The organism is Mesorhizobium sp. YL-MeA3-2017 (genome assembly GCF_030814575.1).
Classification (GTDB): Bacteria; Pseudomonadota; Alphaproteobacteria; order Rhizobiales; family Rhizobiaceae; genus Mesorhizobium; species Mesorhizobium terrae.
Genome location: NZ_JAUSVH010000001.1, coordinates 684,308 through 797,925 on the forward strand (window position 1 = coordinate 684,308; position 113,618 = coordinate 797,925).

Sequence of the window (113,618 nt, forward strand, 5' to 3'; positions counted from 1 at the left end):
ATCAGAAGCACGTCGAAGCGTGTGCCTTCCACCTTGTTGACGGTGAGCGAGGTGCCATCCAGCGCCACCGAACCCTTCGGCGCGATGAACCTGGCGAGTTCGCGCGGCGCTTCCAGCGTGAAACGCACGGCATCGCCCTCGTCTTCCCGCGCCAGGATCGTGGCGGTGCCGTCGACATGGCCGGACACGATGTGGCCGCCCAGTTCGTCGCCGATCTTCAGCGCCCGTTCCAGATTGATGCGCGTGCCGGCCTGCCAGCCGGACGCCGTCGTCAGCCTCAGCGCCTCTTCCCACGCCTCGACCTCGAACCAGCGGGCGTTCGAGCCCTGTTCGGGCAGCGCCGTCACCGTCAGGCAGACGCCGCCGCAGGAGATCGAGGCGCCGAGGTCGATGGTGGCGGGATCGTATCCGGTGTCGATGCGCAGGCCGACGCCTTCCTTGCGCGGGCTGACGGCGGCGACGGTGCCGATGTCGGTGACGATGCCGGTGAACATCAGTAGAGATCCCTTATCCATTCGGTGGCGCGATCCTCGCCGAAGCGTGTCTCGCGCAATTTGCGGAAGCCGGCCGGAATGCTGCCCGCGTCGACGGGCGAGGCAATGCCGCCCTCGCCGATCGTCTCCGGCCCGGTGAACAGCACGATACGGTCGACCAGCCCCTCGTCGAGAAAGGCTTTCGCCACCTCCGCGCCGCCCTCGACCAGCACGCTCGCCATGCCGAGCGCGGCCAGATCCTCCATCAGTTCCGGCAAGGCGACGCGGCCATCGATCGTCTCGGTGCCGATGAAACGCACGCCGCGCCGTTCAAGCGCCGCCCGCCGATGCGGGTCGGCCTCGGCGCAGGCGGCGATGTAGAGCGGCACACGGTCTGCCTCGGCCACCAGCTTGGCGTTTTCCGGCAACCGGATATGGCGATCGAGCACGATGCGCGCCGGCGAACGAGTCTCCAGTCCGGGCAATCGCACGGTGAGCGCCGGATCGTCCTCCAGCGCGGTGCCGATACCGATCAGCACCGCGTCGGTCTCCGCCCGGATCAGATGCACCTCGCGCCGCGCCGCGTCGCCGGTGATCGATATCTGGCCGTCGCCCTTGCGGCCGATCATGCCGTCGGCCGACAGCGCAAGCTTCAGAACCACTTCAGGTCGTTTCTTGAGCGACCGGTTCATATAGCCGGCCATCTGTTCGGCGGCCTCCTCGGCCAGCAGCCGCTCGACCACCTCGACACCGGCGGCCCTCAAAATAGCGTAGCCCTTGCCGGACACCCGCGGATCGGGATCGCTGGCGGCCCCGACCACCCGGACGATGCCGGCCGAAACCAGCGCATTGGCGCAAGGCGGCGTGCGGCCGTGATGCGCACAGGGCTCCAGCGTCACATAGGCGGTGGCGCCTTGCGCCAGCACACCGGCCTCGGCCAGTGCCTCGGTTTCGGCATGCGGACGCCCGCCGATCGCCGTCACTCCGGTGCCGACGATCATCGGGCCATTGCCGTCGTCGCGCACGATGATGGTGCCGACGGAGGGGTTGGTGGCGGTGCGGCCGAGATTGCGCCGCGACAGGCGGATCGCCGCCGCCATAAAACGGCGGTCGAGGGCGTGCTGTTCTGGGCTGCTGTGCGAAACCACGGTCTAGCCGGCGTCCTCGTCGCCCTTCAGTTCGCCGAGCACGTCATGGAAATCCTTGGCTTCGCGGAAATTGCGATAGACGGAGGCGAACCGCACATAAGCGACGTCGTCCAGCGACTTCAACGCGTCCATCACCAGGCGCCCGACCTCGGCCGAGGGAATCTCGGTCTCGCCCGAGCTTTCGAGCTGGCGCACGATGCCGGTGACGGCCCGGTCGATGCGGTCGGGATCGACATTGCGCTTGCGCACCGCCGTCTCGACCGAGCGGGCGAGCTTGTCGCGGTCGAACGGCACCTTGCGGCCGGATTTCTTGACGACGACCAGATCGCGCAGCTGCACGCGCTCGAAAGTGGTGAAACGACCGCCGCAATCGGGGCAGACGCGGCGCCGGCGGATGGCGGCGCCATCCTCGGCGGGACGCGAATCCTTCACCTGCGTGTCTTCGGACTGGCAATAGGGGCAGCGCATGGTGAGCCTTGGCTAGCGATTCTGATTGCGCGGGAGGCTAGAGCCTTTCGGCACAAGTAGGAAGCGCGGATGCGGAATCCAATCGGTCGGTCGCGCTTGTGGTCTTCGACCGGCGGCCCGCAGTCGCGGGCTTGTCCCATCCCACGCCTTCGTCATTCCGGGCCAGCGAGGCGAAGCCGAGCGCCGACCCGGAACCCATTGGTCCCAGCGCATTGAGCACAGCCGGGACCTCGGTTCGCGTGGACAGCGGTGAAACATGCGGCGTCGGTTCGGCTGTCTGAACGGTCCAGAACGAGGACCGGGCCATGCTTGACGATGGTGCGGCCAATGGGTTCCGGCTCTCGCTGCGCTCGGCCGGAATGACGACGGCGGTACAGTCGCGTCGACGCGCGGTTGCGTTGATACACTTCTTCATCGCCACGCCCTGCTTTTCGCAGTCTGGCCATTGTCAAAAAACACTCCCGTTGCGGGAGGTGGGAAGCGGGGCGCCGGGTCGGTGCCTCTTAGCAAATAGCACGTGGCGCCTTCCGGGCGCCCCGCCGGTGTTCTTGCCCCGGACCGACCTCGCCGTCCTTCGCGACGGCAGACTTCGGGCCTCAAGCCGCCATTTTCGGCGGCCGGGTTTTTCCAGGGCCCGGACTTAGGGCTCGTCACCAGACACCGCCACCGTTAGCGCTGCCAGTCCGGCACCGGCGCCCTCCCTGATACCCGGTGCGCACCAGGTTCCCGTGAGGGCGATGGGCCGATTGTCAACTGAAGGCGAGTGGCGTGAATAAATCCGCGCGCGATTTCTCGCTCGGTTTTCGGCAAGGGATTGAACGGACAACGTTCTTTCTTTCGACCCGCGTCTTCCTCCACGCATCCAATCCACATCTTGCACCGCGCCGGTGATGTCGGCCGCGGTTTGGAACCAGCGCCGAAACAGAGCGATTCAAGCCAGCCGGGACCTGTTCCGGCTCAGAAATAGCGGGGCGCAAGGAAGATCGCGAGCGCGGCGACAAGCCAGACGACGAGGCCGCCGAGCACCGCCAGCCGGTAGTCGAGCGGATCGATCAGGAAATAACAGGCGCCGAGAAAGGCGAGATAGGCAGGGATGGTCTTGGCGCCGGCCAGACAGGCCTCGCGAAACCCGTCGGCGCCGCCCTTGGCACCGACGGCGAGCAGCGCGATGACGGCGAAGGTCGGGGCCAGCGGCAGGATGCCCGGCAACACATTGCCACGCTTCGAGGCCCAGACAATGAGCGCCGTCACCAGCCCGCCGACAACACCCTTCCACAGGATATCCATCGGCGGGTACCTTCTTTAAAACAACGGCTTAGCCGAGATAGGGATAGAGCGGGAAGCGGTCGGTGAGCGACACCACCTTGGCCTTCACCGCGGCCTCGACAGCGGCATTGCCCTCGTCGGAATTGGCCACCTTCAACCCGTCCAGCACCTCGGCGATCAGCTTGCCGATCTCGCGGAACTCGGCCTGGCCGAAGCCGCGCGTCGTGCCGGCCGGCGTGCCGAGGCGCACGCCCGAGGTGACGAAGGGCTTCTCGGGATCGAACGGGATGCCGTTCTTGTTGCAGGTGATGTTGGCGCGGCCAAGTGCTGCCTCGGCGCGCTTGCCGGTGGCGTTCTTGGGACGCAGATCGACCAGCATCAAATGGTTGTCGGTGCCGTTCGAGACGATGTCGAGGCCGGTTTCCTTCAGGCTTTCGGCCAGCGCCTTGGCGTTGGCGACGACGTTCTGGGCGTAGAGCTTGAAGTCGGGCTTCAGCGCCTCGCCGAAGGCCACCGCCTTGGCGGCGATGACGTGCATCAGCGGGCCGCCCTGCAAGCCGGGGAACACCGCCGAATTGACCTTCTTGGCGATGTCCTCGTCATTGGTCAGGATCATGCCGCCACGCGGGCCGCGCAGCGACTTGTGCGTGGTGGTGGTGACGACATGGGCATGCGGCAGCGGCGACGGATGCTGGCCACCGGCGACGAGGCCAGCGATATGGGCCATGTCGACCATCAGATAGGCGCCGATCGAATCGGCAATCTCGCGGAAGCGCTTCCAGTCCCAGACGCGCGAATAGGCGGTGCCGCCGGCCAGGATGAGCTTCGGCTTGTGCTGCTGGGCGAGCTTTTCGATCTCATCCATGTCGAGCAGATGGTCGTCCTTGCGCACGCCGTAGGAGACGACCTTGAACCACTTGCCGGACATATTGACGGGCGAGCCGTGGGTGAGATGGCCGCCGGAATTGAGGTCGAGGCCCATGAAGGTGTCGCCCGGCTGCAAGAGCGCCAGGAACACGGCCTGGTTCATCTGGGAACCGGAATTCGGCTGGACATTGGCGAAGTTGCAGGAAAACAGCTTCTTGGCGCGCTCGATGGCGAGCTCCTCGGCGACGTCGACGAACTGGCAGCCGCCATAGTAGCGCTTGCCCGGATAACCCTCGGCGTATTTGTTGGTCATGATCGAGCCCTGCGCTTCCAGAACGGCGCGCGAGACGATGTTTTCCGAAGCGATCAGCTCGATCTCGTGGCGCTGGCGACCGAGCTCGTTGCGGATCGAGCCGAAGATCTCCGGATCGACCTCCGCGAGCGGAGTTCCAAAGAAGGATTCGAGGGAGTTCGAAACGGCCGCTGCTGTTGCCATGCGCTGGGATCCTTGCTGTCAGGGAGTCACGGCGCCATTAACACAGTTGTATGCGCCCCGCCACGTTTGCGCTGCGAAATCCTCTGGCCGGATCGCGTCGTTTTTCGCAAACGCGCAGCCTCGCGAAATTGGCCGGTGCCAACGGCACGGGATTCCGCTTGCCATCCCCGCGATCCGATTGCAAAATGCAAGCGGATTGAGGAGGAAATCATGGCCACGACGATCTTTGCCAGTTCGATGTCGCTCGACGGCTATATCGCCGCGCCGTCGGGCGAACTGGTGTTGCCGGTGCCGGAAGCGCCGCTGCACCGGCATTTCAACCGGCTGATGGAAGCGACCGCCGTCGCCGTCTATGGCCGCAGGCTCTATGAGCTGATGCGCTACTGGGACACGGACGACGACGCCTGGCCGCCGGAAGCGTGGGAGTTCGCGCAGGCCTGGCGCGCCACGCCGAAATTCGTCTGCTCGACGACGTTGCGCGAGGTCGGCCCCAATGCGCGGCTGGTCAGCACGGACGCCGCCGGGACCCTGAAGCGCCTGAAGGCCGAGACCGATGGTCTTATCCTCGTCGGCGGCGCCGAATTCGCCGCCAGCATGGCCAGCCATGGCCTGATCGACGAATATCATCTTTATCTGCAGCCGGTGGTGCTGGGGGAAGGCAAGCCGTTTTTCGCGGACGGCAAGGCGATGACGCTGCGCCCGCTCAGCCAGGAACTGTTGCCGCAAGGTGTCGTGCTTGCACGTTACGCGCCGGCCTGACCGCCGCCGCTTGCGTGGAGACGCGACGACGTCTATCTATTTCGCGCAACCGTCGAGAAAGAAAGGAGGGCTGCGTGACCGGATTTAATCATCCCAGGTTTAATCACCATCGTCAGTGCGGCCCGAACCAGGCCCTGCAAATGCGTTTGCAGGGCTGACCTCAGGACGATCGCCTCACCGCATCTCTTTCTGGTCTGCCCCAAGGGGTAGCGCGACGCCGGCCAAGCCGCGTTCGCGTTTCGTCAAAACACCGAGCCAACGCAGTTCCGGCATGAGACGCCAGGCATAGGACATGCCCGGCCGCCGGCGCGGCTCGCGACAGACCAGAGAACGACCATGGCATTGATCAATCTGAAGGCACTCGGCGTCACCCTCGGCGCCCGCCTGTTTTCCAATCTCGACCTCTCGGTGGAGGCCGGCGACCGCGTCGGCATCGTCGCCGCCAATGGCCGGGGCAAGTCGACGCTGCTTCGCGTCATCGCAGGCGCGCTGGAACCCGGCGAAGGCGCTGTCACCCGCGCCCGCGGGCTCACCATCGGCCATGTCGAGCAGGATATAGCACCCGGCCTGCTCGCCCTGCCCTTTCACGAGGCGGTGCGACAGGCACTGCCGGCCGAACAGGCGGAGAGCGAAAGCTGGCGCGCCGATGTGGTGCTGGAGACCTTCGAGGTGCCGCAGGACTTGCGCGAGCGAGAACTCGGCGCGCTGAGCGGCGGCTGGCAGCGGCTCGCGCTTTTGGCGCGCGTCTGGATCAACGATCCCGACGCGCTTCTGCTCGACGAGCCGACCAACCATCTCGACCTCGCCCGCATCCGCTGGCTGGAAGACTGGCTGCGCGACCTGCCGCAGAGCATCCCGCTGATCGTCGCCAGCCACGACCGCGCCTTCCTCGACGCCGTCACCAACCGCACGCTGTTCCTGCGCGCCGAGGCGAGCCAGGCCTTCGCCCTGCCCTATTCGCGGGCGCGCGTCGCGCGGGACGAGATCGACGCCTCGCAGGAACGGCAGTTCCAGCGCGACATGAAGGCGGCCCAGCAATTGCGCCGGCAGGCGGCCAAGCTCAACAATATCGGCATCAACTCCGGCAGTGATCTCCTGGTCATCAAGACCAAGCAGTTGAAGGACCGTGCGGAACGGCTGGAGGATGCCGCCCGCCCCGCCCATCAGGAGCGTTCGGCCGGCGCCATCCGGCTCGCCAATCGCGGCACCCACGCCAAGCAGCTGGTGACGCTGGACGACGCCGAGGTGCGCACACCGGACGGCGCGCTGCTGTTCAAGACCGGCAAGCGCTGGATCTGCCAGGGCGACCGCATCGTATTGCTCGGCCGCAACGGCTCCGGCAAATCGCGACTGGTCGGCCTGGTGCGCGACGCGATTGCCGGCGTGGGCAGCGCTCAAGCCGGCATCCGCGCCACGCCGTCGCTGGCGCTCGGCCATGTCGACCAGGCGCTGTCCGACCTTGCCGACAGCGATACGCCCATGGCCGCCGTCGGGCGTCGTTTCGAGTTCGGCGACCCGCGTCTCAGGGCGCTGCTGGCCGGCGCCGGCATCGGCATCGACATGCAGGAGCGACCGATCGGCCGGCTGTCGGGCGGGCAGAAGGCGCGGCTGGCGATGCTGGTGCTCAGGCTCACCAATCCCAACTTCTACCTGCTCGACGAGCCGACCAACCATCTCGACATCGACGGCCAGGAAGCGTTGGAGAACGAACTGATGGTGCAGGAGGCGAGCTGCCTGCTGGTCTCGCACGACCGCAGTTTCGTGCGCGGCGTCGGCAATCGATTCTGGCAGATCGAGAACCGCAAGCTGATCGAGGTCGAGGGGCCGGAAGACTTCTTCGCCGCCGCCTCCGAAGACGGCCGCTGAGCCAAGGGCGGGCGCTATCGCTTGGCGCCCGCCTTCTTCGCCGCCGGCTTTTTCGCCCTGGCCGGGCTGTTTGCCTGCTTCCTGGCGCTGAGTGCCAGGCCGAGCATCACCTCGCCCATCACCGCGCGCATGGTGGTGTCGTTGATCTTGCGGGCTCTCAACAGATCGACAAGCGCGGCGCGCTCGGCATCAAGCGCTGCGTCGCGCATCGATTGCAGCACCGGCTGCATGTCCACGGCCGCCGGATCGTCCGCGTCGCCGGCGCCGAGCCGCTGCCGGTAATTGGGGATCAGCCGCTGCGAAACCGCCAGCCGCGCCTCGTGCAGCGCCGGGTCGGCATGCGCCTCGTCGACCATCTCTTCGATGCGCGCGATCGCCGCCTCGGCCGCGACTTGTCTCGCCAACCGCTCCTCATTGGCGTTCATGTCCTCGTCGTCGAGCGGGATGCCGCGCGCCACCACCGGCAGCGTGATGCTGGCCAGCACCAGCGAACAGATGATGACGCCGGCGGCGATGAAGACGACGAGGTCGCGCGCCGGAAAGGGCGGGCCGTTCTCCGAGATGACGAGCGGCAGCGACAAGATGCCGGCAAGCGTGATGGCGCCGCGCACGCCGGCCAGCGTCATCACCACCTTGAGCCGCGTGGTGAGCCGTAGCGACGCCCGCCCGCGCCAGCGATCGACCGCGCCGCGGACCGCCGAACCGAAGACGATCCAGGCGAAACGGATGGCAAGCAGGATCAGCGTCAGCGTGATCACCGCCAGCACCGGTTCCCAGATCGTGCCATAGAGCGACAGGTCCGGCGGGACGTTGCGGATGATCGTCGGCAGTTGCAGGCCGAGCAGCAGGAAGATGACGCCGTTGAAGGTGAAGGACAGGACTTCGATGAGCGCCATGTTCTGCATGCGCGCCGGGATCGACAGCGAGCCGAACAGGCCGGAGCGGCCGACATAGAGACCCGCCGTCACCGCCGCCAGGATGCCGGAGAAGTGAAACTGTTCGGCAAGGAGATAGGCAGCGAAAGGCAGCAGGATGAGGATCACCACTTCCACCTCGGGCCTGATGTCGCCGAGCCTGGCGACGATGCGCAGCGCCTTGGCCGTTGCCCACAACATGGCGAAACCGGCCAGCGCGCCGCCGAGCGCGACCAGGACAAAGGTCATCGCCGTCTCGCCGATCGAGAACTGGCCGGTGAGCGCGGCGGCCACAGCGAAGCGCAGCACGACAAGGCCCGACGCATCGTTGAGCAGCGATTCGCCTTCCAGGATGTGGCGGATATGGGCGGGAACCAGATCGCGCCCGACAATCGAGGACACTGCGACGGCATCGGTCGGCGACAGCACGGCGGCCAGCGCGAAGGCGACGGGCAGCGGCACCTGCGGCAGCAGCCAATGCAGCGCGTAGCCGAAGACAACGACGGTGAAGAAGACGAGCCCGAAAGCCAGGCCAAAGATGCGCGGCGCCAATTCGGCGAATTCGCGCTTCGGCAGCAGCAGGCCGTCGATAAACAGAAGCGGCGGCACGAACACCAGAAGGAACAGTTCCGGTTCCAGCTCGACCCTCAGCCCGTCGATCGGCCAGGCGAGCAAAATGCCGAGCCCGATCTGGATGATCGGCAGCGGCAAGGGCAGGATGCGCACCAGAACGCCGGAGGCGGCGACCAGGACGAGAAGCAGGAGGATCAGTGTCGCGACGGCCAAGCGTTTCTCCAGGGGTGACGGGCTCGACCTCCCCGGACATAGGGGCCGAAGCGGCAAGCCGCGTCAAGAAAAAGCCGCCCCGGCGCGGTGACTTTCACCCGCCGGACGGCTTTTTTCTCTTCCTGGACAATCGCTTATCTCGAAATCGTGATTCGATCTCGCAACGGCGTGAGTTCCGTTCCCCGCGTAGAGCGTCGGTCGAGGAACTACGCGGCGAGCAAACGCGCCAGCTTGTCGAAGCATTCCTGCCAGCCTTCGGCGTTGCCGTCGCGATGCGCCTGTTCGCGGAAGCCGCTCTGGTGGAAAGTCATCTCGGTGCCGCTATCCACCGCGCGGAAAGTAACGGTGATGACGGTCTCGGGACCGGCAAAGGCGCTGTGGGCCTGGGTCAGGGTGAGCACCAGGCGCTCCGGCGGCGCGATCTCGCGGAAGACGCCGTTTTCGACGAATTCGTCGCCCTTGTCGGAGCGATAACGCAGACGCCAGGCCCCGCCGGGGCGGGCATCGACGGTGCAGTCCGTCGTTGCATAAGTGTCCGGCGCGAACCAGTCGCGGATCGCTTCCGCCGTCACCCATTGCGCGAAAACCAAAGACGGCGGAGCCTGAAACCGACGGGTGATCGTCAGATCGAGCATGACCGCCGCGGTGGTCTTGTCCTTATGCGTCATTGTCGCCTCCTGTTTGCAAACGCGTGAGGCGCGCATCCAGCCGATCGAAGCGGCTGTTCCACAGCGCCCGGTAATCGTCCAGCCAGGCATCGATGCCGGCAAGCGGTTCAGCGCGGATTTGGCTCGGCCGCCGCTGCGCGTCGCGACCGCGCGTCACCAGCCCCGCCGCCTCCAGCACGCCGATGTGTTTCGACACCGCGCGCACCGTCATGTCGAACGGCACCGCCAGTTCGGCCACCGACGCCTCGCCATGGCGCAGCCGGTCGAGGATCGCCCGACGCGTCGGATCGGCCAGCGCGGCGAAGGTGAGGCTCATCGGGTCCTGGTGTTGCATATATGGAACCACTTAGTTCTGGAACTAATTGGTTCTATACAACGGAAAACACAAAAGATCAAATATGCACCCGCGCTCCGCGACACGACAGGGACGGCAATCGCGAGCGTAAGAGGAGAATCCCTTTCGAAATTAAGGCCTTATGCCCGAGTTCCGATTCAATGCGCGATGCGCCGGCATCGTCACCCGCGATCCTCAGCCAGGGCGACGTCGAGGCGCCGGCGGCTGAGATAGCCGATGGCAATCGCGGCGAGCATCAAACCACCGGCCACCGCGAAGGAGGTCCGCATGCCGGCGGCGACGGCTTCGGGCGGCGCGGCGGCGCCGTCGATCGCACCCGAGGCCAGGGCGAACACCGCGCCGATGACCGAGGCCCCGATGATCAGCCCGAGATTGCGCGACAGGCTGAGCATGCCGGAAACGACACCGCGACGGTCGGGCGCCACATCCATCATCACCGCCGTGTTGTTGGCGGCCTGAAACAGCTGATAGCCGGGGGTGAGCACCGCGATGCCGGCGATGTAACCGGCAACGCCCGCGGCCGCCGGCATCGTGGCCAGTGCGAACGCGCCGGCCGCCATCAGCGTCAGCCCGACGAGAACGACGGCCGACGCCCCCAGCCGGTCGACGACGCGGCCGGCCGGAATGCCGGTCAATGTCGCGATGACCGGGCCGACCGACAGCACCAAGCCGACGGAAGCGGCGTTCAGGCCGAGCGCACGGGAGAGATAGAACGGACCGACCACGAAGGTCGCCATCATCACCGTGGACACCAGCATGTTCATGGCGAGGCTGCCGCTCAGCCCGGCGTTGCGGAAGGCGGACGGGCGGATCAGCGGCGAGGCCACCCTCGCCTCGACCAGCAGGAACAGGCCCCCGGCCACAAGGGCGCCGGCGAGCAGCACCGCGTTCGACCAGCCGAAGCGCCCGCCCCCGCTGGTCGCGGCGAGCGCGAAGGCGGCAAGTGCTGCGCCGAGCAGCAGCGTGCCGGGCCCGTCGAAACCGGCGGCCTTTTGCGCAGGCCTCGATGCAGGCAGGAAACGGGAGGCGAGCAGGAGGTTCAGAACGCCCAGCGGCACCATGACAAGGAAGATCGCGCGCCAGCCGGCCGACGCGAGCAAAAAACCGCCGAGCGAGGGACCGAGCGCCGTGCCGATCGCCGACATGGTGCCGAGCAGCCCCATCGCGCTGCCGGTCTTGCCGTCGGCGACGATGTCCCGCACCGATGCAATGGTCAGCGCCATCAGGACGGACGCTCCCAGCCCCTGCAAGGCTCGGGCCGCCACCAGCATCCAGAGCGACGAGACGAGGCCGCAGGCGGCAGAAGCCAGCATGAACAAGGCAATACCGAAAAGCAGGACACGTTTGTGCCCAAAGATGTCGCCAAGCCGCCCCGCGCTGACGATCATGATGGTGACGGCGAGCAGATAGGCCAGAACGACCCACTGCACGTGCTGGAATGGCGCATCGAAGGCCTGGGCCAGCGCAGGCAAGGCGACATTGGCGATGCTGATGCCGAGCGACGACAAGAGCATGGAGAGCGCCAGGCTGGCCAGCACCCAGCCGCTGACCCGCGGCTTTGCCCCGCTTCGCTCCGCGGCGCCGTTCGTGTTCGATTGCATGGTGAGCTCCAACGTTGACCGACCTCGAAAATGGTCGACAGACAGGTAGCTCCTGGCCAAACATGGCGGAAGGCGCATCATTTGCATTTCATTCGTGCATGAAACGCCTCATCAAATCGCCTCGACTGCGTTATGCTCGATCGATGACGCGCCCCGACCTCAATCTCCTCGTCACCCTGGACGTGCTGCTTGCCGAAGGCAGCGTGGCGCGCGCCGCGCGGCGGCTGCGGCTAAGCCCCTCCGCGATGAGCCGCGCGCTGGCCCGGCTGCGCGAGACGACGGGCGATCCGTTGCTGGTGCGTGCCGGTCGCGGCCTCGTCCCGACACCGCGCGCGCTGGAATTGCGCGAACGCGTCGGCCAGATCGTCGAGGACGCGGAAGCCGCCCTGCGTCCGGCCGAGGCGCTCGACCTGACACGGCTGGTACGCACCTTCACGATGCGCAATTCCGACGGGTTCGTCGAAAATTTCGGGCCACGCCTCATCGCCCGCGTCAGTGAGCAGGCACCCGGCGTGCGCCTGCGTTTCGTGCCGAAGCCCGACAAGGACAGTGCGCCGCTGCGCGAAGGCAGCGTCGATCTGGAAACCGGTGTCATCGGCGACACGACAGGTCCCGAAATCCGCGCGCAGGCCCTTTTTCACGACCGCTTTGTCGGCGTCGTGCGCACCGGCCATCCCTTGTGCGAGGGCCGGGTCACGCCCGAGCGCTATGCAGCCGGTCGCCATATCCTCGTCTCGCGGCGCGGTTCCGACAAGGCGCCCATCGACGATGCGCTGGAGCCCTTTGGATTGAAGCGCGAAATCGTCACCATCGTCGGCGGTTTTTCGGAAGCGCTGGCCTTTGCACGGGCGACCGACCTGATCGCCAGTGTCCCCGAACGTTATACGGGGCACCTGCGCGACGGCATGTTCCGGTTTCCCCTGCCGGTGCCGGTGCCGGAATTCACGATCTCGCTTCTGTGGCACCCTCGCCTGGACGCTGACTCGGCGCATCGCTGGCTGCGCGGATGCGTGCGCGACGTCTGCCTGGAAAAATGAAACGGCCACCGGCGCTGCCGCGGTGGCCGTGACTGAATTTGATCGGCGCGCTGCTTAGAGCGACGAGGTGATCTGCAACTCGTCGACGCCGTCGCGACGATAGACGTCGTCGCGGAACTGCACCACGCCAGTGCCTGTCGACCAGGCCGAAATATAGGTGAAATAGACCGGCACCGGATTGGTGACCGCGACCGGCGTGTTGTTGCCGGACTTGATCGTCTCCTCGAAATGCTGGCGGCTCCAGCCGGCCGTATCGCGCAGGATCCAGGTGACGAGGTCGCGCACGTTCTGCACGCGCACGCAGCCCGACGAATCGAAACGCATCAGCTTGCCGAACAGGCTCTGCTGCGGCGTGTCGTGCATGTAGACGCCGTCCGGGCTCGGGAAATTGATCTTGACCGAGGCCATCGCATTGCCGGTGCCCGGATCCTGGCGGAAGCGGTACTTAGCGGCTTCCTCGGTCGACCAGTCGACGGTGGTCGGATCGACCTCCGAGCCATCGGGCGCGAGCAGGCGGATGTGGCTGTCCTTCAGATAGTTCGGGTTTTTCCGCATCAGCGGAATGATGTCCTTGCGGACGATCGAGACCGGCGCGTTCCAGTACGGATTGACGATGATCTCGTTGATCTTGGAATTCACGATCGGGGTCTGGCGATCGATCTTGCCGACAATGGCGGTGTGGCGCAGCACGACGCGATCGCCCTCGACCGCCTCGATCTGCGCGGCCGGGATGTTGACCATCACATAGCGGTTGCCGAGGAAGCCGCCCATCGAGCGCAGCCGCACCAGATTGGTTTCGAGCTGGCCGAGGCGCACCTGCGCGGAGACATTCATGGCGGCGAAGGTGTATTTGCCGGTGACGCCGTCGGCCGGAAGGCCATGACGGGTCTGGAAGCGCTTCAGGGCCGAATCGACGTAGGAATCGAAGGATTCCGACAGGCCGGCGCTCGCCGACAGATCGCCGGAGACCATCAGCCGCTTGCGCAGCACGGCGACATCGGCATCGGAAACGCCGAGTTGCAGCTTCTTGGTGGCCGGCACCTGCGGCCAGCCGCCCTGGGCGACGATGTCGCGATACTGGGCAATGGCTTGCTCGGTATAGGTCACCGTCTGCGGGCTGAAGATCGGCAATGTCGATGCGACCTTGCCGGTTTCCGTGGCGCGGGCGTCGAACGTGTCGTCCCAGCCGCCCTGCCCCGAGGCCTTCAGGATTCCGTCAACGGCGTCCTGGGCGCTGGCGGCGCCGGCGGCAAATGCCACGGCGAGCGCGGAAGCTCCGGTGAGAAACAGGCGGCGACTGGTGTTCATAAGCGTTCCAGACTTGTTCAACAGTTCGACGATCGGCCACTTGACCCTAGCGATTGGGTCCGCACTTTATGGTTGCCATTCTTAACATTTAGCCAACCATACCTCGCATTTCCTTGCGGGAGAACGCCCGACTGCGAGTGAGGTTCCCGCCAGCCTGCTGCCGGCGACACCGTTCGCCTCCTCGCTTTCATCGGAATATGGCGGCAATTGGGCATCGGCCCCGCCATAGATGCCGGCACCGCATGAAAGAAAGGGCCAGTGCCTTTTCAGCACCGGCCCAGTCCGGAGATCTCGATCTCCTCCTCCCCGCTCTCTGGCGTGGTATTTCGATGCAGCGGCAGGGCCGCGCAAAACCATTGCCCGCCGGCTTGGCCGGCGGGCAACAGTTGATATCGGCCGCTTACATGCGGTAGGCGATGGTGTCGTTCCAGAAGCGGTCCAGGCGCTGCAGGGCGCGGTTCATCTGCTTGAACTCGTCCTGGTTGATGCCGCCGACCTGTTCGATCGAGCCGATGTGGCGCTCATAGAGACCGGCCACCACTTCCGCCACTGCATTGCCCTTGTCGGTCAGGCTGACGCGGACCGAACGGCGGTCGATGCGCGAGCGCTGGTGGTTGATGAAACCGAGATCGACCAGCTTCTTCAGGTTATAGGACACGTTCGAGCCGAGATAATAACCGCGCGAGCGCAGTTCACCGGCGGTCAGTTCAGCATTGCCGATATTGAAGAGCAGCAGTGCCTGAATGGCATTGATGTCGGAACGGCCGTTGCGGTCGAATTCATCCTTGATCACGTCAAGCAAACGGCGGTGCAGACGCTCGACCAGCTGGAGGGATTCCATGTAGAGCGTGCGGATGGAGTCACGACGTTCATCGATAACGTTGGCGGTCTTCGCCATGGGACGCGAATTGATCATTGTCTTTGCCTCTCGTTTGTCGCCTGGTGACTTTTTTGTTTTTGTCACCTTGATCGCGACACTATCGAATACCCATAAAATTCGACTTAAACGCCAGGGCTAACAAGAGCTTACCGGTAAGAGGTTTCGATAGAGGGTTAATAAAAACCCTGCCGAGGGGAGAAAATTAACCTAAAGATTTAGCGAATGACCGAAAGGCCCGGAATCACTGCCTTTGGCGGCGCTGCTGCAGGTGCACCAATACTCTAAGGACAGTGTAGATCACCGCGACCGCCGCATGAGCCGCCACGATCAGCCAGCGTTCGCCGAACAGCTGCGGATAGCCCGCATACATAATTGTCTCGGTCAGCGCGCAGATAAACCAGATCACCGGCCCCCATGACGCCAGCATCCAGAGGCCGGCGGCGGCGAAAGGAAAGAAGACGGCCAGCGTCGCCGCCGCCAGTTGCCAATGCACCGGCATCAGGTCGAAGCGCCACAGCGGACCGGGGTAGAAGCCGATCAGCCGGATCCAGTAGAGAACGCCGAACATCAGGCAATAGACAGCGACGATGCGCTGGAACCACTCGAAGATGAGTTCCGTCAGCGACGGTTCAAGCACGACACGGCTCTGCGCGGCGTCGTTCACAGCGCAAGTTCCCGCTCGCCAAGCGGCGCGAAATAGCCATCGACGTCGGCGGGCCCGATCGAACCCAGTCCCGCAGGACGCCATTTCGGCTGACGATCCTTGTCGACGATCGCCGCGCGAATGCCTTCATAGAAGTCGTGGCCTTCGAGCATGCGCACCAGAATGCGGAACTCCATGCGCATGCAATCGTCCATCGACAAGGCGAGGCCGGCGCTGATCTGGCGAAACGCCACGTTGAGGCTGGTGGGCGAGCGCTGGGCGAGCGTCGCCAGCGTCTTGGCCGCGAATTCGTCCTTGCCGGCCTCGAGGCTGGCGACGACACCGGCCAAAGTGTCCTTCGAGAAATGATATGCGATGGCCCCGAGCAACGGGCGCTCGGTTTCGCGCGCCGCCTGGATGAAATAGCTGCGCAGCACCGCGTCCGGTTCACCGGTCTCGGTCAGTTGCTGCACGAAGCCGGCCTGGTCGGCCGCCTTGATTGTGTGGGTGGCCAGCCCCGACCACAATGCGTCGCCATAGCGGATGCGCTCGCCGGTCAACGCCAGATACATGCCGAAGCTGCCGCCGAGATCGGGCAGGAGATGGCTGCCGCCGACATCCGGGAAGAAGCCGATACCGACTTCCGGCATGGCGAAAAGCGCGTTTTCAGTCAAAACCCGGTGCGAACCGTGGAAGGAAATGCCGACGCCGCCGCCCATGACGATGCCGTCGATGAGCGATACATAGGGTTTGCGGTAACGGGCGATATAGGCGTTCAGCCGGTATTCGTCGGCGAAGAATTCGACCGGCGGCCTGCCGGCCTTGCCGCCTTCATAGACAGCCAGGATGTCGCCGCCGGCGCAAAACGCCCTGCCCTCGGCCTTGACCAGCACCAGCTCGACGGCGGCATCCGCCTCCCAGGCCTCAAGCGCGCGCATCAGCGCCTTGACCATGCCATGGGTGAGCGCGTTGAGCGCCTGCGGGCGGGTCAGCGTCACGACGCCTGCCCGGCCCATTCTTTCGAAGCGGATTTCGTCGCCGCCGCCAAAGTCCATAGCCAAGAGAATCCCTTCGAGCCCGCCACAGAAGTGCTAAGCGCCGCCCTTGGGCGCGTCAATGCCGCACGGCTCGCGCCGATTGGCCGTTGGAAAAGCCAATGCTACTGTCCCGCCCGGCCACGCAGCAGGGCGTGGCGCTTGGTGGGGTGAGCGATGACCATCGGCCGTCGACTGATGTTTGCGTTGCTCATGCTTATGGGTGCGGGCCTTGGCAGTCTTGCCCTCGCCGATCCGCTTTCCGACCTCTATCAGGCCAAGGCCATCGTCACCGGAACCGGCGAGACCAACCGCGAACTCGGTTTCCGCAAATGCCTCGACGACGTGTTGCTGCGCGTTTCCGGCGATCAGCGCCTGCTCAGCCGCCGCGAAATGCCGGCGCTGCGCGACAGGGCCGGCAGCTTCGTCGCCGAATTCCGCTATCGCGACCGGCTGGAGGGCCGTCCGGTGCGCGACGAACAAGGCACGCATGACCGGCCGCACGACCTGACATGCCTGTACAAGCCAGAGACCGTCGACGCGGTGCTGAAATCGCTGGGCAGCAGGCCATGGCTGGACAAGCGGCCGAAACTGGTCGTGCTGCTGGGCGTAAAGAACGCCAAGGGAAGTTATGTCCTGGCTTCCGACGAGGCCAGCGGCCGGTACATGCAGGAATCGCTGCTCGCCGCCGCGCAACTGCCGTCGTTGTCGATCGCGATACCGCCGCGCGCCTTGCTGGCCAGGGACAAGTTCGACTTCAATGCATTGCAGGGTGCCGGGATCAAGGATCTCGACACGATCGCGATCACCGCCGATGGCGACCAAGCCCTGGCCGGATCGCTCACCTGGAGCGACAAGGACCTTGGCTGGGTGGCCGAGTGGCGGCTTGCCGTCAAGGGCAAGGTGTGGCGCTGGGGCGCGCGCGGCATTTCCTTCGACGATGCCTTCCGTTTAGCCATGCGTGGTGCTGCCCAAATCCTGTCGGGCAACGGCCAGCCTTAGCCTCTCCATCCATAGTGTGGGCGCACCGGGTGCGACCATCCGCGCCGGCCGCTTCCGCCCCTGGTACAACCATGCCGCATTGGTCGCTTTGGCACGGGCATGATAGAAAACGGCCAATCGGAGTTATCGCCATGAACAAGTTCGTCCCGGCAAAACCGGCCGGCACCCGCAGCGTCGACGAGATCACCGGCTCGCGCCGCCTGCGCCGCATGCGCAAGGCCGACTGGTCGCGCCGTCTCGTGCAGGAGAACCGGCTGACCGTCGACGATCTGATCTGGCCGATCTTCCTGACCGGCGGGTCCAATGTGCGCGAGCCGATCGACGCGATGCCGGACGTTTTCCGCCTCAGCATCGACCAGGCGGTTCGCGAGGCGGAGCGCGCCGCCAAACTGGGCATTCCGGCGCTGGCGACCTTCCCGAACATCGACGCGCGTCGCAAGGACGTGACCGGCTCGCACATTCTGGACCCCGACAACCTGATCAACGCCGCAACCCGCGCCATCAAGGCAGCCGTTCCGGAAATCGGCATCATCACCGATGCCGCGCTCGACCCCTTCACCAGCCACGGCCATGACGGCATCCTGCGCGACGGCATCATCGTCAATGACGAGACGGTCGAACAGGTCGCGGCCGCCGCCGTGCTTCAGGCGGCCGCCGGCTCCGACATCGTCGCGCCGTCCGACATGATGGACGGCCGCATCGGCGCCATCCGCGACGCGCTCGACGCCAACGGCTTCCAGGACGTGGCGATCATGTCCTACGCGACCAAATTCGCTTCTGCCTTCTACGGCCCGTATCGCGAGGCGATCGGCACGCAAGGCCTGCTGAAGGGCGACAAGAAGACCTATTACATCGACCACGCCAATTCGGACGAGGCGGTGCGCGAAGCCGAGCAGGACCTCGCCGAAGGCGCGGACATGCTGATGGTGAAGCCCGGCCTGCCCTATCTCGACATCATCCGCCGTCTGAAGGACGAATTCCGCGTGCCGACCTTCGCCTACCAGGTGTCGGGCGAATATTCGATGATCAAGGCAGCAAGCGCCAATGGCTGGATCGACGGCGAAAAGGCGATGCTGGAATCGCTGCTTGCCCTCAAGCGCGCCGGCTGCGACGGTATCCTCACCTATTTCGCGCCGCGCGTGGCCGAGATCCTGAAAGGCTGAGCCTCGCTTATGGTGTTCCGGTGGGCAGCAAGGACAATCGACGCCTTCTCGCTGACCGGACTGGCCCTGGCGACGCTGTTTTTCTGCGCGTCGCTTTCGCCGAGCCTCATCCCGCGTGACGGCATCACGCAAGGGGTGCTGTCGGGCTTGAGCTTCTCCGCCGGCTACGGCGTCGGCGTCGCCTTGCGCGCGCTCTGGACCTATATGGGATTGCCCGTTGCCGACATCCGCCGGCTGGCTGTTCCCTATTGGGCGATCATCCTGGCCTGCATCGCGGCGGCCGTCATCTTCCTGGTCCAGGCGTCCGGCTGGCAGGATTCCATCCGCGTCCTGATGGGCATGCAACCGGCCGACAAGATCGGACCGATCCAGGTCGCGGCGATCGCGCTCGTCACCTTCGCCATCGTCATCTTGATCGCCCGGCTGCTGGCCCGCATCTTCCGCGGCATCGCAAGCCGCCTGCGCCCCTATGTGCCGAGGCGCGTCGCCGGCGTCGTCGGCCTCGCCGTCACCGCGCTTCTGTTCTGGTCGGTGGTCGACGGGGTGCTGCTGCGCTTCGCGCTGCGGGTGATGGATTCGTCCTATCGTGAGGTCGACCAGATCGTCGACGCGGATGTGAAGCCACCGGCCAACCCGCAAAAGACCGGCGGTCCCACCTCGCTGATCGGCTGGCAGGGCCTTGGCAAGATGGGGCGCGACTACATCGCCTCGGCGCCGACCGGGAGCGAAATCGCCAACCAGACTCATCAGGACGCAAAGGAGCCGATCCGCGTCTATGCCGGCTTGAACTCAGCCAGGACTGTCGAGGAGCGGGCCAAGCTGGCGCTCGACGAACTGGTGCGTGTCGGCGGCTTCGAGCGCTCGGCGCTCATCATCATCACGCCGACCGGAACCGGCTGGGTCGATCCCGCCGGTATCGACCCAGTCGAATATCTGCACCACGGCGACATAGCGAGCGTCGCCATACAATATTCCTACCTGCCGAGCTGGCTGTCGCTGCTGGTCGAGCCCGGTTACGGTTCCGAGGCCTCGCGCGCGCTGTTCGCGCAGATCTACGGCTACTGGAAACAACTGCCGAAGGACAAGCGCCCGAAACTCTATCTCTATGGCCTCAGCCTCGGCGCGATGAATTCGGACCTGTCGAGCGATCTCTATGACGTCGTCGGCGATCCCTATCAGGGCGCGCTCTGGGCGGGACCGCCCTTCCCGAGCCGCACCTGGAACACCGCCACCGCCAGCCGCGTCGCCGGTTCGCCAGCCTGGCTGCCGCGCTTCCGCGACGGCTCGATCATCCGTTTCACCAACCAGCACAACGCCCTTGGCCTCGACGGCGCGCCGTGGGGGCCGATCCGGATCGTCTATCTGCAATATGCCAGCGATCCGATCGTCTTCTTCGACCCCTACTCGGCATTCCGCCAGCCCGCCTGGATGAAGGGCGAGCGCGGCCCCGACGTCTCGCCGCGTTTCCGCTGGTTCCCGATCGTGACGCTGCTGCAGCTGACCGTGGACATCGGGCTCGGCACCACCGCGCCGATGGGGCATGGCCACGTCTATGCCCCGGAACACTATATCGATGCCTGGGTGGCGGTTTCCCAGCCGCCCGGCTGGACGGCTGAGAAGATCGACGCGCTGAAGGCCTATTTCGTCTCCCAGCGCCCGGCCGGCTGATCCCGATCAGTATTTCTGCGGCACGTGCAGTTCCGGCGGCAGCACCGCGCGCTCATATTGCGGGTTGAAGACGCGCTCCGGCAGCGTGATGTCGTCGTGTGGCACGGCCTCGTAGGGCACCTGCTGCAGAAGATGGTCGATGCAGTTGAGGCGTGCCCGCTTCTTGTCGTTGCCTTCGACGATGAACCACGGCGCTTCCTTGATGTTGGTGCGCAGCAGCATCTCTTCCTTGGCCTTGGTGTACTGCTCCCAGCGCACGCGCGACTGCAGGTCCATCGGCGACAGCTTCCACTGCTTCATCGGATCGTGGATGCGCATGAGGAAGCGCATCTGCTGCTCCTCGTCGGTGATCGAGAACCAGTATTTGATCAGCGTGATGCCGGAACGCACCAGCATGCGCTCGAACTCCGGCACATCGTGGAAGAATTCCTCGACCTGCCCGGGCGTGGCGAAACCCATCACCCGCTCGACGCCGGAGCGGTTGTACCAGGAGCGGTCGAACAGCACGATCTCGCCACCGGCCGGCAGATGCGGCACGTAGCGCTGGAAATACCATTGCGAGCGCTCGCGCTCGGTCGGCGCCGGCAGCGCCACCACGCGGCAGATGCGCGGGTTGAGACGCTGGGTGATGCGCTTGATGACGCCGCCCTTGCCGGCGGAATCGCGCCCCTCGAACAACACCACCACCTTCGCCTTGGTGTGGGCGACCCAGGATTGCAGCTTGATCAGTTCCGACTGCAGCCTGAGCAGTTCGCGGAAATAGGTCATGCGGTCGACGGATGGCGGGTGCGACCGCTTGTAGATCTTGGCGATTTCCTCCGAAAGCGCCGGTTCCGACAGCTCCAGCTCATAGTCTTCGTCGAGCGTGTCGGCGAGTTCCGCCTCAAGCCAGTCTGTTGCGGGAGAATTGCGTTCCAGTTCGGTCATCATGTCGCTCCGCGTTGGCGCCGTGAGCCGACCAATATCCGCCCGCAATGACGGTTTTATTTCAGGGTATTCGGAGCAACGAAGTCGTTCTGAGGAAGAAGCCCCGTATTCACCGCCTCAAGCGGATATGAAGCGCCAGATCTTGTCGTCGGGCTCGATCTGGCCGCTCAGCACGAAATATTTGTAGAGCACGAGGAAGGACAGCGCCGTCTCGGTCGGTCCGTTCTGGAACTGGCGGCAATAGGCCTGGGCATTGCCAATGATGCGTTCGGCCTGTTCGGGATGACGCTCGAAGAAAGCGATCTTGTCGGAAAGGTCCGAAAAATCCGGCGCGAGCTCGACATAATGGACGTCGGGCTTCAGATGCCCCTCGCAGAACCAGATCTCGTTCGTCGGCTTCAGCATCAGGCACAGCGAATTCGAACTCATAATCCATTTCAGGTTCGTCGCCACGTCATAGCCTTCGAGCGAGACGATGTAGCGGTAGCGCTTCTGCTCCTCGACGCTCATGAACGGCCTGCGGTGGCGCTCCGGCGCGTGGGTGGCCGGCGAGCCTACATCGCAGAAGGGCAGCCCCTGGGCGGCGTCCAGGAAGGTCAGGCGGATCGGGTTGTTGAGATCGCCCCGCCACACGATCCGGGGCTGCTTGTCCGCGAACCGCAGCGGGTCCGCCGGCATCTGGAAATGGCGGAGCTTGTCCAGCTTGAACAGGACGGCATTGGCGTTGTCGGCGCCGACCGGCCGGTTCTTGACGATGGTAGGCACCGGCGGCAGGCCACGCACGTCGCCATATTCGACATCCAGCCGCAGCGCGCCATCGAAGTAACGCGCGAATTCCTTGAGGTCGTAATAGTACATCGTCGGGCGGAACGGCAACGTTGCCACCGATACCGCAGCCGCGCTCGGTGTGAAACGGTCTTGCAGCTTGTTGTAGTAGTTCAGCCGCTCGACGATCGAAGGTCCGGAGCGAACCGCTCGCGCCAGCCACTTGTCGAGCCGGCGGCGAAACAGCGCTGGCGGCGCACTGTCGCGAACAATATTACGAGCATAGTAGAAGACTTTCCCTGCCCGACGACGAAGATTACCCATCGATATTCCAATGCAAGCGGCCGCACCGGTTTTTATCGCCGGGACCACCGTTGCACCAGATAATCTCGGCGAAAAACAATCAAAGAATGTGACGAAACATTATTAAGAAACAACGCCAGTCAGCCAGCCCGGATGCGGGTTCTGTTCTAGGCCGCGACGACGGCGAAGCCCATGGCGCGCAAGCCCCGGCGCTCGGTCTGCAGGGAGCCGACCAGCCTGTCGCGGCTGCCGCCGATGTGAAGAACGAGGAGGCGCGCCGCCTCGTCGGCCTCACCTGCCCGGATCGCCGACAGAATGGCGCGGTGCTCGGCCCAGGCGCGGGCTGACGCCGCCTCGTCGCGAATTTCCAGCCAGCGCGCCCGCGACAGCCTTGTCATGGCATCGCGGACGCCGCGAAACAGGAACTCGTTGCCGGACATGCGCGCCAGTTCGACATGGAAATCAGTTCCGACCCGGTGCCACTCCTCCCTTGGCGTATCGTCGCCACAGGAATCCAGCATCGCCTCGATGGCGTCGAGGCCGCTCTTGTCCTCGAGCTTCGCCACCAGCCGCGCAGCCGCCACTTCGACGGCCTGCCGGTAGACCGCGATCTGCTCGATCTCGGCCAGATTGATCGGCGACACCGTCCAGCCGCGTCCGTCCCGCTGGACCAGCCCTTCCGTTTCCAGCCGGAGCAGCGCGGCCCGTACCGGCGTGCGCGAAGCGCCGAAACGGCTTTCGATCCAGCGTTCGGTGAGTTTTTCGCCCGGACCGATGTCGAGGCCGAGGATCATTTCGCGAAGCTGCCGCTCCACCTGCTGCATTTGCGACATCGCCGAACCGCTCTCTTCAATCCTGGCCCATTGACAGGACGCAAGGCGCGTCCGATACGGATACCAATTTGGTATCCCAAAGCGGCATACGAAACAAGCCGCAGTGAAGAGCGCCGACATGCCGAATGAAAACGCCGCGTCCGCCGATGCAGGCTACAATGTCCATTGGCGCCGCAATCTGGTCGTCTGCCTGATCGGCTCCTTCACCACGCTGGTGGCGATGACGCTGCTGTTGCCTTTCCTGCCGCTCTATGTCGAGGAACTGGGCGTCAGCGACCGCGCCGCCATCGTGCAATGGTCCGGCATTGCTTATGGCGCCACCTTTCTGGCCGCGGCGCTGGTCGCGCCGCTGTGGGGGCGACTGGGCGACCGCTACGGCCGCAAGGTGATGCTGGTGCGGGCAAGCTTCGGCATGGCCGTGTGCATGTCGCTGATGGGCATGGTGCAGGATGTCTGGCAACTGGTGGCATTGCGCCTGCTGATCGGCCTGGCTGGCGGTTATTCGTCCGGCTCGACCATTCTGGTCGCCATGCAGACGCCGAAGGATCGTTCCGGCTGGGCCCTGGGCATGCTTTCAGCCGGCATCATGGCCGGCAATCTGGTCGGCCCGCTGATCGGCGGCGGCCTGCCGCCCCGCATCGGCATTCGCGCCACCTTCCTGATTGCTGGCGGCGTCATCTTCCTGGCGTTTCTGGCCACGACCTTGCTGATCAAGGAAGAGCGGCGCCCGGCGACGACAGGCGCGCGGAAGCAGACGCAAGGCGGCTGGTCGCAGCTTCCCGACAAGCGGCCGATTGTGGCGATGCTGGCGACCGGCATGCTGTTGATGTTCGCCACCATGTCGATCGAGCCGATCATCACCGTCTATGTCGCCGAACTGGTTCCCGATCCGGCAAGGGTGACGCTGGTCGCCGGCTTCGTCATGTCGGCGGCCGCACTTGGCGCGATCCTGTCGGCGCCAAGGCTCGGCAGACTGGCCGACCGCGTCGGCCACTGGACCGTCATCACCGGCGCGCTGGCGGTCGCGGCACTGCTGCTGATCCCGCAGGCCTTCGTCACCGAAAGCTGGCAGCTGATCGTTTTGCGCTTCCTGATGGGGCTGGCGCTGGGCGGGCTTTTGCCCTCGGTCACAAGCATCATCCGCCACAATGTGCCGGACGGCGTCGGCGGCAATGTGCTCGGCTATTCCATCTCGGCGCAATATATCGGCCAGGTCGCGGGACCGGTGCTCGGCGGCTTTGTCGGCGGCCATTTCGGCATGCGCGCCGTGTTCCTGTCGACCGCCGTGCTTCTGGCGCTCGGCGCTTTCTACAACTGGGTCGTGCGCGCCCGCTACCAACAGCCGCAGCCCGCCTGAGGCCAGAAGCGTGCGATGTTGCGGCGAAGAGCCAGAGGCGCTTTCTTCCGAAAGTGCCTTTGCTTTTTGAATTCGAACGCCCGCCCCGCAACGAGACCGAGCCTTGCCGATGAGCCCTTCCCGCTTCGCCTTCGAACCCTGTTCGCCGCTGGTGCTTGCCGGCGGCCTCTGCGGCGCGGCCGGTGTCGCGCTGTCTGCCGCCGCCGCTCATCTCGGCGGGGCTTTTACCGGAACCGTGGCGTCATTTCTGCTCGCGCATGCGGCGGTCCTGCTCGCCATCGGCCTGGTCGGCGGCAACCGGCTGCTGCGCATCGGTGGCTTCGTGCTGCTGGTGGGGCTGGTGTTGTTTTGCGGCGACCTGCTCGCTCGCGATTTCCTCGGCGGCCGGCTTGTGCCCTTCGCGGCACCGGTTGGCGGTTCGCTGCTGATCCTCGGCTGGCTGGTCGTTGCCGCTTCGGCGCTTATACGTTCGAAGGCCTAGGGCTTTGAGACAGCCGCGCTGGCAAGCTGCGCCGCCGCGCCATCGAGGATGAACCGCAAGCCCGCCTCGAACAAGGCGGCATGCCCACCTTCGCGGTAATGCGCCAGACCCGCTGCCGTCAAAGGATAGTCGCGCGCCGCGCCGTCGAGTTCCGCGCCCCGGCCCGGCCCTTCCGGAAAATCGGCCTGCTCTTCGATGACGCAACCAAGCGTGTAGCGCCCAAGGGCGATGAACAACATCATCGCCTCGCCGGCATCGATACCCTGCGCGACCAGGAAGGCGATTTTCGCCTCGATGTCCTGCATCTCGTCGGGCTCGGCTTCGGTGCCGGCATGCACCCGGCCGGCGTCGCGGTAGGCAAGCAGCGCGGCACGAAAACTGCGCGTGTTCTGTGCCAGATAATGCTGCCAGTCCTCGTCCGCATGCGGCAGCCGGCTGTCATGGCCGCGCTCCAGGATCTCTTTGTTCATCGCGTCCAGCAACGCACGCTTGTTCTTGAAATGCCAATACAAGGCCGGCTGCCGCACCTGAAGCCGCTCGGCAAGCAGGCGCGTTGAAAGCATATCCACGCCAACCTCGTTGAGCAGCTTCAGCGCCTCGTCGATGATGCGCGCGCGGTCGACCTTCATTCTCGCCTCCGGATCATTGCGAGCTGCATTGCATCTGGAATTTATCAATGATAAGTGAATTTATCACTGATAAATTTTGAGCAATCCATGAACCGCCCCATCGCCGTCATTCTGGCCACGGTCGCCCTCACCGCAACCGGCATCGGGCTGACCATGCCGGTCATCCCGCAATTGCTGCGCGAGGTTGGCCATACCGGCGACCTCGGCTGGCGCTACGGGGCGTTCCTCGCGCTCTATGCATTGATGCAGTTCGTCTTCGCGCCGCTGCTCGGCGCTTTGTCCGACCGCTTCGGGCGTCGACCGCTGCTGTTGATGTCGCTGGCCGGCGCGGCTGTCGATTATCTGTTCATGACCGTGGCCCCGACGCTGTGGTTGCTGTTCGTCGGCCGCGCGATCGCCGGAATAACCGGTGCCGTTTCGGCGGTCGCATCGGCCTACATCGCCGACGTCACGCCGGAAGAGCAGCGCGCTCGGCGCTTTGGACAGCTTGGCGCGGCCTTCGGCATCGGCTTCATCGCCGGCCCGGCGATAGGCGGCCTTCTCGGAGGCGTCTGGACCCGCGCGCCATTCCTCGTTGCCGCGGCCTTGAACGGCATCACCTTGCTGATCGCCCTTTTTGTGCTGAAGGAGCCGAAGCGCCGCGACCGCGAAATGGCGACCGTTTCCCTCAATCCCTTCGCGCCCTTGCGCTGGGCATTCGGCTTTCCGCTGTTGCTGCCTTTGCTGGGCACTGCCGTGTTGCTGACGATGATCGGCGAAGTCGGCGGCACGATCTGGGTCGTCTATGTCGAGGACAAGTTCGCCTGGGACCCGCTGACCGTCGGCATCTCGCTTGCCTTGTTCGGCCTGTTCCACGCCCTGGCGCAGGCATTCGTCGCCGGGCCGGTCAGCGAAAGGCTGGGCGAGAAAAAAGCTCTGCTCGTCAGCATCGCCGCCGACAGCGCCGCCTATGTGCTAGTCGGCCTAGCAACGCGTGGCTGGATGGCTTTCATGTTGCTGCCGCTGCTCTGCCTCGGCGGTATCGGCGCGCCGGTGCTACAATCGTTGATGACGGCCGAAGTGGACGAGAACAATCAGGGCCGCCTGCAGGGCGTGCTTGCCGGCTTGACCAGCCTCGCCTCGGTGGTCGCGCCGCTGGCGATTTCAACCGGCTACTTCGCCACGCGCGCCACCTTCCCGGGGCTGGTCTGGATCGGCGGCGCCGCCCTCTACCTCCTGTGCGTACCGCTGCTGGTCTCCCGTCGACGGCTGCAAGGCGCGCCGGCTAGACCGTAACCTTCTCTGTTCTCTATTCCCTGTCCCGCAGATCCGCCGGCAACGGCTCAGCGCCGCTTGCGGCGGACGGCATCGAAGCCAAGCATCGCCAACCGGTCGCGGCGGGCAGCCTTGCGCTTCTCGGACACCGGAGGAATGCCCCAGTAGCTGCGATACAGTTCGTCGAACAGATAATCGATCGGATGCATGCTGCTTTTCCTTCGAGATGATGTCGGATTCGGCCCGGCCCTGGATCGGCCCGAGCTCGAAATACACAGAATTGGATCGATTCAAATATCGCTCGACCACTCCTGCCCGTCAAGGAGAAACTGGATCGATTCAAGAAATCTGCTAAAAAGCCTTGGGATTGCGCTGCTCGCCGACTAACTAGAAGAATGACACGCTGATCCGCCAGACGACTTCTGCCGCTGCCTCAAGGTAACGGAAAGTGCACGAGTGGTTGGCGGTAATGGGTCGCCTACGCGACCGACGGCGCCGAGGCAACCCGGCACCCTTAACGGCAAAGGAGCATGCCTATGGCGAGACAGGCGACGGCGATCAAGCCGATCAGGCTGGCGGATGTCGCCAAGGCCGCCGGTGTTTCGCATGGCACTGCCTCCAACGTTTTCAGCCACCCCGAGATCGTGCGCGAGGAAGTGCGCGAACGGGTGAAAGCCGCGGCGGACGCGCTTGGCTATACGGGGCCTGATCCCAAGGGACGGCTGTTGCGCGCTGGCAAGGTCAACGCCATCGGCGTCGCCACCGCGCAGCCCCTCTCCTATTTCTTCGACGACCCCTTCGCCCGCGTGGTGATGTCCGGCATTTCCGAGATTTGCGATGCCACCGGTGCCGGCCTGTCGCTGGTCTCGGCCATCAACGGCGAACATCTCGCCTGGAACATCCAGAGCGCACTGGTCGACGGCTTCATCGTCTTCTGCGTCGAAGGCAACTGGCAACCGGTGAAACTGACCCGCGAGCGCAAGCTTCCCTTTGTCGTGCTCGATTTCGCCTTCGACGAGGGCGCAACCTCGGCCATCGGCGTCGACAACAGGGCCGGCGCCAAACTGGCGGCCGAGCATCTGCTGGCCTTTGGCCATCGCCGTTTCGGTATCCTTGCGCTGCATTTCGCCGAAGGCAGCACCGGGCCGGTTACCGCCGCCCGCGCGCAAGGCGCCACCTATTCCGGCACGCGCGACCGCCTGACCGGCTATCTGGAAGCCCTTTCCCACGCCGGCATCGATGCGGGGAGCGTGCCGATCTATGAGACCGGCAACGACGTGCCGACCGTGCACGCCAGTCTGAACTACATGTTCGACCGGCCGCAGCCGCCCACGGCATTGCTCGCCATGTCCGACCGCATCGCCATGATCGCGATCGACTGGCTGAAGGAGCGCGGATTGTCGGTGCCGGGCGATGTTTCTATCATCGGTTTCGACGGCGTGCCGGAATCCGCCCGCTGCGAACCGCCACTGACGACCATTGCCCAGCCGATCATCGAGATGGGCCGCCGCGCCGCACGTGCCATCCTCGACCCGAGCGATGCCCTACGCAGGCAGGAACTGCCGTTCGAACTGATCGTGCGGACATCGGCCGCCGCGCCACGCTAGGCCGGGCGCGGCAAGGGGCGGGCCTTAGCCCTGGCCCATCCGGTTCCAGGCATCCAGCCCGGCGATCTTGTAGGCTTCGGCCAACGTCGGATAGTTGAAGGTGTTGTTGACGAAGAAATCGATCGTGCCGCCGAGATTGATGACTGCCTGGCCGATATGGATCAGCTCGGTCGCGCCCTCGCCGACAATATGCGCTCCGAGCAGCCGGCGCGTCTCCAGCGAGAAGAGCAACTTCAGGAAGCCCGAATTGACGCCCATGATGTGGCCGCGCGACGTCTCGCGGAACCGCGCGACACCGACTTCATAGGCAACGCCGCTGGCGCGCACCTGCTCTTCCGACTGGCCGACCGTGGAGATTTCCGGCACCGCGTAGATGCCATAGGGAAACGTTTCTGGCGGCGGCGGCAGCGCCACGCCGAAGGCATGGCATGCGGCCACCCGGCCCTGCTCCATGGATGTCGAGGCGAGGCTCGGAAAACCGATGACGTCGCCGGTGGCGTAGATATTCGGCACCACCGTGGTCTGGAACGTGTGCGGGTCGACCTTGATGCGGCCGCGGGCATCGGCCTCGATGCCGACGGCCTCAAGCCCGAGACTGCCGACATTGCCGCTGCGGCCGGCGGCGTAGAGCACCATTTCGGAGCGGATGCTGCGGCCATCCGCAAGCGTCACCTCGGCGAAATCCTGTCCAGACTTCACCTCCTTGACGCTGCTGCCCAGCCGGATGGTCATGCCGCGGTCGCGCATCTGGTGGATGAAGTCGTCGACGATCTCGCGGTCGACGAAATCGAGAATCGTGTCGCGCGGCTCGACCAGCGTCACCGGCACGTCGAGCGCCGAAAAGATGGTGGCGTATTCGACGCCGATGACGCCGGCGCCGATCACCGTCAGCGAACGCGGCAGCTGCGACAGTTCGAGCATCTCGTCGCTGTCGAACACACGCTTCTTGTCGAACGGCACCTCGGCCGGGCGATGCGGCCGCGTGCCCACCGCGATCAGGGCATTGGCGAAGCCGATCTCGCTGTAGTCGCCGGTATCGGTGGTGAGGCTGGCGCGATTGGGACCGAGAAACCGCACCATGGCGCGCGCGCTCTTGACCGCATTGCGCATGAACTGGTGCTGCAGCACCTCGACCTCGTGGTCGAGGGTCTTGTGCAGGCGTTCGATCAAGTCGCCGATGGAGATGTCCTGCTTGACCCGGTAACCGCGACCGTAGAAGCCGCGTTCGCGCCAGCCCGACAGGTTGAGCACCGTCTCGCGCAGGGTCTTGGAGGGGATGGTGCCGGTATGCACCGAAACCCCGCCCAGGCGCCGGCCGGCATCGGCCACCAGCACACGCTTGCCGAGCTTGGCCGATTGCACGGCGGCGCGCCTACCCGACGGGCCGCTGCCGATGACCAGCATGTCGTAGTCCATAAAACCCTCTTGTCCCGCCGCGGTTCGCGACGCGCTTCATATCCGGTCGCGGCGCCGCCCGATCACATCAAGCTAGCGCTTTGGCCATCATCCATTCAACCGATTTAAGCAAACGCGAAACACGGATGGCCCGCCACCCAGATTTCACCGTCGCCGTAACACGCGCCTCTTGATTCTGCGACCGGCACGCCCCATCTCGATTGAGCCGGCCGGTACGAAAACCGCGCCGAATGACGAGGATATGACATGAACGCGCGCGTGCTTGACGGCGAGATCATCACTTCCAGGCTGGACGATGTCCGTGCCTATGACGGCGTGCGCTCGCGCCGGGTGTTTGCCTGTATTCTCGACTATATCGTGGTCGGCCTGCTGACCATTCCTTTCGCCATCCTGGTCTTCCTGCTCGGCATCATCACGCTGGGCCTGGGCTGGATGCTGTACTCGTTCCTGGTACCGGCGGTAGCCGTCCTCTACATCTGGAACACGCTGGGCGGCCGCGAACAGGCCACGCTCGGCATGCGGGCAATGGGCATCCGCCTCGACAGGCTGGACGGCGCGCCGATCGACGGCATGACCGCCGTGGTCCATACGGTGCTGTTCTGGGCGGGCAATGTGCTTTTGACGCCGCTGGTGCTCCTGGTCACCCTGTTCTCGGACCGCAAGCGCGCGCTGCACGACCTCCTGCTGGGCACAGTCGTCAGCCGCAGCGATCGCTGAGGCCGTCCTTGAACGCGCCGGCTCGCCTGGTTGCCGATTATGCGGGGCGGCCGGGCCGAAAGCTTGATAATCCTGTTGAATTTTCTGCCGTACGCGCCAAGGTAGAGCGATTCGTGGGAGCATCTTTCGACGCGCGATGACGCAGCATCCTACCCAGTCTCCGCAGTTCTTCCTGACCGCGCCTTCGCCATGCCCCTATCTCGAGGGTCAGTTCGAGCGAAAGGTCTTCACCCACCTCGTTGGCGACAAGGCCTCGGACATGAACGACCTGCTCACCCAGGGCGGTTTCAGGCGTTCGCAGAACATCGCCTATCGCCCGGCTTGCGAGAGCTGCCGCGCCTGCGTGTCGGTCCGCATCCTGGCGCAGGAATTCGAGCCGAGCCGCAACATGCGGCGCGTCGAACAGCACAATGCGGACCTGATCGGCACCATGCACGATGCCGAGCCCTCGACGGAGCAGTATTCGCTGTTTCGCGCCTATCTCGACGCCCGCCACCGCAAGGGCGGCATGTCGGACATGACGGTGCTCGACTACGCCATGATGGTCGAGGACACCCATGTCGACACCAAGATCATCGAATACCGCCGGCGCGGGCCGGACACCTTCATCACCGGCAAGGGCCAGGGCGCGCTGGTTGCGGTGGCGCTGACCGACAAGATGGCCGACGGCCTGTCGATGGTCTATTCCTATTTCGACCCTGAGATGGACGAGCGCTCGCTGGGCACCTTCATGATCCTCGACCATATCCAGCGCGCCAAGACCATGGGCTTGCCCCATGTCTATCTCGGCTACTGGGTCAACGGCTCGCGCAAGATGAACTATAAGATGCGTTTCACGCCGCAAGAACATCTCGGCCCGAAGGGCTGGGAACGCTTCGGCGGCTGAAGTTGAACGATCGGCCCGTCTAGCCACCAAGTCCACGTCAGGATCCAGGCTCGCAACGCTGCCGTTGCCTTATGACGGAGCCTGTGCGCGTGACTGTTTCGCATGATCATTCGAAAGGTCTGTTCATCGCCGCCCTCGGCGGCATGGCGCTAACCGTCGATATTCCGCTGATCCGGCTGGCCGACGGCCAGCCCTGGAGCATCCTGATGCTACGCAGCGGCACCACCCTGCTGGCCGGGCTAATCGTCTGGGCGATCTGGCGCTCGCTGACGCCCAAGGCACCGAAACTGATCCCCGGCCGCGCCGGGCTGGCCGTCGCCACGCTTTACGGCATCGGCTCGATCGCCTTCATCACCGCGGTCTTCAACACCACGACGGCCAATCTCGTTTTCATCCTCGCCTTCAACACCATGTTCGCGGCACTGCTGTCATGGCTGTTCCTGGGCGAGCGGCCGCGCCCGGCCACCTTTGCGGCGATGGCGGCGATGATCGGCGGCGTCGGCATCATCGTCGGCGGCTCGATCGGCTCCGGCCATCTGTTCGGCGACGTCCTGGCCGCCACCTCGGCCTTCTGCATCGCTTCCGCCATCACCATTTCACGCCACAGCGGCAAGGACATGGGTTTCCCCGCGCTGATCGGCGTGGTGCTGCCCTTCCTCGTCGCCGTCCTCATGGTCTGGAAGACCGGCTATCAGGTGAACGCGCCGTGGTGGATCATCTTCAATGGCGGCTTCATCATCCCGATTTCGTTCTTCTGCCTGGCCACGGCACCGAAATACATTCCGGGCCCGGAGGCGGCGATGTTCTATCTCCTGGAGACCGTGCTGGCGCCGGTCTGGGTGTGGCTGGTGTTCAACGAGGTTCCGTCGCGCGACAGCATGATCGGCGGCACGATCCTAATCGTGGCGCTGGTCAGCCATTCACTGTGGCAATTGCATCAGGGCCGCAAGCGCCGCGCGACGCTTGCCGTGCGTCACCCCGCCTGAACCTTGCGCGGCGCCGATTCCAGGACGACCGGCTCGGCAACCACCGTTGGTGCTTCCTCCACGTCAGCCGTTTCGGGCGGCTGGCGGTCCACCACATCCACTTCGTAGAGCCATTCGCGCCAGATCGCGACCAGCAGCGCCATCAGCACCGGGCCGATGAACAGGCCGAGAAAGCCCATCGTCTTGACGCCGCCAATCAGGCCGAAGAAGGTCGGCAGGAATGGCAGCTTGATCGGACCGCCGACCAGCTTGGGCCGGATCGTCTTGTCGACGATGAACAGTTCCACCGAGCCCCAGATGAACAGCGCGGCGCCTGCGACGATCGAGCCCGAACCGACGAGATAGATCGAGACCAGAGTGAAGGCGAGCGGCGCGCCGCCGGGGATCAGCGCCATGACGCCGGTGAGCGCGCCCAGCGTGACCGGCGAAGGCACGCCGGCCAGCCAGTAGGCGATGCCAAGCACGACGCCCTCGCCGATGGCGATGACGGTCATGCCGGTGACGGTCGAGGAAATGGTGGCCGGAACCACGCGCGAGATGCGCTCCCAGCGGACGGGAAGGATACGTTCGCCCAGCGTATCGACCTGCCGGGCAAATCCCTCGCCGTCGCGATAGGCGAAGAACAGCGCGATCAGCATGAACAGCAGTGTCAAAAGCAGCGAGAAGGCGCTGCCGCCGGCAACCAAAACGGTGTTGTAGATGGAGCGGATGGTAGCGCCGCTGACCAATTGGATCAGTTCGCCGATGCCGCCCGGATGACCAAGATTGCGGGTCCATTGCTCGTTCAGCCACTCGCCGACCACCGGCAGGCTGGCGATCCATTGCGGCGTCGGCGCGCCATAACGATTGGTGCCGATCGCCCAGGTCACCCATTCGCGCACCTCGTTGATGACATAGGTGCCGGCCATAGAGATCGGAATGACGAGGAAAGCGAGGATCAGGAGCAGCGCGATGGTGGCCGCGATCGTGCGGTTGCCGTTAACGGCGACAAGCAGGCGCTTGTAGAGCGGCCAGCTGGCGAAAGCGATGACCAGTGCCGCCAGCACCGGAACCAGGAAGCCGTAGAAGAAATACACGCCGGCCGCGACAATCAGCACCAGGAGCCAGCGTGCCGCCGACAGCGGCGCAATGACCGCCGCCCTGTTGGGCGCCGCCGCACCAAACAGGCGCGGTTCCTTCTGCGGCGTTTTCGTCTGCGGTGATTTCAAACACGTCCCCCGAATCGACAGCGGCGGCTCAAGCAAGGCCACTGTCCGGTACTATGCACGACGATAGTGCAGCAATCGTGACCATAAGCCAATCGACGGGAAAATCTCCGCCCGGTCAGCCAGCGGCCGTGGAGGACGTTTCAGCCGGCCTCGCCGTGCGGCCCGTAGGCCGCAGCATGGCGACCAATACCGTGCGCACGATCGTCTCCAGCTTGTCGAGCGCGATGCCGTTCGACGGCAGGTCGTTGCTGGCGATGCCCTGGATGACGGCCATCAGCGCCGGCACCAGCGTTTCCAGTTCGAGCAGCGGGGCTATTTCGCCGCGCTCGCTGGCGGCGCCGAGATAATCGAGGAAGAGCGTGCGCACCTGCGTCATGTGGTTGCAGTAGGTGGCCCGCACGGCTTCGTTGCGGGTCGCCTCGGCATGGAACTGCGCGATCAGCGCGCAGGCGCCGGTCTCGTGCACGAAACGGATATGGGCCATGGCGCCGAACACCATGCCCTCGACGACGTCGGGATTGTCGAACATAACAGCGAACTTGATCTCGTCGTCGCGCTGCGCGGCGGCGCAGATCTCCTCGATGATCGCCTCCTTGGAGACGAAATAGCGATAGAGCGCGCCGGGGCTCATGCTGGCCTCGGCGCAAATCTGTTGCATCGACGCGCCCTGGAAGCCCTCACGGGCGAAACAGGTCTTGGCGGCTTCCAGAATGCGCTGCACCTGAAGCTCGCGGCGCTCGGCACGCGACAGCGCCCTGCCCTCGTCGGCCTCCGCTTCCAGCATCATCTCGATATTGCCAAAGGCTGTTTTCATTGCTATTCCAAGAAATGCGAATGATCATTCTCAATTTATGCGAGCGATCATTCGCGGTCAATGCCGGGTCACGCGCAACACTCCTGACAAAAGTCGGGCAACGAAAATGGCGCGAGCTCGTTCTTTACGCTTGTTACAGATCCCCCATAGCAGCGAGCGAACAATCATGTGCCCGTCCAACGATCAGGAAGCGGACCGGATCGCGAATGGCGACGCCCCTTATACGAAGCTTATCGAGGCGATGCGCCCCCTTGCCGGCAAGTGGAAGATCGAAATCCTCTGGATTCTTGCCCAGCGCAGCCACCGTTTCGGCGAGCTCAGGCGCAGCCTGCCCGGCATCACCCAGCATATGTTGACACTGCGGTTGCGCGAGATGGAGGCCGACGGACTGATCCGCCGCACGGTCTATCCCGAAAGCGTGCTGCGGGTGGAATACGAGGTCAGCGAAGGCGCGCATGGGCTGAAGCCAGCCTTCAAGGCGCTGGTGGAATGGTCGGAACAATATGGTCCGCTGTCCAGGCAGCGCGCCGCCGACGAGATCGTGCGCGCGCTGCCCAATATCGCCGCCTGACCGGCTCCATGGAGCTGGGAGTTCCGCGAACGCGCTACGGGCTCGTCGCGGTGTCGTAGTCGGCGATGTGCCCGAAGGCATAGCCCTTGGCGCGCAGCCCGGTGACCAGCGCCGTCAATTTGTCCCTGCCCTGGAAGACGTCCTGGAACATCTCGTCATGCATGAGCAGGACGAGCTTGTTCTTGCCGACCGTGCGGCCGGCCGCGAACAGGTGCCCGATCTCGTCGATCAGGCGGTCGACGGATTGCACCGGCTTGCCGCTGTCCTCGTGCACCCATTCGAAATCCCAGCCATAGAGATGAAAGCCGGAAGCGGCGACGAACTCGAAATCCACCTGCTCGCGCTGCGCCTCCTCCAAACTCAGGCCGAAATCGTCGCGCGACATATATTGCAGGCGGAAGACGTCCCGGCCGGGTAGCCGCGCCGGAACCGGCGGCGGTGCCTTGAGACCGAGCACTGTGTTCGCCTTCAGCATGTCGGCCACAACCGCCTCGGTGTCGGCATAGAAGCGCTGGTAGCGGTTGTTGGCGTGGCTGAAGCTGTGGTTGCCCACCGTCACCAGCGGCAGCGACTTCGCCCGCGTCACCAGCGCGCCGCGCTCCGGGCTCACCAGCGCATGCTGGCCGACCATGAAAAGTGCGGCCGGCACCTGCTGTGCCTCCAGAACGTCCAGCACATTGGCGGTGCCGTTGAGCGGTCCGTCGTCAAAGGTCAGATAGACGGTGCGCTGGGCGGCGCCGGCCGGCACGCACGCGGCCAGCAACAAAAACAGCGCCGCGCGCGCGACTGCCAGCATCGATATCCTCCATCCCCTCGCATATTAGCGCGACAAGGTAGAGAGCCGGCTGCGGGCGTCAAGAAGTCCGCGATAACCAGGCCATCGTCGGTTGAAACATGGTCAATCCCGACGACGGAGCGCGCGGCAAACCTCGCCTCAACGCGAGAGATATTCCCGCATCAGCAGCCGCGCGCGATGGAGTTTCGCCTTGATGCTCTGGCGTGTCTCGCCAAGGCTTTCCGCCAGCTCGTCGATCGTCATTTCGCGCAGGTCGCGAAGCAGCATGACCTCGCGATAATGCGGCGGCAAGGCTTCAATCGCGGCCGCGATGTCGAGCTTGAGCTCCGCGTGGGGACGGACGCCGAACGAGCGCTCCAGATCGATCTCGGCCAGCGATTGTGGCGGCTGCAGCCGCATGGTGCGCGCCAGCCTCATGCACTCGCGCCGCACCACGGTGAACAACCAGCCGGAGAACGCGGCGAGCGAGCGGATCGTGCCGACCCTGCGCGAAAGCAGCCACAGCGCCTCCTGCGCGGCATCCTCGGCATCGGCGGAGGTGCGGCAGCTCGAACGGGCATAACGACGGATATCCGGCTGCGCGATATCGAGCAGCTTGACGATCGCCACGCGATCGCCGAGCCGCGCTGCATCGAACAGATGGACCGGCACAGTGTTCATGTCGAACCTAGGAACGCCGGCCCATACCGGTAACGGCGCACGTCGGACAGTAGCCGAACAGGCCGGAGAGCACCAAGGCAACACCCATCATGGCTGCGAGATAACTGATCGGGGCGGCGAGCCAGATCAGCGCAGCCGCCGCTGCCGCCAGCCCGACGACGATCCTCATCATCTGGTGCAAGCCGCCGATATTCTTCCTGTAGAACGCCATGGTTCAAATCTCCTGTCTCGCCGGCACCATGCCGGCTGCAGGGATAAGAGGCGCGAACCCCGCAAAAGGATTCGCGCCGCCATGGAAGAAAGTCGGTTATCCGAATTTGCCGGTGCGCGGGAACCCCTTCGGCACCATGCGGCCGGCGGCGGCGCGGTTGCCGATCCACTCGGCCAGTTCCTCGCGCGGCCGAACGAAGGTGCGGTCGGCCGAATCCTGCCAGGACAGGCCACCCTCCATGGCGAAGGTCTTCACGTCGAGCACGCCGCCATCCTTGTATTTCTGCAAGCGCACGCCCTTGCCGCGCGCCATTTCCGGGATTTCGGAAAGCGCGAACACCAGCATCTTGCGATTGTCGCCAACGATGGCGACATGATCGCCCGTGGCCGGCAGGCAGCGCGTGGCTTCGTCGGGCGTCTTGACGTTCATCACCTGCTTGCCCTTACGGGTGTTGGCGACCACTTCCTCCTCGGAAACCACGAAACCGTTGCCCTCATGCGAGACAAGCAGCAGCTTGCGCTTCGGATCGTGGACGAAGGCGGTGACGATATCCTGATCGTTCTCCATGTCGACGATGATGCGGATCGGCTCGCCGTGGCCGCGACCGCCCGGCAGGCGATCGGCGCCGATGGTGTAGAACTTGCCGCCGGTGGTGAAGACGAGGATCTTGTCGGTGGTCTGCGCATGGAACGCGAGCTTCAGCCCGTCGCCTTCCTTGAAGCCGAACAGCGAATGGTCGGTCAGATGACCCTTCATCGCCCGCAGCCAGCCCTTTTCCGACACCACGACCGTCACCGGTTCCTTCTCGATCATCGCATGCGCGATGTCGGTCAGGTCGTGCTCTGGCGCATCTGCGAACTGGGTGCGGCGCGGGCCGAGTTCCTTGTTCTCCTCGGGCCCGAAGTCGCGCCGGATCTTCTGGATTTCCCAGGCGATGGTCTTCCACTGCTTCTCCACCGAGGCGAGCAGGGATTCGATCTGCTTTTTCTCCTCCGAGAGCGCGTCGAACTCCTTGCGGATTTCGAACTCTTCCAGCTTGCGCAGCGCCCGCAGCCGCATGTTGAGGATGGCTTCGGCCTGCACGTCGGTCAGCGACCAGCGCGCCATCATCACCTGCTTGGGCTCATCCTCCTCGCGGATGATGCGGATGACCTCGTCGATGTTGAGGTAGGCGATCAGATAGCCGGCAAGGATCTCCAGCCGCTTCTCGATCTCGCCCAGCCGGAACTTCGACCGCCGCACCAACACTTCGCGGCGATGGTCGAGCCATTCCTGCAACACGCCCTTGAGCGACAGCACGTTCGGCACCTTGCCGCGCGACAGCACGTTCATGTTGAGCGGGAAGCGGCTCTCGAGCTCGGTCAGCTTGAACAGCGATTCCATCATCAGGCCTGGGTCGACGGTGCGGCTCTTCGGCACCAGCACGATGCGGATGTCTTCCGCGCTCTCGTCGCGGATGTCTTCCAGAAGCGGCAGTTTCCTGGCCATCAACAGTTCGGCGATCTTTTCGATCAGCCGCGACTTCTGCACGCCATAGGGAATTTCGGTGACCGCGATCACCCAGGTTCCCCTGCCCTGATCCTCCTGGTTCCATCTGGAGCGGACACGGAAGCCGCCCCTGCCGGTCTCATAGGCTTCGAGAATGGACTGGCGGCTGTCGACGATGATGCCGCCGGTCGGGAAATCCGGGCCCTGCACGAACTCCATCAGCTTGACGACCGGCGCGTCGGGATGGTCGATCAGGTGAAGGGCGGCGTCGCACAATTCGGCGGCGTTATGCGGCGGCACCGAAGTGGCCATGCCGACGGCAATGCCGGAGGAACCGTTGGCGAGCAGGTTCGGGAACGCGCCCGGCAGGACGGTCGGCTCCTCGTCCTCCTCATTGTAGGTCGGACGGTAGTCGACCGCATCTTCGGTGATTCCGAAGAGCAGCTCCGTCGCCACATCCGTCATGCGCGCTTCGGTGTAACGCATGGCGGCGGCATTATCGCCGTCGATGTTGCCGAAATTACCCTGGCCGTCGACCAGCGGGTAGCGCATGGAAAAGTCCTGCGCCAGGCGCACCAGCGCGTCGTAGATCGACTGGTCGCCATGCGGGTGGAACTTGCCCATCACTTCGCCGACGATGCGGGCGCATTTGGCGAAGCCCTGGTCCGGGTTGAGGCGCAACAGCCGCATGGCGTGCATGATGCGCCGGTGCACCGGCTTCAGGCCGTCGCGCACGTCCGGCAGGGCGCGGTTCATGATGGTCGACAGCGCGTATGAAAGATAACGATCTTCCAGCGCCTTCTTCAGGTCGACCGGTTCTATGTTGTCGTGACCGCCATTGTCAGGCGGCAAAAGGCTCTTTCCCATGGGTTTGGACTAGCCGAGCGGCTGATTCGCGACAAGAGGCGGCAGGTCAAGCACTTCCTCGCTTATCCATGACAATTTGCAGCCAGCCGGCACCTTTCGCAGGGCAAGCCCCACATCGCCGCCATGAAACTGTAACAAGCCCCGTATAAGCGCGGCCACGGTAATACGGGATGTTGCGCGGGTCGCGGGCATGACGTAAGGACCGCGCCTCGCCGCCGCTCGACTTGCCGGATCTGTCTTTTTCCGCGAATGTCGGCTTTTGTGGCGGGCAATGCCTTCTTCCGGCCCCTTTCCTTGCGGACGGGTGGAGGCGCAAATCGATAGACGTTTTCTCGAAAGCCTCAGGCACCCTTTGGAGCACGCGATGACCATCCACCGCTCGACCGTTCGCAAGTTCGCCGTTTCGGCGCTTCTTCTCGCCCTGCCGCTCAGCCCGGCATTCGCGGCCGACACCAAGGCCGTGGCGGAACGTCTCAAGGCCACGTTTGAAAGCCAGGGTGTGACCGTCGGCTGGACCGGCGTCTCCGGCGATACGTCCAACATGGTGCTGGAAGGCGTCACCATCGCGCCGGTCGGTGAAAAGGAGCCGCTGGCGATCGGCAATGTCACGCTGAAGAACGTGACGGACGCCAATGGCGGCTATCTCGTCGACACCGTCGCCACCCAGGCCTTCAGCCAGGAGAAGGACGGCGCCAAGTTCGAGGTGAGCCCCTTCGTCATCAACGGCATGTCTATTCCGGCCGAAGGCAACACCGATCCGCTCGCATCGCTTTTGATGTACAAGTCAGCCCAGCTTGATACGCTTTCCGTGAAGGTCGCCGACAAGACCGCCTTCTCGATGAACAACCTCACCGTCAACGTGAACCCGCCGGCCAGCGGCCAGCCGATGACTTTCACCGGCGGCGCCCAGAAGTTTACCGGCGATCTGACGCTGATCCAGGACGCCGAGACCAAGCAGGTCGTCGAAGGGCTCGGCTATCAGAACATCTCCGGCAAGCTCGACATGGCCGGCTCCTGGCAGCCGACCGACGGCAAGCTCGAACTGTCGAAATACGACATCGCGGTCGACAATGCCGGCACGATCGGCATGACTTTCGCGCTCGGCGGCTACACCACCGACTTCATCAAGTCGCTGCAGCAGCTTCAGAAGAAGATGGCCGCGACGCCGGAAGGCGCCGACAAGTCGGCCGAAGGCATGGCTGTGCTCGGCCTGATGCAGCAGCTCTCCTTCGGCAGCGCGACGATCCGCTTCGCCGACAATTCGCTCACCAACAAGGTGCTGGAATTCGTCGCCAAGAAGCAGGGCATGACCGCGAAGGACATCGCCAACCAGGCCAAGGCCGTGGTGCCGTTCGGCATGGCGCAGATCAACAATCCGGAACTGACCGCCCAGGTGACCAAGGCCGTCAGCGACTATCTGGACAATCCGCAGAACCTGGTGATCGCCGCCAAGCCGGCCAGCCCGGTGCCGTTCGCGCTGATCGCAGCCGGCGCCATGGCAAGCCCCGCCGACCTCACCAAGACGCTGGGCGTGACCGTTACCGCCAACGGCAACTGATCGCCGTTCGCCCATCGTCGCGACATGCAAAAAGGCCGCCTCACTGGCGGCCTTTTTCATTGAATGGAGATGAGGATCGTATCCCCGCTTGCGCAAGCCAGGGGATCAGGCCCTGCTGAAGGCAGCGTCCGAACGGGAACGAAGCGGCAAAAGCCCGGTCAGCACATCGTCTTCCGCCGGCTCGAGGTCGATCGTGCCGACCGTCTCGCCGTCCTCGAAATTCAGCGCGGCGCGGTAGCGGCGGGCAAGCGCTTTCATCGCCTGGTTCTGCGGGTGGGTGGTGACGCGCAGCCGCGTGTAGCCCAACCCGCGCGCCTGCGCGATCAGGCGCTCGAACAGAAGCGCGCCGATGCCGCGGTGCTGCAACTGGCGTTCGACGCTGAAGGCGATCTCCGCCGTCGGCGTCGCTTCTTCCGGCCGCTCATGCAGTTCGGCAGCGCCCAGCACCATATCGTTCTCGACATAGCCGACGACGGTCGTACCGTCGGCGAAACTGCGGTCGGCATAATCAGCGATGAAGCTGTCGTCGGGCAGCCCGTTGAAACGGTCGCGCCTGCTTTCAGCGTCGAGCCTCAGGAGATGATCGCGGAATCGCGGAAGTTCCGAAGGTCTCAGCTGGCGAATTGTCCCCGTCAGGGGGCGCGTGTTCGAAATCTGTCTTTCCATGTCGCACTCCTCGTGGGTTCCTCCCCGAGTCGGTGCTCGATGCCCTTAATATTGTGCAGCGCACCATGGATTGCAAGATCACGCTGGGTAACGTTTACGTCAAGGTAAACTTCCGCGACGGCTACGCGCCGACGATCTCCGCATGCGAAAAACCATGGCGCTCCATGATGGCGACATGTTCGGGCGAGCCGAGATAGGCCGCCAATTGCCGATCGAAGGCTTCCCGCAAGCCCACGTCGGACAGCGCGAAGGAGAAGGCGCCGACGGCGGGTTTGGCTTTGCCCTCCACTCCGAGATCGATGACCTCAAGGCGGATATCGACATGCTCGCGCAGATAGCCGCGATGCGCCATGGCGACGCTGGCATAGGCGTCGACGACGCCGGACAACACCGCCTCGACCGCGGCCTTTTGGGTGGCGAACAGCCGCGTCCGCGCGGTCGGCACGCCAGCGGCCAGCGCCGACTGGTGCTGCACCTGCCCCGCCACGACACCGATCACCGCCATTTCGTTCGCCGCGATCGCCCGGTAGCTGTCGAGTTGCCTGCTATTGTCGGCCCGCATCATGAACCCGTCGGCGAGCGACCACACCGGCCGGCTGAAAGCGACCTGTAGGGCCCGTTCCGGCGTGACGAAAAGCGGCGTGTTGATCGTCCAGGCGCCCTCGGCCACCCCCGGCATCAGTTCGGCGAAAGTCACCAGCCGAGTCGAAATCCGCTCGACCCCGATCGCTTTCAGCACCGCCTCGGCGACCTCGACATCGCATCCGTGGGGACGACCGTCCGCGCCTGGCCAGCAGAAGGGCGGCTCGTCAAGATAGGCGAACACCACCTCAGCTGGTACGCCGACGTCGCCGCTCCCGTCAGAACCAACGCTCAATTGCCGGCCCAGACGTCGAGCACATAGCGGTTTTCCCTGGCCAGCCGCTCCATCCAGGCATCGGCCGCCTGCGCGTCGGCGTCGGTTTCGTCGGCATAAAGACGCGTCAACGCCCGCCTCACATCCGGTTCCATGCGGCTGCCGTCGCCGCAGACATAGATATGCGCGCCGGCCTCGATCAGCTTCCACACCGTCGCGCCGAGCTTGCGGATGAGGTCCTGCACATAGACCCGCTCGCCGCCATGACGCGAAAACGCGACATGGAGGTCGACGAGGCCGGCCGCCGCCATCGCTTCCAGCTCGTCCCGGTAGAGGAAATCCTGGTCGGGATGCCGGCAACCGAAGAACAGCATGGCCGGCGCCAGCGCCTTGCCGGCCTTCGCCAGCGCCGCGCGCTCCTGCAGGAAGGCTCGGAACGGAGCAAGCCCGGTGCCCGGACCGACCATGATGACTGGCAGCGACGCATCGTTGGGCAAGCGGAAACCCGCCTTGGTTTCCTTCGTGCTGGCGTGGATGACGCCGCCCTCGCCTGTCCGCGCCAGATGGTTGGAGCAGGCGCCGCGATAGATGCCGTTGCCGGAGCGGGCCGGCTCGTCTACGACGCCGGCGGTGATCGAGCAGCGACCGGCGCCGGCCTGCGGCGACGATGAGATCGAATAATAGCGCGGCGCCAACAGCGGCAGCATCTCCAGATATTGCCCGAAGGTGAGCTCGCAGGCCGGGAATTCCTCCAACAGGTCGAGCACCGACTTGCGCCTGGCGAACACCTCGCTTTTGTAGGGATCGGCGCCATCGCCTGCCTCGGCGGTCAGCGCTTCCAGCTTCGGCCTAGTGAAGGGACAGCGTGTCGCCGCCGCCATCGCCTGGATCTGCTTGCGTGTCGCCACCGCCTGCAACTCGACATAATCGGACAGGATGCGGCGCACCGGAACCGGACCGTCCGCTGGAAACGGTGCCTGCCGTCCGCCGGTGGTCTTCAGGCGAAGCTGCGCATCGGCCGAAAAGCCAAAACGCCTCTCGACGCGCTCGACCAGTGCCTGATCGTTGACCGGCACGACGCAGAGATGATCGCCGGCGCGATAGGCCACGCCTTCCGGCAGCGCCACCTCGACATGGCGCGTGGAGCGGCCGGAGCCCGGCGATTGCAGTTCGCGATTGGCCAGCACCGTCATCGCCACCGCGCCCGACTGGTGCACCACCGGATTGACCGGCTGGCCGGAAACGATCTCGACCTCGTAGAGCGGCTCCGCCTCGGTTTGCTGGGAGAAATCGATGTCGAGCCCGAGCGCCGCGCCCACCGACTGGAACAGCCCCTTGAACCAGTCCTGGAACTGGCCGTCGAGGTCCTCCCGCGCATCGCCTTCGCCGCGCTGGGCGATGCGGCGGGCGCCGAGCGCTTCGAGGCGCTCGTCGATGCGACGCGGCGTTGCCTGGAAGGTCGAGGCCCAATCGCGGTTGCCGCAGCCGAACACCAGATAGTTGACGTTCTTGGCGGCGTCCGGCTCCGCCTTCTCCAGCCAGTCCATGAACCGGATAGCGTTGTCGGGCGGCGCGCCATTGTAGGAGGCGCTGGCAATCACCACCGCGCCGTCGGTCGGCAGGCTGCCGGCCCGCGCATCGAGCTCGTCGAGCGTCACCTCGAAGCCGTTAAGCTCGCCGGCCTGCGCGATCGCCCGGGCAAGCTCCTCGGTGGTGCCGAGGTTGGAACCGTAGAGCACGGCGAGCGGCGTGCCGTGGCTTGGCCGCTTGGCTTGCGCCACCGACGGGGCCGCCGCCTGGCTGGCCAAAGCCGCGCCCGGCACCACCGTGCCGCGCGTGCGGCCGGGACGCGCCTTCACCCGGATGCGGAAACCGTCGGGCTTGATCGACATGGTTTCCTTGACGCGCAACTGGTAGCGCTGGTGGTCGAACAGCTGGAAACGCTGCAGGATCATGCCGAGAACCAATGTCGCCTCCTGCATGGCGAATTGCCGCCCGATGCAGGCGCGCTGGCCATTGCCCCACGGCTTGAAGGCATGCGCCGGCCGCGACGCTTCCGCCTCGCGCGAAAAATTGTCGGGATTGAACGTCTCGGGCTCGGCGCCCCACACAGACGGGTCGCGATGCAGCATCAAGGTCAGCAGCGTGACGAAGGTGTTTTTCTTGATCTTGTATTGTCCGCCGATCACCTCGTCCCGATAGGGATAGAGGCCGATCGCCGGGGCGGTCGGCCAGAGCCTCAGCGCCTCGTTGAGCACCTGCTGCACATAGGTCAGGTGGTTGACCTCGGCGATGGTCGGCATCACGCCGATATCGGTGCCGAGAACGCGGTCGACCTCCTCATAGGCCTTTTCGAGCACATCCGGATTGTTGACCAGGAAATAGAGCGCGAACGACATCAGGCCCGACGTCGTTTCGTGGCCGGCGATCAGGAACGTGATGATCTGATAGCGGATGTTCTCGTCGGACAAGCTTTCGCCCGTTGTCTTGTCGACGCCCGCGAGCATGAAGTTCAATAGATCCTTCTGTGCCTGGTCGCCGCCGCCGCGCCGCCTTTCGCGCACGATGTCGTCGACCAGCTTGGACATGAAGGCGACGTCGGTCTTCAGCTGGTCGAGCCGCTTGCGCAGGATCATCTTCTCGAACGGCAGCCCGCGCTGGACCATGCAGGTTTCCAGCGTCCGCGTCAGCGCGTCGATGAAGGGGTGATAGTCGCGCCGGTAGAACGAGTTGAAGCGATAATCGAAACCGCAGACGCCGACCGTGTCGAGCGCCAGCGCGGTCATGTCGTGGACGACGTCGATGTCGTCGTCGGCGTTCAGTCGTTCCCATTTCATGCAGAGCTGGCTGGCGATGTCGTACATCAGCGGCAGGTAGCCGGCCATGGCGCGCTGAGCGAAGGTCGGCAACAGGATGTTATGCGCCTTGGTCCAGTTGTTCTCCTGCGTATAGGCGGTGAACAGCCCGTCGCCGGCGGCGGAGCGCACGCGCCGCAGCGAACCGCGCACCGCCTTGTCGAAGCGGCTCTCGTCGCAGATTTCCTGGACCAGGGAAGCGCCCGACACCACCACCATCGGCGTGCCCATCATGTCGAGGCGGATGATCGGCCCGAGTTCGCGCGCAAGCTGCATCAGGCTCTGGAGCGGCGTCTCCTTGTCCACCGTCAGCATGTTGCCGACGAACGGCTTCTTGGGCGGACTGGGGATATTCCTGAGCCCGGTCTCCAGAGACATGCCCCCTCCCGTGGATTGTATCCGGTTCCATTCCCTCAACTGGAATAATCGTGAGTTTCCACTGAAACGCAAGGCAAGGGCGGCTGGCGAGACCTTCGCGATGCTTGACGCAACGGAACCGCCTCTGGATCACGCGATTGCGATGGAAACTGGATTAAAAACATCATCTATGGTCGGCTCCAGTCTAGAATTGTTCCAGACTATGGGCCATATTCGCTGCAACCAGCGCTTTGCGAAGGAGCGATCATGCGGCTCACGCGCCAGACCAACTACGCCATGCGGATATTGATGTATTGTGCGGCCAATGACGGCCGCCTCAGCCGCATTCCCGAAATCGCCGCCGCCTATACGGTATCGGAACTGTTCCTGTTCAAGATCCTGCAGCCGCTGGTCGAACACGGACTGGTCGAGACCGTGCGCGGCCGCAATGGCGGCGTCAGGCTTGGCCGCCCGGCCGCCGAGATCAGCCTGTTCGACGTGGTGCGCATCACCGAGGAAAATTTCGCCATGGCGGAGTGTTTCGAGGCTGACGCCGAGTGCCCGCTGATCGACAGCTGCGCGCTCAACTCCGCGCTGCGCGAAGCGCTCAACGCCTTCTTCGAAGTGCTCGCCCGCTACTCGATCGCCGACTTGATCGCGGCGCGCCCGAATGTGCGTACGCTGCTCGGCATCGACCTTTTGGAACGACGCGCGCCCGCCCCGGCGGCCTGATCCTACATCGCTACCGACTGCGGCAGTACGAACGGCACGTCGCCGAACGGCACGTCGCCGGACGGCAGCACGCCGACGCGCATGCGACAGTCGAACACTTTCTCGATCAGGCTGTCGCTCAGCACGGCGGCCGGCGTGCCGGCAGCGGCGAGCGTGCCGCGATGCATGACGAAGATGCGGTCGGCATACATCGCCGTCAGGTTGAGGTCATGCAGGATGGTGATCACCCCCCCGCCCCGCTTGGCGAAATCGCGGGCGATGTTCATGATGATGAGCTGATGCTTCACATCCAGGCTTGAAACCGGCTCGTCGAGGAACAGATAGCGCGGCTTGCCATCCAGCACCGGCGCCCAGACCTGGCAGAGCACGCGGGCAAGCTGGACACGCTGCTGCTCGCCGCCCGAAAGCTCCTGGTAGAAGCGCCCGGAAAAACCGTCGAGATCGACCTTGGCCAATGCCCGCTCCGGCAGCCGCTCGGTCTCGCCCGCCAGCACGCCGGAGCGGCCGCCGACCAGTCCAAGACGGACGATCTCGTGGACAGTGAACGGGAAGGCGAGCGACGTTGCCTGCGGCAGCACCGCACGCATGGTCGCTGCCTCCACCGGGCGCGTCGCCGACACCTCGCGGCCATTGATGACGATCGAACCGTCATAGCCGAGATCGCCCGACAGCGCCTTCAGGAAGGTCGTCTTACCGGAGCCGTTGGGCCCGACGATCGCCGATATCTCGCCCGGTCGCGCTTCGAAATCGATACCGGAGACAATGCGCTTTCCGGCGAGCCTCACCGTGACATCATGGGCTTCGATCATCGTCAGACCTCACAGATCAAGGACACCGCGCTTGCGCAACAGTATCCACAGGAAGAAGGGACCGCCGACCGCCGCGGTGATGATGCCGATGGGCAGTTCGGCCGGCGCCACGATGGTGCGCGCCAGCGCATCGGCCAGCAACAGCAGGGTGGCGCCAAGCAGCGCCGAGGCCGGCAGCAGATAGCGGTTGTCCGGGCCGATGGAGAGGCGCAGCACATGCGGCACGACAATGCCGATGAAACCGATGCCGCCACTGACCGCGACCGAGGCCCCGACCGCCGCCGAAACCCCGGCGATGGCGATATATTTCAGCCGCTGCACCGGCACGCCGAGATGGGTCGCTGTGGCTTCGCCGAGCGCCAGTGCGTTGAGCCCGCGAGCGAAGAACGGCATGGCCGCGAGCGCCACCAGCATGATCGGCCCAGCGGTCGCGATCTTGGTCCAGGTCGCGCCGGCCAGCGAGCCGAGCTGCCAGAAGGTCAGGTCGCGCAGCTGGCGGTCGTCGGCCAGATAGATCAGGATCCCCATCAGCGCACCGGCCAGCGCCGAGAGCGCGATGCCGGCCAACAGCATGGTCGCGACCGAGGTGCGGCCCTGGCGCGTCGCCACCTGATAGAGGATGAGCGTCGTCGCCAGACCGCCGACGAAGGCCGCCAGCGGCAGCGCCATCGAACCCAGAAGCGCGGTGAATGGCGCGAGCGCAGTGCCGCCAAGCACGATGACCGACACCGCCCCGAGCCCGGCGCCCGCCGAAACGCCGACGATACCGGGATCGGCGAGCGGATTGCGGAACAGGCCCTGCATGACGGCGCCGGACACGGCGAGCGCAGCACCGATCAACGCGCCGAGAACGACACGCGGCAGGCGGATGTCATAGATGATGATGCGGTCGCGAGCGCTCAGCACGCCGGCATCGGCGCCCGACAGCCAGTCGCGCAACATCCCGAAAACGGAAGCGTCGGAGGCGCCGGCGGTCAAGGAAAACAGCATCACCGTTGCAAGCAGAGCTGCAAGCAGAACGATGGTCAGCCGCGCCCGTGCCGAACGATCGCCGGCGCGGGTCATCACGCCGGCTGAACCGGCAAGCGAGTGGTCAACCATGGGACGCCACCACTCAATCGGTGATCTGGCTGCCGTAGAAGGCGACCGCAAGATCGTGGATGGCATCAGCCGTGCGCGGGCCGAAACCGAGGAGATAAGCACCGTCCATGCGGATCACCTTCTTCGCCTTGCCTGCCGGCGTCTCGGCGATCGCCGGATTGGCGAACAACACCTCGTCCGGCACGGAAGGTCCGGCATGGCTCATCATCAGGATGGCGTCGGGTGCTGCGGTGACCACCGCTTCGTCCGCAAGCTGCTTGTAACCGGCCACGCTTTCCACGGCATTGACGCCGCCGGCGAGCTTGATGATGCCGTCGGCGGCGGTGTTGGAGCCGGCAGCGAGGATCTTGCCGTTCTGCAGGGAAAGGATGAACAGCACGCGCTTGCGATCCTTGACCGAGGCCGTCTGCTTCTCCGCCGCCTTCAGCTTCACATCCGTTTCCGCTGCCAGCTTCTCGGCCTTGGCGTCGGCGCCCAGCGCCTTGCCCACCAGGCGGATCTTCTCAAGGATGCCGGCGCGGTCGTAGGTCTCCGGCACCTCGACATAGGCGACGCTGCTCTTCTTCAAGACGTCGATGGCATCCTTCGGACCGCTGCCCTTCAGCGCCAATATCCCGGTCGGGTTGACCGAAAGCACGCCCTCCGGCGACAGCGCGCGCATATAGCCGACATCCGGAAGCTTCAGCGCTTCCGGCGGGTAGACGCTGGTGGAATCACGGGCGACGAGCTTGCCTTCCTCGCCCAGCGCATAGACGATCTCGGTAACCGCGCCGCCGACGGCGACGATGCGCTTGGTGTCGGGGGAAAACGGTGATGTTTTCATTCGCCGCCACCACCGTTGGCAAGGCGCAGGCCAGAACGGCGCCGAACGCGGCGACCCGCGCGAACTTCTTCGGGGATAGATACATCATGCGGCACTCTGCGTTGCCAGGCGCGGCAGGCTCTCGGCCAGCGAGCGCCAATCGGCACGCTCGACCTCGCCTTCATGGCGTTTGCCGAAGAACTGGATGATCATCTTGCCGTCGGCGCCATAGGCTTCGAGCGAGGTGACGTGACCGTCCTTGGTCGGCTTGCGCACGGCCCAGGCTTCGGTGATGTGGTCGGTGCGCAGGTGCAGGTGGAACGTCTCGTCCAGCACGTTGATCCACGGCCCCATCGGCTTGATCGACTTGACCGGGCCGGAATGGATCTGGATGCAGCCCCGATTGCCGACGAAGCACATGATCGGCTGTGCGCTTTCGGCGGCGGCATTAAACATCGCCGTCACCGCCTCGGGATCGAGCTTCCAGGCATAATCCTTGCCGATCATCTGAACCGCCTGCTGACGGCTGAGCTTCAGCGTGCGCAGCATGCCGAAGAACTGGTGCACGTCGGTCAGCTTGCTCCAGCGCTCGCGCAGATCGTCCACCGTCTGCGGCGACAATTCGCCCGGCGCATCGTCCTCGGCGAGGCTCGTAAGCGCCACTGTCGGCTCCTGGTTGGGCGAGACGAGTTGGTCGACCAGTTTCTGATAGGCATAGAGGTTGGAGGACGGACGCAGATGCACCTTGTGCACGGCCTCGCCCGCCGCGTCGAAGAACTGCAGGCTGTGGCGGATGTCATCGCCGTCGCGCTTCTCGACGGCAAAGCCATGCGCCCATACCTTCGGGAAGATGCGCAGGTCGATATTCTCGCCCAGCGCCATCGCCGTGTGCTCGCCGGTGACGACCTTGTCGTAGACGCCGATTTTCTCGTGGACCGCGCTTTCGTTGCGGGTCAGCGCCATGACCTCGCCGACCGGTTCGAGACCAGTCAGGAGATCGTTGACGCGCGGCTCGACGCGCGTAACCCCCTCGCCGCAATGCGCGGCCACAAGTTCGGCTTCCGAAATGCCGAGCTGAGCGGCGAGATCGCGCTCGCGCATTTTGGGGTTTTCCGCTCGCATCCGCCGAATTTCGTGCGGGGCTGGCTTTACGCGCTGGTCCATTACCGTCCCTACCCTTGCTATTTACTTGTTGAGGATGAGCTTGCCCTGACGGGTGATCTTGAGCCGGTAGAGCGCGCCGTGGTGCTCGATGCCGATCTCGTGTTCGCCCTGGAAAAGCGAATTGCTGGTGAGTGTCCTGACCGACAGCGGCACCCGTTCGACGCGCAATTGCGTCTGCGCTTCGGGCCGGCGGTAGCGGAAACGGAAATCGTCAGGGTTGTGCGTGTTCATGCTGATCCACTCCTGATCTCGCCGGGTGTGTCCGGCTTCCTGCAAAACGTCGATTCATTTGTTGACTTGAATAATCATGTTTACTAGTCAGTGCAATACCGGACTAAATGAGTCAACATTTAAGAAGCCGGCCGAACGAAAAAATGCGAGCCAGCCCAAGGGTGAGCCAGCATGCAGCTTGCCATTTGGAGTTGGACATGGGCTTGGGGATTGATGGGCGGTCTGGAGAGACCGCGGGACGTCGCAATACGAGCGGCGCCGTAGCAAGAGGATTGGCGACACTGGCCGCAGGTGCCGCCGCAGCGGCACTGCTTTCCGGCACCGCGCTTGCGCAGCAAGCCGCGCAACCCACGCAGAACGACAAACCGGCCGAAACCGCCGATGCCAAACCCACGTCGCTGGGCGCCACCCTGCTCGACAAGATCATGCTGATCAGCCGCACCGGCGAAACCGCAATCAAGGCGCTCGCCTCGGTCAGCCATGTAGACCAGGAACAGATCGATCGCCGCATGGCATCGACGCCGAACGAGTTGTTGCGCGGCGTGCCTGGCGTCACCGTGCAGGCCGACGCGCGCCGCACCGCCTCGTCGATCAACATTCGCGGCCTGCAGGACTTCGGCCGCGTCGCCGTCATCGTCGACGGTGCCCGCCAGAACTTCCAGCGTTCCGACCACGGCACGCAGTCGACCTTCTATATCGATCCCGAACTGATCAAGTCGGTCGACGTCATCCGCGGCCCGGTCGCCAACACCTACGGGTCCGGTGCGATCGGCGGCGTCGTCATGTTCGACACCAAGGACGCCGAGGACTTCCTGAAGGCGGGCGAGACCTGGGCAACGTCGCTCTCCGGCCGCTATGAGACCAATGGCAAGGGCTGGACCACGAGCGCGACCGGCGCCTACAAGTTCAACGACAATTTCGACGTGCTCGGCAACATCGTCTACCGCGACTATTCCGACTATAAGGACGGCGCCGGCAACAAGGTCGGCGGCAGCGGTTTCGACGTGCTGAGTGGCATGCTGAAGACCACGATCCGCCCGACCGAGAATTCGACGCTGAAGCTCGGCTGGATCGGCAACAGCGAGAGCTGGAACGAGATCAGCGGCGGCAAGCCCGCCTACGACCTCGACATGAAGCAGAACACCTTCACCGGCCGCTACAACCTGACCGACGAAGACAAGAGCTGGCTCGACCTCAATGTGAACCTTTCCTACAACAAGGCCACGCTTGAGCAGACCAGCCTGATCCCGCTCGGCGGCCGCTTCGACCCGATCACCGGCCGTCCGACGACGCTGCCCGCCGGGTCGAAGACCACCTACGACATCGGCACGTTCGGCATCGACGTCTGGAACACCTCGCGCTTCGAGACGAGCGGCATCAACCACGAGCTGACCTATGGCGGCGACTGGGTGTCGGACGACGTCACCACCACCGGCGTGGCGGCGGGCGATGCCTTCTACACACCGTCGGGCAAGCGCAATGTCGGCGGCGCCCATATCCAGGACAAGCTGACCTGGGAATGGCTCGAAGTGATCGCCGGCCTGCGCTACGACAGCTACAGCCTCAAGGGATCGTCCTCGGAAACCTCCGGCGACCGGCTTTCGCCGCGCGTCACCGTGGGTGTGTCGCCGTTCGAGGCACCGGGCCTCAGCGGCCTGCAGGTCTACACCACCTATGCCGAAGGCTATCGCTCGCCCTCGCTCAGCGAAACCTTCATCAGCGGCCTGCACCCGTCAGGGGTTTCCTTCCCCTTCCTGCCGAATCCGAACCTTCGGCCTGAGACCGGCAAGACCTGGGAAGCCGGCGTCAACTACACCGCCGACGGTATCTTCCAGGCTGACGATGCGCTGCGCATCAAGGCCGCCTACTTCAACAACGACGTCACCGACTATATCGGCGGCGTGACGCTGTCGCCGTTCAACCCGACCAGCGGCTGCCGGCGCGGCGGCACGATCCCGATCTGCTTCCAGTACCAGAACTTCGCCAAGGCCAAGATCAACGGCTTCGAGTTCGAAAGCGTCTATGACGCGGCCTGGGGCTTCGCCGGCCTTTCCGGCTCGATCATCAACGGCCACACCGTTTCCTACAAGGGCGTGCGCGCGGATCTGACCACCGTGCCGTCCGCCCAGGTCGCGGCCCAGCTCGGCTTCCGCTTCTTCGAGGACCGGCTGACCGTGGGTGGCGAGGTGCAGTACAACGGCGCGCCGAAAGGCAACAAGGCGGCCCGCGACTACACGCTGGTCAACGCCTTCGCCTCCTACAAGGCCAACGACAACCTCAATCTCGACTTCCGCGTCGACAACATTTTCGACGTGAAATACGCCAACCCGCTGAACGCCACGACCACCTCGACGATCTACGAGCCGGGCGTGACCTTCAAGCTGGGCGCAACGATGCGCTTCGGAGGCTGAGCCGACACCATGAGAGCGAAGTCGCTGATCCTGTTGACCACCCTCGCCGCCATCCCTGCCGGCATGGGTCCCGCGCTCGCGCAACAGGCCGAGGCGGCTTCGCTCTCGCTCGAACTCAATGGCGCGCAGCCTTCCGACAAGGGCTGCCGCCTGACCTTCGTGGTTACCAACACGCTCGGAGCCGGGCTGACCAAGGCGGCGTTCGAGATCGCCCTGTTCAACACGGCCGGTGTCGTCGACCGTATCACCGTGCTCGACTTCAAGGATTTGCCAGCCGGCAAGACGAAGGTGACGCGCTTCGATCTTTCGGGTACGGATTGCGGCAAGATCAGCCGCGTGCTGGTCAACAGCGCAACGGAATGCGTCGGCCAGGGCGTCGAGCCCACAGCCTGCATGCGCGACCTCAAGACCACCAGCAAGGCGGGCATCACCTTCGGGGTCTGAGTTTCCGTCATGAACAGGAACTTGCGCCTTGGAATTGCAACCGGCCATTTCGAACAGGACATCGTCCCGGCCGCTTGCCGGCGCCGACGCCTCGATGCCGGCCGGCGGCGATCCCGAGATCGCGATACCCGGCGGCGTGTTGCAGCCCGATCCGCCCGAACAGGCGAGCCTCGATGACAGCGCCAATGCCGACATCGAACCGTTGCCCGCCGAGCCGGACTATGTCGCGGAAACCCGGCCTGCCGCGTCGGTGCGCAAATGGTCACTGGCCTTTGTCGCCTCGCTGGTCTTTCATCTCGCGGTGGCGGCCATGCTGATCTTTGCGCCCGAGAGCATTTTACCGCCGCGCGAGCTGACCCCGACCGAGATCGCGGGGGCGAACGGGACCAAACCGCTCTTGTTTGGCAATGAGGAAAATGACGCCACGGCCGCCGGTGCCGATCAGCAACGGGACGTGACCAATGTCACCGTCGTGCCGGAAAGCGAGTTGCAGCCGCCCAGGAAAATTCAGCCGCAGCCCGAGAACCCACCATCCACCCAGCCGGCTCAGCCAACCAAGGAGCAGGCTCAACCGCCCAAGGAGCAGGTTCAGCCGACGAAAGAGCCCCAACAACAACCGGTCGAACCTTCACCCAACGTGTTGGCGATCCCGCAGACACAGGACGAGAAGGATGCCGTCGCGGTCCTGGAAGGCCGCCCGACCGCCAAGTTGGAGATCATGCGTCCGGTGATGCCCGAGCCGAGCGAAGCCGAACGGCAATTGGCTGAGCAGGAAACGCACCCCGCACCTCAAGCGCCGGCCGAGCAACCGCAAAAACCGGCGCGGCCGAAATCCGCATCCGGAGCCGGCGGCCAGGCCGAGAACGATGCACTGCGCGGGGTCAATGAAGGGCGGGAAGATGGCAGCACCACTCTGTCGGGCATCACCAGCGCGCAAACAGGCGCCGGCAATGCGGCAGCGTCCCGCTTTAGCGGCCAAGTGCAAGGGAAACTCGACCGCGCAAACCGGCGCGTTTCGCGGGCGACACAGGCCAAGGCACTCAGCAATGCTGTCGTCAGCTTCATCGTTATGGCCGACGGCGGCGTGGTCGACGTGAGGCTTATGCGAAGCTCGGGCTCACCGGAACTCGACAAATTCGCGGTGGCCTTGGTGAAGGGTGTGGCACCCTACCCGCCAATCCCGCCTGAAACCGGCCGCAAGGCCTGGCCCTTCACCGTCCAGATCGGCCCATTTCTTTGAATTCACTCTTCACGCATCAGCCATCATCCCGGAAAGGAATGCCATGTATATCGCCATGAACCGCTTCAAGGTGCAGAACGGCTCGGAAGAGGCCTTCGAGTCTGTCTGGAAGAACCGCGATTCCTCGCTGTCGGAAATGGCCGGCTTCAAGGAGTTCCACCTGCTGCGCGGGCCGGCGAACGAGGCCGAAGGCTACACGCTGTTCGCCTCACACACGGTCTGGGCGAGCCATGACGACTTCGTCGCCTGGACCAAATCGGAAAACTTCCGCAACGCCCACAAAAATGCCGGTTCGTCCAAGGCGGCCTATATCGGCCACCCGCAATTCGAGGGCTTTTCGGTGGTGGAAGGCGCGTAGGCCATCCAAATATATTGACAGCTTCCCGCTTCGGTCTCGAGGCGGGAAGCCATCAATCGATCCATGCCTCGATCTCCGTGAAATAGCTTCACCGAGATCGGCAAGCCGATGCTACTTCGAGGCAGCGATGCTGCAAGCGCCCGCGATCTGGACTTTGTACTTGCTTACCGACTTTTGGCAGGACTTCAGCGCCAGCGCCTCCGCCTTTTTCTGCGACGGCGCGTTCAGCCAAGCACCGCAGATGAAATATTCCACCGTACGATCCATGACCGTCGTTGCATAAGCAGAATGACCGGGAGCGGCGATGTAGTCATCATACGCCTTCTGGCAGCTTCCGACGGACCCCCAGGGAATATTAACCGGATAACGTTTGTCGCCGACCTTGCCGGCCAGTGATTCCGCCATAGCGGGACCGGAAGCGACAAGAAGAGCCACGTTGAAAATTGCCATGGTTAGAAAGTGATGCACGTTAAGTCCCCCTACCCCTTAGAAATACGAACGATCCACGCAGTACTGTTTGTCACCAACGCTGACTAGATCGATTTTCACGTAACTTCATTCAGGGAGGGGATATCGTTCGTCGGAAAACCTTTTCGCCTCAAGCCGCCGCCAGCAGGCTGGCATTGCCGCCGGCCGCCGTTGTGTCGACGCAGACCGCGCGTTCATGCGCGTAGGCGGCCGGGTAGACGACCTCGCTGACCAGCGGCACGATCGGCCCCTTGCGTTCCGCGATCGCGGCGCGCAGGGCGCGGGCGTCGTCAGCCGTGCCGGAGAAGGCAACGACATCCAGCGGCAGCGCGCCAATGGTCGTCGCATCGATCCGGGCATCGATGGCCGCGATCGGCAAACCTTTTCCGGTGAGCGCGGAGAGCGCCGCCGGAGCGCCTAGAGCCACCGCCAGGACGGCATTGCCGGCCGCGAGTGCCTGAACCGCCTGCGCCAACAACGTCTCGGCGTCCGGGCCAAGTGCCAGCACACGGCCACGCGGCGTCAGCGACAGCGTGTTGGCTTCGCCGGTCGGTCCGGGCAGATCGATCTGGCCATATTCGAGACCGGCGGCAGCAGTGATCGCCTCCGCCCCTTTGCCACGCAGATGCTTGCGCAGCATGGCGATGCGGTCAGCCCTCGTCGACCAGCCGCCAAGCGCGGGATCGGGCATGTAGTCGGATAGTTCCCTGGCCGAGGCCGCGCGGCCTTCGACGAGCGCCGCGCCCGCTTCCGGTCCCTTGCGGAAACGGCGCAGATAGTGCGGTCCGCCAGCCTTGGGACCGGTACCTGACAGGCCCTCGCCGCCGAAGGGCTGCGAGCCGACCACGGCGCCGATCTGGTTGCGGTTGACATAGATATTGCCGGCATGAATGCCGTCGACGAAATGCTGCACACGGCCCTCGATGCGGGTGTGCAGGCCAAAGGTCAGTCCGTAGCCCTTGCGGTTGACGGCGGCGATGACGGCGTCGATCTCGTCGGCCTCGAAGGTGGCGACATGCAGCACCGGGCCGAACACCTCGCGCTCCATTTCCTCGATGCCCTTGACCCGGAACACCGCAGGCGCAACGAAGCGGCCGTCCTTCGGCGCGGTGAGTTGGGCAATGGCACGCCCCTCGCCCGCCATCCTGGCGCTGTAATCCTTGATCGACTTCTGCGCCTCGTCGTCGATGACCGGACCGACATCGGTCGAGAGCTGCCAGGGATCGCCAATGTTGAGCGCATCCATCGCCCCTTTCAGCATCTCCAGCATCTTGGCTTCCACATCCTTCTGGACATAGAGCACGCGCAACGCCGAGCAACGTTGGCCGGCACTCTGGAAGGAAGATGCCAGCACGTCGCGGATCGCCTGCTCGGGCAGCGCGGTGGAATCGACGATCATGGCGTTCAGCCCGCCGGTTTCGGCGATCAGCATGGCGTCGGGCGCCGCCGTCTTGGCCAGTTGCCGTTCGATCAGCTTGGCGACTTCGGTCGATCCGGTGAAGCAGACGCCGGCAATGCGCGGGTCGGCGGTGAGCGGAGCGCCGACTGTGGGTCCATCGCCCGGCAGCAGCTGAATGACGTCTTCCGGCACACCGGCCTCACGCAGCAGTTCGACCGCGCGATAAGCGATCAGCGGCGTCTGTTCCGCCGGCTTGGCGATTACCGAATTGCCGGTGACAAGCGCTGCCGCGATTTGGCCGGTGAAGATGGCAAGCGGGAAATTCCACGGCGAAATGCAGACGATGGCGCCCCGCGCCTCGGTGCCAGCCTCGGCCTGGGCGGCCTGGGCGGCCTGGGCGGCGTAATAGCGCAGGAAATCCACCGCCTCGCGCACTTCCGCGACGCCGTCGGCCAGCGTCTTGCCGGCCTCGCGGGTGGCGAGCGCGAAGAACTCGACGGCATGTTTTTCGTAGAGGTCGGCCGCTCGGTCGAGGATCGCGGCCCGCTCGCTGACCGGCCGTTTCGCCCAGCCCGGCTGAGCCTCGACGGCGAAGCGCACGGCGGTTGCGACCTGTTTGGCCGCCGCCTCGGTCACCGTTCCCACCACGTCCGACGGTCGCGCCGGGTTGACCACCGGCCGCTCCTGGCCGTAGCCGGCGGCGCGAGTGATCGGCTTGGCGCTCCAGCGGTTGGGGCCGACAAAGGCGGCCTTGGCCTTGTCGATCTCGGCAAGTGTGACGACGTCGGTGATGTCCCAGCCCCTGGCATTGCGGCGGCCGGTGCCGAAGATGGCAGCGGGCTTGGCGATGTTCGGATTGGCCGCCGAGCCTTGCGTCTCGGCGGCTTCGAGCGGATCGCTGGCGATCTCCTCCGGCGCCACGTCCTCGTCGGTCAGCTGATGCACGAAGGAGGAGTTGGCGCCGTTTTCCAGGAGACGCCGCACCAGATAAGCAAGCAGATCCGAATGCGCGCCGACCGGCGCGTAGATGCGGCAGCGTGTGCCCTCAGCCTTGCGGATCGTCTCGTGCAGCTGCTCGCCCATGCCGTGCAGGCGCTGGAATTCGAAACAATCGCGGTCCGGCGCCATCGACAGGATGGCGGCCGCGGTGTGCGCGTTGTGAGTGGCGAATTGCGGATAGATGCGGTCGGTCATGCCGAGCAGCTTGCGCGCGCAGGCCAAGTAAGACACGTCGGTATTCACCTTGCGCGTGAACACCGGATAGCCGGTGAGACCGAGCGTCTGCGCGCGCTTGATCTCGGTGTCCCAATAGGCACCCTTCACCAGCCGCACCATGATCTTGCGGTCGAGCTTCGTCGCCAGTGCGTGCAGCCAGTCGATGACGAAGGCCGCGCGTGGGCCGTAAGCTTGCACAACGACGCCGAAACCATTCCAGTCGGCCAGTTCGGGATCGGCCAGCACGCGCTCGATGACGTCGAGCGAAAGATCAAGCCGATCAGCCTCTTCGGCATCGATGTTCAAGCCCATGCGCGCCTTGCGCGCGGCGCGCGCCAGCGAAAGCAGGCGATCGGCCATCACCGGCAGCATGGCCTCCTTCTGCGCCACCTCGTAGCGCGGATGCAGCGCCGAGAGCTTGACCGAGATGCCGTGGTTGAGGCGGATGTCGTCGCCCTTGGCGCCGGGCGCCAGCGAGGCGATGGCATCGGCATAGGCCTTCAGGTAACGCAGCGCATCGTGCTCGGTGCGAGCTGCCTCGCCCAGCATGTCGAAGGAATAGAGATAGCCGTTCTGCGTCATCGAACGGCCGCGCTTGACGGCTTCGGCGATGGTGCGGCCGAGCACGAACTGCTCGCCCATCTCGCGCATCGCCGCTGCTACCGCCTTGCGGATAACCGGCTCGCCGAGGCGCCGCACCATGGCGCGCAGCGTGCCTTCGATGCCGCCCTCGCCCTCGTCGAGCACGCGGCCGGTCAGCATCAGCGCCCAGGTCGAGGCATTGACGAAGATCGACGACGAGCCGCCGGAATGCGCGGACCAGTCATGCGGCGCGATCTTGTCGGCGATCAGATCGTCCATGGTCTCGGCGTCCGGCACACGCAGCAGCGCTTCCGCCAGGCACATCAGCGCCACGCCTTCCTTGGTGGAAAGTCCGTAGGCCGAGAGAAACACCTCCATCAGCCGCGGGTCGGCTGAACCGCGCACGGCCCGCACCAGATCGGCGGCACGAGCGGAAATCGCCTTTCGCGCTTCGGCCGAGAGCCCGCTCGCCACAGCCAGCCGCTTCACGGCCTCGTCCTCGTCGGGGAGATAGTTGGCGCGAATCTGCTGGCGGATGGTGTTGAGCGCGGGCATGGCGGTCCTTTGAAAGCGCGGAAGAACACGCCGGTCGGCGGCCTGCCGGACCGGATGGTGCAAGCTAGCACGAAGCCTCCCGCCATTCGATCCAAAGAACTCGCCAATGCAGGCCATTTGGTCTATGAAGAACAGAATAATACGCTGCGTGGGCTTCAAAACGGATCATGGAAGACCAACTGGACCGCCTCGACCGCAACATCCTGTCCGCCCTGGCCAGGAATGGCCGCCAGTCCATGTCGGAACTGGCTCTAAAGGTCGGCCTGTCGAAGACGCCGGTGCAGGCACGCGTCAAACGCCTGGAGAAGGATGGCTACATCCGCGGCTATTCGGCGATCATCGACCGCGAGCGCATGGGCGAAGGCCATGTCGCCTTCGTGCAGGTGAAATTGTCGGACACCCGCTCCAGCGCCCTCGACGCCTTCAACCGCTCGGTGCAGGGCGTGCCCGAGATCGAGCAGTGCCACATGATGGCGGCGAGCTTCGACTACCTGCTTAAAGTGCGCACACGCGACATCGCCGCCTACCGGCGCATTCTGGGCGAGCGCATCTCGTCGCTGCCGCATGTCGCGCAGACCTCGACTTTCGTGGCGATGGAAACGGTGAAGGACCGCTAGACCTATTCGCCCAGCGTCTTCAAAAACGCCACCAGCGCGGCGCGCTCGCGATCGGAAAGCTGCAGGGGATGCACTTCCGAGACACCCTCGACGCTCTGCTGCGCCTTGGTGTAGTGCGCGACGACATCGTCCAGCGAGCCGAACTGGCCGGCATGCATATAGGGCGGACGCCCGGCGACCGCCCGCAGCGACGGCGTCTTGTAGGCGCGGATCAGCTCGGGCTTGTCCTTGACGATGAACTTCAATTCGCCGCAGGCCTCCGCGCCGCCGTCGCGATAGCGGCCGAGGCAATTGAACGGGTCGGCCTCGACCTGGGCGACGGCGTTGATGCGGCCGCGGTCCGGCGGCAGGTCCCTGACCGGCGGCACGCCGGTGTTGTGGAAGCCGTGATCGGTGAACAGCGGGCCGTTATGGCAGGTCGAGCAGCTTGCCTTGCCGATAAACAGCTTCAGCCCCTGGATTTCCTCCGGCGAAAAGGCCGCGTCATCCTTCGGCTCGGCACCGGTCGCCAGCGCTATGGCGAAACGGTCGAAGCGTGTTTCCTTGGGCATGATCGAGCGTTCGAAGGCGGCAATCGCCTTGCCGATATTGGCAAAGACGCGGTCGACACCATCCTGATCGGCTGCGTTCATCGTCTTCCAGGCGGATTGGTCGGCCAGCGATCCCAACGGGCTGGCATTGGCCGGGACTTTCGAAAGGTCGGGCATCGGCCCGAAAATCCGTTCGTAGCGTTCACCGAAGCGCGCCTTGATATAGTGCGCATAGGATGCGCGATTACCCGCCTGCTCGAGCGGGTTCTCCAACGGCACCAGCGCCTGTGCCCACAGGCTGTCGCGCCGCCCGTCCCAGAACAGCCAGGAACTATAGGCAACACCGGCAAGCGGCATGGTGCGCCGGTTGGTGCGTGCCACGCCGACCGCTTGCGGCAGATCGTCCTGGAATTGCCGGTCGATCTTGTGGCAGGTCGAGCAGGCGACCGTGCCGTCGCGGCTCATCGAAAGATCGAAGAACAGCGTGGCACCCAAGGCTGCCGCTGCCGGATCGTCGGCGAAACGGTTGGTGGCGTCGGTTTTCAGCGGCGGCAACGCCGTCAAGGCCAGGCCGGCGATGGTCCGTTTCTCGGCCTCGGAGAATTGCGGCCTGCCGCAGGCCGCGACCAGGGCCGCCAGCGCAATGACGATGCCCAGACTGGAACCTAGACCGGACCAGCGTCTCATGAGCGGCTCACAGCACGATGTTGAACAGGACAGTATCCGAACCCGCAGGCGCTGTGATGGCGAAGCGCAATTGCCACCAGCCGCTCATCGAGAATTTCACGCCGGAAATCCGATAACGTCCCTCGCCCAGATAGTCCGTCGCGCGCGGGCTTGTCGGCAGGCCATGCGCATGCTGCGGCATGCCGCCGGAAACCTCGATGATCGCGCCTTCCACCGGCGTGCCGGCGGCGGTCTTCAATGTCAGCACCCAGTCGTGCAGTTCGCCCTGCTTCACCGTTCCGTTCTCCGGCGCGAAGGTGGCCACGAACAGGCCTTTCTCGCTGCCCTTGGTTTGCTGGGTTTCGGGCGCGGCTGGGGGCGCGGTGTTGGGCGCGGTCATGTAGACCACCGTCAACACGCCGAAGAGGACGGCGGCCAGCCCGACGCCAGCAACCAGATACCGCCAGAACGCTGCCAACTGTGCCCCACATCATCTCGGTGAACGTCCGGCACAGCGCCTAGCATCCCGCTGGGTTGTGGGAAAGTGCGGCGATGCCCGAATCCCGGACACCATGCCATGGCGTCGATCCTGTCGAACGGTTAGACGGAGGACAAGGGAGACAAACACTGATGTCAATGCAAGGTGTCGCCTCGATCGGCGAATGCATGCTGGAATTGTCTGGCCAGAGCGGGCCGGACTGGCGCCTGGGTTTCGCCGGCGACACCTTCAACACCTTGTGGGCGCTGGCGGCGCTGGCCAAGGATCGCCCCGCAACTTACGTCTCGGCCTTTGGCGACGACCCCTTCTCGCACCAGCAGATCGAATTTCTCGCCGAAAATGGCATCGGCATAGGCGCCAGTCCGGTTATTGCAGGCGCTCGGCCCGGCCTTTACGCCATCACGCTGGAAGGCGCCGAACGCTCCTTCACCTACTGGCGCGCCGATTCGGCGGCCCGGCAGCTCGCGTCGAATTCAGACGCCTTGGTCAAAAGCCTTGAAAGCCAGTCGCTTATCTACTTTTCCGGAATCACTTTGGCAATTCTGGACGAACGTGCTCGGGGCACGCTTCTGACCACCGTCGCCGCAGCGCGCGCGGCCGGCAGCCTGGTCGCCTTCGACCCCAACTACCGTCCGCGCCTGTGGCCGGATGTCGGCACAGCACAGAAAGCCATCGCTGCGGCACTGACGGTCACCGACATCGCGCTGCCGACCTTCCCCGACGAACAGATGCTCCATGGCGACCGGAGCCCGGAGGAAACGGCGACGAGGCTGGGCAGGACCGTATCCGAGATCGTCGTCAAGAATGGCGAGATGCCGGCATTGGTCGCCACCGGCGCCGACAGGGAGGAGATCCCGGCAATCCATGTCGCGAAGCCCGTCGACACGACCGGCGCGGGCGATTCCTTCAACGGCGGTTACCTGGCCGCACGCCTCGCCGGCCGGTCGCCGGCGGAAGCCGCCCGCAGCGCCCATCGCGTCGCCGCCGCCGTCGTCCAGGTGCGCGGTGCGCTGGCCCCGTTCGACATCCTGCGCAAGGCATTCGGGCAATAGGCCTGAACTTTTCCCTGAGGGCAGAAGCCCTCGCTCCTATCCCAGCCTGAACCGGTACTCGGTCAGCTGGTGATAGGTCTCGCCGGGCAAGAGGGTTGCCGACGGGAAATAGGAACGATTGGGTGCGTCGGGCCAAGTCTGCGCCTCCAAGCACAGGCCGGCAAAGCGCTTATAGCCGATACCGCCAAGCCCTGGTGCCGGCGGCGCGATATAGCCGCCGCCATAGAGCTGGAGACCAGGCTCGGTGGTCCAGACCTCCATCTCGACGCCGGACACGGCACCTTGCACCCAGGCGGCCTTGCGCAAGGGCCCGCGCGCTGAGGCCAGGCAGAAATTGTGATCGTAGACGAGCTGGTCGCCTGCTTCCGTGCGCAGGCTGCGCGCCTGCCGGAAATCGAAGGGCGTGCGGTCGACCGGCTGCACCACGCCCGTTGGGATCATCTCGGCGTCGACCGGCAGATAGGCGCCGGCCGGGATCATGACCCGGTGGTCGAGCACGTCGCCGGCACCGCCATCGTCGAGATTGAAGTAGGAATGCTGGCTGAGATTGCAGACGGTGGCCTCGTCGGCCGTGGCAGTCAGTTCCACGCTCAGCGTTCCGGGGATCTTCAGCCGATAGGTACAGGTGACATCGAGCGCGCCGGGAAAGCCCATCGATCCACCGGGATCGTGCAGCGAAAGCGTCACGAAATCATGCCCATGCAAAGCAACCGACCAGGCGCGGCCAGAATAGCCGCCCGATCCGCCATGCAGCGCATGTTTGCCGAGGAAGTTGCGGTCGGTCTGTTGCCGCTGGCCGGCCAGCGTGAAACGGCCGTCGCGGATGCGGTTGGCGAAGCGCCCGACCACGGCGCCGAAATAGCCAGTGTCGCGCTCATAGGCCTCGAACCGGTCGAAACCCAGCACCAGCGGCGCCTCGTGACCGGCAAGACGCAGGTCCTGGATGATGGCACCCAGATTGAGGATGTTGGCCGAAAGCCCACCGCCACGGATGGTGAAGCGGCGGATTTCCTCCGCCGCTTGCGTTGTTCCAAAGAGCTCGCCGTCCTTCATGCCGCTGTCGCGGGCCGGTGGCGCGTGGCCAGGCCGGCTCGCTGATCGATCAGAGGCCGAGGCCGCCGATGCAGACATATTTGGTATCGAGGTAGTCCTCGATGCCCTGATGTCCGCCTTCCTTGCCGAGGCCGGATTCCTTGACGCCGCCGAACGGCGCTTCCGGCGTGGTGATCAGCCCTTCATTGATGCCGACCATGCCGTATTTCAGCCCTTCCATGACCCGGAAGGCGCGGCCGAGATCGCCGGTGTAGAAATAGCAGGCCAGGCCGAACTCGGTATCGTTGGCGAGCCGCACGGCCTCTTCCTCGGTCTCGAACTTGAAGACGGGCGCGACCGGGCCGAAGATTTCTTCCTTCATGAACATCATGTCGGGCGTAGCGCCGCTGATCACGGTCGGCTCGAAGAACGAGCCGCCGAGTGCGTGCGGCTTGCCGCCGGTCTCGACCTTGCCGCCCTTGGCCTTGGCGTCGGCGACGAACTCCGCGGTCTTCAGCGCCGCCTTCTCGTCGATCAGCGGTCCCTGCTGCACGCCATCCTCGAGGCCGGAGCCTACTTTCAGCTTGGCGGTCGCGGCGGCCAGCCTCTCGACGAACGTGTCATGGATGCCGGCCTGCACGAAGAAGCGGTTGGTGCAGACGCAGGTCTGGCCCGAATTGCGGAACTTGGCGGTGATGGCGCCCTCGACCGCGCGGTCGAGATTGGCGTCATCGAAGACGATGAATGGCGCGTTGCCGCCGAGTTCCATCGACACCTTCTTGACCGTCTTGGCCGACTTCTCGATCAGCATCTTGCCGACCGGGGTCGAGCCGGTGAAGGTGATCTTCTTGACCAGCGGGTTGAAGCACAGCTCATCGCCGATCTCGCCGGCGGCACCGGTGACGATGTTGACCACGCCCTTCGGGAAGCCGACTTCTTCGGCAAGCGCGCCCCAGGCCAGCGCCGAATAAGGCGTCTGCGTGGCCGGCTTGACGACGGCCGTGCAGCCGGCGGCCAGCGCCGGGCCGAGCTTGCGGGCCAGCATCGAGGACGGGAAGTTCCACGGCGTGATGGCGGCGACGACGCCGACCGGCTCCTTGGTCACCATGATGCGACGGTCGGCCCACGGCGACGGCACCACGTCGCCATAGGTGCGGCGGCCTTCCTCGGCGAACCACAGCACATAGGCGGCCGACGAGCCGACTTCGCCGCGCGATTCGAACAGCGACTTGCCCTGCTCGGTGGTGAGCAGTTCGGCCAGCGCGTCCTGATTGTCCATGATGGCGTCGTGCAGCTTGCGCAACAGCTTCGAGCGCTCAAGCGCCGAGGTCTTGCGCCAGGTCAGGAAGGCGGTGTGGGCGGCCTCGATGGCGCGGCGCGTCTCGGCGGCGCCGGCCTTCGGCACCGTGCCGATCTTCAGGCCATTGGCCGGATTGGTGACGTCGATGGTCTGGCCGGAATCGGCCTGCACCCATTCGCCGTTGATGAGATTGGCCTGCCGCATGAAATGGCTGGTTTTCTGAAGCATGGTCTAGCCTCCCTTCGGCCGCTCACGGACCGGTCTTGAATGGGTCGATGGGTGTTTTCAGCGTCACTGCCGCAACTGGACCACCGCTCTTACTCCAGAGCCGGGCTTGCGATCAATCGCCATAGCTGAACCTAAGCACTGGGCCAGCACGAATCCAGCCCTGCAGCCCGGATCTAGCCGAAAACCTGCGCCGTGACCGCCAGCCAGAACGAGGTGGTGACAACGGCGCAGGCGGTGGCGAGCGTCATCTGGTTGGAGGCGAGCCCCTGGCCCGCGTTGAACTGGACGGCGATCAGGTAGGAATTGATGCCGGACGGCAGCGCCGCCACCAACACCGCCACCTTGGCGGTCAGCGGCGGCAGGCCAAGCAGCCAGACCAGCGCCAGGGTCAGTGCCGGCATCACGAACAGCTTGAGCACCGACAGCCCAAGCGACGGGCCGATATGGCCGGAAATGCCGAAGCGGTTCAATCCCAGCCCCATGGCGAACAAGGCAACCGGCGCCGCCGTGCCGCCCAGCGCCTCGGCCAGCCGCGAGACCAATCCGGGCAGCGGAACGCCGGTGACGCGCCAAGCGAGACCGGCGAGGATGCCGATGATCAGCGGATTGACCAGCAGCTTGTGCAGGAAGCGGCGCAATATCCGGAGCGGATGCGCGGCCTGGGCGTCGCCCCGCCCGAACATCTCGAACATGACGATCGAGGCCATCATCATGACCGGCAGATGCACCGCGACGATCAATGACAGCACCTCGAAGCCCTGCGGCCCGTAGATGCCGAGGATGAAGGGTGCGCCAAGCAGCACGACATTTGAGTAGGAAGCCGACACGCCGCCGACGATTCCGGTGCGCCGGTCGCGCCCGAACAGGCGGGTGGTGACCAGATGCCCAGCGGCCCAGGTCAGCGCCACGGCGGAAAAATAGGCGCCCCACAGCGACCAGGGCGCCGCGCCGTGGAAATCAGACTTGACCATGGTCTCGAACAGAAGCAGCGGCATCGCCACACCGACAGCGAATTCGGCGACGCCTTCGGCGCTCTGCGCCTTGAGATAGCCGGTCACGCCCGCGAGATAACCCAGCGCCACGAGCCCGAAGACGAACAGGACGGTTTCGGTAAGCGGCGACATGGTTTCCCTCGACGCCCGACTGATAGGGGAGCGACCCGGACGGCGCAACCGCCAGCCTGCCTACAGGCTTGGGACACCGTGCCACGCAGTCGGCGAACGACCCCGGCCTTGCCTTCCCGGTGCCTTTGCCGTCCCTATATGGAAAAGACCGGCGTCGATGGGACGGCGGAAAGGTCCGCCATGTTTCGTCTTGCCCTCGCCCTCCTCCTTGCCTTTGTGCCAGCCGTCGCCCACGCGACCGATGCCGGATGGGCGCTGCTCAGGGCTGGCGGCCATGTCGTGCTGCTGCGCCACGCCATGGTCACCGGCAGTGGCGATCCAGCCGGCTTCGACATCGACGCATGCGCGACGCAACAGAAACTGTCCGAGCGCGGCAAGCAGCAGGCGCGCAAGATCGGTGCGCTGTTCGCGGCCCGCGCCGCGCCCATCGATCGGATATTGTCCAGCCGCTATTGCCGTGCACTCGACACCGCCGGCATCGCCTTCGAGGACAACAAGACGGAGAAGTTCGAGCCGCTCGATCTCTTGTCCAAGGATGCGGCGGCAGCGGCTGCGCAGAACGAAGCCGTCGTCAAACAGGTCGCCGGCTTCTCGGGCGACGGCAACCTCGTCATGGTCACCCACCTGGAAAACATCCAGGCGCTGACTGGGGCCGGTGCCCGCGAAGGCGAAGCGGTGATCGTGAGCGTCGACGGCGACAAGCTGCGCGTACTCGGCCGCATCATCTTCTAGACCCGTGTCGGGCCGGACGATCAGCTTCCTTCGTCGTCAAATGGCTGTATCTGTCGGTAGATGCCGGTGCGCAGACCATGCAAAGCCGCGTTTTCGGCTTTCCCTGTACAAGAAAACCGATTAGACAGCGCCGAGCCACCTGCGGACCGCATCCGCCCGCAATCGAAGGAAGATCCCTTGTCCACCACGTTCGAAAAAGTCGCAAAGATCATCGCCGACACCAGCGAAATCGACATCGACACGATCACGCCCGAGAGCCACACCATTGATGATCTGGGCATCGACAGCCTCGATTTCCTCGACATCGTCTTCGCGATCGACAAGGAATTCGGCATCAAGGTGCCTCTCGAAAAGTGGACGCAGGAAGTCAACGACGGCAAGGCCTCGACCGACGAATATTTCGTCATGAAGAACCTCTGCGCCAAGATCGACGCACTGGTCGCCGCCAAGAACGCCGCCTGATCGAACAGGCATGGCCATCCGCCGGCCGCCCTTGACGGGCGGCGCGCGCTGACCCAAAAACCGCCCATGACATCCCATGACGTCGTCATCACCGGCATCGGCCTCGTTTCCTCTTTGGGGGAAGGCCCGAACGCGCATTGGCAAAAGCTGACGACAGCGGGCGCCAAGCCCGTGCTCGATTCGGAACGCTTCGCGCCCTACACCGTCCACCCCCTGCCCGAGATCGACTGGAATCTGCAGATCGCCAAGCGCGGCGACCAGCGCCAGATGGAAACCTGGCAGCGGCTGGGCACCTATGTGGCGGGGCTGGCGCTCGACGATGCCGGCATCAAGACCGACGAGGCGCTGTGCGCCACCATGGACATGGTCGTTGCCGCCGGCGGTGGCGAGCGTGACGTGGCGGTCGACAACGCTATCCTGGCCGCATCCGAAAACCGGCCCGACTTCGATGTCCTGCTCAACGAGAAGCTGACCACGGAGCTGAGACCGACGCTGTTTCTGGCGCAGCTTTCCAATCTGCTCGCTGGCAATATCTCGATCGTGCACAAGGTGACCGGTTCCTCGCGCACCTTCATGGGCGAGGAAGGTGCCGGCGTCGCCGCGGTCGAAACCGCCGCCGCACGCATCCGCTCCGGCCAGTCCACGCATATGCTGGTGGGCGGCGCCTTCCAGACCGAACATCCCGACATGCTTCTGGGCTACGAGCTCGGCGCCTACCTGCACAGGGGAGCCTGGAAGCCCGTCTGGCAACGCGACGCTTCGGAAGGCGGCGGCGTCGTCTCCGGTTCCGGCGGCGCTTTCCTCGTTTTGGAAAGCCGCGAACATGCCGAAAAGCGTGGTGGCCGCATCTACGCCGAACTCGGCCCGGTCCAGTCCGGTCGCGCGCGCCGCAAGCGCGGCGAACTAAGCGCCGGTATTGAGGCACTGCTTGGCACCGCAAACCTGCCAGCCGGCCCGCTTCTGGCGTTGTCGGGTGCCTCGGGTGGCCGCGCGGCCACGACCGCCGAGAAGGCCGCATTCGACGCCCGCGCCAATCTTGCCGTGCGCGGCTTCGGCACGCTAACCGGCCACATGAAGGAAGCGCAGTTCCCCTTCGCCGTGGCGTTGGCCGCACTTGCCATCCACAACAAGGCGCCCTACCCGACCTTCGACGCGGCATCCGAGCGCAATTTCGACGGAATTCCCGAGCAGGTACTGGCAACAGCGGTCGGCTATCACCAATTCGAGGGACTGGCGCTGGTCAGCGCCGCTTAAGCGGCACCTGCTGGCCGCATGGCGGCGGGGTTGGATCGCGGCGCAAGGCGAAAACGGTCGAGGATTGAGGCATGGCGAAGCTGAAAGATCATCTGGGCAGGCCGGTTGTTGCCGTTACCGGCATCGGCGTGGTCACGTCGCTCGGCATCGGCAAGGCCGATAACTGGGCGGCCCTGACCGCCGGCAAGTCCGGCATCCACCCCATCACCCGCTTCCCCGTCGACCAGCTCAACACCCGCGTCTCCGGCATGGTCGATTTCCTGCCGTCGAGCAGCAAGGGCGCCAGCGCACTGACCTATGAGCTGGCCGAAACGGCTGCGCGCGAGGCCGTCGCCGAGGCCGGCATCGACGCCGAGAATTTCGGCGGCCCGCTCTTCCTCGCCTCGCCGCCGGTCGAGCTCGACTGGCATGACAGGCTGGCGCTCTACAAGGGCGGCGATCGGGAAAATGCCTCCGATCGCATCCTGGAAGTTGCGCGCGGACTGAATTCCTCTGACATGTTCGATTCCGCGCAGTTCGGCACCATTGCCGATCGCCTGGCCGACGCTTTCGGCACGACCGGCCTGCCAATCACGCTCTCCACCGCCTGCGCTTCGGGCGCCACCGCCATCCAGCTCGGCGTCGAGGCGATCCGCCGCGGCGAATGCGAACGTGCGCTCTCAATCGGCGCCGACGGCTCGGCCACCGCCGAGGCGCTGATCCGCTTCTCGCTGCTTTCGGCGCTGTCCACTTCCAACGACGTGCCGGAAAAGACCTCGAAGCCCTTCTCGAAGGATCGTGACGGCTTCGTGCTCGCCGAAGGTTCGGCTGCGCTCGTGCTGGAATCGCTGGAAAGCGCGCTGGCGCGCGGTGCTACCGTGCTCGGAATCCTGCGCGGCTGCGGCGAAAAGGCCGACGACTTCCACCGCACCCGCTCCAAGCCGGACGGTTCGCCGGCCATCGCGGCGGTCAAGGCAGCGCTTGCCGACGCCGGCCTTTCCGAGGACGAGATCGACTACATCAACGCGCACGGCACCTCGACGCCGGAAAACGACAAGATGGAACATATGTCGCTGTCCACTGTCTTCGGCGAGCGCATTAGCCAGATCCCGATCTCGTCCAACAAGTCGATGATCGGCCACACGCTGTCGGCAGCGGGCGCCATCGAAGCAGCCTTCTCGCTGATGACCATGCGCGAAGGCGTCATTCCGCCGACCATCAACTATGACAACCCCGACCCCGCGATCGCGCTGGACGTGGTGCCGAACAGGAAGCGCGAGGCCAAGGTCGGCACGGTTCTGTCCAATTCCTTCGGCTTCGGCGGCCAGAACACTTGCCTTGTCATGGCGCGGGAACCTGTTTAAGGCAGCGCTCTGGGGCGCTACGGCGCAGACAAGAAGGGAATAGGGAATAAGGCCGTAGGGCGACGAGCAGCGAATTGCGGCTTGATTCCTGCTATTTCGCCTGAACCTATTGCCTTGCAGCCCTATTCCCTTATTGCCCTGTTTTCCTCTTTCGAAAACATAACTGGACGCAAGACCATATGCGCGCACTGCAACTCATCGAGGATCGGCGGCTCGAAATCGTCGATATCGCTCCGCCGCCGCCGCCTGCTCTTGGCGAAGTGACGCTGCGCATCAAGGCCGTGGCGCTGAACCACATCGACGTATGGGGCTGGCGCGGCATGGCCTTTGCCAAGCGCAAGCTGCCGCTCACCGTCGGCGCGGAGGCCTCCGGCGAGGTCGAGGCGGTCGGCCCCGGCGTCTCGAACCTGGTTCCCGGCCAGCTCGTCTCGATCTATGGCGCGCGCACCTGCGGGCTGTGCCGCGCCTGCCGCGAGAAGCGCGACAATCTGTGCGAGCATGTCGGCGGCGTGCACGGTTTCCATCTCGACGGCTTCGCGCAGGAGAAGATCAACCTTCCCGCCCGCCTGCTGGTGCCCGCCCCTCCTGGCGTCGACGCTATCGGTGCGGCCGTCGCGCCGGTCACCTTCGGCACGGTTGAGCATATGCTGTTCGACAACGCTAAGCTGGAACCGGGTGAAACGATCCTTGTCCATGCCGGCGGCTCCGGCATCGGCTCGGCCGCGATCCAGCTTGCCAAGAAGATCGGCTGCACCGTCATCACCACCGTCGGTTCCAACGACAAGATCGAGAAGGCCAAGGCGCTCGGCGCCGACCACGTCATCAACTACCGCGAGGATCGCTTCGAGGGCGCGGTGCGCAAGATCACCAAGAAGAAGGGCGTCGACGTCGTCTTCGAACATGTCGGCAAGGACACCTGGGCCGGCTCGATGTTCTCCCTCAAGCGCGGCGGCCGCCTCGTCACCTGCGGCTCGACCTCCGGCGTCTCCACCGAGATTAACCTGATGATGCTTTTCCAGCAGCAATTGAAGCTGCTCGGCTCCTTCGGCTGCCGCATGGAGAACATGGCCAATGCGATGCAAAAGATGGCCGCCGGCCTCGTTGCCCCGGTCATCGACACCGAGGTCGATTTCAGCGGCATCGACGCGGCGTTGAAGCGCATGGAAGGCCGCGACGTCTTCGGCAAAATCATCCTGCGCGTGGGCTGATGGCCGGCACGCGGGAACCGATGCTGCGCCCGCTCGTCTATAAGACGTTGCGCGGCCTGAAAGTCGCGGAATATTGGCTCACCGCGCGTGTCGCCATGGCGCTCCTGGCGATCCTGCGCTTGCTGCCGCCCGACCGCGCGCTTTCCTTCATCGACCGCGTAACGCGCAAGATAGGTCCGATGGTTGGCCGCCATCGTGTGGCGATCGCCAACATCAAGGAAGCCTACCCGGACAAGAGCGAGGCCGAGATCGAAAAGATCGCCTCCGACATGTGGGGCAATATGGGGCGCCTGGCCGGGGAATATGTCTTCCTCGGCCAACTCTTCGACTACGACCCCGATGCCGAGACGCCGGGCCGCGTCGAGGTCATCGGCAAGGAACTGTTCCTGAAAATTCGCGACGAGAAGAAGCCGCACATCTTCTTCACCGCGCATATGGGCAATTTCGAGTTGCTGCCGGTGGCCGCCGCCACCTTCGACCTTTCGGTCTCGGCGTTGTTTCGCGCCCCGAACAATCCCTATCTCGCCGAATACATCTTCAAGACGCGCGCGGCGACGATGGGCGAACTGCTCGCGTCGAAGAACGGCGTGTCTTTCGCCATGGCGCAGGTTCTGGAGCGCGGCAGTAATGTCGGCGCGCTGGTCGACCAGAAGTTCACCAACGGGGTGCTTTCCACCTTCTTCGGCAGGCAGTGCCAGACCAGCCCGCTGGTGCCGAAGCTGGCGCGGCAGTTCGAGTGCGATGTCTATCCCGTTTTTTCCGTGCGCCTGCCCGGCAACAGGTTCCGGCTCACCCTTTGCGACAAGCTCGATTTGCCGCGCAACGCAGCAGGCCAACTGGACGTCGCCGCGACAGTGCAATTGATGAATGACACGGTTGAAGGTTGGGTGCGCGACGATCCCGGCCAGTGGATGTGGTTCCACAAGCGCTGGCAGATCAGGGGCCGCACCCGCTAGAGCGCCGCGTGTCCGTTCGGACGTGCAAAGGACGCTCCAGCACTTTGATTTGGTGCAATCCGCCTTGCCATCGCTGTGGTCGCACGAAATTGATCCGCGCTACGTGCGAGATCGTGAAAATGCACAACTTCCGCCGCACTTGATCGTTAACTTTTTTGCCGGACAGTGACGTCGTGGCAGGGTTGTGGGCGATGACGGACGAACAGATCAGACAGAAGGGCGTTGCCTTGTGGACGCCGTGGGGCGGCCAGCAGCCGGCGAAACCGGGTGAAAAGTTCGCGGCACTCAGGCGATTGGCGAAGCGGCTGCGCAACGTGCGCAAGAAAAAGGCGGCCAAGCCGGCTATCGCCGGCAACTGACCCGACCGACCCGCTTCGATTGCGGATCGAGAACGCGATCAGTCGCGTCGAAAATTCTTACCCACCGTAATAATTCATCACCGCGTGGCGCGCTTCGGCAAAGAACAGCCAGCGTTCGACAAACATGCCGACGACGTGGGAAAGCGCCGCGACCGCCAGGGTTAAGGTCGCGGCCAAACCCGCGTTTGCGCCAGCCATCAGCGCGGCCAGCACCAGGAAGATCAGCCCTCCAGGCAATAGCCCGCCGAGCAACAGCGCCAGCCTGCGCAGTTTTTCAGCATGCTTGCGCGCGACGCGGAAACCCATTTCGTTGGTCAGGTAGTTTTCGGTGACATGCGGCCGCTCAAACAGCCGCACGCGGCCGATGGCGCCGAGCCCCGTGGCGCTTTCCGGTGTCGACAATGGCACCAGGCCGTCGAGATTGCGCAGCCAGGCGATCTTCACCGCCCAGGCCGCGATGAGGAAAACCAGCGCCGGCAACAACAGCGGAATGCCGCCGCGACCACCAGCAGTCGCGAACATCGCGCCGAGCAGCGACCCGCCAGCCAGCGAAAACAGCAGATAACAGGCCGGCGTCAGCCGCGTATGCCAGGCTTGCACCGATTTCAGGCACGCATAGATCATCGACGTGCAGAAGACAGTGGCGAGCGACAGCACGGTTGCGGCAATCCCAAAGGGCGCCGAATAGCGTCCGTAGACGACCGAGAGCCAGGCCGACACGATAAGCGGCACGAAGGTCAGCAACGACAGCACGCCCTCCCGCGACAGCCAGCTCGACCGCCATTGCGAAAGCGCCCGCCAGGCACGTTGCGGGTTGCCGAGATGCAGGGTCGACGACAAGAGCCCGCCTGCGATCAGCGCCAGCGCCGTCATGTAGGCGAGCTTGGTGGCGACCGCCGCAGGGTCGAGCAGGCCAAGCCCCAGCACCGCCGCCAGCCCGTAGCCGAGCCCGGAAAGCGTTGTGAAAACGATGATGGAAAAGGCCGGATGCATGGATCAGATACGGTCCAGCATGCCGTCGAGCCAGGCGAAAAAGCCGGTGGCGCCGCTTGTGTCTTCGGCCTTCCCCACCAGACCCGCGCTCGCCGCCAGCGGCGTCCGCGCCCGTGGCGGCAGGTATTTGTTTGTCGGGCGCGTCCCCTGCTCCGGCATCAGGTCGATGCCGCCACGTTGCGCCACCATGATCGAGACCGCGGAAGATGGGTCCGCGAGATCGCCGAAATGGCGGGCGTTGGCGGGACAAGTACGCACGCAGGCCGGCTGCCGGTCCACCTCTTCCAGCGTTTCGTTGTAGATGCGGTCGATGCACAGCGTGCACTTCTTCATCACCCCGGCAGCAAGGTCCATTTCACGCGCGCCATAGGGGCACGACCAGGCGCAGAGGCCGCAGCCGATGCATTTGTCCTCATCGACCAGCACGATGCCGTCTTCGGCACGCTTGTAGGAAGCGCCCGTCGGGCAGACGGTAACGCAGGGTGCGTCCTCGCAATGCAGGCAGGATTTGGGGAAATGCACGATGCGCGCTTCACCCGCCTCGCCGACGATCTGGCCGCCCTCCGGCATTACCTCGAAGGAGTGGACGCGGTTCAGCCAGGCACCGGAAACATCGACACCATAGGGGTTTTGATCGGACAGCGCGGCGCCATAACCGCCGGTATTCCATTCCTTGCAGTTGACGACGCAGGCATGGCAGCCGACGCAGACGTCGAGATCGATGACGAGGCCGAGTTTTTTAGGCGTGGGCAACGCAGGCAGGCTGGTCATGATGCCCACTCCTGTCCGTAGCGCAATTCGGTGGGATGCGCTCGCGCTTTACCCGGTTCGGCGAGTGTCGAGAAATGCGGCTCGCTCACCGCGCCCTTGTCGGCCTTTTCGATACGAACCCTGAGGTCATACCAGGCAGCCTGGCCAGTGATCGGATCGGAATTCGACCATCGCCGGCCGTCTTCCCGCGATGGGAGAAGTTCGTGGATCAAGTGATTCATCAGGAAGCCCTTTTGTGCTTCCGGCGCATCGCGATTCAGCCCCCAGGCGCCTTCCCGCTTGCCGATGGCGTTCCACGTCCACACTGTCGAAGAATTGACTGCCTCCATGCGCTGGACCGGCACTTTGATGCGGCTGTGATGCGAGATCAGCCATACCCAGTCGCCGTCGGCGAGCTCCAGCCGGTCGCAGATCGGCCCCGGTACATAAAGCGCGTTCGACGTGTGGATCTGCCTCAACCAGGCATTCATCGAGCCCCAGGAATGATACATCGCCGCCGGGCGCTGGGTGATGGCGTGCAAGGGAAACTCTCCTCTGTCGACCATCGCCTCGCCGAACGGCCGGTACCAGTCAGGCAGCGGATCGAAGCTTGCGAGGATGCGCTCGCGGTGCGTTTCAGGCGCGATTGGTTCGCGCAGCCCCTGCGCCGACAAGCGGAATTTCTGCAGCGATTCCTGGTAGAGCTGGAAGGTGACGGGCTGCGGCGTGTCGAAGAAGCCCATACGCACGGCGAAGTCCTGATAGGCCTGGTTGGCGTGTTTGAAGAACTGCGCCTCCAGCGGGATATGCGCCGAAAAGAACGAACCGTTGTCGATATAGCGTTGTAATTGCTCGGCATTGGCGGCGCCGCGCCCGGCGCGATCGCCGTTGAGACCGCGAAACCCGGCCAGAGGGCCGATGCCCGGCCGGCGTTCGTGGCGAACGATGTAGTCAGCGTAATCCTTGTACAACGGCTTGCCGTGGTTGTCGGCGAAACCGGGCAATCTGAGGCGCGCGCCGAGATCGATCAGCACGCTCTGGAAGCCGCGCACGTCGCGGTCCGGCTCGACCACCGGCCAGCGGATGGCATCCTGCACGGCATCCGGCTCCGAGATCGGCCGGTCGAGCAGCGAAATGCAGTCATGCCGTTCGAGATAGGTGGTATCGGGCAGGACGAGGTCGGCATAGGCGACCATTTCGGAGGCATAGGCGTCCGAATAGATGATCTTCGGGATCTTGTATTCGCCAGTCTCCGTGTCCTTGTCCTCAAGCATGCGGATGACGCCCGCGGTGTTCATCGACGAGTTCCAGGCCATGTTGGCCATGTAGAGGAACAACACGTCGATCGGATACGGATCGCCGGCATGGGCGTTGGCGATGACCATATGCATCAACCCGTGCACCGAAAGCGGCGCATCCCAAGAAAACGCCTTGTCGATACGGGTCGGCTTACCCTCGGCATCGATCAAAAGATCTTCCGGCCCGCGCGGAAAGCCTAGATGCGGCCCTGACAGCGGCTTGTTGGAGCCGAAATGCTCGGCCCGTCCATGCGGCGTCGGATGCGCCGTCACGGGCTTGGGATAAGGCGGCTCGAAGCGGAACCCGCCCGGGCAATCGACCGCGCCGATCAGCACCTGCAGCATATGCAGCGCCCGCGCCGTCTGGAAGCCGTTGGAATGCGCCGAAATCCCGCGCATGGCATGGAATGACACCGGCCGCCCGACAAAGGCTTCATGGCGTTGGCCGTTGATGTCGGTCCACGGTTGTTCGATCGTTATCGTCTCGTCGAAGGCCACGCGGCCGATCTCCGCCGCCAGCCCGCGAATGGTCTCGACCGCGACGCCGGTTTCCCCGGCCACGGCTTCCGGCGCGTATTTCGGGTCCAGGTATTTTTCGGCGAGCAACTGGAAGGACGGTACCGCGAAACGACCATCGGCCAGTTGCACGCGGCCGGAAAGCGCTGCCCTTGCCCCCCTGGCGCCTGCCGCAACGACCTGTTCCGTCACGCTTTCGAAGACGAGCGGCTTGCCCTCGCCATCCCGCGCGAACAGGCCGTGCTCGGCGGTGCCCGGGGCGTCGATCACCAGCCAGGTGGCATTGGAATAGCGCACCAGATAGTCGACATCGATGCGGCGCGCCTTCAGGAGCTCATGCACGATGGCCAGGATCAACAGGCCGTCAGTGCCGGGCCGCACGCCGATCCAGTTGTCGGCTACCGCCGAGTAGCCGGTGCGCACCGGGTTGACCGAGACGAAACGGGCACCATTCCGCTTCAGTTTGGCGATGCCCATCTTGATCGGGTTGGAATCGTGATCCTCCGCCACCCCGAACAAAACGAACAGCTTCGTCCGCTCCCAGTCCGGCTGGCCGAACTCCCAGAAGGCGCCGCCAATGGTCATGATGCCGGCGGCGGCCATGTTGACCGAGCAGAAACCGCCATGGGCGGCATAGTTCGGCGTGCCGAACTGCTGCGCCCAAAAGCCGGTCAGGGATTGCGACTGGTCGCGCCCGGTGAAGAAGGCGAGCTTCTTCGGATCGTCGCGGCGCACGTTGTCCAGCCAGCCGGTGGCGATCGCCAGCGCCTCGTCCCAGCCAATCTCCTGGAATTTGCCGGAACCGCGCGGCCCCACCCGCTTCAGCGGCGCCCGCAGACGCGCTGGCGCATAGTGCTGCATGATGCCGGCCGAACCCTTGGCGCACAGAACGCCCTTGTTGACCGGATGGTCGCGATTGCCCTCGATGTAGCGGATCTTGCCGTCCTTGATGTGCACGTTGATGCCGCAGCGGCACGCGCACATGTAGCAGGTCGTCTTGCGGACCTCGTCAGCGACGGGTTCGGACAGAGCCACATACGGCTTGGGACTCATCGATAGCTCCTCACACCGAAGTACTATCGAGGGCATCGAAGAAAGGAAATGCGTGAAACCGGCGGTTATGGATGTTTCATTATTCAAATGATGCCGGATGCGAGCAAACGGCACTAAGAATCGTAGCGATCGCGCAAAACCTCCGCCGATGAAGCCGGCACGAGAAGGCCGGCCTGATCGCCGGCCTGTCTGACTTTATCGATGCCAGTTTAGTTCGTCACCACGATGCGTGTGCCGCTCATGCCGACTTCCTTGACCAGCGCGTAGAATGTGGCGGCGTTGGCCGTAGAGAGCCGCACGCAACCATGCGACGCCGGCCGTCCGAGTTGACGGACCGCATTGGTGCCGTGCACGGCAAAGCCGCCATTGTAGAAGACGGACCATGGCATCGGCGAATTGTCGTATTTCTGCGAATACCACATCCGGTGCAAACGCTTCGGCCGCCAGCTTCCGCTCGGCGTGACGTAACCCTTGCGCGCCGTCGAAACGCTCCAGCGATAGAGCACCTCGCCGTAACGACTGACGGTCATCGTCTGTGTAGAAATGTTGATCCTGGCGACGAGACTGTCTGCCTTCGCTTCCGACAGCACCCCAAGCAGTGCCATCGCAAAAATCCCGCCCAGTAAAACGGACCTTTTCATGAGCATACTTCCCCTTGCTTGCTCCTGTGTCTCCGCGTGCCTGCCGCTTCACACTATCTTTCAAATGTTAAAAGAACAGTGAGCCAGCTTACACAAAGGCTATTGATCTTCCGCCAATCGCGAACGTGTGAACGCCCAGCGTTTCTTCCCACGGCTGCAGCTGCGCCACGTGCTGACGCTGTTTGGCTCAATCGCTAGGCTTGCAAGGTGACGTCTTTCCCTGCTCAACTTCGCCCAATGACCGACCGACTCTTGCATGGCATCGATGCACGCACCGACGACCTCGTCGCGCTGACCGCTGACCTGATCCGCTTCCCGACGGTCAACCCACCCGGCGAAGCCTACCGGCCATGCGCGGAATACATCGCCGAGCGCCTGAAGAAACGCGGCTTCGAGACGGAACTGGTCCGTGGCGAAGGCACGCCCGGCGACAACGACCGCTATCCGCGTGTCAATGTCGTTGCCCGCTTCGATGGGCGCACGCCGGGACCGACCGTGCATTTCAACTCCCACATCGACGTGGTCGAGGCCGGCGAAGGCTGGACCGTCGATCCCTTTGCCGGTGTGGTGAAGGATGGCCGGGTCTATGGCCGCGGCGCCTGCGACATGAAGGGCGGCCTCGCCGCCTCCATCATCGCCGTTGAAGCCTTCATGGATGCCTATCCTGACTTTCCCGGCGCGATCGAGATATCGGGCACGGTGGACGAGGAATCGGGCGGCTTCGGCGGCGTCGCCTATCTGGCCAGCAAGGGTTATTTCTCAAAGCCGAAGGTCGATCACGTCATCATTCCAGAACCGTTGAACAAGGACCGCATCTGCCTCGGCCATCGCGGCGTATGGTGGGCGGAGATCGAGACGCTGGGCGAAATCGCCCATGGCTCGATGCCGTTCCTCGGTGACAATGCGGTTCGCCACATGGGCGCGGTCCTGGCGGCCTTCGAGGCGGACCTGTTCCCGGCGCTGGACAAGAAGCAGACGTCGATGCCGGTGGTGCCGGAGGGCGCGCGCCGCTCCACCATGAACATCAATTCCATCCATGGCGGCCAGACCGAGGACTTCAGGCCGGGCCTGCCCTCGCCCAACGTGCCGGATTCGTGCCGCCTCACCATCGACCGCCGCTTCCTGCTGGAAGAAAGGATCGATGAAGTGAAGCGCGAGGTGACCGACATCCTCGACCGCTTGAAGCGCGAGCGCGCCAGGTTCGATTACCGCATCCGCGACGTCATGGAGGTCCAGCCGACCATGACCGAGCGCGACGCGCCGGTGGTCAAGGCCGTGGCCGAAGGCATCATGCAGGTGTTCGAGCGCGAGCCCGCTTATGTGATCTCGCCCGGCACCTATGACCAGAAACACGTTGCCCGCATTGGCCATCTGTTCGATTGCATTGCCTACGGGCCCGGCATTCTCGATCTCGCCCATCGGCCGGACGAATGGGTCGGCATCGACGACATGGTCCAGTCGGCCAAGGTGATGGCAATCGGCTTGAACGTGTTGCTGCGCGGCGGGGCCCGCTAGACCCTGTGTGCCGTTACCGACAGATCGGGCCGCTGGTTGATCGTCTGCAACACCACGCAGTAGCGCTCGGTGAGTTTCACAAGCGAATCGATCCGCTCCTGTGGTTCGTCCGTCTGCAACTGGAACCCCAACCTCACCGCCCGGAAGCCGACCGGCGTATCCCTGGCAACGCCCAGCGTGCCGCGAAAATCGAGATCGCCCTCGGCCGTGATCGCCGCCGCCGCCAGCTGGAACTCGAGCGCGGTTGCGACCGCCTTCAGCGTGACGCCCGCGCAGGCGACGAGCGCTTCCAGCAGCATGTCGCCGGAGCACAGCTCCAATCCACTGCCGCCGGTTGCCGGATGAAGCCCGGCTATCGCCAAGGCACGGCCGGTCTCGACCTTGCAGGCGATCGACTGGTCGTCGATCGAGCCTTTGGCGCGCAAAGTGATGAGCGCCTTCTCGGGTGTCTCGCGATAGGCCTCCTTGAGCGGGGCCTGGAGATTCTTGAGCATTGCGGCATCCATCGTCTCACTCCCTGCGCGCCATCCCGGCACCGCCCGAACAGAGCTGCCGGATGGAGCCGATACATTGGCATAAGATTTCCCCATCAGCATCATCGGGGAAAACAAATGCGATTTACTAGAACGGGATTTCACGCTTCTATCCCGCCGGGCTAACATTGAGGGAGTTTGAGATGAGGCACTGGAAGACCATTCTGGCCGCGGCTGCTGTCGCGCTGGCCTCTAGCACCGCGGCGATGGCCGCCCGCACCGATCTGGTGCTCGGCATGGTGCTTGAGCCGCCGCATCTCGACCCGACGGCGGGAGCCGCCGCAGCCATCCGCGAAGTCACCTACGCCAACATCTTCGAGGGCCTGACCCGCATCGGCCCCAATGGCGAAGTGCTGCCGGACCTCGCAGAAAGCTGGACGATTTCGGATGACGGCAAGGTCTATACGTTCAAGCTACACAAGGGCGTGAAGTTCCACGACGGCACCGATTTCGATGCCTCGGACGTCAAGTTCTCGCTGGACCGCGCCCGTGCCGAAAATTCCCAGAACGCGCAAAAACAGCTTTTCGCCGCCATCGACACCGTCGAGGTCGTCGACCCGACGACGGTGAAGGTGACGCTGAAGCAGCCGCAGGGTTCCTTCCTCTACAATATGGGCTGGGGCGACGCGGTGATCGTGGCGCCAGAAAGCGCCGACACCAACAAGGAAAAGCCGATCGGCACCGGCCCCTTCAAATTCCAGAACTGGGTGAAGGGCTCCTCGTTGACGCTCGTGAAAACCGACAATTACTGGGGCGAGCCGGTTCATCTCGACAAGGCCGAATTCCGCTTCATTCCCGATGCCGCGGCGGCCGTGGCGGCGATGCTGTCCGGCGACGTGCAGGCATTCCCGTTCTTTTCACCGGATGCCGTTCCCCAGGTTAAGGATGCGCCCAACCTCAAGGTCGTGGTCGGTGCCACCGAGGGCGAGACCATCCTGGCCATGAACAACAAGAAGTCGCCGCTCGACCAGTTGAAGGTGCGCCAGGCCGTGTCCTACGCGCTCGACCGCAAGGCGATCATCGACGGCGCCTCGGCCGGTCTCGGCGTACCGATCGGCTCGCACATGTCGCCGTCCAACAAAGACTATGTCGACCTGACCGGCGTGTACCCGCACGATCCGGCCAAGGCCAAGGCGCTGTTGAAGGAAGCCGGACTGGAGAACGGCTTCAAGGCGACGCTGAAATTGCCGCCGCCCGACTATGCGCGTCTCGGCGGCGAGATCGTCGCGTCGGAATTGCGCGAGATCGGCATCGACCTCGAGATCATCCCGGTCGAATGGGCGCAATGGCTGGATCAGGTGTTCACCAAGAAGGACTACGATTTCACCATCGTGTCCCATACCGAGCCGAACGACATCGATATCTATTCGCGCAAGGACTACTACTTCAACTACCACAACCCCGAGTTCAACAAGGTCATCGACGAGTTGAACCTCACCGCAGACGAAGCCAAGCGCAAGGAATTGCTGGGCAAGGCGCAGAAGATCCTCGCCGACGATGCCGTGGTCGGCTTCATGTTCGAATTGCCCAAGGTGGGTGTCTGGGACTCCAAGCTGGAAGGCCTGTGGCAGAACCAGCCGGTGCCGGCCAACGACCTCACCAAGGTGAAGTGGGCGGATTGATGAAAGGTATCTTCTCCCCGTTCGCGGGGAGAAGATACCAGCAGGCAATTAAGGGGCGGCGCCAGACATTGCAGAGCATATTATTGCCCCTCATCCGTTCGTTTGGCACACCTTCTCCCCGTGAACGGGGAGAAGGAAAAGTGCGCCGCGCATGACCGCCTATCTTTTCAAGCGCATCGCAATCGCCTTCGCCACGCTGGTGCTTGCCTCGATCGTCGTGTTCGCCGTGCTGGAAGTGCTGCCCGGCGATCCCGCGCGGCTGATGCTCGGCATGAGCGCCAGCGCCGAGCAGGTCGAGCAGCTGCGTACGCAGATGGGGCTGAACGACCCGCTTCTGCTGCGCTACCTGCACTGGATCGGCAATCTTGCCGTGCTCGATTTCGGCCGTTCCTACACCTATGCGGTGCCGGTGATCGACCTGGTGCGCGAGCGCATCGTCGTCTCCCTGCCGCTGGCGCTGATGGCGCTCGCCCTGTCGACGCTGATCGCCATTCCGGTCGGTCTCTACGCCGCCGCCCGCCAAGGCCGTTTCGGCGACACCGTCTCCATGGGCGCTTCGCAAATCGGCGTCGCCATCCCGAACTTCTGGTTCGCCCTGCTGCTGATCTATCTTTTCGCCGTCTGGCTGAAATGGGTGCCGGCGGGCGGTTTCCCGGGCTGGGGAAGCGGCATCTGGCCGGCACTGAAGGCGCTGGTCCTGCCGGCCATTGCGCTGGCACTGCCGCAGGCCGCGATCCTTGCCCGCGTGACGCGGCAGGCGCTGATCGAAGTCTTGTCCGAGGACTATATCCGCACCGCGCGCGCCAAGGGCATGCCCTACCGCGCCGTCCTGTGGCGGCATGCGCTGCGCAATGCCATGATCCCGGTGCTGACGATCCTCGGTCTGCAATTCGCGTTCCTGCTAGCCGGCACCATCATTATCGAGAATGTCTTTTATCTCCCCGGCCTCGGCCGGCTTGTCTTCCAGGCCATTAACCAGCGCGACCTGATCGTGGTGCAAGGCGGCGTCATGTTGCTGGTCGCCGCCGTCATCCTCGTCAACCTCCTGGTCGACTTCTCCTATGCGCTCGTGGATCCGCGCCTGAGGACACGATCGTGACGCTACAGACTGAAATCCCGCGGGAAACCTTCGGCTCCCTGGTCGCGAAAGCCTTCCGGCACCGGTCCTTCGTGCTCGGGTTCGCGATCACCGTTCTGGTCGCCGCGATGGCCACCCTTTCGTTCCTGTGGACGCCCTACGACATCACTCGGCTGGTGATTTCCGACAAAATGCTGGCGCCGTCCGCGGCGCATTGGTTCGGTACCGACCATTTCGGCCGCGACATCCTGTCGATGATCATGATCGGCGCCCGCAACTCCATCGCCGTCGCTTTGGTCGCCGTCGGCATCGGCATGGGCATCGGCGTGCCGCTCGGCACGTGGGCGGCGGCGCGCGGCGGCCTGGTCGACGAAGCGCTGATGCGGCTGAACGACCTCGTTTTCGCCTTCCCGGCGCTTTTGTCGGCTATCATGATCACCGCCATCTTCGGCCCCGGCGCCGTTAACGCCATCATCGCCATCGGCATCTTCAACATTCCGGTCTTCGCCCGTGTCGCGCGCGCCGGCGCCCTCACCATCTGGCCGCGTGAGTACATCCTTGCCGCCCGCGCCGCCGGCAAGGGCAAGACGCTGATCACGGTGGAGCACATCCTGCCCAACATCGCGACGTTGCTGCTGGTGCAGGGCACGATCCAGTTCGCGCTGGGCATCCTGGCTGAAGCCAGCCTCTCCTATCTCGGCCTCGGCGCGCAACCGCCGATGCCGAGCTGGGGCCGGATGCTGTTCGAGGCGCAGACCCGCATGACACAAGCGCCCTGGATGGCGATCTTCCCGGGTATGGCCATCGTGATCACGGTTCTGGCATTGAACCTGCTCGGTGACGGCATTGCTGACAATCTCGATCCCAAGTCGCGGCGACGCCGATGAGCCTGCTTGAAATCGAGAACCTGTCGCTCTCGATCGGCAGCCGCCCGATCCTGAAAGACATCGATCTTTCCGTCGCGCCGGGTGAGGTGGTCGGGCTGGTCGGCGAATCCGGTTCGGGCAAATCGATGACGGCAATGACCGTGATGCAGTTGCTGCCGTTCACGGCCAGGGCTGCGGGCAGCGTGCGTTTCGACGGTATCGACATCCTCGCCGCAACCGAGGACCAGATGTGCGCCTTGCGCGGCGACGACATCGGCATGGTGTTCCAGGAACCGATGACCGCGCTCAATCCGGTCAAGACCATCGGCGAACAGGTTGCGGAAGGCATTCGCTGGCACACCAAAGCCGGCCGCGCCGAAGCGGAAGAACGCGCGCGAAAGATATTGGACCGGGTCGGTTTGCCGGAGGCGAAGTTCCCGCTCAGCCGCTATCCGCATGAACTGTCCGGCGGCCAGCGCCAGCGTGTCGTCATCGCCATCGCCTGCGCGCTGAAGCCGAAACTCCTGATCGCCGACGAACCGACCACTGCCCTCGACGTCGTCTTGCAAGCGCAGATCCTCGACCTGCTGCGCGATCTGGTGCGCGAGAACAATATGGGCCTGCTGCTCATCTCGCACGACCTGGCCGTGGTCACCGAAATGTCCGACCGCATCACCATCCTGCGCCATGGCGAGGTGATGGAGGCCGGAGAGACCGCGCGCACGCTTTCCGATCAGTTGCATCCCTATACGCGGCAACTGGCGCTCGCCTCGATGCATGTGCCGGAGCGATTGCCCGCCCCAGTGGGAGTGAGCAAAGCGCCCCCTCTCCTGTCCGTCGAAAACGTCTCGCGTCTCTATCCCGGCCGCCGTACCTCCTTCTTCAAACGCGGCGCGCCCGTTCACGCCGTCGACGACGTTTCGCTGACGATAGCGCCCGGCCAATCGGTGGCACTCGTCGGCCGCTCGGGCTGCGGCAAGTCCACACTGGCGCGCATGATCCTCGCCCTCGACAACCCGAACGCCGGCACGATCCGCTTCCGCAACGAGACGATCTCGCGTCGGGACGAGGCGGAACTGAAGCCGGCGCGACGCGACATGCAAGTGGTGTTCCAGGACCCTTACGGTTCGTTCGATCCACGCCAGAAGGTCGAAAAGCTGGTGGCCGAGCCCCTGCATCTCTTGGAGAAGAAACCCTTGCCGGCGGAGCGCCGCGAGATGGTGGCGCAGGCGCTGCACGAAGTCGGGCTCGGCCCGTCCGATCTCGACAAATACCCGCACGAATTCTCGGGCGGCCAACGCCAGCGCCTGTCGATCGCGCGCGCCATCATCACGCGACCGAAACTGGTCGTCGCCGACGAGCCGGTTTCGGCCCTCGACGTGTCGATCCGCGCCCAGATCCTCGACCTGTTCGCGGATTTGAACAGCCGGTTGGGCGTCGCCTATCTGTTCATCACTCACGATCTGACCGTTGCCCGCGCCATCACCGACGAGGTGCTGGTCATGCATGAAGGCAGGATCGTCGAACGCGGCAGAACCGGGGAAGTCCTCGACCATCCGCAATCGGAAGCAGCACAGGCGTTGGTCACTGCCGCGCCCGACCTGCACCGCGCCATTGCCCGCAGAATGCAGGAACAAGGCTGAGAAGCGGCTCAGTCGGCCGACGAAAACCTAGATCATCTGGAATTCGCCGGTCTTCTTGAACCGGACATAGGCTTCTGCGCTGCGTGCCATGTTGGGCAGCATTTCGGGCAGCGCGCCGGGTGCGAACCATCCAACCGCGCTGCTTTCGTCGTCCATGGCGGCGGCCTCCCCCGTAAAGCTGCGCGTGTAGAAAATCAGCACGAAGAACTGGGTCCGATCGCCATTGGGGAATTCGAAGCTTTCGTAGCGGGGATTGCTGCCGAAGGCGAAAGGCTTGACGTCGCGAACGACCAGTCCGGTTTCCTCGGCGACCTCGCGCATGATGATCGTCTCGATATCCTCGCCTTCCTCGGCGCTGCCGCCCGGCAGGCCCCAAGCGTCGAAATCGGTGCGCTTGTGCAGCAAGATAAAGCCATCATCGCGCTCGATGACGATGCGTGCGCCGGGCACCAACACAAGGCGGTGCCCGATCAGTTTTCGCAGCCGTCCGAGATAGCTGTCGGCAAAGCTCAAACGACTACCCTTATTGGTTCAATCGGCCGGTTGCGTCGGCGGTGTCAGCTCTTCACCAGATCCACTGGGTTGATGCCGAGCAAATCGAGCGAGCGGCGCAGAAGCTTCACCTCGTTGTCGGCGAGATGGTGGTCGGCCTTCGCGATCTCGACCATGTGTTGTGCCAGCAGCTTGCGACGCTCCACATCGAGGTCGCGGAACATGGCAATCGCCTGCGAACCATTGGTCTCGTAGCCGAACTCGTTGAGATATTCGATCACCGCGTCGATGCTGTCCTCGGGGATGCCGAAGGAGCCGGAGCAGATGCGGCGGAAGACCTCCATCTCGCTTTCCGAAACGGACCCGTCGGCCAGGATCATGCGAAACAGCATCAGCAATTCGGCCGACAGCACCGGATCGTCGGCGACCTTGCGCACTCCGGGGTCGCCTTCGAAGATCGAGCGAATCTTGTCCAGCAGCGCCATCGCCATCGCGTTCCTCCAGAATCGGGCCTCATAGGTAGCGCGTATTGGCCCTTGCGCAAACGGGTTGCCTATGATGGAACGCCGCTGTCTCCCCGTTTGTTCCTCTCCCGGCGCTCTCCGCCCCATGATCGATCTCACCTTTCAAACCGTCGCCATGCTCGGGCTGGCCGCCTTCGTGGCCGGCATCATCGATTCTATCGCCGGCGGCGGCGGGCTGATCACGATCCCGGCGCTGCTCCTGGCCGGTTTCTCGCCGATCGAGGCACTCGGCACCAACAAGCTGCAGGGGCTTTTCGGCTCCGGCTCGGCTACCCTCGCCTATGCGGCCAAGGGTCAGGTCGATCCGCTCAAGCAATGGCCCTCGGCATTGATGTCGCTTCTTGGCAGCGTGCTCGGTGCCATCGCGGCAACAGTCGTTCCCGGCGATGTGCTGCGCGCCGCGCTGCCTCTCATCCTGATCGCGATCGCGCTCTACTTCGCGCTGAAGCCCAATATGGGCGATGTCGACCGCACCGAACGACTGTCGCCCTTCCTGCTCGGCCTCACCGTCGTCCCGGCCATCGGTTTCTATGACGGCCTGTTCGGACCCGGCGCCGGTTCGTTCTTCATGCTGGCCTTCGTCGCGCTCGCCGGTTACGGCGTGCTCAAGGCCACCGCGCACACCAAGCTGCTGAATTTCGCCTCCAACATCGGCGCCTTCGCCGTCTTCGCCACGGTCGGCGTGATCTTCTGGAAAGTCGGCATCGTCATGGGCATCGCCCAGTTCCTCGGTGCCAGGCTCGGCGCCAGCCTGGCGGTGCGCGTCGGCGCGAAGCTGATCAAGCCGCTGCTGGTGCTGACCTGCGTGGCACTGGCCGCAAAACTTCTGATAGACCCGGCCAACCCGCTGCGCGTTCTGATTGGTGTCTGAGGCCAGCGCTGATAGCATTGCCCTGCACGAATCATGTGGAGAGGGAATCCAGACATGAATCTCAGCGCACCCACCCAAATTGTGTTCATCATTTCCGTCGTCATCGCCATCATCGGCCTTCTGGCGGCGCTTGGCGTCTTGTCCTTCATACCGCTGGCGGCGGTGTGGATCATGCTCATCGCCTATATCGTTCTGGCGGTCGGCTGCTTGTTGCGCGGCGTCTGACGGCACGCCCAATCGATCGACTTTTGATTTCGGCGGGCAAGAGCTAAACTCCGTATAGAGGAGATGGCGATGCCTGCCGGAAGCCAGGACAGCGAGAACGAGCCGCGGCATTTTTTCATGCTGCGCCGGGCGCCTGTGCCGGCTTTGCGTTCGGTTGTGACGGATATCTGCGGCTATCGCGAACTGACGCCCGGCCACTACCGCCAGATCGAATACGCGACGCTGATCGTGCCGCTGGTGATCAATTTCGACGCGCCGTTCGCGATCGCACTCGGCCGCCCTCCCCAAGAAGACGACCGCCACGACAGCTTCGCTGCCGGCCTCTACGCCGGCCCGGTGACGATCGATTCCTTCGGTCACAGCTGTTGCCTGCAGGTGAATTTCACGCTTGCCGGCGCAAGGCGTTTCTTCCGCATGCCGCTCAGCGAACTCACCGACCGCATGGTGCCGTTGGACGATGTGCTGGGACATGACGGCGCCGCCTTGCGCGAGGCGCTCGGCAATGAGCAAGACTGGGACCGGCGCTTCGATCTCGTCGAGGACTTCATCGTCCGCCGGGTGGCCGCGGCATCGCCACGAGGACCGCAAATCGCCTGGGCGGTGGACCGGATTCTGGAGAGCGGCGGACAGACGCGCATCGGCCTGATCGCCGCCGAACTGGACTGGAGCCGCCGGCATCTCGCCGAGCGCTTCCGCGATGCCACCGGTGTAGCACCGAAGACACTGGCGCGCATGGTCCGCTTCAACCGCGCGCTTCAGCTGTCGCGGCGCGGAGACGGCAATTGGGCCGGCATCGCCGCCGACTGCGGTTACGCCGACCAGGCGCATCTGGCCCGCGAATTCCGCGACCTGGCCGGCACGACGCCCGGCACGCTGAGCACCTGACCGCAGCCTGTCCGGCCAGATGCCGAAGGTAACATTTCTTCAAGACGCTCCCATCGCATGCCGGCCAGGATGACGCATCGTCCAACCCGACAGGAGATGACCATGTCCACCGAACCGCCCCGCCTCTATCCCGTCATGCGCTTCCGCGACGCGCCCATGATGGTCGACTGGCTCGCCAAGGCCTTCGGCTTCACCGTGCATGCCCGCTACAACGATGGCGAAATGATCCAGCACGCCGAACTCGCCCTCGGTTCCGCTATGATCATGCTGGGGTCTTCACGCCGCGACCGCTTCGGCGAAATCGTCGGCGAACCTGGCCCCAACGGCCGTTCCATCTACATCGCCGTCGACGATGCGGACGTGGCCTTTGCACGCGCCGAGGCGGCCGGCGCGGAAATCCTCGAAGGGTTGACGGACCGCGGCTATGGCAGCCGCGAGTTCATCTGCCGCGACCCCGAGGGCAACGTCTGGTCGCTCGGCACCTATTGGCCGAAGACAGGCATCAAGCCGAACTGACGGTTTCCCGAAAGGGCGTGGCGCGCCCAGATTTCGCATCGGGCCGCGATCCCCCAGTCGCGCTCCCCGATGCGAAATCCGCCATGCGCTAACGTGCCAGACCAAACAGCTCGTCGCAGTCCAGATGTGTTTCCAGCGCCATGGCGATTTCGTCGAGCGCCGCCTCGACATCGGCCCGGTAGTCGATACCGCCACCCGTGACACCGAGGCTTTCCAGGAAACGGGCACGGAAGGCGTCCGCCCCAAACAGGCCATGCAGATAGGTGCCGAACACCTTGCCATCGGCCGATACCGCACCGTCCGGCACATCGTTGATGACCACCGCCGGGCGCCGGCAATCCGGACCGGTGGTGCGGCCGAGATGGATCTCATAACCTTCCAGCGGCAGGTCGAAGACGGTCGAGCGCGCATTGCTGGTGCGGACCGTTTTCTCCGGCTCCATCACCGTCTCGACGTCAAGCAGACCAAGCCCTTCGGTCTCGCGCACGCTGCCTTCGATACCGTCGGGATCGCGTACAGTGCTGCCGAGCATCTGGAAGCCGCCGCAGATGCCGACGACATGGCCGCCACGCCTGACATGGGCAGCAAGGTCGCGATCCCAGCCCTGTTCGCGCAGATGCAGGAGATCGCCGATGGTCGATTTCGAACCGGGAATGACCACCAGCCCGGCATCGGCCGGCAGTGGTTTTCCCGGTGGCACGAACACCACCTCCACCTGCGGCTCCGCCTTGAGCGGATCAAGATCGTCGAAATTAGCGATGCGCGACAACATCGGCACCGCGACTTTCAGGGCGCGTTTCTCACCGGCCGCCAACCGTTCCAGCACGACCGAATCTTCCGACGGTAGCCGCGACGCGGCTTTCAGCCACGGCACCACACCGAAGCAGCGCCAGCCGGTGAACCCTTGGATCGACCGGATACCATCATCGAAGAGCGAAACATCGCCGCGGAACTTGTTGATGAGGTAGCCGGCGATCATGCGCCGGTCCTCCTCCGGCAGGATCAGATGCGTGCCGGCCACGGAGGCAATGACGCCGCCCCGGTCGATGTCGCCGACCAGCACCACCGGCACATCGGCCCGCGTCGCGAAACCCATATTGGCGATGTCGCGCGGCCTGAGGTTGATTTCCGCAGGTGAACCCGCCCCTTCGACGATGACGAGATCCGCGTCTTCCTTCACCCTCGCCCAGGATTGCAGCACCGCCTCCATCAGGCGGCCCTTCATGGTCTGGTAGTCGCGGGCGCGCGCTTCGCCGAAAACCTTGCCCTGCACGATGACCTGCGAGCCGACATCGGTCTGCGGCTTGAGCAGCACCGGGTTCATGTCGACAGTCGGCGCGACGCCACAGGCCAGCGCCTGCAGCCATTGCCCGCGACCGATCTCGCCGCCGCCAGCCTCGCCGGGAATTTCCGCCACCGCGGCATTGTTCGACATGTTCTGCGGCTTGAACGGCCTGACCTTGAGCCCACGCCGCAATGCGGCGCGACAGAGTCCGGCCACCAGCACCGTCTTGCCGACATCGGAGCCAGTGCCTTGCAGCATGAATGCCCGCGCCATGCTCACGCTTCCCCGCCGGTGATGGTGGATTTGGCGGCAAGCGGCCCGCCCCGCCAGAGATAGAGCGCCAGCAACGGTTCGGCGCCCGTCTTCATCGCATGGTTGATGTTGGAGGGATGGTGGATGACCTCGCCGGCCTGCCGGATCTGGAAGGCGCCATCGCCCTTGCGCCAACCCGTACCGCCGGTCAGCGGGATGTAGATTTCCTCGGCGACGTGATGATGATCCGGATAGACGATCCCCGGCCCCAAGATCAGGAGCCCGCCGGCCGCCGCGTCGTTGGCAAAGTGGCCGCGCGTGCCGAACACTTCCAGCCAGCCGTAATTATCGAGGAAGGTGCGATCGAAATCCGCTTCGCCGTAAGTCTGCCCCCACCGTAATACATCACGATGGTCAGCCAGCATGTGCGCCAGCGGCTTTGCTCGCTCTGGCGCGATTTCAATGACGCGGTCAAGGTGGCGAACGCACGGTATGGATTGCGGCTCCAGCGGACGGACTGGCATCGCCCAGTCGACGGCGCCTGCGGCATCGCGCGCCACCGAAGCGTCGGCATGACCGAGGAAAGCATGAAATGCTTCCAACAGCTCGTCGAAAATTGTCGTCACCACCTGCTCCGCTCACGCATTGCCGCACAGCCGCTTTGCCACACTCCAGGGTGGATGTGGACCCAAAGCGCGGGTTGCGCGGGCGCATCATTGGTCTAGATTGCGATGCACGCATAGCTAAAAACGACATATCCGGGAGGACGCCATGGATACCGTCACGACGGCGGCCGGCGGCCAGTTCGAGCTCAACGAAGACCAGCGCGCGATACAGGCGATGGCCGAAGCCTTCGCCGACGAACGCGTCGCGCCGAATGCGCTCGAATGGGACAGGGCCAAGCACTTTCCGGCCGATGTGATCCGCGAAACCGGGCCGCTCGGCTTGGGCGGCATCTATGTACGCGACGACGTCGGCGGATCGGCGCTGGGCCGGCTCGACGCCGTTTTGATCTTCGAGGCTCTTTCCCGCGCGTGCCCGGCCTTCTCCTCATTCATTTCCATCCACAACATGGCGGCCTCGATGATCGACCGCTTCGGCAATGACGAGCAGCGCCAGCGCTTGCTGCCAAAGCTGACCTCGATGGAATGGCTGGCCAGCTACTGCCTGACCGAGCCGGGCTCCGGTTCGGACGCTGCCGCGCTGAAAACCAGGGCGACGCGTTCGGGCGGCAACGGATCGGACTACGTCGTCAACGGCACCAAGCAGTTCATCTCGGGCGCCGGCGATTCCGACATCTATGTCGCCATGGTGCGTACCGGCGAGGATGGCCCCAAGGGCATTTCGACACTGGTCGTGCCCAAGGACGCACCCGGCCTCTCCTTCGGTGCTAACGAGCACAAGATGGGCTGGCACATGCAGTCCACCCGAACCGTCATCTTCGAAGACTGCAAGGTGCCGGCCGAGAACCTTTTGTCGGGCGAAGGCATGGGCTTCAAGATCGCCATGGCGGGTCTCGACGGCGGCCGGCTGAACATCGCCGCATGCTCGCTGGGTGGCGCTCAGTCGGCGCTCACCAAGGCGTTGACCTATGCGTCCGAGCGCAAGGCCTTCGGTTCGACCATCAACCAGTTCCAAGCACTGCAGTTCAAGCTGGCCGACATGGAGACGGAGCTGCAGGCCGCCCGTATCTTCCTCTATGCCGCCGCTTCGAAGCTGGATGCCAAGGCACATGACGCCTCCAAATGGTCGGCGATGGCCAAGCGTTTCGTCACCGACACCGGTTTCGACGTCGCCAACCAGGCGCTGCAACTGTTCGGCGGCTATGGCTATCTGCACGACTACGGCGTGGAGAAACTGGTGCGCGACCTGCGCGTGCACCAGATTCTCGAAGGCACCAACGAGATCATGCGTGTGATCGTGGCGCGGCATTTGATTGGGAAATGAGCGAATAGCGAGTAGCAGGTACAAGGCCAAGCAAGCTGCTCGCGGAAAACACGAACAGTCACACTGCTCTCTATTCGCTATTCCCTACTCGCTGTTCTTCATACCGTTTTGAACAACGCCGGAGCATCCAATGACCACCATCGCCTTCATCGGTCTCGGCAATATGGGTAATCCCATGGCCGCCAATCTCGTCAAGGCGGGCCACAATGTCGTCGGCTTCGACCTGATGCCGGAAAACCTCGCTTTGGCCAAGGAACATGGCCTGACGATCGCCGAGGATAGCCAGAGCGCGGTCAAGGACGCGGATGTTGTCATCACCATGCTGCCGGCCGGCAAGCATGTGCTTTCGGTCTACAACGAGATCGCGCCGTGGGCGAAAAAGGGCGCGCTCTTCATCGATTCCTCCACCATCGACGTCGAATCCGCCCGCAAGGCACATGCGATCGCGCACGAGAACGGCCTTGCCTCCATCGACGCACCGGTTTCCGGTGGAACGGGCGGTGCCGCCGCCGGTACGCTGACCTTCATGGCTGGCGGCTCGAAAGAGGCGTTCGCGCTTGCAGAGCCGGTGCTGAAGCCGATGGCTGGCCGCATCGTTCATTGCGGCGAAGCCGGCGCCGGTCAGGCCGCCAAGATCTGCAACAACATGATCCTCGGCATTTCGATGATCGGTGTGGCCGAAGCTTTCGTTCTCGGCGAAAAGCTCGGCCTGTCGCATCAGGCGCTGTTCGACGTTGCATCGACCTCGTCGGGCCAGTGCTGGTCGTTGACGACCTATTGCCCGGTTCCCGGCCCGGTCCCGACCTCCCCCGCCAACCGCGACTACAAGCCGGGCTTCGCCGCGGCGTTGATGCTGAAGGATCTGAAGCTCGCCCAGGAGGCCGCTCAAGGCTCCGGCGCCGCCACTCCGCTTGGCGCCGAGGCCGCGCAGCTTTATTCCCTGTTCAACGCGCAGGGCGGCGGCGGCGTGGATTTTTCCGGCATCATCAATTTCCTGCGCGGCGATAAAAGCTAAGCCATTACAAACATTCCATTTTCCTAAAATACGGCTCAAAAACTCGGCAAATTTAGATTTGCTTAAGCTCTCGCTAACCACGCGGTAACGATGTGCCTGTAAAAACGGACCCAAGGCGGACGACGCGCCGCCCATGCTCCGGATCAGGTCTCGCGTACCGGAGCCGTTAGTTTCGCAGGTTTTTCAGTAGCGAAACGCCATGCGTATCTGGCAAAGCCGCGTTCCCCGCGAACGCGGTTTTTGCCATTGAAACGCCGCTCCACGCTAATTGATCTATTGTCCGACCAGCCGTCTGAAGTTCGCCTTGACGCGTCGGCCCGCGGGGCGCAACGCGGCATGCATGGAACGCTCCAACGCCACGCCGTTCAGGACGGAGGGCGCCTGCCCCGCCATCAGCTCGGGCCAGAAATTTGCGATCGAGTTGGCCATCGACAGTTGCGCGGCGGTCAAGCCTTCGGCGGTTGCCGCCACCTTCTCCGAAATGGCGCGCATCGTTTCGTCATGCCAGGCCATCCCGCCAGCCTCGGCCGCCATGACCGGCAACCGCAACATGACGACGGCAGGCGCCAGCATCAGGTCGGCGACGGCTCCGCCGCTCGCCGCGCGGCGGCGCTTCATTTGAAGGTTGGCTTTCACGGTGTTGTCCTCACGGGAAGATAAGCCTGAGGCAGGCCAATGCTGGAGCCGGCGGATCGTTCCGCCGGCTCGCTGCGACAAAGCGTCAGGCCTTGCGCAGATCGTTTTTCGCCAGATCGAGCGCCTTTGCGATACGCTCGCAGGCCATGTCGATCGTATCACGGGTCCAGATCAGCGGCGGCGACAGGATCATGGTGTCGCCGGTGGCGCGCAACATCATGTTGTTGGCGATTGCATGATCGCGCACCGTCACCGCAGCACTTCCGGCGGGAAGGAAACGCTCCTTAGTCGCCTTGTCCTTGACGATCTCGATCGCGCCCATGAGGCCGACCGAACGCACTTCGCCGACCAGATCGTGCCCGGCGATACGCTCCTGCAGCGCCTTGGCGAAATACGGCCCGGTGTCGGTCTTCACTCGTTCCACCAGCCCTTCCCGCGCGATGATGTCCAGATTGGCCAATGCCACGGCACAGGCCACCGGATGACCGGAATAGGTGTAGCCGTGGTAGAATTCGCCACCCTTCTCGACCAGTGTCGCAGCAACGCGTTCACCCACCAGCAGCGCCGACAGTGGCTGGTAGCCGGAGGTCAGCGCCTTCGCCGTGGTGATCGTGTCCGGCTGGATGCCGTAATAATCCGCGGCGAACCACTCGCCGGTACGGCCATAGCCGGTGATCACCTCGTCCAGCATCAGAAGCACGTCGTATTTGCGGCAGATGCGCTGCACCTCAGGCCAATAGCTGGCCGGCGGAATCTTGACGCCGCCCGCGCCCATGATCGGCTCGCCGATGAAGGCCGCCACATTCTCCTGGCCTGCCTCGACAATGGCATCCTCGACCGCCTTGGCGGCACGCAGGCCGAAGTCATGGTCGCTTTCACCAGGCAGCGCCAGTTCGTAGGCGTAGGGCATCATGACATGAACGATGTTGGGAACCGCGCCGCCGAGCTGCTTGTGCATGGCATCCATGCCGCCGAGCGACGTGCCGGCCACGGTGGAGCCGTGATAGGCGTTCTTGCGCGAGATGATGCGGTTCTTCTCCGGCTTGCCCATCAGCGCCCAGTAGTGGCGCACCAGGCGCAAGGCCGTATCGTTGGCCTCCGAGCCGGACGAGCCGTAAAACACCTGGCTGACGCCCTTTGGTGCGATCTCAGCCAGCCGCCTGGACAAAAGCACCGGTGTCGGCGTCGAGCATTTGAAGAAGGAATTGTAGTAGGGCAGTTCCTTCATCTGGCGGTAGGCGGCGTCGGCCAGCTCGTTGCGGCCATAGCCGACATTCACGCACCACAGGCCGGCCATGCCGTCCAGAATTTCCGTGCCTTCGGAATCGTAGATGAACGGGCCGTCCGCACGGGTGATGATGCGCGAACCGATCTCGCGCAGTTCCTTGTGGTCCGTAAAGGGATGCAAATGGTGCGCAGCGTCGATCTGCTGCAACTGCTTCAGCGAATAATTCTGATAAGTCATCGGGTTATCCTTTCCTCTTGAATCAATCCGGCAGGAGCCGGAGGCGGATTCTCAAGGGCAGGACGGAGGCGAATAGCCGATGCGGGCGCACAGGCGCATGAGCTCGGCATGACGGGTGCGCGGCGACGGCGTCACTGCGGCATCGAGCTTGCGAGGGTGAAGGTTCACGGCGCGCATCCGGGCACTCTAGCCGACCGCGCGACGGCTGTTCAACCCACCGCGCAGGGCAAGCGCGGAGGCAACCACGAGGCCGAGGCAGATCAGTCCCAGGGTGATGGGCAGGCCAGGCGCACCGAACAAGCTCATCGCGCCGCCGGCCAGCGGCGGCATGGCGATGCCACCCACACCCCACATCAGGGCAAAGGCGGCGTTGCCGGCAATGAGCGCCGGACCGGTGAAGCGCTCGCCGAGCTCGATGATCGCCATCGTATAGACGCCGTAGGACACCGCGCCGAGCACGAACAGGAAGGGCCAGACCAGCGGCGACGTGATGACGAAGGGCAGCAGAGCGCATCCGACGACGGTCGCTACGATGCAGCCAAAGCGCACGACCTGCGCCGACATTCGCTCGGCCAGTAGGCCGAGCGGCACCTGCATGGCGATATTGCCGGCGATCATGACAGTGAGAAGTGCGGACATGCGTGTCTCGGCGATGCCGAAATGCGTGCCATAGACGGGGAGAAGCGCCAGCACCGCCTGTTCGAAGCCGGCGGCGACAACGACCGCTCCAAGCAGCAACCCTGCCAACGGCATGAAGCCCAGCACCGAGACATGGTGGCCGCTCTGGTCCACCTTGGGCAGTTTCGGCAGCACCGCGGCCAGGCAGGCGCCGCAGATCAGGAAAGCGACGATGCCGAGCAGGAAGGGCGACCACCCTTCCGTGCCGACCAGCAGCAGGCAGAGTGGCCCGGTGGCGAACCCCGCCGAGATCAGCGTCGAATAGACACCCATGATGCGGCCGCGCTTCGCCGGCGGCGCCAGCGCGATCATCCACACTTCGCTCAGCACATAGAGCGGATTGGTGACGACGCCGATCATGAAGCGCAGCGGAAACCAGGCATAGACATTGTAGCTCCAGCCGACGAGCGCCAGGGCGAGCGCCGAAAGCACAGCACAAGTCAGCGCCGTACGACCCGGGCCGAAGCGCCGCGCCAGCACCGGTATCAATGGCGACGACACCATGAAGCCGATCGGCGTCATCGCCGCTGACAGGCCAATCATCGCCGGCGGAACACCCTGCCTCTGCAGAATGAAGGACAAAAGCGGATAGGTAAGGCCCTGCGCGATGGCAAAGACCGACACAGTCGCGATGACGCCGGCGATGCCCGCCCAATTGGTCGCCACCTCGTTGTCGCAGGTCTCCGCCGCAGCCATCTCGCTCCCCAAACCGCCGGTTCGACAAGAACCGACCGTCTTCGGGTGCTAGCGGTTCGAGGCGGGAGAGGAAAGAGCCGTTGCCCGGTGATCGCTTGCGCCACTGGCGCGAAGACCCCAGGCCGCCAGCCGTGGTTCAGGGGAAATAGCGAGCGAGCGCGCCCTTTTTGCCGTCGGCATAGGGTTTCAGCCAGTCGTCGCTTGTCTGCAATCCGTCATCGTCGGATGGACCCTTGCCGATCGTACGTCGCCAGGCGCGGAACTTGTAGTGGTCGAACACATCGAGGAAATGCACCGCGTAGGCGGCCGCGAAGGTCTTGTCGCCCTCGACGATCACCAGGTTCTCGTCGTTTTCGTAAGAAGCCTTGTAACCGAGATTGTGGCTGCCGGTGATGACGGTCGCATTGTCTTCCATCGGGTCGATGATGACGATCTTATCGTGCACGATGGCATGGCCGATGGTCAGCACCTCGGCCTGGAAGTCGCGCGCGATCGACGCGCCGGTCAGGTTCGCGGCCCGCACGATCGAGACGTTCGGCATCTCCCACACCTTTTCCGGGAAGACGAAAGGCGCCCTGCCTTGCTTGGTCACCGCCTTGGTAACCGGGTCCTTCTCGGCCTTTTCGTAGTTTGGCATCGCGGCCGGGTCGCTGATCGCGCCTTGCACGATCAGTTTCGGATTTGCCGTAGCCGCAGCAACCGCTTCGGCGATGATCGAGTTCTCGCCGCGCTGGGAGGGATTGAAGACCAGGAACAGCACCGCTTTCTTGGCCGCCCGGATGCGGGCGAAGACATCCGTGAGATCGACCGGCCGCACCGAAATCGTCTTCTTGTTGCGCTGCGGGTCGTTCGGCGAAAACCACACCGTCATGCCATCGATCGGTGCGCTCTGGCCGTCGAGCGGGTTGGCGATGTGATTGTCCTTGCGGAACGGCACACCTTGCGTCTGCACGGCACGACCCGCCGCGAATTCGCTCGCCGGTGGCGGAAAGACGTCCGCCTTCATGCGTTCCCAGTAATCGTTGAAAACCCGCGCCATCTGCGGGTCGTCACGGAGGAAGGCATTGTTGGACTGGCCGCAAATGCCGGTGGTCGTCCAGTTGGTCGAGCCGGTCATCACCGCCTGCGGCTCGCCATGGCTGTCGCGATAGACGGCGAATTTGTTGTGGCCGATGTGGTTGTTGTTGAAGAGCCGGTCGGTCACCGTCACGCCGGCATCATGCAGCGCCTTGCGATAAGGCGCGTTGCCGAAATCCCATTTCTTGGTCTGGTCGTCCTTGCCGGAATTGGAAAGGATGACCTCGACCACATCCTTGGCGCCGATGATGGCGTCGCGCAGCACGTCATCGCCGAGTTCGTAGAGCGCCAGCCGTACCGAGCCACCCTCACTTTTCGCGCGTTTGAGCAGGCTGGTCAGAACATCCGGTACATCACCATGCAGGTAAGCGCGGATCTTGCTGGCGGGGTTCTGCAACTCCTCCCGGATCTTGTCGCGTTGGCCAATCTTGATGCCCGCATCCGCCAGCGCATGCGACATCCATTGCGTCGACAAAACGCCATTGGTGAAGGCGACGCGTGCCTTGCCGAACATCGAGCCGAGGAAAATCGTCGGGCTGACGGCGCCCTGCCCCAGATAGCCGAGCGGACGCGGCGTACCGGTATAGGTCGGCTTGCCGTCGACCTGCGGCGGACGCACTGGCACCGGTTCCAATCCGGGCTTCATGTCACCGACAGGCCGCACGCGATAGGCGACCATCTCGCCATCTTGCCTGACGTCGAGACTGTCTCGCCGGCGGCGCAGCGTCAGATCGCGCCAGAAAGTCTTCTGCACCGGCCAGACGCCGGTGTCCTGCGGTATCCAATCCTGGTTTCGCTGCCCCTTGAACGGCACCCAGGAGGCCAGGCAGCGCTCCTCGCCCGTCGCCGGATAAAGCCGGACGATTTCAAAGCCGAGGCAGCCAGGGATCATGCCATCGACATCCCAGGCGACGAAGGCCACCTCATTGTTGGTTGCGGCTCTCACTTTGACGACGTCGGCCATGGTTTCCCCCTCAGGACCAATCGACATTCATGGATCGGGTGCGGCGGGAGCACTTTAGCCGCTTCTCATGGCGCCACTGTAACGCCGTTCACATTCTGCGGCGCGGGCTGCGACGCGGTCTCGGACGCCACCGGAAGGTGACGTACGTCATGTCGCTTTGCTCGTCCTAGTGGTCGCCGCCTCCGCAATGGCGATTTTCACGGCGGTCCATTATGCGGCCGATTTGGAACCATCACGAGGACCGACCATGACCGCTGCACTGCACCCCGCCGAGCCGGTTCTGGCCACCGATCGCGCCCGCCGCGGCGGCCGCGCAGGAAAACGCGCCGGCGGTTCGGCGGCTTTCGAGCAGCCGGCGTTCCGGCAGCTGAAAAACCCGTTGCAGCCGACGAAGCTAGTTTCCGACGATGAGCTGGAATCGATCCACCTCGCCTCGCTGCGTGTGCTGAAGGAAATCGGCGTCGACGTTCTCCACGATGGCGCCCGCCAGATCATGAAGGAACACGGCGCCGATGTGCGCCCTGGGAGCGAGCGTGTGCGCTTCGACAGCGACATGATCATCGAGCTGATCTCCCACTGCCCGTCGGAATTCACCATCCATGCCCGCAACCCGGCGCACAATGTGCGCTTCGGCGGCAACAATCTGATCATCTCGATGATGGCGTCGGCGCCCAACTGCTCCGACATCGACCGTGGTCGCCGACCAGGCAATCAGGTCGACTACCGCAATTTCCTCAAGCTCGCGCAGATGCACAACATCTTGAACTGCACGGGCGGCTACCCCGTCGAGCCGATCGACATCCACCCATCGATCCGCCACCTCGAATGCATCCGCGACCTAGCACTGCTCACCGACAAGATGTTCCACATCTATTCGCTCGGTAAGGAGCGCAATGTCGACGGCATCGAGATCACCCGCATCGCCCGTGGCATTTCCCGCGAACAGTTGATGCAGGAGCCGTCGGTCTTCACCATCATCAACACCAATTCACCGCTCAAACTCGACGTGCCGATGATGGAAGGCATCATCCAGATGTCTTCGATGGGCCAGGTCGTCATCGTCACGCCCTTCACCCTGTCGGGCGCGATGGCGCCGGTCACGATCGCCGGTGCGCTTGTGCAGCAGAACGCCGAGGCGCTTGCCGGCATTTCCTTTGCACAGATGGTGAAAAAGGGCGCGCCGGTGGGTTATGGCGGCTTCACCTCCAATGTCGACATGAAGTCGGGCGCCCCTGCTTTCGGCACGCCGGAATACATGAAGGCGCAGCTTGTCGGCGGCCAGCTGGCGCGCCGCTACAAAATTCCTTACCGCACCTCCAACACCTGCGCCGCCAACACCGTGGACGCGCAGGCGGCCTATGAAAGCGTTTTCTCGCTGTGGGGCGCCGTCCAAGGCGGCGGCAATTTGATGATGCATGCCGCCGGCTGGCTGGAAGGCGGCCTGCGCTGCTCCTTCGAGAAGACCATTCTGGACATCGACCTCCTGCAGATGGTGGCCGAATTCCTGACGCCGCTCGACCTTTCCGAAGACGCGCTCGGCTTCGACGCCATCCAGTCGGTCGGCCCCGGCGGCCATTTCTTCGGCACCCAGCACACACAGGACCGCTACAAGACAGCCTTCTATTCGCCGATCATCTCCGACTGGCGCAATTTCGAGACCTGGGCCGAGGCCGGCTCGCCGACCGCCATCGACCGCGCCAACCGCGTCTGGAAGGAGCGTCTGGCGAGCTACGAGGAGCCCTATATCGACCCGGCGATCCGCGAGGAGCTCAACGCCTTCGTCGACAAGCGCATCGCCGAAGGCGGCGCGCCGACTGACTTCTGATTTTTCATTCGCCCCTCGATCGCTGATCAAGGAGCATCAACGTCTTGACTCATTTTGTTAGATTGAGAGCCTCAACACCATGAAATCCCACGCTAAAGCGGTTGTCATCGGCGGCGGTGTCGTCGGCTGCTCGGTCCTCTACCACCTGGCCAAGGCTGGCTGGAAAGACGTGATGCTGATCGAGCGCTCGGAACTTACCTCCGGCTCGTCCTGGCATGCCGCCGGCGGCTTCCACACGCTGAACGGCGACCCCAACGTCGCCAAGCTGCAGGCCTATACCGTGCAGCTCTACAAGGAGCTGGAAGAGCTTTCGGGCCAGTCCTGCTCGCTGCACCTGACCGGCGGCGTCATGCTGGCCGACAGTCCCGAGCGCATGGATTTCCTGCGACTGGCTCACGCCAAGGGCCGCTATCTCGGCATGGACACCGAGCTGATCACGCCGGCCGAGGCCAAGGCGATGTTCCCGCTGATGGACGAGAAGCACTTCGTCGGCGCCATGTGGGATCCGGTGGAAGGCCATCTCGACCCTTCCGGCACCACCCACGCCTATGCCAAGGCCGCCAAGAAGCTCGGCGCAGAGATCGTCTTGCGCAACCGCGTTGTCGAGCTAACGCAGGATCCGGACGGCACCTGGAACGTCATCACCGAACAGGGCACGGTCAAGGCCGAGCATGTCGTGAACTGCGGCGGCTTGTGGGCACGCGAGGTCGGCCGCATGGTCGGCGTCGAGCTGCCGCTGCTGGCCATGGAGCATATGTACCTGCTGACCGAGCCGATGCCGGAGGTCGAGGCCTTCAACAAGGAAACCGGCCGTGAAATGGTCGGCGTGCTCGACTTCAAGGGCGAGATCTACACGCGACAGGAGCGCAACGGCATCCTGCTCGGCACCTATGAGAAGGCCTGCAAGCCTTGGTCGCCGGTCAACACGCCGTGGAATTTCGGCCACGAACTGCTGCAGCCCGACATCGACCGTATCGCGCCGTCGCTGGAAATCGGCTTCAGGCATTTCCCCGGCATCGAGAAGGCCGGCATCAAGCAGATCATCAATGGCCCGTTCACCTTCGCGCCGGATGGCAACCCGCTGGTCGGCCCGGTGCAGGGCCTCACCAATTTCTGGTGCGCCTGCGCGGTCATGGCTGGGTTCAGCCAGGGCGGTGGCGTCGGACTGGCGCTGTCGAACTGGATGGTGAACGGCGATCCCGGCTTCGACGTCTGGGGCATGGATGTCGCGCGCTGGGGCGAATGGGCCTCGCTGCGCTACACCAACGCCAAGGTGCGCGAAAACTATTCGCGCCGCTTCTCCATCCGCTTCCCCAACGAGGAACTGCCAGCGGCAAGGCCGGCGCAGACCACGCCGCTCTACGACACGATGGTCGCAAACAACGCTGTGATGGGCGACTCGTGGGGTCTGGAAACGCCGCTGTGGTTCGCCCCCAAGGGCAGCGAGCCGAAGGACATCGTTTCCTTCCACCGCTCCAACGATTTCGAGCATATCGGCAACGAGGTGCGCGCCGTGCGCGAGCGCGTCGGTGTCACCGAGATCGCCAACTTCGCCAAGTATGAGGTGTCGGGCCCGAGCGCGGAGGACTTCCTCAATCGCCTGATGACCAACCGCATGCCGAAGAAGGGCCGCATCGTGCTGACGCCGATGCTGAACGAATTCGGCAAGCTGATCGGCGATTTCACCATCGCCAAGACCGACGAAGAGAAATTTATGATCTGGGGCTCGTCGGCGGCGCAGAAATACCACATGCGCTGGTTCGAAAAGCACCTGCCGAAGGACGGCTCGGTCGCTCTGCACCGGTTCGACCAGACGCTGGTCGGCCTTTCGATCGCTGGCCCCAAGGCGCAGGAACTGCTGCAGAAGCTGGTTGACGTCGACATCTCGTCCACGGCCTTCAAGTTCATGGACTTCCGCGAGATGGCCGTCGGCGGCGCGCCCTGCATGGTCAACCGCATCACCTATACCGGCGACCTCGGCTACGAGATCTGGATGGCGCCGGCCTATCAGCGCCTGGTCTACGCGGCGATCAAGGGCGCCGGCGAGGAGTTCGGCATCGTCGATTTCGGCATGCGCGCCTTGCTTGCGATGCGCCTGGAAAAGAACTTCCCCACCTGGTTCCGCGAACTGCGCCCCATCTACGGCCCGTTCGAAGGCGGCATGGACCGCTTTATCAAGATGGAGAAGAACGACTTCATCGGCCGCGAGGCCGCTGCCAAGGAACAGGCGGTAATGGCCAACGGCCAAGGTTCGAAGCTGCGCCGTGTCTCCTTCATTGTCGATGTCGCCGACGCCGACGTGATGGGCGACGAGCCGGTATGGGCCAAGGTGCCGACCGACTACGGCACGGTCGAGAAGCCGCATGGCTACGGGGCACCACGCTTCGACGAGACCGGCAAGGAAGTACGCGGCTCGACGGCCGCGCAGGGCGCTTCCGCCGTGCGCGGCATCGTTGACGGCGAATGGCGGGTCGTCGGCTGGATCACGTCGGGCGGCTATGCGCACTATGTCAAGAAATCCATGGCCCAGGGCTACGTGCCGGCAGCACTTGCCGAGAACGAAACCGCTGGCATGTTCGAGATCGAGATCCTCGGACATCGCCGCCCCGCCCGCATCAACGTTGAGCCACCGTTCGACCCGAGTGGCGAAAAGATGCGCGGGTGAGAGACGACCGCTTTGACGGGCGAAAAGTCAATTGCCTGGCTTTTCGGTAGCGAACGCCCCGCGCTTGCAAGGGGCCGGAAGGAAGCGGAAATGATCGGCGGCCTCCAATGAACACCGGCACAAACTTCGGCCGCCATCGCAAGATCATGCCATTCGAACCGGGCGGCGGCTCTTCGCCGTCCGGTTCCGAGACCTTGCGTTCGGCGGCACGCGAGAAAGCCGCCGCCCTCAACCAGCATGTCCTGGGCTACGGCCCGGTCGCCGAGGCGGAGTGGGCCGCCGCCGGCATCCCTGCCCCCGACCTGCCGGCGATGCGCAAATACCGGCTTGAGCGCATCCGCGCCGAGCTGAAGCGCCGCGACTATGCCGGCGCCCTGCTCTACGATCCCGTCAACATCCGCTACGCGACAGATTCCACCAACATGCAGCTGTGGGTGGCGCACAATCCAACCCGCCACTGCTTTGTCGCCACCGAAGGGCCGGTGGTGCTGTTCGACTATTTCTCCTGCGAGCACCTGTCCGACCATTCCGGCGTGGTCGACGAAGTGCGTCCGGCGGTCTCCTGGATGTATCTTTATGGCGGCGAGTTGACGGAGCAACGCGTCAAACGCTGGGCCGCGGGCATCGCCGATTTGGTGCGCGAACATGGCGGCGGCAATCGGCGCATCGCCGTCGACCACCTCAATCCCGAAGGCATGGCGGAACTGGCCGGCCTCGGCATCACCATCGGCAATGGCGAAGCGGTGATGGAAAATGCGCGCCTGATCAAATCGCCCGACGAGGTCCTGTGCATGCACCGCGCCATCGTCGCCTGCGAGGCCGCGATGGGGGAAATGGAAGCGGCGCTGAAGCCCGGCATTTCAGAAAACGAACTGTGGGCCGAACTGCACCGCGGCAACATCGCGCGCGGCGGCGAGTGGATTGAAACCCGGCTCCTATCCTCCGGTCCGCGCACCAATCCCTGGTTCCAGGAGTGCTCGTCGCGAAAGATCGAGGCCGGCGACCTCGTCGCCTTCGACACCGACCTGATCGGCCCCTACGGTTTCTGCGCCGACCTTTCGCGCACCTGGCTTGCCGGCGACGGTCGCCCCGGCAACGAGCAGCACGACCTTTACCGCATCGCCGCCGAGCAGATCGCCCACAACACCGAGCTGATGCAGCCTGGCACCGGCTTCCGCGAACTGGCCGAGCGCTCGAAGAACCCGCCGGACGATTGCTTCCCCGCGCGCTACGGCGTGCTTTATCATGGCGTCGGCCTCGCCGACGAATACCCGACCTTGCCGCATGCAGCCGACTGGATCGCCGACACGCCGGACGGCGTCTTGCAGCCTGGCATGGTGCTCTGCGTGGAGAGCTACATTGGCCGGCTCGGCGGCCACGAGGGCGTCAAGATCGAGGAACAGGTGCTGATCACCGAAACCGGCAACCGGCAGCTCTCCGCCTATCCGCTCGACGAAAGGCTGCTTGCTGGCTAAGTGCTTCCTGGCCTGCCATTTTGGTGTGGAAAGTCCCAATCGCGGCATGGCTCACCTCCATGCCGGCGGAGATAGTGGCGGCACAACCGCCCCATACCGGAACAAACCTCATGTCCTCATCCTCCCGCTTCGGCCTCGCCGCGCTCGCCGCCACTCTCGTTTCAACCGTGCCCGCAGCCCATGCCGAGCAGCCGATCGCGCCGAAAGTCCTCGTCATCACCATGTTCGGCGGCGAAGCGAAACCCTGGCTGGAAGGACGCAAGCTCGACACCAAGGTGAAGGTCCCCGGCCTGTCGAAGGAGTACCCGGAGGTCGCTTGCGATGCTGCCGGCCTGTGCGTGATGACGACCGCCATGGGCTACGCCAACGCTGCCAGCTCGGTCTCCGCGCTTGTTTACAGCGGCCTTTTCGACCTCAAGCAGAGCTATATCCTGATTGCCGGCATAGCCGGGGTTGATCCGAGCGATGGCACGCTGGGTTCCGCGCACTGGGCACGTTTCGCGGTCGACGCAGGGCTGCGCCACGAAATCGATCCACGCCAGATTCCGGTCGACTGGCCGGATGGCGTCGTCGCGCTTGGTGCTAAGAAGCCGGGCGAGAAGCCCAAATGGGGTTCGGGCACCGAGGTGTACAAACTGAACGAAAAGTTGGCCGACAAGGCGCTCGCCCTGACCAGCAAGGTGGAGCTTGCCGACAGCGATGAAGCCAAGGCCTATCGCGCCGTTTACAAGACGGCTCCCGGCAATGCCGCCCCCACCGTAAGCATCTGCGACACGCTGTCGACCGATACCTATTGGCATGGCACCAAGACGGCGGAAAGCATGGGCAAATGGGTATCCCTGCTGACCGACGGCGCCGGCAACTATTGCACCACGCAGATGGAAGACAACGCCTCTCTGACGGCCCTTCAACGCGGCGCCGACGCCGGTCTCCTGCAGTTCGACCGCATTGCACTCTTGCGCACGGCCTCCAACTTCGACCGTGAACCGGAAGGCAAGACGGCGGTTGAATCGCTCAGCGCCAACTCGGGCGGCTTCGGCCCGGCAACCGCCAATGCGTACCGGGTGGGCTCCAAATTCGCCGACACCGTCATCACCGACTGGGCGGAATGGCAGAAGGGCGTGCCCGCGAAATAGTCGAACGCTGCGTCTGAAAAGGCTCACCAGGCGCCTGGCGCCTGGTTTTCCAGACGATCTTGGCCGGCGATCAGTTCCGCCTTGCTGGCTGGGGAGACCGCCTCGCGCAGTTTTGCCAGCAGGGCCGACGTTGCACTGCGCGCCGTGATGTAAGGCAAGCCCTTGCGCTGCGCTGTCCAGCCGACGACAGCGACGTCCTTCGCCCGCGGCTCGAAACGCTGCGCCTGGGCCCAACTGCGGGAGTCGATCGTCGCGACATCGGCTCGCCCCTCGGCCACCTCCACGATGGAGTTGCGATGGCCGCCGCTTTCGATGCGCTCGGAAAAGATGTCGAGGCCTTCGCCGGCCGCCTGCAGGTCGCGTGTGATGGCGATGATGCCGGACATCGAATCCAGGCTGTTGAAGGCGAAGCGCTTGCCGCGAAGAAGCTCCAGCGGCATCACCGCCTTGCCATTGGTGGGCGCGGCAACGTGTTGCGCCGGTTGCCGCATGACGATGGCGCTGGAATAGAGGCCGCCCCGGCCGCCTTCCATACCGTCATAGCTCGGCTGGCCGATCACCTGCACGTGGCGCTCCAGTCCGAGCTCCATCGGCCCCCAGCAAGTCTGCGCGAAAAGCAGTGCCGGATGCAGCCACACCGCGTGGAAATCGAGCTCGTCCGGCGGCAGTGTCACCGGATCGGGCATCACGACCTTACCGGAAGCGTCGCGCAGGCCGCCGGCAACCGCCGGCAGATCGGCATTGCGCCGCACGATCCTTTCCGGCGCATCGATACCGGCATGCCGCAAGGCGTCCCGGATCGTCGCCCATTGCGCGTCGACCTCGGCGCGCATCTCGGGCCAGTCATACATCGGCAGCGCCGCAATGAATTTGCTCATGGACCTGATATGATCGTTGCTGGTGGCGGGTTTCAAGCGGCGGGAAGAATGCGATCACCCCAAGGAGCGAACGCGCCTCACTCCTTGGGCGGCTCGGCCGGCACCGGCGCGGTGCCGAGACCATTGACATTATGCGCCCTGACTCGCGGCGTGAACGCCCTGCCCTTTTCCGGCACTCGCCGCAGCGCCGGATGCACGATCGGCTCCTTGGCTTTGAAGGCATAGGCTTTCAGCAACGCGAAATAGTTCGGATAGGCATAGCCATTGTTGGCCTTCAGCCATTTTTCGCGGTCGTCGCGGAACAGCTTCGGCAACTTGTACCAGGCAACCGTCGGCTTCTTGTGATGCACGAAGTGCAGATTGTTGTTCAGGAACAGTAAGGATAGCGGCGAGCGCTCGACGATCACCGTGCGGCCTTCCGGACGCTCCGACCACTGATGCTCGGCGAAAGTCCGGATCGAAATCAGCGACTGGCCGAACCACATCGGCACCAGAATGTAGAGCCACAGCGGCATGCCGAAGCCGAACTGGATCACCGGCACAACGATGGCGAGCCCGACCGCGTGCAGCAACCAGGCCTTTTGGATCGTCTTGTCTCCGGCCAGCATCTGCTTGGCATCGTCAATGAAGAAACCGATCACCGAAAGCCAGGGGCCGAGGATGAAACGGCCGACCATCGTGTTGTTGATTTTGAGCAGGAACTGCATCGCCGCCGGCATGTCGTGATGATGCCAGAGCGCCTTGTAGTAGCTTTCCGGGTCGTCGAGTGGGTCGGTCAGGCGTTCGTCGCAATGGTGGCGCAGATGCAGCGTCTTGAAGCGTCGGAACGGCCAGACCAGGCCGATCGGCGCGAAGACAAAGGCCTCGTTGACCAACGCATTGCGTGTCGGATGGCCGTGCAGGACCTCGTGGATCAGCGAGGACTGCAACGCCACGATCAGCGTCAGCACGGCAAGCGCGACGAGCGGATAAGACGGCCAGATGAGAAACCCTGCGGCGAGCCAGGTGCCGTAACAGCCGGCGGCGAGAAAGACGGTCGGCCATTCGACCGCCGGTTGACTGCTAACCTTGTTACGCTTCTTCGCCATGCTATCGACCACTGCCCCGTCCAGGTGTCGGAACCGCTCCCGATTCCTGACAGCATTGTGTCAGCAGTCACACGCTGTCACAACGCGACAAAGCGCACAAAATGTTGAGATTGCGCACCTTTGCCATCAAGTGTTATATTTAGTGAACAAGCGGTGAGATTCAAATACACGTTGCGGCGCGGTAATACGCTCTAGCGTAAAACATTATGCTACCTGGCGGAGAACAACCTCGATGGACAAGCGCGACCTCTCGACCGTGTTCCGCGAGCGGTTGAAATTGCTCTTGACACGCTCCGACCTCAACCAGTCAGCCTTCGCTTCAGCCGTGGGCATCGACCGTTCGGCGCTGTCGCAACTGCTGTCGGGCGCCTCAACCCGCCTGCCGCGCGCCGAAACGCTGCTCAACATCGCCGCCGAGTTCAAGGTGTCGCTCGACTGGCTGCTCGGCCTCTCCCAAGACGAGGGCGTGACGGGCGAAATCCGCGAAAGCCTGGAGATCGAGGAAGCATCAGGAGGCTTCGAACGCACGCTGATCGCCAAATGGCACGCCGAGGCTGCGGGAACCAAGATCCGCTACGTGCCGGCCGGCATTCCTGACCTTTTGCGCACCGAGGCGCTGGTCGACTATGAGGCCGGCATTTCCAACAAGAGCCGACAGGCACAGGCCGGCGAAACCCAATACCGCATCGACTACAGCCGGCGCCCCGAAACTGACATGGAAGTCTGCATGCCGCGCCACACGCTTGAAATCTTCGCGCGCGGATTGGGCGTGTGGGACGCCTTCCCGCCGGAAGAACGCCGCGAGCAGCTCTTGCACATGGCCGCCCTGCTCGACGACCTCTACCCGACCTTTCGCCTCTATCTCTATGACGGGCGCATGCGTTATTCGATCCCCTATACGATCTTCGGACCGTACCGGGCCGCGATCTATGTCGGCGACATGTACATCGTGCTCAACGCCACCCAGCCGATCCGCACGCTGACCGGCCATTTCGACAATCTGATCCGCGCAGCCGAGATCAACGCGCATGAGGCGGCAGCCTTCGCGCAGCGGCTGGCCGACTTGCCGCTTGCCGTTTCGCGCGGCTGACTGCTACCTCAGGCGGTCGATCAACACAGGAGCCATCCTTGCCAAGTGCCCGCCACATCGTCGTTCCGCCGCAGTCCGGCCGTGCCCTGCGCGTCGCCAAGGGCGAACAGATCCGCATCGTCGATCCCAAGGGACAACAGGTCGCCGACCTGTGGGCCTTCGTCACCGGCGACGAACTCGACTGGCTGAGCACCTCGAACACGCGAGACATCACCGAGCGGCTGTTTCCGGCAATCGGCGAGCATTTCTACGGCACCACCGGCGAGCCGCTGCTGACGCTGATGGCCAACGATTCGCCAGGCCCGCACGACATGCTCTTCCCCGCCTGCAACGCAGCGCTCTACCGGCGCGCCGGCTTCCACGATCACCATCCGAGTTGCCAGGACAACCTGCACAAGGCGCTCGCCGGCGAAGGCATTTCGCTACCCTTCACGCCGGACCCTGTGGATTTTTTCCAGAATTCGCTGCCGACGGTGGACGGCGTGCTGCTGGTCGACGCCTCGATCAACCCGCCCGGCGGCTCGGTGACGCTGCGCGCCGAGCGCGACTTGCTTATCGTCGTCACCGCATGCTCGGTCGACCATCACCCGACCAATGGCGATGCCTGCACCGAAATCGAGGTCGAGGTGCTGCCCGCCTGACCGGAAGCACCGTCGTCGAAGACGTGCCGCCGGCCGCGCCTTCGATTGACTTCACATAAAGACTTCTTTATATCCTTATTTGAAATCCATTTTACCTGAATCCACGTTGAAAGCGCGCGCCATGACGAGCACAAATCCGATCGAAGCCCTGATCGCGGAAAAGGGTGTGCTTCTGGCCGACGGCGCCACCGGCACCAATCTGTTCGCCATGGGCCTGCCGGCCGGCGAGGCGCCGGAAATCCTCAACGAGACCGCGCCGGAAACCATCACCAGGCTGCATCAGGGGTTCGTCGATGCCGGCGCCGACATCATCCTCACCAATTCCTTCGGCGGCACGCGTCATCGGCTGAAGCTGCATCATGCCCAGGACCGCGTTTTCGAACTCAACAAGCGCGCCGCCGAGATCGCCCGTGCCGTCGCCGACAAGGTCGGCCGCCGCGTCATCGTCGCCGGCTCGGTCGGCCCGACCGGCGAACTGCTGATCCCGCTCGGCGCACTGAGCTATGAGGAAGCCGTCGACGCCTTTGCCGAGCAGATCGAGGGCCTGAAGGCCGGTGGCGCCGAAGTCGCCTGGATCGAGACCATGTCGGCTCCGGACGAGATCCGAGCCGCCGCCGAGGCCGCCATCCGTGTCGGCCTGCCCTATACCTATACCGGTTCCTTCGACACCGCCGGCCGCACCATGATGGGCCTGCTGCCGAAGGACATCCACGCCGTCGCCGACGGTCTCGCCGAAGCTCCGCTCGGCGTTGGTGCCAATTGCGGCGTCGGTGCTTCCGACATCCTGGCTTCGCTGCTTGACATGACCGAGGCAAAGCCGGAAGCGACCGTCATCGTCAAGGGCAATTGCGGCATCCCGGAATTCCGCGGCACCGAGATCCACTATTCCGGAACGCCGGAATTGATGGCCGACTACGTGCGCCTGGCCATCGATGGCGGCGCCAGCATTGTTGGCGGCTGCTGTGGCACGTCGTTCCTGCATCTGGCCGCCATGCGCAAGGCGCTCGACGTACACAAGAAGGCACAGCGCCCGACGCTCGAGACGATCGTCGAACGCATCGGCCCGCTGCGCAACAAGGCAGCGACGCCGAACACCGCGGAAACCGCCGAAGGCCGCCGCGAACGCCGTCGCACGCGCCCCTGACCCGAGCGGAAGCGCTTTTCCTAGTTGTTGTTGTCGGCGTAGCGTGCTTGCGCCGTGCCGAGATCGGCCGACGGCCCATCGCTGCGCATCAGCGCTATTTTTTCCGATGCGCGCGGATCGCTGAGCTGTTCAAGGGCTGCACGGAAACGTTCATTGGTGAGCGCGGACAGCGCCGTTTTGCGCGCCGTCTCGACATCCCTGCTCATGCTGCTAGTCGATTGTGATGTTCCCGTCGGCTCGGTGGCCTGCGTTCTTGTCGTCTGAACCCAATTCATATTTCCGTCTATGCGCACGTCCGAACCCTTGATGACCGTCCCTGCCACGACCATTACCCCTGGTCATGTTGCAGTGCAGTGTCGAAACTGGATTGCTTTTTAACGATCGTCGGAAAAACCGGGGCAAACGACCAAAACCGCCCGTCGCCGCGCGGCGTTGTGGACGCAGCATCTCCCGGGAAAATCTCAGTTGGGTAAGGTCCTCTCCCCGCCATGACGGGGAGAGGACAGCCGGTCACTTCATCGCCGCCGCCAACCGCACCAGCGACAGGAATTCAGCACGGTAGCCGAACGGATCGGCGCCACGCGCGGCGTTCGCGATCTCCTGGATACGGTCGTAGCCGAACGTCGCCGTCGCATCCTCGTCGCGCAGCTTCTGGCCGAAAGCAGCCACAGCCACGGAAAAGCGCTGGTCGGTACTGGCCGCATCAAAGGAGGCGACTTCGTTGGTGCCGGTCACCGGCGTGGTGATGAGCTTCGACGTATCCTCCTCCGGCAGCTTGTAGCGGATTTTGACGAAAGCATATTCGTCGGCATTGGCGACGCCGCCATTGCTCGTCGCCGCCTCGCCATAGCGCAGATCGTCGACCTGCTGTGGCGCGCCCTTCGGCGTCAGTTCGTAGATCGCTGTCACCGAATGGCCGGAGCCGATCTCGCCGGCATCGACGCGATCATTGTTGAAATCCTCACGGTTCAAGGCGCGCGTCTCGTAGCCGATCAGCCGGTACTCCGAGACTTTGTCCGGATTGAACTCGACCTGGATCTTCACGTCCTTGGCGATCGGAAACAGCGTCGAGGTCGCCTCCTGAACCAGCACCTTCTCTGCTTCGGCCAGCGTGTCGATATAGGCGGCGGTGCCGTTGCCGTTCTGGGCGATGGTCTGCATCATCTGATCGTTGAGATTGCCACTGCCGAAACCGAACACGGACAGGAATACTCCGGTCCCGCGTTCCTTCTCGATCAGGCGCTTGAGATCATCGTCGTCGCTCTGGCCGACATTGAAGTCGCCGTCGGTGGCGAGCATGACCCGGTTGACGCCGCCCTTGACGAACGATTTCTGCGCCAGCCTGTAGGCTTCGCGGATGCCGGCCTCGCCAGCGGTCGAACCGCCCGGCGTCAGCGTGTCGATAGCCCTGAGTATCTTATCCCTCTCGGCCGCCTTGGTTGGTTCCAGCACCGTGCCGACATCGCCGGCATAGGTGACGATGGAGACGGTGTCATCGGCCTTGAGTTTGTTGACCAGCAGCCGGAAGGCCGATTTTAGCAGCGGCAGCTTGTCGGGTTCGTCCATCGATCCCGACACATCGATGAGAAAGACCAGATTGGCCTTCGGCTGCACCGCCGGCTGCATATCGTAGCCCTTGATGGCGACATGCATCAGCTTGTGCTGTGCATTCCATGGCGCCGGCATGACGCTAACCGTCGTGTTGAACGGCGTCTTGGCCTCGGTAGGCCCCTTCCAGTCATAAGGGAAGTAATTGACCATCTCCTCGACGCGGACGGTGTCAGCCTGCGGTAGCAGCCCTTCCTTCAGCGACCGGCGCACATAGGAATAGGACGCCGTGTCGACATCGATGGAGAAGGTCGAGACAGAGTCTTCCTTCGCCGAGCGCACCGGGTTGGTCTTGAAGTCCTGGATGCGATCGCGGTTTTCCTGGCTAGGCGCCATGACATCGCCCGGCATCGGTGCTGGCATCGGTGCTGCCAGCGGCTCCGCCGTCAGCGTCGTGTTGGCCGAATTTCGCGCCACCGCATCAGCGCTTTCGCTTTCCATCATTGGGGCCTGCGCCGGCGCGGCCGGTTTCGCCTCGGCATGCTTCATCCTGATCAGCCCGCTGCGCGGAGCCGCCGTCAAACGACCGTCCGCCGCAGAGAATTCGGGCTTTGGCGCCGGTGCGGCAGGCGCGATTGCCGGCTGTGCCGGGCTGGCCTCGTCCGCAGGCTGCGCCTGGCTTTGCGCCACGGCTGCGGCATCCTGTTTGGTCGCAACTGGCTTGTCGGCCAATGTCTCGGTCACCGGAATGCCGGCTTCAGGAGCGCCGCGCTGTTCCTGCATCAGGTGGAAAGCCGTGTAACCGGCGATCGGCAGCGCGACGAGACCGGCAATGGCCGGCGTGGCGATGAGCTTCTTCTGCATGATCTCTCTCCAGAGCGTGAGTGCTCGGGAGGTGAGACGCGGCCGCGCCGCCATTCCTTGGGGGGCGGTTTCGATTTTTTCGTCGAAAGCCGCCATCGCGGCGGCGAGCGCCTGCGCCCGCGCCTCAGCGCCGTGTGCAGGCAGCGGCGCGCCGCGCAACTTTTTCAGTTCGTCATCGTCGACCATGGTCACACTTCCCCGGCTGAGTTCACGAGAACCTTCAGCCGTTTCTTCGCTTCATGGATGTGCCAGGAAACCGTTGCCTCCGAGATCGCCATCGCCTCGGCCGCCGCCGCATGGGCGAGCCCTTCGCCATAGACCAGCAGCACGGCCTCCCGCTGCTTGTCCGGCAATTGCCGCACTGCCGCCCATAGCGCTTCCGTCGGATCGCCCGCCTCCGCCGCCTGCGCCTGTCCGAAGATCAGCGCGTGGCTGCCATAGGCTTCGGTCTTGGCGCTTTCTCGAGCACTCTTGCGGGCAAGATCGCGGGCGGCGTTCAGCGTCACCGCGTAAAGCCAGGAAGTGAAGGCCGCGCCACCGCGATAATCGCGGATCGCGCGGCCGAGCCGCACGCAGACATCCTGGGCGATGTCCTCGGCATCGGCGCGGCGTCCACACCAGCGATAGGCGACTCGATAGACAAAGTCATAGTGCCGCTCGACCAGCAGGCCGAACGCTCCCCTGTCTCCCTGTCTGGCCCGCCCGATCAGCTCGGTGTCGGATGCCTCGTCGTCCAGCATCATCGCCGTCATTTGTCGGTTGGACGTTGCGTTCGGGTCAATCCTTGGGGTCGTCAAAAGAAAATTTTCACACCGCCTGCCCGGCGACCCAGCCTGATGACCACGCCCACTGGAAATTGTAGCCGCCGAGCCAGCCGGTGACGTC

At 64.2% G+C, this 113,618-nt stretch carries 105 protein-coding genes and 1 pseudogene (2 of these 106 running past the window's edge); 47 read left to right on the forward strand and 59 right to left on the reverse strand.

The window, feature by feature from the left end; all coding sequences use genetic code 11:
- The 5 genes from QFZ88_RS03210 to glyA form a co-directional block, all read right to left on the reverse strand.
- Positions 1-494, reverse strand: partial view of a riboflavin synthase gene (locus QFZ88_RS03210; protein ID WP_024926296.1) — the 5' portion only. It extends 124 nt beyond the left edge of the window; 494 of the gene's 618 nt are visible here — the first part of the coding sequence; its start codon is at positions 492-494; its stop codon lies beyond the left edge, outside the window.
- The gene (gene ribD, locus QFZ88_RS03215) at positions 494-1,573 is read right to left on the reverse strand and encodes a bifunctional diaminohydroxyphosphoribosylaminopyrimidine deaminase/5-amino-6-(5-phosphoribosylamino)uracil reductase RibD (protein ID WP_024926295.1); all 1,080 of its coding nucleotides are present in this window, start codon (positions 1,571-1,573) and stop codon (positions 494-496) included. The genes QFZ88_RS03210 and ribD overlap by 1 nt, the downstream gene beginning before the upstream one ends.
- A 51-nt stretch (positions 1,574-1,624) precedes the next feature.
- A complete protein-coding gene (nrdR, locus tag QFZ88_RS03220; protein ID WP_024926294.1) occupies positions 1,625-2,089 on the reverse strand; it encodes a transcriptional regulator NrdR in 465 nt (154 codons plus the stop codon).
- 957 nt (positions 2,090-3,046) lie between these two features.
- The gene (locus QFZ88_RS03225) at positions 3,047-3,376 is read right to left on the reverse strand and encodes a GlpM family protein (protein ID WP_024926293.1); all 330 of its coding nucleotides are present in this window, start codon (positions 3,374-3,376) and stop codon (positions 3,047-3,049) included.
- A 28-nt stretch (positions 3,377-3,404) separates the two neighbouring features.
- Positions 3,405-4,718: a serine hydroxymethyltransferase gene (gene glyA / locus QFZ88_RS03230; RefSeq protein WP_024926292.1), complete on the reverse strand. Its 1,314-nt coding sequence runs from the start codon at positions 4,716-4,718 to the stop codon at positions 3,405-3,407.
- Positions 4,719-4,928: 210 nt separating this feature from the next.
- Here glyA and QFZ88_RS03235 point away from each other — a divergent pair, with 210 nt between their 5' ends.
- Together QFZ88_RS03235 and QFZ88_RS03240 are read left to right on the forward strand one after the other, a co-directional pair.
- Positions 4,929-5,477 carry a dihydrofolate reductase family protein gene (locus tag QFZ88_RS03235; protein WP_024926291.1) on the forward strand — a complete coding sequence of 183 codons (549 nt, stop codon included), beginning with the start codon at positions 4,929-4,931 and terminating at the stop codon, positions 5,475-5,477.
- Positions 5,478-5,813: 336 nt separating this feature from the next.
- A complete protein-coding gene (locus QFZ88_RS03240; protein WP_024926290.1) occupies positions 5,814-7,343 on the forward strand; it encodes an ABC-F family ATP-binding cassette domain-containing protein in 1,530 nt (509 codons plus the stop codon).
- 14 nt (positions 7,344-7,357) lie between these two features.
- On the opposite strand, the gene QFZ88_RS03245 is transcribed toward QFZ88_RS03240, so the two are convergent.
- The 4 genes from QFZ88_RS03245 to QFZ88_RS03260 form a co-directional block, all read right to left on the reverse strand.
- The gene (locus QFZ88_RS03245; protein WP_024926289.1) at positions 7,358-9,043 is read right to left on the reverse strand and encodes a Na+/H+ antiporter; all 1,686 of its coding nucleotides are present in this window, start codon (positions 9,041-9,043) and stop codon (positions 7,358-7,360) included.
- 206 nt (positions 9,044-9,249) lie between these two features.
- Positions 9,250-9,711, reverse strand: a complete 462-nt coding sequence (locus QFZ88_RS03250; protein WP_051504887.1) for an SRPBCC family protein — start codon at positions 9,709-9,711, stop codon at positions 9,250-9,252.
- Positions 9,701-10,045, reverse strand: coding sequence for an ArsR/SmtB family transcription factor (locus QFZ88_RS03255; RefSeq protein ID WP_024926287.1), 345 nt, complete (start codon positions 10,043-10,045; stop codon positions 9,701-9,703). The genes QFZ88_RS03250 and QFZ88_RS03255 overlap by 11 nt, the downstream gene beginning before the upstream one ends.
- Before the next feature lie 182 nt (positions 10,046-10,227).
- Complete coding sequence (locus tag QFZ88_RS03260; protein WP_024926286.1) at positions 10,228-11,667, reverse strand: MFS transporter; 1,440 nt, start codon at positions 11,665-11,667, stop codon at positions 10,228-10,230.
- A 143-nt stretch (positions 11,668-11,810) separates the two neighbouring features.
- Here QFZ88_RS03260 and QFZ88_RS03265 point away from each other — a divergent pair, with 143 nt between their 5' ends.
- Positions 11,811-12,704, forward strand: a complete 894-nt coding sequence (locus QFZ88_RS03265) for a LysR family transcriptional regulator (RefSeq protein ID WP_024926285.1) — start codon at positions 11,811-11,813, stop codon at positions 12,702-12,704.
- 54 nt (positions 12,705-12,758) lie between these two features.
- On the opposite strand, the gene QFZ88_RS03270 is transcribed toward QFZ88_RS03265, so the two are convergent.
- The 4 genes from QFZ88_RS03270 to QFZ88_RS03285 all read right to left on the reverse strand — a co-directional run bounded on the left by QFZ88_RS03270 (position 12,759) and on the right by QFZ88_RS03285 (position 16,590).
- Positions 12,759-14,012 carry a L,D-transpeptidase family protein gene (locus QFZ88_RS03270; RefSeq protein ID WP_024926284.1) on the reverse strand — a complete coding sequence of 418 codons (1,254 nt, stop codon included), beginning with the start codon at positions 14,010-14,012 and terminating at the stop codon, positions 12,759-12,761.
- A 400-nt stretch (positions 14,013-14,412) separates the two neighbouring features.
- Positions 14,413-14,928, reverse strand: coding sequence for a transcriptional regulator LdtR (ldtR, locus tag QFZ88_RS03275; RefSeq protein WP_024926283.1), 516 nt, complete (start codon positions 14,926-14,928; stop codon positions 14,413-14,415).
- Positions 14,929-15,133: 205 nt separating this feature from the next.
- On the reverse strand, positions 15,134-15,556 hold the full coding sequence (locus QFZ88_RS03280) for a DUF6163 family protein (RefSeq protein WP_024926282.1): 423 nt from the start codon (positions 15,554-15,556) through the stop codon (positions 15,134-15,136).
- On the reverse strand, positions 15,553-16,590 hold the full coding sequence (locus tag QFZ88_RS03285; RefSeq protein WP_024926281.1) for an enoyl-CoA hydratase/isomerase family protein: 1,038 nt from the start codon (positions 16,588-16,590) through the stop codon (positions 15,553-15,555). Before QFZ88_RS03285 ends, QFZ88_RS03280 begins: the two co-directional genes overlap by 4 nt.
- A gap of 156 nt (positions 16,591-16,746) precedes the next feature.
- Here QFZ88_RS03285 and QFZ88_RS03290 point away from each other — a divergent pair, with 156 nt between their 5' ends.
- From QFZ88_RS03290 to QFZ88_RS03300, 3 genes are all read left to right on the forward strand, one after another.
- The gene (locus tag QFZ88_RS03290; RefSeq protein WP_024926280.1) at positions 16,747-17,571 is read left to right on the forward strand and encodes a DUF2066 domain-containing protein; all 825 of its coding nucleotides are present in this window, start codon (positions 16,747-16,749) and stop codon (positions 17,569-17,571) included.
- Between the two features lie 131 nt (positions 17,572-17,702).
- Complete coding sequence (hemB, locus tag QFZ88_RS03295; RefSeq protein ID WP_024926279.1) at positions 17,703-18,734, forward strand: porphobilinogen synthase; 1,032 nt, start codon at positions 17,703-17,705, stop codon at positions 18,732-18,734.
- Between the two features lie 9 nt (positions 18,735-18,743).
- The gene (locus QFZ88_RS03300; RefSeq protein ID WP_024926278.1) at positions 18,744-20,402 is read left to right on the forward strand and encodes an alpha/beta hydrolase; all 1,659 of its coding nucleotides are present in this window, start codon (positions 18,744-18,746) and stop codon (positions 20,400-20,402) included.
- Between the two features lie 6 nt (positions 20,403-20,408).
- Here the strand turns inward: QFZ88_RS03300 and ppk2 are convergent, their stop codons facing one another.
- The 3 genes from ppk2 to QFZ88_RS03315 form a co-directional block, all read right to left on the reverse strand.
- Complete coding sequence (gene ppk2, locus QFZ88_RS03305) at positions 20,409-21,329, reverse strand: polyphosphate kinase 2 (protein WP_024926277.1); 921 nt, start codon at positions 21,327-21,329, stop codon at positions 20,409-20,411.
- A 117-nt stretch (positions 21,330-21,446) separates the two neighbouring features.
- Positions 21,447-22,418 (reverse strand): glycosyl transferase family 90, encoded by a 972-nt coding sequence (locus tag QFZ88_RS03310; RefSeq protein WP_024926276.1) that lies wholly within the window; start codon positions 22,416-22,418, stop codon positions 21,447-21,449.
- A 146-nt stretch (positions 22,419-22,564) separates the two neighbouring features.
- Entirely contained in the window at positions 22,565-23,230 is a 666-nt protein-coding gene (locus QFZ88_RS03315; protein WP_024926275.1) for a GntR family transcriptional regulator, read from the reverse strand.
- A gap of 118 nt (positions 23,231-23,348) precedes the next feature.
- Here QFZ88_RS03315 and QFZ88_RS03320 point away from each other — a divergent pair, with 118 nt between their 5' ends.
- Positions 23,349-24,587, forward strand: coding sequence for a multidrug efflux MFS transporter (locus QFZ88_RS03320; RefSeq protein WP_024926274.1), 1,239 nt, complete (start codon positions 23,349-23,351; stop codon positions 24,585-24,587).
- A 109-nt stretch (positions 24,588-24,696) separates the two neighbouring features.
- On the forward strand, positions 24,697-25,068 hold the full coding sequence (locus QFZ88_RS03325; RefSeq protein ID WP_024926273.1) for a DUF423 domain-containing protein: 372 nt from the start codon (positions 24,697-24,699) through the stop codon (positions 25,066-25,068).
- Here QFZ88_RS03325 and QFZ88_RS03330 read toward each other — a convergent pair.
- Positions 25,065-25,697, reverse strand: a complete 633-nt coding sequence (locus tag QFZ88_RS03330; RefSeq protein WP_024926272.1) for a TetR/AcrR family transcriptional regulator C-terminal domain-containing protein — start codon at positions 25,695-25,697, stop codon at positions 25,065-25,067. The genes QFZ88_RS03325 and QFZ88_RS03330 overlap by 4 nt on opposite strands.
- 87 nt (positions 25,698-25,784) lie before the next feature.
- Here QFZ88_RS03330 and tet point away from each other — a divergent pair, with 87 nt between their 5' ends.
- Entirely contained in the window at positions 25,785-26,972 is a 1,188-nt protein-coding gene (tet, locus tag QFZ88_RS03335) for a Tet(A)/Tet(B)/Tet(C) family tetracycline efflux MFS transporter (RefSeq protein WP_024926271.1), read from the forward strand.
- 47 nt (positions 26,973-27,019) lie between these two features.
- Here the strand turns inward: tet and QFZ88_RS03340 are convergent, their stop codons facing one another.
- Positions 27,020-27,160, reverse strand: coding sequence for a hypothetical protein (locus QFZ88_RS03340; RefSeq protein WP_162835309.1), 141 nt, complete (start codon positions 27,158-27,160; stop codon positions 27,020-27,022).
- A gap of 327 nt (positions 27,161-27,487) precedes the next feature.
- Between QFZ88_RS03340 and QFZ88_RS03345 the strand changes: the two genes are divergently transcribed.
- Positions 27,488-28,558 carry a substrate-binding domain-containing protein gene (locus tag QFZ88_RS03345; RefSeq protein WP_024926270.1) on the forward strand — a complete coding sequence of 357 codons (1,071 nt, stop codon included), beginning with the start codon at positions 27,488-27,490 and terminating at the stop codon, positions 28,556-28,558.
- 24 nt (positions 28,559-28,582) lie between these two features.
- Here the strand turns inward: QFZ88_RS03345 and sthA are convergent, their stop codons facing one another.
- The gene (sthA, locus tag QFZ88_RS03350; protein WP_024926269.1) at positions 28,583-29,974 is read right to left on the reverse strand and encodes a Si-specific NAD(P)(+) transhydrogenase; all 1,392 of its coding nucleotides are present in this window, start codon (positions 29,972-29,974) and stop codon (positions 28,583-28,585) included.
- Positions 29,975-30,220: 246 nt separating this feature from the next.
- Between sthA and QFZ88_RS03355 the strand changes: the two genes are divergently transcribed.
- From QFZ88_RS03355 to QFZ88_RS03365, 3 genes are all read left to right on the forward strand, one after another.
- Complete coding sequence (locus QFZ88_RS03355) at positions 30,221-30,691, forward strand: RDD family protein (protein WP_024926268.1); 471 nt, start codon at positions 30,221-30,223, stop codon at positions 30,689-30,691.
- 136 nt (positions 30,692-30,827) lie between these two features.
- Positions 30,828-31,577 (forward strand): arginyltransferase, encoded by a 750-nt coding sequence (locus QFZ88_RS03360; protein WP_024926267.1) that lies wholly within the window; start codon positions 30,828-30,830, stop codon positions 31,575-31,577.
- Between the two features lie 89 nt (positions 31,578-31,666).
- A complete protein-coding gene (locus tag QFZ88_RS03365) occupies positions 31,667-32,563 on the forward strand; it encodes a DMT family transporter (protein ID WP_024926266.1) in 897 nt (298 codons plus the stop codon).
- Here QFZ88_RS03365 and QFZ88_RS03370 read toward each other — a convergent pair.
- Positions 32,551-33,771 carry an AI-2E family transporter gene (locus tag QFZ88_RS03370; RefSeq protein WP_024926265.1) on the reverse strand — a complete coding sequence of 407 codons (1,221 nt, stop codon included), beginning with the start codon at positions 33,769-33,771 and terminating at the stop codon, positions 32,551-32,553. The two genes, QFZ88_RS03365 and QFZ88_RS03370, sit on opposite strands and share 13 nt — an antisense overlap.
- Positions 33,772-33,886: 115 nt before the next feature.
- Positions 33,887-34,585, reverse strand: a complete 699-nt coding sequence (locus QFZ88_RS03375) for a TetR/AcrR family transcriptional regulator (protein WP_024926264.1) — start codon at positions 34,583-34,585, stop codon at positions 33,887-33,889.
- Between the two features lie 166 nt (positions 34,586-34,751).
- On the opposite strand from QFZ88_RS03375, the gene QFZ88_RS03380 reads away from it, so the two are divergent.
- Positions 34,752-35,156 (forward strand): winged helix-turn-helix transcriptional regulator, encoded by a 405-nt coding sequence (locus QFZ88_RS03380; RefSeq protein ID WP_024926263.1) that lies wholly within the window; start codon positions 34,752-34,754, stop codon positions 35,154-35,156.
- A gap of 34 nt (positions 35,157-35,190) precedes the next feature.
- On the opposite strand, the gene QFZ88_RS03385 is transcribed toward QFZ88_RS03380, so the two are convergent.
- The 4 genes from QFZ88_RS03385 to parC all read right to left on the reverse strand — a co-directional run bounded on the left by QFZ88_RS03385 (position 35,191) and on the right by parC (position 39,178).
- Entirely contained in the window at positions 35,191-35,952 is a 762-nt protein-coding gene (locus tag QFZ88_RS03385; RefSeq protein WP_024926262.1) for a polysaccharide deacetylase family protein, read from the reverse strand.
- A gap of 138 nt (positions 35,953-36,090) precedes the next feature.
- Positions 36,091-36,612: an RNA polymerase sigma factor gene (locus QFZ88_RS03390; RefSeq protein ID WP_024926261.1), complete on the reverse strand. Its 522-nt coding sequence runs from the start codon at positions 36,610-36,612 to the stop codon at positions 36,091-36,093.
- A 7-nt stretch (positions 36,613-36,619) separates the two neighbouring features.
- Positions 36,620-36,823, reverse strand: coding sequence for a YgaP family membrane protein (locus QFZ88_RS03395; RefSeq protein WP_024926260.1), 204 nt, complete (start codon positions 36,821-36,823; stop codon positions 36,620-36,622).
- Between the two features lie 96 nt (positions 36,824-36,919).
- Positions 36,920-39,178, reverse strand: a complete 2,259-nt coding sequence (gene parC, locus QFZ88_RS03400) for a DNA topoisomerase IV subunit A (protein WP_024926259.1) — start codon at positions 39,176-39,178, stop codon at positions 36,920-36,922.
- Positions 39,179-39,542: 364 nt separating this feature from the next.
- Between parC and QFZ88_RS03405 the strand changes: the two genes are divergently transcribed.
- Complete coding sequence (locus QFZ88_RS03405; RefSeq protein ID WP_024926258.1) at positions 39,543-40,736, forward strand: hypothetical protein; 1,194 nt, start codon at positions 39,543-39,545, stop codon at positions 40,734-40,736.
- 105 nt (positions 40,737-40,841) lie between these two features.
- Here the strand turns inward: QFZ88_RS03405 and QFZ88_RS03410 are convergent, their stop codons facing one another.
- The 3 genes from QFZ88_RS03410 to QFZ88_RS03420 form a co-directional block, all read right to left on the reverse strand.
- Positions 40,842-41,402: a GNAT family N-acetyltransferase gene (locus QFZ88_RS03410; RefSeq protein ID WP_024926257.1), complete on the reverse strand. Its 561-nt coding sequence runs from the start codon at positions 41,400-41,402 to the stop codon at positions 40,842-40,844.
- Between the two features lie 121 nt (positions 41,403-41,523).
- The gene (locus QFZ88_RS03415) at positions 41,524-42,279 is read right to left on the reverse strand and encodes a transporter substrate-binding domain-containing protein (RefSeq protein ID WP_024926256.1); all 756 of its coding nucleotides are present in this window, start codon (positions 42,277-42,279) and stop codon (positions 41,524-41,526) included.
- Positions 42,276-45,491, reverse strand: a complete 3,216-nt coding sequence (locus tag QFZ88_RS03420; protein ID WP_024926255.1) for a bifunctional cytochrome P450/NADPH--P450 reductase — start codon at positions 45,489-45,491, stop codon at positions 42,276-42,278. Before QFZ88_RS03420 ends, QFZ88_RS03415 begins: the two co-directional genes overlap by 4 nt.
- 246 nt (positions 45,492-45,737) lie before the next feature.
- Here QFZ88_RS03420 and rirA point away from each other — a divergent pair, with 246 nt between their 5' ends.
- Positions 45,738-46,202 carry an iron-responsive transcriptional regulator RirA gene (gene rirA, locus QFZ88_RS03425; RefSeq protein WP_024926254.1) on the forward strand — a complete coding sequence of 155 codons (465 nt, stop codon included), beginning with the start codon at positions 45,738-45,740 and terminating at the stop codon, positions 46,200-46,202.
- A 2-nt stretch (positions 46,203-46,204) separates the two neighbouring features.
- Here rirA and QFZ88_RS03430 read toward each other — a convergent pair whose 3' ends face one another.
- The 5 genes and pseudogenes from QFZ88_RS03430 to hemP form a co-directional block, all read right to left on the reverse strand.
- A complete protein-coding gene (locus QFZ88_RS03430) occupies positions 46,205-47,011 on the reverse strand; it encodes a heme ABC transporter ATP-binding protein (protein ID WP_024926253.1) in 807 nt (268 codons plus the stop codon).
- A 9-nt stretch (positions 47,012-47,020) separates the two neighbouring features.
- Positions 47,021-48,112, reverse strand: a complete 1,092-nt coding sequence (locus QFZ88_RS03435) for a FecCD family ABC transporter permease (RefSeq protein ID WP_024926252.1) — start codon at positions 48,110-48,112, stop codon at positions 47,021-47,023.
- A gap of 13 nt (positions 48,113-48,125) precedes the next feature.
- A pseudogene (locus QFZ88_RS03440) lies at positions 48,126-49,023 on the reverse strand (hemin ABC transporter substrate-binding protein).
- The gene (locus QFZ88_RS03445; RefSeq protein WP_024926250.1) at positions 49,020-50,078 is read right to left on the reverse strand and encodes a hemin-degrading factor; all 1,059 of its coding nucleotides are present in this window, start codon (positions 50,076-50,078) and stop codon (positions 49,020-49,022) included. Before QFZ88_RS03445 ends, QFZ88_RS03440 begins: the two are co-directional and overlap by 4 nt.
- A 21-nt stretch (positions 50,079-50,099) precedes the next feature.
- Positions 50,100-50,309 carry a hemin uptake protein HemP gene (hemP, locus tag QFZ88_RS03450; protein ID WP_024926249.1) on the reverse strand — a complete coding sequence of 70 codons (210 nt, stop codon included), beginning with the start codon at positions 50,307-50,309 and terminating at the stop codon, positions 50,100-50,102.
- A gap of 197 nt (positions 50,310-50,506) precedes the next feature.
- On the opposite strand from hemP, the gene QFZ88_RS03455 reads away from it, so the two are divergent.
- The 4 genes from QFZ88_RS03455 (at position 50,507) to QFZ88_RS03470 (ending at position 54,762) form a co-directional block, all read left to right on the forward strand.
- Positions 50,507-52,720, forward strand: coding sequence for a TonB-dependent hemoglobin/transferrin/lactoferrin family receptor (locus tag QFZ88_RS03455; protein ID WP_137900562.1), 2,214 nt, complete (start codon positions 50,507-50,509; stop codon positions 52,718-52,720).
- 9 nt (positions 52,721-52,729) lie between these two features.
- Complete coding sequence (locus tag QFZ88_RS03460) at positions 52,730-53,164, forward strand: hypothetical protein (RefSeq protein ID WP_024926247.1); 435 nt, start codon at positions 52,730-52,732, stop codon at positions 53,162-53,164.
- A gap of 94 nt (positions 53,165-53,258) precedes the next feature.
- Positions 53,259-54,404, forward strand: coding sequence for an energy transducer TonB family protein (locus tag QFZ88_RS03465; protein ID WP_137900561.1), 1,146 nt, complete (start codon positions 53,259-53,261; stop codon positions 54,402-54,404).
- A gap of 43 nt (positions 54,405-54,447) precedes the next feature.
- On the forward strand, positions 54,448-54,762 hold the full coding sequence (locus QFZ88_RS03470) for an antibiotic biosynthesis monooxygenase family protein (RefSeq protein ID WP_024926245.1): 315 nt from the start codon (positions 54,448-54,450) through the stop codon (positions 54,760-54,762).
- A 111-nt stretch (positions 54,763-54,873) separates the two neighbouring features.
- Here QFZ88_RS03470 and QFZ88_RS03475 read toward each other — a convergent pair whose 3' ends face one another.
- On the reverse strand, positions 54,874-55,212 hold the full coding sequence (locus QFZ88_RS03475; protein WP_036253970.1) for a hypothetical protein: 339 nt from the start codon (positions 55,210-55,212) through the stop codon (positions 54,874-54,876).
- Between the two features lie 148 nt (positions 55,213-55,360).
- Positions 55,361-58,981, reverse strand: coding sequence for a bifunctional proline dehydrogenase/L-glutamate gamma-semialdehyde dehydrogenase PutA (gene putA, locus QFZ88_RS03480; protein WP_024926243.1), 3,621 nt, complete (start codon positions 58,979-58,981; stop codon positions 55,361-55,363).
- A gap of 167 nt (positions 58,982-59,148) precedes the next feature.
- On the opposite strand from putA, the gene QFZ88_RS03485 reads away from it, so the two are divergent.
- Complete coding sequence (locus tag QFZ88_RS03485; protein WP_024926242.1) at positions 59,149-59,598, forward strand: Lrp/AsnC family transcriptional regulator; 450 nt, start codon at positions 59,149-59,151, stop codon at positions 59,596-59,598.
- A 2-nt stretch (positions 59,599-59,600) separates the two neighbouring features.
- Here the strand turns inward: QFZ88_RS03485 and QFZ88_RS03490 are convergent, their stop codons facing one another.
- Positions 59,601-60,815, reverse strand: a complete 1,215-nt coding sequence (locus QFZ88_RS03490) for a cytochrome-c peroxidase (RefSeq protein ID WP_024926241.1) — start codon at positions 60,813-60,815, stop codon at positions 59,601-59,603.
- Positions 60,816-60,822: 7 nt separating this feature from the next.
- Positions 60,823-61,272 carry a FixH family protein gene (locus tag QFZ88_RS03495; protein WP_024926240.1) on the reverse strand — a complete coding sequence of 150 codons (450 nt, stop codon included), beginning with the start codon at positions 61,270-61,272 and terminating at the stop codon, positions 60,823-60,825.
- A gap of 152 nt (positions 61,273-61,424) precedes the next feature.
- Between QFZ88_RS03495 and QFZ88_RS03500 the strand changes: the two genes are divergently transcribed.
- On the forward strand, positions 61,425-62,345 hold the full coding sequence (locus tag QFZ88_RS03500; protein ID WP_024926239.1) for a sugar kinase: 921 nt from the start codon (positions 61,425-61,427) through the stop codon (positions 62,343-62,345).
- Between the two features lie 36 nt (positions 62,346-62,381).
- Here QFZ88_RS03500 and QFZ88_RS03505 read toward each other — a convergent pair whose 3' ends face one another.
- The 3 genes from QFZ88_RS03505 to QFZ88_RS03515 all read right to left on the reverse strand — a co-directional run bounded on the left by QFZ88_RS03505 (position 62,382) and on the right by QFZ88_RS03515 (position 66,029).
- Positions 62,382-63,398 carry an aldose epimerase family protein gene (locus QFZ88_RS03505; RefSeq protein WP_024927293.1) on the reverse strand — a complete coding sequence of 339 codons (1,017 nt, stop codon included), beginning with the start codon at positions 63,396-63,398 and terminating at the stop codon, positions 62,382-62,384.
- A 49-nt stretch (positions 63,399-63,447) separates the two neighbouring features.
- On the reverse strand, positions 63,448-64,905 hold the full coding sequence (locus tag QFZ88_RS03510; protein ID WP_024926873.1) for an NAD-dependent succinate-semialdehyde dehydrogenase: 1,458 nt from the start codon (positions 64,903-64,905) through the stop codon (positions 63,448-63,450).
- 173 nt (positions 64,906-65,078) lie between these two features.
- Positions 65,079-66,029, reverse strand: a complete 951-nt coding sequence (locus QFZ88_RS03515) for an AEC family transporter (RefSeq protein WP_024926872.1) — start codon at positions 66,027-66,029, stop codon at positions 65,079-65,081.
- 180 nt (positions 66,030-66,209) lie between these two features.
- Between QFZ88_RS03515 and QFZ88_RS03520 the strand changes: the two genes are divergently transcribed.
- The 7 genes from QFZ88_RS03520 to QFZ88_RS03550 all read left to right on the forward strand — a co-directional run bounded on the left by QFZ88_RS03520 (position 66,210) and on the right by QFZ88_RS03550 (position 72,343).
- A complete protein-coding gene (locus QFZ88_RS03520) occupies positions 66,210-66,761 on the forward strand; it encodes a histidine phosphatase family protein (protein WP_024926871.1) in 552 nt (183 codons plus the stop codon).
- 177 nt (positions 66,762-66,938) lie between these two features.
- Positions 66,939-67,223 carry an acyl carrier protein gene (locus QFZ88_RS03525; protein WP_024926870.1) on the forward strand — a complete coding sequence of 95 codons (285 nt, stop codon included), beginning with the start codon at positions 66,939-66,941 and terminating at the stop codon, positions 67,221-67,223.
- Between the two features lie 66 nt (positions 67,224-67,289).
- Positions 67,290-68,477: a beta-ketoacyl-ACP synthase gene (locus QFZ88_RS03530; protein ID WP_024926869.1), complete on the forward strand. Its 1,188-nt coding sequence runs from the start codon at positions 67,290-67,292 to the stop codon at positions 68,475-68,477.
- A 71-nt stretch (positions 68,478-68,548) separates the two neighbouring features.
- The gene (locus QFZ88_RS03535; RefSeq protein ID WP_024926868.1) at positions 68,549-69,820 is read left to right on the forward strand and encodes a beta-ketoacyl-ACP synthase; all 1,272 of its coding nucleotides are present in this window, start codon (positions 68,549-68,551) and stop codon (positions 69,818-69,820) included.
- Between the two features lie 179 nt (positions 69,821-69,999).
- Positions 70,000-71,028 carry a zinc-binding dehydrogenase gene (locus QFZ88_RS03540; protein WP_024926867.1) on the forward strand — a complete coding sequence of 343 codons (1,029 nt, stop codon included), beginning with the start codon at positions 70,000-70,002 and terminating at the stop codon, positions 71,026-71,028.
- A complete protein-coding gene (locus QFZ88_RS03545) occupies positions 71,028-71,984 on the forward strand; it encodes a lipid A biosynthesis lauroyl acyltransferase (RefSeq protein ID WP_024926866.1) in 957 nt (318 codons plus the stop codon). The genes QFZ88_RS03540 and QFZ88_RS03545 overlap by 1 nt, the downstream gene beginning before the upstream one ends.
- A 191-nt stretch (positions 71,985-72,175) precedes the next feature.
- Positions 72,176-72,343, forward strand: coding sequence for a hypothetical protein (locus QFZ88_RS03550; RefSeq protein ID WP_161773091.1), 168 nt, complete (start codon positions 72,176-72,178; stop codon positions 72,341-72,343).
- A gap of 57 nt (positions 72,344-72,400) precedes the next feature.
- Here the strand turns inward: QFZ88_RS03550 and QFZ88_RS03555 are convergent, their stop codons facing one another.
- From QFZ88_RS03555 to QFZ88_RS03570, 4 genes are all read right to left on the reverse strand, one after another.
- Entirely contained in the window at positions 72,401-73,336 is a 936-nt protein-coding gene (locus tag QFZ88_RS03555; protein ID WP_024926865.1) for a dimethyl sulfoxide reductase anchor subunit family protein, read from the reverse strand.
- A gap of 3 nt (positions 73,337-73,339) precedes the next feature.
- Positions 73,340-74,107 carry a 4Fe-4S dicluster domain-containing protein gene (locus tag QFZ88_RS03560; protein ID WP_024926864.1) on the reverse strand — a complete coding sequence of 256 codons (768 nt, stop codon included), beginning with the start codon at positions 74,105-74,107 and terminating at the stop codon, positions 73,340-73,342.
- Positions 74,104-76,953 (reverse strand): molybdopterin oxidoreductase family protein, encoded by a 2,850-nt coding sequence (locus QFZ88_RS03565; RefSeq protein ID WP_024926863.1) that lies wholly within the window; start codon positions 76,951-76,953, stop codon positions 74,104-74,106. Before QFZ88_RS03565 ends, QFZ88_RS03560 begins: the two co-directional genes overlap by 4 nt.
- 209 nt (positions 76,954-77,162) lie before the next feature.
- Positions 77,163-77,594 carry a L,D-transpeptidase gene (locus tag QFZ88_RS03570; RefSeq protein ID WP_024926862.1) on the reverse strand — a complete coding sequence of 144 codons (432 nt, stop codon included), beginning with the start codon at positions 77,592-77,594 and terminating at the stop codon, positions 77,163-77,165.
- 237 nt (positions 77,595-77,831) lie between these two features.
- Between QFZ88_RS03570 and QFZ88_RS03575 the strand changes: the two genes are divergently transcribed.
- The gene (locus QFZ88_RS03575) at positions 77,832-79,109 is read left to right on the forward strand and encodes an acetylornithine deacetylase/succinyl-diaminopimelate desuccinylase family protein (protein WP_024926861.1); all 1,278 of its coding nucleotides are present in this window, start codon (positions 77,832-77,834) and stop codon (positions 79,107-79,109) included.
- On the opposite strand, the gene QFZ88_RS03580 is transcribed toward QFZ88_RS03575, so the two are convergent.
- Positions 79,106-79,615: an OsmC family protein gene (locus QFZ88_RS03580; protein ID WP_024926860.1), complete on the reverse strand. Its 510-nt coding sequence runs from the start codon at positions 79,613-79,615 to the stop codon at positions 79,106-79,108. The two genes, QFZ88_RS03575 and QFZ88_RS03580, sit on opposite strands and share 4 nt — an antisense overlap.
- Positions 79,616-79,785: 170 nt before the next feature.
- Between QFZ88_RS03580 and QFZ88_RS03585 the strand changes: the two genes are divergently transcribed.
- From QFZ88_RS03585 to QFZ88_RS03600, 4 genes are all read left to right on the forward strand, one after another.
- Positions 79,786-81,264, forward strand: coding sequence for an ABC transporter substrate-binding protein (locus QFZ88_RS03585; RefSeq protein ID WP_024926859.1), 1,479 nt, complete (start codon positions 79,786-79,788; stop codon positions 81,262-81,264).
- A gap of 151 nt (positions 81,265-81,415) precedes the next feature.
- Positions 81,416-82,363 carry an ABC transporter permease gene (locus QFZ88_RS03590; protein WP_024926858.1) on the forward strand — a complete coding sequence of 316 codons (948 nt, stop codon included), beginning with the start codon at positions 81,416-81,418 and terminating at the stop codon, positions 82,361-82,363.
- The gene (locus tag QFZ88_RS03595) at positions 82,360-83,229 is read left to right on the forward strand and encodes an ABC transporter permease (protein ID WP_024926857.1); all 870 of its coding nucleotides are present in this window, start codon (positions 82,360-82,362) and stop codon (positions 83,227-83,229) included. Before QFZ88_RS03590 ends, QFZ88_RS03595 begins: the two co-directional genes overlap by 4 nt.
- Positions 83,226-84,851, forward strand: coding sequence for an ABC transporter ATP-binding protein (locus QFZ88_RS03600; protein ID WP_024926856.1), 1,626 nt, complete (start codon positions 83,226-83,228; stop codon positions 84,849-84,851). Before QFZ88_RS03595 ends, QFZ88_RS03600 begins: the two co-directional genes overlap by 4 nt.
- 27 nt (positions 84,852-84,878) lie before the next feature.
- Here QFZ88_RS03600 and QFZ88_RS03605 read toward each other — a convergent pair whose 3' ends face one another.
- Positions 84,879-85,364: an NUDIX domain-containing protein gene (locus QFZ88_RS03605; RefSeq protein WP_024926855.1), complete on the reverse strand. Its 486-nt coding sequence runs from the start codon at positions 85,362-85,364 to the stop codon at positions 84,879-84,881.
- 44 nt (positions 85,365-85,408) lie between these two features.
- Positions 85,409-85,834 carry a TerB family tellurite resistance protein gene (locus QFZ88_RS03610; protein WP_024926854.1) on the reverse strand — a complete coding sequence of 142 codons (426 nt, stop codon included), beginning with the start codon at positions 85,832-85,834 and terminating at the stop codon, positions 85,409-85,411.
- A 118-nt stretch (positions 85,835-85,952) separates the two neighbouring features.
- Here QFZ88_RS03610 and QFZ88_RS03615 point away from each other — a divergent pair, with 118 nt between their 5' ends.
- The 4 genes from QFZ88_RS03615 (at position 85,953) to QFZ88_RS03630 (ending at position 88,364) form a co-directional block, all read left to right on the forward strand.
- Entirely contained in the window at positions 85,953-86,738 is a 786-nt protein-coding gene (locus QFZ88_RS03615) for a TSUP family transporter (RefSeq protein WP_024926853.1), read from the forward strand.
- A gap of 54 nt (positions 86,739-86,792) precedes the next feature.
- Positions 86,793-86,963, forward strand: coding sequence for a hypothetical protein (locus QFZ88_RS03620; RefSeq protein ID WP_139116491.1), 171 nt, complete (start codon positions 86,793-86,795; stop codon positions 86,961-86,963).
- 69 nt (positions 86,964-87,032) lie between these two features.
- A complete protein-coding gene (locus QFZ88_RS03625) occupies positions 87,033-87,848 on the forward strand; it encodes a helix-turn-helix transcriptional regulator (RefSeq protein ID WP_024926852.1) in 816 nt (271 codons plus the stop codon).
- Between the two features lie 96 nt (positions 87,849-87,944).
- On the forward strand, positions 87,945-88,364 hold the full coding sequence (locus tag QFZ88_RS03630; protein WP_024926851.1) for a VOC family protein: 420 nt from the start codon (positions 87,945-87,947) through the stop codon (positions 88,362-88,364).
- Between the two features lie 88 nt (positions 88,365-88,452).
- Here QFZ88_RS03630 and QFZ88_RS03635 read toward each other — a convergent pair whose 3' ends face one another.
- Together QFZ88_RS03635 and QFZ88_RS03640 are read right to left on the reverse strand one after the other, a co-directional pair.
- Entirely contained in the window at positions 88,453-89,922 is a 1,470-nt protein-coding gene (locus QFZ88_RS03635) for a cobyric acid synthase (RefSeq protein WP_024926850.1), read from the reverse strand.
- A 2-nt stretch (positions 89,923-89,924) separates the two neighbouring features.
- A complete protein-coding gene (locus tag QFZ88_RS03640; RefSeq protein WP_024926849.1) occupies positions 89,925-90,527 on the reverse strand; it encodes a dimethylsulfonioproprionate lyase family protein in 603 nt (200 codons plus the stop codon).
- Between the two features lie 145 nt (positions 90,528-90,672).
- Between QFZ88_RS03640 and QFZ88_RS03645 the strand changes: the two genes are divergently transcribed.
- Positions 90,673-91,848, forward strand: a complete 1,176-nt coding sequence (locus tag QFZ88_RS03645; RefSeq protein ID WP_024926848.1) for an isobutyryl-CoA dehydrogenase — start codon at positions 90,673-90,675, stop codon at positions 91,846-91,848.
- A gap of 130 nt (positions 91,849-91,978) precedes the next feature.
- Positions 91,979-92,863 carry a 3-hydroxyisobutyrate dehydrogenase gene (gene mmsB, locus QFZ88_RS03650; RefSeq protein WP_024926847.1) on the forward strand — a complete coding sequence of 295 codons (885 nt, stop codon included), beginning with the start codon at positions 91,979-91,981 and terminating at the stop codon, positions 92,861-92,863.
- 273 nt (positions 92,864-93,136) lie between these two features.
- Here the strand turns inward: mmsB and QFZ88_RS03655 are convergent, their stop codons facing one another.
- From QFZ88_RS03655 to QFZ88_RS03670, 4 genes are all read right to left on the reverse strand, one after another.
- Positions 93,137-93,499 (reverse strand): hypothetical protein, encoded by a 363-nt coding sequence (locus QFZ88_RS03655; RefSeq protein WP_244431292.1) that lies wholly within the window; start codon positions 93,497-93,499, stop codon positions 93,137-93,139.
- A gap of 85 nt (positions 93,500-93,584) precedes the next feature.
- Positions 93,585-94,964 carry an aspartate aminotransferase family protein gene (locus tag QFZ88_RS03660; protein WP_024926845.1) on the reverse strand — a complete coding sequence of 460 codons (1,380 nt, stop codon included), beginning with the start codon at positions 94,962-94,964 and terminating at the stop codon, positions 93,585-93,587.
- 186 nt (positions 94,965-95,150) lie between these two features.
- Complete coding sequence (locus QFZ88_RS03665; protein WP_024926844.1) at positions 95,151-96,338, reverse strand: MFS transporter; 1,188 nt, start codon at positions 96,336-96,338, stop codon at positions 95,151-95,153.
- Positions 96,339-96,474: 136 nt separating this feature from the next.
- Positions 96,475-98,379: a phospholipase D-like domain-containing protein gene (locus QFZ88_RS03670; RefSeq protein WP_024926843.1), complete on the reverse strand. Its 1,905-nt coding sequence runs from the start codon at positions 98,377-98,379 to the stop codon at positions 96,475-96,477.
- A gap of 247 nt (positions 98,380-98,626) precedes the next feature.
- Between QFZ88_RS03670 and QFZ88_RS03675 the strand changes: the two genes are divergently transcribed.
- From QFZ88_RS03675 to QFZ88_RS03690, 4 genes are all read left to right on the forward strand, one after another.
- On the forward strand, positions 98,627-100,204 hold the full coding sequence (locus QFZ88_RS03675) for a trimethylamine methyltransferase family protein (RefSeq protein ID WP_024926842.1): 1,578 nt from the start codon (positions 98,627-98,629) through the stop codon (positions 100,202-100,204).
- Positions 100,205-100,283: 79 nt separating this feature from the next.
- A complete protein-coding gene (locus tag QFZ88_RS03680) occupies positions 100,284-102,869 on the forward strand; it encodes a GcvT family protein (protein WP_024926841.1) in 2,586 nt (861 codons plus the stop codon).
- 107 nt (positions 102,870-102,976) lie between these two features.
- Positions 102,977-104,344: a M24 family metallopeptidase gene (locus QFZ88_RS03685; protein ID WP_024926840.1), complete on the forward strand. Its 1,368-nt coding sequence runs from the start codon at positions 102,977-102,979 to the stop codon at positions 104,342-104,344.
- A gap of 110 nt (positions 104,345-104,454) precedes the next feature.
- Complete coding sequence (locus QFZ88_RS03690) at positions 104,455-105,480, forward strand: purine-nucleoside phosphorylase (protein WP_024926839.1); 1,026 nt, start codon at positions 104,455-104,457, stop codon at positions 105,478-105,480.
- Between the two features lie 23 nt (positions 105,481-105,503).
- Here QFZ88_RS03690 and QFZ88_RS03695 read toward each other — a convergent pair whose 3' ends face one another.
- Complete coding sequence (locus QFZ88_RS03695) at positions 105,504-106,358, reverse strand: phosphate/phosphite/phosphonate ABC transporter substrate-binding protein (RefSeq protein ID WP_024926838.1); 855 nt, start codon at positions 106,356-106,358, stop codon at positions 105,504-105,506.
- 77 nt (positions 106,359-106,435) lie between these two features.
- Positions 106,436-107,446 (reverse strand): fatty acid desaturase, encoded by a 1,011-nt coding sequence (locus tag QFZ88_RS03700; protein ID WP_024926837.1) that lies wholly within the window; start codon positions 107,444-107,446, stop codon positions 106,436-106,438.
- Between the two features lie 232 nt (positions 107,447-107,678).
- On the opposite strand from QFZ88_RS03700, the gene QFZ88_RS03705 reads away from it, so the two are divergent.
- The 3 genes from QFZ88_RS03705 (at position 107,679) to bmt (ending at position 110,321) form a co-directional block, all read left to right on the forward strand.
- Positions 107,679-108,536: a helix-turn-helix domain-containing protein gene (locus QFZ88_RS03705; RefSeq protein ID WP_024926836.1), complete on the forward strand. Its 858-nt coding sequence runs from the start codon at positions 107,679-107,681 to the stop codon at positions 108,534-108,536.
- Positions 108,537-108,574: 38 nt separating this feature from the next.
- Complete coding sequence (locus QFZ88_RS03710) at positions 108,575-109,177, forward strand: DUF1989 domain-containing protein (RefSeq protein WP_024926835.1); 603 nt, start codon at positions 108,575-108,577, stop codon at positions 109,175-109,177.
- Between the two features lie 121 nt (positions 109,178-109,298).
- Complete coding sequence (bmt, locus tag QFZ88_RS03715; protein ID WP_024926834.1) at positions 109,299-110,321, forward strand: betaine--homocysteine S-methyltransferase; 1,023 nt, start codon at positions 109,299-109,301, stop codon at positions 110,319-110,321.
- 20 nt (positions 110,322-110,341) lie between these two features.
- Here bmt and QFZ88_RS03720 read toward each other — a convergent pair whose 3' ends face one another.
- From QFZ88_RS03720 to QFZ88_RS03735, 4 genes are all read right to left on the reverse strand, one after another.
- Positions 110,342-110,527: a hypothetical protein gene (locus QFZ88_RS03720; protein WP_024926833.1), complete on the reverse strand. Its 186-nt coding sequence runs from the start codon at positions 110,525-110,527 to the stop codon at positions 110,342-110,344.
- A gap of 304 nt (positions 110,528-110,831) precedes the next feature.
- Entirely contained in the window at positions 110,832-112,919 is a 2,088-nt protein-coding gene (locus QFZ88_RS03725) for a vWA domain-containing protein (RefSeq protein WP_024926832.1), read from the reverse strand.
- 2 nt (positions 112,920-112,921) lie between these two features.
- Positions 112,922-113,485: an RNA polymerase sigma factor gene (locus QFZ88_RS03730; protein WP_024926831.1), complete on the reverse strand. Its 564-nt coding sequence runs from the start codon at positions 113,483-113,485 to the stop codon at positions 112,922-112,924.
- 55 nt (positions 113,486-113,540) lie between these two features.
- Positions 113,541-113,618 carry the end of an NAD(P)/FAD-dependent oxidoreductase gene (locus QFZ88_RS03735; protein ID WP_024926830.1) on the reverse strand. The gene runs 1,101 nt beyond the window's last position, so only the last 78 of its 1,179 coding nucleotides appear in the window; its start codon lies off the right edge, out of view — the gene reads right to left on this strand; the stop codon is at positions 113,541-113,543.

Coding starts and splice junctions, on each gene's coding strand:
- QFZ88_RS03660 (WP_024926845.1), bottom strand. CDS start 94,964: ATGACTTATCAGAATTATTCGCTGAAGCAGTTGCAGCAGATCGACGCT.
- sthA (WP_024926269.1), bottom strand. CDS start 29,974: ATGGACTACGACATGCTGGTCATCGGCAGCGGCCCGTCGGGTAGGCGC.
- parC (WP_024926259.1), bottom strand. CDS start 39,178: ATGGGAAAGAGCCTTTTGCCGCCTGACAATGGCGGTCACGACAACATA.
- QFZ88_RS03445 (WP_024926250.1), bottom strand. CDS start 50,078: ATGGACCAGCGCGTAAAGCCAGCCCCGCACGAAATTCGGCGGATGCGA.
- QFZ88_RS03695 (WP_024926838.1), bottom strand. CDS start 106,358: ATGAGCAAATTCATTGCGGCGCTGCCGATGTATGACTGGCCCGAGATG.
- hemP (WP_024926249.1), bottom strand. CDS start 50,309: ATGAACACGCACAACCCTGACGATTTCCGTTTCCGCTACCGCCGGCCC.
- QFZ88_RS03300 (WP_024926278.1), top strand. CDS start 18,744: ATGGTGTTCCGGTGGGCAGCAAGGACAATCGACGCCTTCTCGCTGACC.
- QFZ88_RS03680 (WP_024926841.1), top strand. CDS start 100,284: ATGAAATCCCACGCTAAAGCGGTTGTCATCGGCGGCGGTGTCGTCGGC.
- QFZ88_RS03430 (WP_024926253.1), bottom strand. CDS start 47,011: ATGATCGAAGCCCATGATGTCACGGTGAGGCTCGCCGGAAAGCGCATT.
- QFZ88_RS03725 (WP_024926832.1), bottom strand. CDS start 112,919: ATGGTCGACGATGACGAACTGAAAAAGTTGCGCGGCGCGCCGCTGCCT.
- QFZ88_RS03405 (WP_024926258.1), top strand. CDS start 39,543: ATGACCATCCACCGCTCGACCGTTCGCAAGTTCGCCGTTTCGGCGCTT.
- QFZ88_RS03580 (WP_024926860.1), bottom strand. CDS start 79,615: ATGGATGCCGCAATGCTCAAGAATCTCCAGGCCCCGCTCAAGGAGGCC.
- mmsB (WP_024926847.1), top strand. CDS start 91,979: ATGACCACCATCGCCTTCATCGGTCTCGGCAATATGGGTAATCCCATG.
- QFZ88_RS03560 (WP_024926864.1), bottom strand. CDS start 74,107: ATGACCAGCCTGCCTGCGTTGCCCACGCCTAAAAAACTCGGCCTCGTC.
- QFZ88_RS03515 (WP_024926872.1), bottom strand. CDS start 66,029: ATGTCGCCGCTTACCGAAACCGTCCTGTTCGTCTTCGGGCTCGTGGCG.
- QFZ88_RS03435 (WP_024926252.1), bottom strand. CDS start 48,112: ATGGTTGACCACTCGCTTGCCGGTTCAGCCGGCGTGATGACCCGCGCC.
- QFZ88_RS03315 (WP_024926275.1), bottom strand. CDS start 23,230: ATGTCGCAAATGCAGCAGGTGGAGCGGCAGCTTCGCGAAATGATCCTC.
- rirA (WP_024926254.1), top strand. CDS start 45,738: ATGCGGCTCACGCGCCAGACCAACTACGCCATGCGGATATTGATGTAT.
- QFZ88_RS03585 (WP_024926859.1), top strand. CDS start 79,786: ATGAGGCACTGGAAGACCATTCTGGCCGCGGCTGCTGTCGCGCTGGCC.
- QFZ88_RS03485 (WP_024926242.1), top strand. CDS start 59,149: ATGGAAGACCAACTGGACCGCCTCGACCGCAACATCCTGTCCGCCCTG.
- QFZ88_RS03620 (WP_139116491.1), top strand. CDS start 86,793: ATGAATCTCAGCGCACCCACCCAAATTGTGTTCATCATTTCCGTCGTC.
- QFZ88_RS03670 (WP_024926843.1), bottom strand. CDS start 98,379: ATGGCCGACGTCGTCAAAGTGAGAGCCGCAACCAACAATGAGGTGGCC.
- QFZ88_RS03395 (WP_024926260.1), bottom strand. CDS start 36,823: ATGGCGTTCTACAGGAAGAATATCGGCGGCTTGCACCAGATGATGAGG.
- QFZ88_RS03290 (WP_024926280.1), top strand. CDS start 16,747: ATGACCATCGGCCGTCGACTGATGTTTGCGTTGCTCATGCTTATGGGT.
- QFZ88_RS03345 (WP_024926270.1), top strand. CDS start 27,488: ATGGCGAGACAGGCGACGGCGATCAAGCCGATCAGGCTGGCGGATGTC.
- QFZ88_RS03635 (WP_024926850.1), bottom strand. CDS start 89,922: ATGGCGCGGGCATTCATGCTGCAAGGCACTGGCTCCGATGTCGGCAAG.
- QFZ88_RS03235 (WP_024926291.1), top strand. CDS start 4,929: ATGGCCACGACGATCTTTGCCAGTTCGATGTCGCTCGACGGCTATATC.
- QFZ88_RS03705 (WP_024926836.1), top strand. CDS start 107,679: ATGGACAAGCGCGACCTCTCGACCGTGTTCCGCGAGCGGTTGAAATTG.
- QFZ88_RS03565 (WP_024926863.1), bottom strand. CDS start 76,953: ATGAGTCCCAAGCCGTATGTGGCTCTGTCCGAACCCGTCGCTGACGAG.
- QFZ88_RS03330 (WP_024926272.1), bottom strand. CDS start 25,697: ATGAAGGTCGACCGCGCGCGCATCATCGACGAGGCGCTGAAGCTGCTC.
- QFZ88_RS03455 (WP_137900562.1), top strand. CDS start 50,507: ATGGGCTTGGGGATTGATGGGCGGTCTGGAGAGACCGCGGGACGTCGC.
- QFZ88_RS03685 (WP_024926840.1), top strand. CDS start 102,977: ATGAACACCGGCACAAACTTCGGCCGCCATCGCAAGATCATGCCATTC.
- QFZ88_RS03625 (WP_024926852.1), top strand. CDS start 87,033: ATGCCTGCCGGAAGCCAGGACAGCGAGAACGAGCCGCGGCATTTTTTC.
- QFZ88_RS03375 (WP_024926264.1), bottom strand. CDS start 34,585: ATGAAAACAGCCTTTGGCAATATCGAGATGATGCTGGAAGCGGAGGCC.
- QFZ88_RS03360 (WP_024926267.1), top strand. CDS start 30,828: ATGACGCAGCATCCTACCCAGTCTCCGCAGTTCTTCCTGACCGCGCCT.
- QFZ88_RS03505 (WP_024927293.1), bottom strand. CDS start 63,398: ATGAAGGACGGCGAGCTCTTTGGAACAACGCAAGCGGCGGAGGAAATC.
- QFZ88_RS03530 (WP_024926869.1), top strand. CDS start 67,290: ATGACATCCCATGACGTCGTCATCACCGGCATCGGCCTCGTTTCCTCT.
- QFZ88_RS03555 (WP_024926865.1), bottom strand. CDS start 73,336: ATGCATCCGGCCTTTTCCATCATCGTTTTCACAACGCTTTCCGGGCTC.
- QFZ88_RS03610 (WP_024926854.1), bottom strand. CDS start 85,834: ATGGCGATGGCGCTGCTGGACAAGATTCGCTCGATCTTCGAAGGCGAC.
- QFZ88_RS03240 (WP_024926290.1), top strand. CDS start 5,814: ATGGCATTGATCAATCTGAAGGCACTCGGCGTCACCCTCGGCGCCCGC.
- QFZ88_RS03270 (WP_024926284.1), bottom strand. CDS start 14,012: ATGAACACCAGTCGCCGCCTGTTTCTCACCGGAGCTTCCGCGCTCGCC.
- putA (WP_024926243.1), bottom strand. CDS start 58,981: ATGCCCGCGCTCAACACCATCCGCCAGCAGATTCGCGCCAACTATCTC.
- QFZ88_RS03545 (WP_024926866.1), top strand. CDS start 71,028: ATGGCCGGCACGCGGGAACCGATGCTGCGCCCGCTCGTCTATAAGACG.
- tet (WP_024926271.1), top strand. CDS start 25,785: ATGAACCGCCCCATCGCCGTCATTCTGGCCACGGTCGCCCTCACCGCA.
- QFZ88_RS03410 (WP_024926257.1), bottom strand. CDS start 41,402: ATGGAAAGACAGATTTCGAACACGCGCCCCCTGACGGGGACAATTCGC.
- QFZ88_RS03260 (WP_024926286.1), bottom strand. CDS start 11,667: ATGCAATCGAACACGAACGGCGCCGCGGAGCGAAGCGGGGCAAAGCCG.
- QFZ88_RS03575 (WP_024926861.1), top strand. CDS start 77,832: ATGACCGACCGACTCTTGCATGGCATCGATGCACGCACCGACGACCTC.
- QFZ88_RS03250 (WP_051504887.1), bottom strand. CDS start 9,711: ATGACGCATAAGGACAAGACCACCGCGGCGGTCATGCTCGATCTGACG.
- QFZ88_RS03700 (WP_024926837.1), bottom strand. CDS start 107,446: ATGGCGAAGAAGCGTAACAAGGTTAGCAGTCAACCGGCGGTCGAATGG.
- QFZ88_RS03590 (WP_024926858.1), top strand. CDS start 81,416: ATGACCGCCTATCTTTTCAAGCGCATCGCAATCGCCTTCGCCACGCTG.
- QFZ88_RS03540 (WP_024926867.1), top strand. CDS start 70,000: ATGCGCGCACTGCAACTCATCGAGGATCGGCGGCTCGAAATCGTCGAT.
- QFZ88_RS03535 (WP_024926868.1), top strand. CDS start 68,549: ATGGCGAAGCTGAAAGATCATCTGGGCAGGCCGGTTGTTGCCGTTACC.
- QFZ88_RS03340 (WP_162835309.1), bottom strand. CDS start 27,160: ATGCATCCGATCGATTATCTGTTCGACGAACTGTATCGCAGCTACTGG.
- QFZ88_RS03355 (WP_024926268.1), top strand. CDS start 30,221: ATGAACGCGCGCGTGCTTGACGGCGAGATCATCACTTCCAGGCTGGAC.
- QFZ88_RS03570 (WP_024926862.1), bottom strand. CDS start 77,594: ATGAAAAGGTCCGTTTTACTGGGCGGGATTTTTGCGATGGCACTGCTT.
- QFZ88_RS03490 (WP_024926241.1), bottom strand. CDS start 60,815: ATGAGACGCTGGTCCGGTCTAGGTTCCAGTCTGGGCATCGTCATTGCG.
- QFZ88_RS03675 (WP_024926842.1), top strand. CDS start 98,627: ATGACCGCTGCACTGCACCCCGCCGAGCCGGTTCTGGCCACCGATCGC.
- ldtR (WP_024926283.1), bottom strand. CDS start 14,928: ATGATCAATTCGCGTCCCATGGCGAAGACCGCCAACGTTATCGATGAA.
- QFZ88_RS03665 (WP_024926844.1), bottom strand. CDS start 96,338: ATGGCTGCGGCGGAGACCTGCGACAACGAGGTGGCGACCAATTGGGCG.
- hemB (WP_024926279.1), top strand. CDS start 17,703: ATGAACAAGTTCGTCCCGGCAAAACCGGCCGGCACCCGCAGCGTCGAC.
- QFZ88_RS03310 (WP_024926276.1), bottom strand. CDS start 22,418: ATGGGTAATCTTCGTCGTCGGGCAGGGAAAGTCTTCTACTATGCTCGT.
- glyA (WP_024926292.1), bottom strand. CDS start 4,718: ATGGCAACAGCAGCGGCCGTTTCGAACTCCCTCGAATCCTTCTTTGGA.
- QFZ88_RS03645 (WP_024926848.1), top strand. CDS start 90,673: ATGGATACCGTCACGACGGCGGCCGGCGGCCAGTTCGAGCTCAACGAA.
- QFZ88_RS03500 (WP_024926239.1), top strand. CDS start 61,425: ATGTCAATGCAAGGTGTCGCCTCGATCGGCGAATGCATGCTGGAATTG.
- nrdR (WP_024926294.1), bottom strand. CDS start 2,089: ATGCGCTGCCCCTATTGCCAGTCCGAAGACACGCAGGTGAAGGATTCG.
- QFZ88_RS03600 (WP_024926856.1), top strand. CDS start 83,226: ATGAGCCTGCTTGAAATCGAGAACCTGTCGCTCTCGATCGGCAGCCGC.
- QFZ88_RS03720 (WP_024926833.1), bottom strand. CDS start 110,527: ATGAGCAGGGATGTCGAGACGGCGCGCAAAACGGCGCTGTCCGCGCTC.
- QFZ88_RS03320 (WP_024926274.1), top strand. CDS start 23,349: ATGCCGAATGAAAACGCCGCGTCCGCCGATGCAGGCTACAATGTCCAT.
- QFZ88_RS03420 (WP_024926255.1), bottom strand. CDS start 45,491: ATGTCTCTGGAGACCGGGCTCAGGAATATCCCCAGTCCGCCCAAGAAG.
- QFZ88_RS03470 (WP_024926245.1), top strand. CDS start 54,448: ATGTATATCGCCATGAACCGCTTCAAGGTGCAGAACGGCTCGGAAGAG.
- QFZ88_RS03225 (WP_024926293.1), bottom strand. CDS start 3,376: ATGGATATCCTGTGGAAGGGTGTTGTCGGCGGGCTGGTGACGGCGCTC.
- QFZ88_RS03615 (WP_024926853.1), top strand. CDS start 85,953: ATGATCGATCTCACCTTTCAAACCGTCGCCATGCTCGGGCTGGCCGCC.
- QFZ88_RS03380 (WP_024926263.1), top strand. CDS start 34,752: ATGTGCCCGTCCAACGATCAGGAAGCGGACCGGATCGCGAATGGCGAC.
- QFZ88_RS03265 (WP_024926285.1), top strand. CDS start 11,811: ATGACGCGCCCCGACCTCAATCTCCTCGTCACCCTGGACGTGCTGCTT.
- QFZ88_RS03460 (WP_024926247.1), top strand. CDS start 52,730: ATGAGAGCGAAGTCGCTGATCCTGTTGACCACCCTCGCCGCCATCCCT.
- QFZ88_RS03520 (WP_024926871.1), top strand. CDS start 66,210: ATGTTTCGTCTTGCCCTCGCCCTCCTCCTTGCCTTTGTGCCAGCCGTC.
- QFZ88_RS03385 (WP_024926262.1), bottom strand. CDS start 35,952: ATGCTGGCAGTCGCGCGCGCGGCGCTGTTTTTGTTGCTGGCCGCGTGC.
- QFZ88_RS03510 (WP_024926873.1), bottom strand. CDS start 64,905: ATGCTTCAGAAAACCAGCCATTTCATGCGGCAGGCCAATCTCATCAAC.
- QFZ88_RS03475 (WP_036253970.1), bottom strand. CDS start 55,212: ATGGCAATTTTCAACGTGGCTCTTCTTGTCGCTTCCGGTCCCGCTATG.
- QFZ88_RS03730 (WP_024926831.1), bottom strand. CDS start 113,485: ATGACGGCGATGATGCTGGACGACGAGGCATCCGACACCGAGCTGATC.
- bmt (WP_024926834.1), top strand. CDS start 109,299: ATGACGAGCACAAATCCGATCGAAGCCCTGATCGCGGAAAAGGGTGTG.
- QFZ88_RS03390 (WP_024926261.1), bottom strand. CDS start 36,612: ATGAACACTGTGCCGGTCCATCTGTTCGATGCAGCGCGGCTCGGCGAT.
- QFZ88_RS03465 (WP_137900561.1), top strand. CDS start 53,259: ATGCCGGCCGGCGGCGATCCCGAGATCGCGATACCCGGCGGCGTGTTG.
- QFZ88_RS03255 (WP_024926287.1), bottom strand. CDS start 10,045: ATGCAACACCAGGACCCGATGAGCCTCACCTTCGCCGCGCTGGCCGAT.
- QFZ88_RS03630 (WP_024926851.1), top strand. CDS start 87,945: ATGACCATGTCCACCGAACCGCCCCGCCTCTATCCCGTCATGCGCTTC.
- QFZ88_RS03285 (WP_024926281.1), bottom strand. CDS start 16,590: ATGGACTTTGGCGGCGGCGACGAAATCCGCTTCGAAAGAATGGGCCGG.
- ribD (WP_024926295.1), bottom strand. CDS start 1,573: ATGGCGGCGGCGATCCGCCTGTCGCGGCGCAATCTCGGCCGCACCGCC.
- ppk2 (WP_024926277.1), bottom strand. CDS start 21,329: ATGACCGAACTGGAACGCAATTCTCCCGCAACAGACTGGCTTGAGGCG.
- QFZ88_RS03325 (WP_024926273.1), top strand. CDS start 24,697: ATGAGCCCTTCCCGCTTCGCCTTCGAACCCTGTTCGCCGCTGGTGCTT.
- QFZ88_RS03690 (WP_024926839.1), top strand. CDS start 104,455: ATGTCCTCATCCTCCCGCTTCGGCCTCGCCGCGCTCGCCGCCACTCTC.
- QFZ88_RS03550 (WP_161773091.1), top strand. CDS start 72,176: ATGACGGACGAACAGATCAGACAGAAGGGCGTTGCCTTGTGGACGCCG.